The organism is Trichococcus shcherbakoviae (genome assembly GCF_963666195.1).
Classification (GTDB): domain Bacteria; phylum Bacillota; class Bacilli; order Lactobacillales; family Aerococcaceae; genus Trichococcus; species Trichococcus shcherbakoviae.
In genome coordinates this window covers 1093954-1209296 of the sequence record NZ_OY762653.1, presented here as the reverse complement: position 1 = coordinate 1209296, position 115343 = coordinate 1093954, and the positions used below count along the sequence as shown (strand labels likewise).

Below are 115343 nucleotides of genomic sequence, written 5' to 3'. Positions count from 1 at the left end.
GTTGGTCAGGAAAAAAAGCAATATTCTTGACCTTGTTTGCGGCGTTGTTGGGGATGCTGACGCTATTCAGCTACAATAACTACGCGTGGTACGAAGAACCGATCGCCAAAATCATTGCAGCGGAAGCTGTTGGAACCGATGAAACGATCGGCGCCAATCGGGAAAGCTATCCCGTATACAACCAAAAACTGACGGCTGTACTGATGAACGGGGAGTCGAAAGGGGTGCAGGTTGTGATCGAAACTAACTATTCCGACTCACTTGCCTATAGCCAGATGTACCGTTCAGGCGATGAAGTGTTCCTTTCCCTTAGCGAGAGTGCTTCGGGTGCCGTGACAGGTAAAATTTCCGGAGTAAAGCGGGATAAATATGTTGCCCTTTTGGGGTCCGTGTTTCTTTTCGTGCTTGTTGCAACAGCGGGAAAAAAAGGCCTGCTTTCTCTCGTCAGTATTGCGGGGAACATTTTGCTGTTCAGCGTCGCTCTGGACAGTTATGAAAGTGCGGATAATGCACAACTATTATGGATCAGCAGTGCTGCAGTGATCGGGTGGACCGTCCTTACGCTCCTCTTGGTCAGCGGCAGAAACAGGAAGACTTACGCAGCAATCCTTTCCACTTTGACCGGAACATTCATGACCTTAATCATCGCCTACGGGGTCATTGCCTTGACGAACGGGCAGGGCCTGCGGTATGAGGAAATGCAGTTTGTGACGCATTATCCGCGGCGGATCTTCCTGTCGAGCATTCTGATCGGCTCGCTGGGTGCGGTGATGGATGTCGCCATCACGATGACTGCGGCCATCCAGGAACTGTACGAAAAAGACCCCGCGATATCCGCCAAAGCCTTATTCCAGTCCGGACGCGAAATCGGCAAGGACATCATGGGGACGATGGCGAATGTGCTGCTTTTTGCCTATGTCAGCGGAGCGATTCCGACGCTCGTTTTTTATCTGGAGAACGGCTCCGATGTTTTCCACACCTTTTCGATGCAATTATCTTTGGAAATCACCCGGGCCTTGGCGGGCAGTTTGGGTATCGTTTTGACGGTGCCGTTGGCAATGTTCACAGCAGTCCGTCTGATTCCCAAGAAAGCGGGTGATCGTCGATGAGCGTGCAGATGACATTGGCGCTGTTGCTTTTGCTGCTGATGGGGGCGGTGGGCGGCAGACGAGGGATTTCTTCGTTCCTCTCGTTGTTTTTCAATTTTGCGGTCCTCTATGTATTAGTGTTGCTGCTGATCAATGGCTTTCCTGCTCTTTTTGTGACCCTGCTGGCTTGTTCTGTGGTGGGCTACATCAATTTATTCTACATAAACGGCGTGAACGTCAAGACCAAGGCGGCTTTTATCGCCACGATCGTCACAACGTTTTTCTTGCTGGTGTTGATCATTGTCGTGCATCGGTTTGCGATGATACAGGGCTTCGGTCCCGAGGAAGTGGAAGAGTACACCACGCTTTCATTTTTTGTGAATGTGGATTTCGTCCAAATCGGAATTTGCACGATGATAACGGGAACAATAGCAGCCATTACGGATACGGCCATCTCCATTTCATCCTCGTTGCATGAAGTCCATCACCGCAACCCGCAGTTGGGTGAAAAGGAATTGTTCCGTTCGGGGATGACGATCGGCAAGGACATCATCGGAACGACGACGAATACGCTGTATTTTTCATTCATCGGCGGTTATCTCGCGCTTTTCCTCTGGTTCAGGGATCTGTCCTATTCATTTGGGGAGGCGTTGAACGCAAAAGTGCTTGTCTCGGAAGTCGTTTCCATGTTCGTCATCGGCATCGGAGTGACCGGAATCATCCCGCTCACCGCTTGGATCACGGCGCGCATGCTGTTGAACAAATCGTCGCGGGCTTAAAATACGTATTGCCAATCAAAGAAAATACTCTATAATTGTTAGAGTTGAAATCAGAGCTCTGGTGATGATGCAGGCGACACAATTCTGCATCCGGAAAGAGGCGCCTAACGGCAAGTATACAGATACACCATTCAGACATTGGAGGAAAACAAATGAAGAAAATCGGCTTTGATCCACAGAAATACATTGAAGAACAATCGAAATATATCCTGGAACGGGTCAACAATTATGATAAATTGTATCTTGAGTTCGGAGGGAAACTGATCGGCGACAAGCATGCGAAACGCGTATTGCCTGGGTTCGATGAAGATGCCAAAATCAAATTGCTGCAGAAATTAAAGGACCAAGCGGAGATCCTGATCTGCGTCTACGCAGGGGATATCGAACGCAACAAAATCCGCGGCGACTACGGCATCACCTACGACATGGACGTCTTCCGCCTGATTGATGAGCTGAGGGAATACGGATTGGCCGTCAACAGTGTCGTCATCACGCGCTACAACGGACAGCCGGCCACTAAAGTGTTCATCAACAAACTCGAAAAACGCGACATCAAAGTCTATACCCATGGCGCCATCGAAGGCTATCCATCCAATATCGAAACGATCGTCAGCGAAGAAGGCTTCGGCCAGAACACCTACATTCCGACGACCAAGCCGATTGTCGTCGTTACTGCTCCGGGTCCCGGCAGCGGCAAGTTGGCGACCTGCTTGAATCAGCTGTACCACGAACGCCGTCAAGGGCGCGCGGCCGGTTATTCCAAGTTCGAGACTTTCCCGGTATGGAATGTTCCGTTGAAGCATCCCTTGAACATCGCCTATGAAGCCGCAACTGTCGATCTGAAGGACGTCAACATGATGGACAACTATCATTTTGAGACCTACAACGAAGTGGCGGTCAACTACAACCGCGATCTGGAGACTTTCCCGGTCATCAAACGCATCATCGAGCGCATCACCGGCAAGGAATCCGTCTACCAATCACCGACTGACATGGGCGTGAACCGAGTAGGCTTCGGCATCACCGACGATGAAGCGATCCGGGAAGCCTCGAAGCAGGAAATCATCCGACGCAGCTTCGACACGGAATGTGACTACAAGAAAGGCCTTAGCGATGAAGAGACGCGCAACCATATGCGCCTGATCATGGAAGAGGTCGAATTGAAGCAAGAAGACCGGGCTCCCGTGAAGCCTGCCCGCGAATATGCGAAGCGTTTGATGAAACGCGCGGTCGACAACGAGATTCCGGCTGTCATCGCTTTCGAATTGAACGACGGACGGATCATCACCGGCAGGACTTCCGATCTGATGGATGCCTGTTCTTCCGCCATCCTGAACGCGATCAAAGCCTTGGCGAACATTTCCGACGACATCCTGTTGCTGTCCCCGGTCATTCTGGAGCCGATCAAAAAGCTGAAGAGCGAAGGCTTGCATAAACGCATCCCGACCTTGACCGCGAATGAAATCCTGATCGCCCTGTCCATTTCAGCGGTAACCAATCCTACAGCCCAACTGGCTTACGCTAAACTTTCCGAGCTGAAGGATGTGCAGGCACACTCGACTGTCATCCTGAACAAAGACGATGATCAGATCCTACGGAATCTTGGCCTCGATATCACTTGCGACCCAGTTTACCCATCCGAGAATTTATATTACGTATAAAATGTGCGGCTATCCGCTCCCTGTCTATTTCGGGAGCGGATAGCCTTTTTTAGGCCTGATGCGGATTGTTATTGGTCCTCAAAATGGATGCCTCGGGGACCGACCGAGGTGGAGAAGACGACCTGCGTGTATGTCTTGCCGAACTGTTGCAGCTCCCCGATGAAAGTATCCAGTTCATTCGTCGTCGGAAAGGCGACTTTCAGGAGCATCGAGAATTCACCGGTCACACAGTTGCATTCCAGCACATTCGGGATGCTGTCCACGAAAGGATAAAAAACCGGCTTTTGCTTGGGGTCGACCTCCAGATTGATGAAAGCCTTGATATTGTAGCCCAGCGTCTGCAGGTTCACATGTGCGCCGTAATCTGTGATGACGCCGTTCCTTTCCAGCTGGGCGATCCTTGCGGAAATAGCCGGCGAAGACAGAAAGGTGGCCTCGCCGATTTCCTTCAGGGAAGCCCGTGCATTTGTCTGCAAAATGTTCAAAATTTGCTTATCGATTTTATCCATTAGAGGCCCCTTCCATTATTGTTGTTTGCTTTGTATGCTTAAGATTCTATATCAGACCTAGCAAGTGAAGCAAACGAATGCTGACATGACTTAAGAAAATAAAGTTACATGGGAATTAGCGTGTGATTCTTCTGTGAGAAGGTCGAATATGCAGGTTTTGTTCGCAACTTCCCTTAAACTATTTCATTCATTTTTCAGGGGTGGTATTGTTTGGACTATGAATTACAGAAAAATTTCAGGGGGCAAACAGAGATGAACATGAGAATTGAAGCAGACTCGATCGGAACGTTAGCAGTACCCACAGAAGCGTATTATGGTGTGCAATCGTCGCGTGCAAAGGAAAATTTCTCAATCACGGGCACGAATCTGCATCCGGAATTAATCAGCAACCTGGCGCGAATCAAGAAAGCCGCAGCTGTTGTGAACGCTCAGTCGGGTAACCTGGCTGTCGGAAAAAAGGATGCGATTGTCCAAGCCTGCGACGAAATTGTGGCGGGATATTTTCATGAAGCCTTCATCGTGGATGCCATTCAAGGCGGTGCCGGAACTTCGGCCAATATGAACGCCAACGAAGTCATCGCCAATCGCGCCATCGAAATTTTGGGCGGGAGAAAGGGAGACTACCGCATCGTTCATCCGAATGACGATGTGAATCTTTGCCAGTCCACCAACGATGTTTTTCCGACAGCGGGGAAAATGACCGTCCTGCAGCTTCTGCCGGAACTGATTGCCGAACTGGAAAAGCTGGAGCTGGCCTTGGCTGATAAGGCCAAAGAATTCGCCGGGGTCATCAAAATGGGGCGGACGCAAATGCAGGATGCGGTTCCGACTACGTTGGGGAGAACGTTCCAGGCTTATCAATCCTTCGTCAAAAGGGATATCCGTCATCTCATGAGTGCTGCAGAAGAGATGAAGAGCCTCAATCTTGGCGGGACCGCAATCGGCAATGCAATTAATGCGACGCCGGAATACTTGGAGAACATAACCGCTTTTGTGAGCGCAGAAGTGGGAATTGCTTTCACGCAGGCAGAGGATCTTTTCGATGCAACCCAGCATGTGGATGGCTTCGTCAGAGTGTCGGCGGCAATCAAGACGGCAGCGGTGAACTTGTCGAAGATGAGCAATGATCTGCGCTTGTTGTCGAGCGGTCCAAGGGCTGGCATAGGTGAAATCAATTTGCCTGCCAAGCAAAACGGCTCTTCAATCATGCCGGGAAAAGTGAATCCGGTGATACCCGAAGTCGTTTCGCAAGTCGCTTTCCGCGTAATCGGAAACGATCTGACAATCACGATGGCTGCCGAATCCGGACAGTTGGAGCTGAATGCCTTCGAGCCGATCATCTTCCATTCTTTGTTTGAATCGATCGATTGCTTGGCGCATGCAGTCGCTACGCTGACCGTCAACTGCATCACAGGGATCCAAGCCAATGAGATGGCCTGCTACAAACACGTGGAAGAGAGTGCCGGCATCGCGACTGCCCTTTGCCCGACAATCGGCTACCAACAAGCCAGCGCAATCGCCAAAGAATCACTGAAGACAGGCAAAACCGTCAGGGAATTGGTGCTTGAAAAAGGCTTGTTCTCGGTTGAGGAGACAGACAGCATCCTTGATCTCAAACGCATGGCCGGCATCCCGGCGGAGCTGGTCTTGCTGGCAGGCAAGGCTGTCTGATTGAATTGTAGGGACCGCTAGAAAGCCACAAAGGTTGAGCCAAAGCTTTCTGGTGGTCGTGTTTTTATCTTCAACAAGTAGGGTTTTTGGGCCGAAAGCGGGATTATCTAATCATTTTATAATTGTATTCCATAACTATTATTGCTAAAATAAGCGAAGCAAAGTCCTTTAAACTAATCCAGAGAGATTAAAAAGGGTAACAAATCGAATATTTGATACCTTAGGTCCTTTTGCGAATATCATAATTCAAGGGCTTTTTTTTGCGCCTATAGGAGGAAATATAGAATGGCTTCAAAGAAAATTATTCAGGTTGACGAAAAGGTACCTGCAAACTTGCTGATTCCGCTTAGTTTGCAACATACTTTCGCAATGTTCGGTGCTTCAGTGCTTGTGCCTATCATTTTCGGTATTGATCCGAGCATTGTGTTATTGATGAACGGGGTCGCCACGCTATTATTCATTTGGATCACAAAAGGGAAATCGCCGGCCTATCTTGGTTCAAGTTTTGCCTTCATCGGACCCACGAGCATCATCATCGCTAACCAAGGTTTTGAGTATGCGCAGGGTGGTTTCGTCGTCTTAGGTATCATTGGCTGTATTATGGCCTTCGTCATCCATCGTGTCGGAACAAAGTGGATCGATGTTGTCCTTCCACCTGCAGCGATGGGGGCTGTTGTTGCCTTGATCGGTCTGGAGCTGGCTCACCTTACGATTCAAGGAGGATCGATCGGTGCAAACTTGATGACCGACACTGCGACAGCACAGAACTTCGCTGTCTTCTTCATTACTTTGGGCACGGCTGTCCTAGGTTCCGTACTCTTCAAAGGTTTCTTGTCCACTATCCCTATTCTGATTGCCATCGTCGTTGGCTATATTTCTGCGATTGCGTTCGGCATGGTCGACTTCACTCCGGTAATGGAAGCATCCTTGTTTACGATGCCCCATTTCCAATTGGCAAAATTTGATATGAATGCCATCTTGACGATGCTTCCGGTTTTGCTTGTGCTGACTTCTGAGCACATTGGACACCAGGTGGTCACTTCCAACGTCGTCGGCCGCGATCTGATCAAAGATCCGGGCTTGCACCGTTCGTTGTTCGCTGATTACTTTGCATCTGCTTTATCCGGTTTGATCGGTGGGGTTCCGACAACGACTTATGGCGAGAACATCGGGGTAATGGCGATTACACGTGTATACAGCGTGCGCGTCATCGCCGGTGCTGCGATTTTCTCCATGGTCATGTCCTTCTTCGGACCGTTGGCAGCACTGATTTCCACAATTCCTGGTGATGTAATCGGTGGAGTTACGTTCTTGCTATACGGCATGATTGGCACGAGCGGCTTGCGTCTGTTGGTTGAAGAAAAAGTGGACTACAGCAAGTCCAAGAATCTGATCCTGACATCCATCGTTTTCGTGACAGGATTGAGTGGCTTGACAGTTCAATTTGCAGGCATCCAATTAAGCGGAATGGTCCTAGCGAGTGTTGTCGGCATCATTTTGAGTTTATTTTTCTACCTGTTTGATAAAGCAGGTTGGATGAACGAAACAGACTGAGCATCTGCTGCCTGCTGACAACGGATGCCAGCAGGCTCTTATCTGATCCAACCTTTCCAACTCCATCAGCTTATTAAATTTTATGACGGCTCCAAACCGGGATTCCCCGGTTTGGAGCCGTCATTTTCGCTTTTTTGAGCAGCAGTAGTATAATTGAAGCGAATGAGAAGGCTGATTTTCATGCCGACAGATGAGGGGAGTTGGGCATATGTTGACGAGTAGAATGAAGATTTCTATCGTTGCGGGAGCTCTTTTGGGCATAGTTTGCATCGTGGGTGCCCAATTGCGTTCCGGATTTGAGAAGGAGGCGCTGTATCTGTTCGCCTTCTGGTATAACCGGCTGTTGATGGGTGTCGTCATCGGTTTTGCAAAGGAAATTCAGGAATTGAAACGAGCATTGGGGCGCGGAGCCATACTGGGGCTGTTGGTTTCTTTCGCCTTTTATAGCGCTACAGGATTCGAAGATGCAGTCGGTTTTGCGGCGGGCATCGGTTACGGTGTCATCATCGAGTATGTCGCCTACAGATTTGCCGATAGGGGCTGATGATATGAAATCCAGAATCAAGGAAATTTCGGAAGAATTGAAATTGGTCATATCGGGGAAGACTTTCGATGCTTTATTGCCTCCCTTGTTGTTTGCGATCGTCAATGGCAACTATCAGTTGACTGTTGCCAGCATTTTGGCGATTGCTTTGGCTGTGCTGTTGGGCATCATCCGGTGGACCCGGAAACAACCGTTGCGGTATGCCGTGGGTGGATTGCTGGGGGTTATGGTTGCCTCCGGAATTGCGTATTTCTCGAATAATGCCGCCAATTATTACCTCCCCAAACTAGCGACCAGCGCGCTGCTCGTAGTGGCGGCGCTGGTAAGCCTCATTCTGGGGAAACCGATGGCCGCTTTGACGAGCCATCTGACGCGCGGGTGGGATCTAGATTGGTATTGGCGCAAGGACGTGAAACCTGCTTATCAGGAAGTGACAGTTCTTTGGTTTCTTTCTTTTGTGATGCGCTTGGCTTTGCAGGTCATTCTTTACCGGCGCGGCGATATTATCGAGTTGGCTTGGACCAATACGCTCTTGGGGCTTCCGTTCACGATTGCTGGATTGATCCTCAGCTATCTCTATGGCATTTGGCGCCTCCGCAATCTTAAAGGGCCAAGCGTGGAGGAACACCGGGAAGGAAAACCGCAACCGTGGGAAGGTCAGACACGTGGTTTTTAATCGGAAGGGTTTCGGAAAGAAGGCATTTTGATGAAAAAAGCGGGGACAGTCGCAGTAAAGGGCCGCTATGCCAGTCGCATTCCCAGCAAATACCTGTTTCTGTTGCTTAGTCTGTTGCTCTTTGGTTGCGGAACATCCAATGATGGCGATACAAGAGGGACTGATCTGGAAGAACTGACCAAAATCGAAGTGACCGAATACGAAGGACAAGATTTGTCTTCTTTGACCGATTTTCGGGAAAACTCAATCAAAGGTCCCCAGTACATAGACATAAATGACTACACGCTGACGATCGACGGCTTGGTCGAGCAGCCGGTTTCCTTGTCCTACGATGAAGTGTTGGACAATCAGAAGTACACAAAGGTTGTGACGCTGCATTGCGTGGAAGGATGGAGCGTCGACATCCTTTGGGAAGGGGTTCTTCTTGCGGACCTATTCGAAGGAGTGGATGTTCAGGCAAGCGCCGATACAGTCATTTTTTATTCAGAAGATGGCTACAGCACAGCCCTGCCGCTGCAGACGATCATGGACAGGCAATTGATGATCGCCTATAAGATGAATGGAGTAGTGTTGCCACCAGAAAGAGGATTTCCATTCCAGCTGGTAGCGGAAGATAAACTGGGATACAAATGGATCAAATGGATCACCCGGATTGAGCTGTCCGATGATGCGGACTATGAAGGCTATTGGGAACAGCGGGGCTTTGACAACAAGGCGGATGTCAAACCCTAAGCAGAGCGGCTGCAGTACTTTTCAGACTGTGTCCGCGCAGTTTTCCGCTTTCGGTACAGACTGAGTGGCCGGGGCTCTTGTCCTGGCCATTTTTTCGATAGGATTCAGTTTCCTCAAAACTATAGGCTGGAGTCCCGGCATTTGGTATGATGGACTTACCATTTTCAGAAGGTCTGACAGGACTGCTGGAAAGAGGAACCGACCTATGAAAAAGGCTACATAATCGAGAAAAAATAACAGTAATGATGAGGATACGTATGATACTTGTAATAGATAATTATGATTCCTTCACCTACAACCTCGTCCAATACCTGAAACAATTGGATGAGAATGTTGTGGTGAAACGGAACGATAAGATAACGATCGATGAGATAGCGGCACTGGATCCGCTGATGATCCTGATTTCCCCGGGTCCGAAGACGCCTGATGAAGCGGGCCTCAGTCTGGATGTAGTCAGGCACTTTGCAGGAGCCATCCCGATTCTGGGCATCTGCTTGGGGCATCAGACGATCGCCGGGTTGTTCGGCGCAGCAATCGTGAAGGCGAAAGAACCTGTCCATGGGAAGGTTCACGCCATCCAACACACAGGGAAAGGCGTCTTCCAGGGCTTGAAAAGCCCTCTGAACGTGACAAGATACCATTCTTTGATCGTTGAAAAGAGGAGCCTCCCGGAATCGCTGGAGGTCACAGCCTGGACATCGGATGGCGAAATCATGGGCTTTCTTCATCGGGAAGAGTTGATCGAGGGGGTCCAGTTCCATCCTGAGGCAATCCTGACGGAGCATGGGCTGGATATGTTGCGCAATTTTTATGAGCGCGCCAAAAAAAAGCGGAAAGGGGCGATTGTTGATGGGAAAAAGAACGACTGACATCGTGATCAAGGAAATCGTTACCGGACTTTCGAGCTTCGAACTGTTCTCTTTGTTCCGCGACCGCAAACATTGTTTTTTCCTTGACAGCGGGATGGATCCGCAAAAGCTGGGACGCTATTCCTTCATCGGATTCGATCCCGAACTGACGCTGACTGCCAAAGCGGGTGTGGATGCTTTTGCAGAAGTGAAAGCATTGCTGGAAAAATATCAGCTGGACTATGCAGGCGAGCTTCCTTTCATCGGCGGAGCTGTCGGTTATTTCGGCTATGAGCTGCGCCATCAGGTGGAGCGGTTGCCGAAGGAAGCGCGCGACGATGTCCAGATTCCGGACAGCTTCTTTGGCATCTATGATGGGGCGATTGTGGTGGACCATCTTTTGGGAAAAGTCCATCTTGCCTCGCCGGGGTTCTTCGGCGATCCGGAAAAGTGGGTTGCCGAGGTGGAAAAGGCTATTACAGCAGCGGAAGGGATGCATTTTCCGGCTCAGATTTTGGAATTGGCCAACGAAGCCAGACCGAAGCTCACCGCGAACATGACGAAGGCGTACTATTTGGCAGCAATCGCGCGCATCAAGGAGTATATCCGGTCCGGCGACATCTATCAGGTCAACATGACCCAACGCTTCCAATGCCGGACGGAAGCATCGCCCTACGAGCTGTACACGCGCTTGCGCAACATCAACCCGGCTCCCTTCGCCGCGTACATCGACTTCGGCATGGGGCAGCTGTTGAGCAGCTCGCCGGAGCGGTTCCTGCAGATCCGCAACGGCAAGGTGCAGACGAGGCCGATCAAAGGCACCCGTCCACGGGGCGCCACCGAACTAGAGGATAGCGCCAATCGCCAGGAGCTGTTGGAAAGCGAGAAGGACCGGGCTGAATTGCTGATGATCGTCGATCTGATGCGTAATGATTTGGGCCGGGTCTGCAAAACAGGCAGCGTCAAGGTCACGGAAATGTACCATATCGAAGACTACAGCACGGTTTTTCAGCTCGTGTCGACTGTCGAAGGGGAGCTGGAGGAAGGCATCCACGCTCTCGATTGCATCAAAGCAGCCTTCCCGGGCGGATCGATAACGGGTGCGCCGAAAATCAGGGCGATGGAAATCATCGACGAAATCGAGCCGACCCAGCGCAACGTCTATACCGGATCGATAGGCTATGTCGGCTTCAACGGGGATGCGGATCTGAATATCGTCATCCGGACGATCCTGCAGAAGGATGATACGGCCTATTTTCAGGTCGGTGGCGGCATCGTCTGGGATTCGGATGCGGAGATGGAATACGAGGAGACGCTTGTGAAGGCGAAGGCACTCATCGAAGCACTGCAAGCGGAATTACCGGAAGGGGAATGACTATGCAAGTATTTTTGAATGATGCCTATCTTGAAGAAGCTGCAGCACTGATCAGTCCGCTGTCCCCGGGTTTCATGTACGGATACGGGGTTTTTGAGACAATCCGTGTTTCCGGTGAAAAAGTGTTGTTTCTGGACCAACATTACGGGCGCATGGTCCGTGCTCTTTCCGTTCTGGGGATGACTTGCCCTTATCAAGAAAACGAACTCCAGCCGATCATCGAAAAACTGCTGGATCTGAATGACGTTTCCGAAGGGTTCGTAAAGGTCGTCTGCAGCAAACCGGCCCCGAAAAAACAGCCGCAACAGGAAGCAGATATCCTGATCCTGACAGGAACGAAAACCTACAAAGAGGAATATGCAACAGGTCTGAAAGTGTGCCTGGCCGATGCGAGAAGGAACGAATTCTCCAAACTCGTCGGCATCAAAAGCATGAACTACACGGAAAATATCCTGGAAAAAGAAGCGGCCGTTCGGAAAGGCTTTGATGAAGCAATCTTTTTGAACACGCATGATCAGGTTGCCGAGGGATGCGTTTCGAATGTTTTTTGGGTGAAGGACGGAATCGTATACACCCCATCGCTGCACTGCGGCATCCTGGAAGGGACGGCTAGAGCGCGGGCAATCAAGAAGTGCGCTGAATTTAAGATTCCGGTACAGGAAGGGGCGTACGGTCTGGAGAAACTTTTGAGTGCGGATGAAGTATTCGTCACAAATGCCCTGATGGACATCATGCCGGTGAGTCTTCTAGAGGAGCGGCATTTGGACCTCGGTGCATATCAAGTGGTGCCCCAGCTCCGGGGAAACGGGCGCTAAACGGAGCACACCGTTGATTCCTAGCCGCAACTCCGACGAAGCTGCCGTCACCGGAGAACGCCTGCAAATTGCCGGCTGAACTACGACGAAGCCCGCGTTCCCCGGAGCAAACGATAAACACTAAAACCACCCAAACAGCCCGCAAGAAAGGAAAACCGAATAGATGGAAAAATGCAATCAAATCGAAAGAAGTCTCATCAAAAAATACCGGAAACCCTTATGGCGGCCCTTCATCAAAGCAATCCAGGAATATGACCTGATCCAGAACGGCGACAAGATAGCCGTCTGCATCTCCGGCGGGAAAGATTCGATGCTGATGGCCAAACTGATGCAGGAGCTGCAACGGCATGGCACGATACGATTCGAGCTGGTCTTTTTGGCGATGGATCCGGGATACAGCGAACAGAACCAGCAACAGATTTTGGATAACGCCGCATTGCTGGAAATCCCGCTGACCGTTTTCGAGTCCTCCATTTTTGATGTCGTGGAGAATGTGGACTCGTCCCCCTGTTACCATTGCGCGCGCATGCGCAGGGGCAGTCTGTACCAAAAAGCCCAGGAGCTCGGCTGCAACAAAATCGCTTTGGGCCATCATTTCGATGACGTCATCGAGACGATTTTGATGAATATGTTCTACAGCGGGACCATCGAGACGATGATGCCGAAACTGCACAGCCGGAACTTCGCAGGGATGGAGCTGATCCGACCGCTTTATCATGTGAAGGAAGCGGATATCATCGCTTGGAAGGACTACCATCAGCTGACCTTCCTCCAGTGCGCCTGCCGTTTTACGGAAATGTACGCTGATCAACCGAGCGATCTGGGAGGTTTCAAACGCAAAGAGATGAAGGCGTTGATCGGGCAGTTGCGCGAAACGAGTCCGCTTATCGATGCGAATATCTTCCAGAGCGTGCAGAGTGTGAATCTCGAAAAGATCATTTCTTACCGCAATCGGGACGGAAGGCATCATTTTCTGGAAAAATACGCGGATGGGGCTGAAAGGCCGCGTCCGGATATGGTAGAATGAGTCGAACCTCCGCAAAAAATCGGAGAACATTATTAGGGAGTTGAAAGAAATGACCTTGTCATTCGAAGAAAAAAAAGCGATATTTGATGATTATAAAGAACTGACGGCTGTTCCGGTCTCGATGAACCGGATCAATTATCATTTCAATGCGAGTGCGGTGGACCACAAAATCGCCGTCCGCTTCCTGCATCCAAACGGCAATGCCTTCATTTATGCAGGCTACCTGCCGAAAGAAGAGACGGATAAAGGCTATATTTCCGTATTGGAAAGCGACGAAGGAACGATCCGTTTCCTGCTGGAAAAGGCGATTTCCTTTCTGAAAAAAACCGAAGACGGCTATGAGGAAGGCTATTCGGAAAAATGGGTGGATCGGTCCGGAGATGTTCTGTTGCTGATCTACGATAATCCGATGTGGTCGGTTGCTTTGAAGAACGGTCAAATGGAAGGAATCTTCAAAACCCGTGATGCGGCTGTCGGTTATCTGAATGATGAAGGTTTCTCGCGGACCAATTAACCGCCAAACGCATGCGAAAGGAAGGCTGTCATGGGAATCAGACAAACGCTTGCGGACTATTCTCCCTTCAATGCGCAGGAAGAAAAGGATCGTGAGTTGATGCTTCGCTATCTGGATCAGTTCGATGATCTGTTCAGGCGTGAGAATGAGTTCGCCCATTTCACCGCTTCGAGTTGGGTCGTCAATCGCGAGCGGACCAAGGTGCTGATGGTCTACCATAACATCTATCAGTCTTGGGCTTGGATGGGTGGTCACATGGATGGCGAAACCGACTTTCTGGCGACAGCCATCCGGGAAACGAAGGAAGAGACGGGTGTCGAGCAGGTCACACCGGTATCGCAGGAACTCTTTTCGCTCGAAATATTGAGTGTGGACGGGCATGTCAAAAACGGCAAACAAGTAGGAACACATGTGCATCTGAACCTGACCTACCTGCTGGAAGCGGACGAAACGCAAGAGACGAACATCAAACCGGACGAAAACAGTGGGGTCGCCTGGATGGGCTTGGAAGAGGCGCTCAGCAAGTGCACCGAACCCTACATGAGGATCATTTACGCCAAGCTGAACGATAAATTGAACAGAATGCAATAGCCGCTCAGCGCCGATGGTTCTCATTTTCCATCGGCAACGAAAAGTGGCATAATGGCAGTGGAGAGCATCGACTGCGCCGAAGAACGTCTTCGGCGGATCGGTGCAACCGCTGTTTTTTTGTCCATTTGCACTGTCGGGGTCGGCATTAAAAAGATCAAGGAGGATTTTATATATGAATAAAATTGTTCCTCATTTTTGGTTTGATACGCAGGCTGCAGAGGCAGCCGAATTCTATACCTCACTGTTCGATAATTCCAAAGTCACAAGCATCAGCCAAATCCAAAATCCACCACCATATGGAAATGCCGAGATTGTCTCGATGACGTTGGCAGGTCAGGATTTCATGGCAATCTCGGCAGGTCCGTATTTTCGCCTCAATCCGTCCATTTCCATCCGAATCGATTGCGCATCAATGAAAGAAATCGATTTCCTTTGGGAAAAACTTTCGGATGGCGGCACGGTGCTCATGCCGTTGGACGCTTATCCCTTCAGTAAAAGGTATGGTTGGATAGAAGACCGCTACGGCCTGTCCTGGCAGATCATGCATGTCGGCGAACGGGAGATAGATCAGAAATTGACGCCGACGCTGCTGTTCACGAAAAAACAATGCGGCAAAGCAGAGGAGGCGATCCTTTTCTATGAGGCGGTATTTTCAGATACCGAAATCGACGGAATGGATTACTACGGAGTTGGGGAGGAACCGGATGCGCCAGGGACGGTAAAGTTCGCCTCGTTCAAGCTGGAAAATCAAACGTTCGCAGCCATGGACAGTGCTCAGGCCCATGATTTTGAATTCAATGAAGCCTTCTCTTTCATCGTCAATTGCGAAAATCAGGAAGAAATCGATTACTATTGGGAAGCCCTGTCTTATGTCCCGGAAGCGGAAAATTGCGGATGGCTGAAGGATAAATACGGGGTATCATGGCAAATCGTTCCAACCGATATGAACGAGATGATGCAGACAGCGGATCCTGAAAAATTGGCACGCGTCACAGAGGCAACTCTGAAAATGAAAAAATTAGACCTTGCGGAACTGAGAAGAGTTTACGAAGCCTAGTCACTGTTTTTTTTGCGTGGTTGCATGAAAGAAGAATGTAGGATGAATAAGAAGGTTTGGTGGAAAGGGTTCTTCTGGAGTATCAACTTGTTATTTTTGGCGATTTTGTTGGGATTTTCAGGTGTTGCTTCGGCCACTACCATGAATGCTGAAAATCTGGATCATTTGGCTGCAGGTGAGACGATTGAAGGACCGGGTTTCTTTGCGGGTAATGTGGTGAAAGTAGATGGAAATGTGGAGGGGACGACGTTTGTTTCCGGGCAGGATGTCCGGATCAACGGCAACATCAACGGTGATCTTTTTGTGGCGTCCCAAACGATTACCATCAGCGGGACAGTGACCGGCAATATTTATGGAGCTGGGCAAGCACTTACCTTTGATGGTCAGTCGGAAAGCGATGTTTTCTTTGCCGGTCAGAGTATCTCCATCGGACAGGATGCGTCCATTGGCAGGGACTTGTTTGCGGCTGGCGCAACCATCCTACAGGAAGGGATCATCCAACGCAACCTCTTCGGCGGCGGAGCCGAGATTGTCCTGAGTGGGCAGATCGGCGGGGATGTCAATCTTCAGACGGACAGTCTGAAACTCCAGGACGGTGCGAACATTGCGGGAGACCTCAACTACAAGGGTGAAAACGAAGCTGACATCGGAACCGGCGCAACGATCGCTGGAGACACGGATTGGGAATTTTACGAAACAATGGATAGTGGAACAACTGCCGTGCGGGAAACGCGCAGGCCGGTCATGAAATTTGTCTGGTTCCTCTGGAGCTTGGTGAGCGCCCTGTTGGTCTGGTTCCTTATCCGGATTTGGCGCCCCACCTTCTGGCAAAACACAGCCCGTCCGTTGGCTGAACAGCCGTTGAAGACATTAGGGGTTGGTCTGCTGACATTGTTGGTGGTGCCGCCAATGATCATTTTAGCAATGATCACCGTCATCGGGATCCCGATTGCGGTAATACTTGGGGTCATTTATCCGATTGCTTTGTATCTATCACGGATCATTGTGGCGGTATTCATCGGCCAGTGGTTGGCGAAACGCTTCAAGTGGCCCGAGCTGCATAAGGGAGTCTGGCTGGTGCTCTTGGGCTTGGCTGTCCTCGGGCTTTTGGGGCTGCCGCCGTTTGTCAAATTCCTCAGCTCCCTGCTTACCGTCATGGCGGGCTTAGGCGCTTTGGTTATGGCTCATTACAAGGCTACGCCTGAAGGAACCAGCGTTCAGACCGAGCTGGACGTATAGGCTGCAGAACTGAAAGTGTAGAATCAGCAAAGGAATTGCCAATTTTTTTCACCGGTAGCTTGGCCTTTTTGCTATAATGGACCCTGAGGTGAATCTATGAAATTCGTAGTGGCAAGGACATTCAAAAAGAACGGCAGTGCGGCGATCGCAATCGATGCGGTGCCATCCATTTTTGGTTATTCGGAAGAATTGGAGCAACGGTTCGGCCGAAAAATCGAGGTGCTTCTCCTGAGCGGGGACTCCGCGGAAGCCTTGGAAGAGGCGTGGCCGGAGTACGCACCCATCGCGGTGGTTGAGAACAAAGAAACATTCGAACGCACGATTGAAGAAAAAGTCAGCCGGAAAAAATAGCATCGGATCGGCGCGGAAGCATATGGAAATGCTGCCGCGCCGATCTTTTTTGATTGTGCTCCGATGAAGGCCAGTCTGGCCGTAGCACCGACTTCAGATTCGCCCGCAACTCCGGCGGGCACCGCCTGGCCGGAGCAGCCGGCCCAAGACCCGACATTCCTCCGGGAAACGCTATCTTCACCGGAGCAGGCACCGTTTTTCCGATGCGCATCAGCCCGGCCTTGGCCGTGCGGGAACCCATCTGGTATAATCGGGGCAGAATCAAAAAAGCATGCCAAAGCAGCGAGAAGAGAGGGAAGACAGATGACCTTAAAACAATTAAGATACATGCTGGCAGTCGCCCAATACAAATCGATCAACGAGGCCGCCAAAAAATGTTTCATTTCACAACCGAGCCTCTCGAATGCCATCAAGGACCTGGAGGAAGAAATCGGCCTGGAACTGTTCATCCGGACCGCCAAAGGCATCACGCTGACCGCGGAAGGCAGCGAATTCCTGAAGTATGCCCAACAGGTGATCGAGCAAGCCGAATTGCTGGAACAGCGCTACCTCGACAAAAAACCGGCCAAACAGTTGTGTTCCATTTCGACCCAACATTACGCGTTCGCTGTCAGCGCGTTCGTGAATATGATCAAAAAGAGTGGAGCGGATGAATACAAGTTCACACTGCGTGAGACACGCACCCATGAAATCATCGAAGACGTCAAGAGTTTCCAGAGTGAAATCGGCATCCTCTATCTAGATTCGTTCAACCGCAATGCGCTAAAAAAAATCCTGCAGGAGAGCCAATTGGAGTTCCATCCTTTGTTTGAAGCGGAACCGCACATCTTTGTCAGCGTCCGCAATCCCTTGGCGTCCAAACAGAGCGTCACCTTGGCGGATCTTGAGGATTATCCCTACCTGTCGTTCGAACAGGGCGAGCATAATTCCTTTTATTTTTCGGAGGAGATCCTCAGCACCGTTTTCCATAAAAAAAGCATCCTGGTCAGCGACCGCGCAACTTTGTTCAACTTGGTGATCGGCCTTGACGGCTACACTATCTCCACCGGTGTACTTAGTGAAGAGCTGAACGGCACAGATATCGTTTCCGTACCTTTGGATGTAGAGGACAGGATGGTGATCGGTTGGATCGCCAACAAGAAAGCCGGGATCAGCCGGCAGGCGGCCGCCTACATCAAAGAGCTGAAGGCAGTGATCCGGACCTATGGGAATTAAAAGGTCTGGTCTATTTTGGGTATAGTTTTTTGCTATAATTAAATATATTTTTTTGGTGTTACTCTATATCTTCATTCCATGGCATACTATTGGAAATAAATGACTTCTTTCGGGAAGTCATCAACTGACATGATCAATCATACACAAAGTAAGTACGCTTGAAAAATTGCCACTTTGAACAAATTGAGGGAGGACATGGTTATGAAGATTAGAGAGATGATCAGCAAAGGGGAACCGACCGTTTCATTTGAAATTTTTCCGCCGAAAAGCAGTTATTCCCTTGAAACGGTGTTCGACACATTGGGCGAATTGAAGGATCTGCATCCCGATTTCATTTCTGTGACGTACGGCGCCGGCGGGACAGCCCAAAGCAACACGGTCGAAATTGCATCGCGCATCAAAAAGGATTTCGGAATCGAATCGATCGCCCATTTGACCGGCTGCACCTCGACAAAAGAGGGCATGAAACGGACACTGGCATCGATCAAGGATAGCGGCATCGAAAATATCCTGGCTTTGCGCGGGGATATCCCGCAAGAAAAATTGGCGGACAAGAATTGGAATCCGGAATACCGTTACGCTTCCGAGCTCATCGACGACATCAAAGCAGCAGGCGATTTTTCGATCGGAGCTGCCTGCTATCCGGAAGGACATGTCGATTCCATCAACAAAGTGGATGACCTGAAAAATCTGAAAAGGAAAATGGACCATGGAGCTGACTTCATGATAACGCAGCTTTTCTACGATAATGATCTTTTCTATCAGTTCAAGGAGAAATTGGATCTCGTCGGCATCGAACAGCCTGTCATCGCAGGGATACTGCCGGTCCTGAATATCAAACAAGTGAAACGGATCCAGGAAATTTCCGGATGCAACCTGCCGCCGAAATTCCTGCGGATACTCGAAAGATACGAACATGATCCGGCATCACTGCAGGAAGCTGGCATCGCCTACGCAGTCGATCAGATCATTGATCTGCTTTCTTCCGGAGTGGATGGCGTCCACATCTACACGATGAACAAGCCAGACGCGACAAGAAGGATCATGGAGAACATCTCCTGCGTCCGCAAGGCGGTCTGCAGAAAAGAGCCGCAAAGATGAAGACGGATCTGAAGCTGGTAGCGAAGTATCTTGGCTTCGGGAACAAACAACCGGACGAACGGACAAAGAACGATATGGAGATGATCGCCGCCCAGTTTGAGCAAGCAATCACGGGGAAATGGACTTATGGACACTATCTCCTGGACCACTCAGTTGAGGGCTTGATCACGCTGGAGGGGACCGCTGTTGTGTTGGAAGGAAAAAGCATCAACCGCACGCTTAAGCGCTGCAAAGAAGCCTATATCATGGTCTGCACATTAGGCGCGCAAGGAGATTTCATCATTGAACGCAATAAAATGATGTCCCCGACTTTGGGCATGATCGCTGATGCTTGTGCATCCGCATTCGTCGAGACGATCGCGGACAGGTGCCAGCAAGAAATCGAAAGTCAACTGCCAACGGGAGCCTCATTGACTTTCCGTTACGCGCCCGGATACGGGGATCTGCCTTTGGCCACCAACAAAACGCTGCTCGGGGAATTGCAGTCCGACAAACGGATCGGAGTCCATCTGACGGATTCGATGCTGATGACGCCAAGAAAATCGATTGTGGCGATTTTAGGCGTTCTGGAGGAAGGCATCTCCAAAGGGAAGAATCATCGCTGCGGGAACAAAAGTTGCAGCGAGTGCGATCTGAACGACAGCTGCACGGCCAGAAGTTAAGTTAGGGGGGACAAAAAGAATGGATATCAGAAAACAAATTGGAAAAGAGCTGCTTCTCTTCGATGGAGCGATGGGCACGATGCTCCAGAAATACGGGATGAAAGCCGGCCAAAACCCGGAAGCATTGAATCTGGAGGATCCCGCGCTGCTAAGCCGGATCCATCGGGAATACGTCGAAGCCGGCGCACAATTCATCACGACAAATACATTCGGCGCCAATGCCTACAAGCTGCAGGAGACCGGCTACTCGGTCACGGAAGTGATCACTGCTGCAGTTGAAATCGCCAAAGCTGCAACGGCAGGATCCGGGGCGCAGGTGGCGCTCGATATCGGACCGGTAGGGAAGATGATGAAACCGATCGGATTGCTTGATTTCGACCAGGCTTACGACTATTTCCGCGAGCAAGTGACAATCGGAGCCGCGGCAGGAGCGGATCTGATCCTCATCGAAACGATGTCGGACTTGGCGGAAATGCGCGCAGCCGTTTTGGCGGCGAAAGAAAACAGCAACCTGCCGATCTTCGCGACGATGACCTTTACGGAGGATGGCAACACTTTGACCGGGACAGAGCCGGAGATTATGGCGCTCTCCTTGGATGCTTTGGGTGTGGATGCACTGGGCGTGAACTGTTCATTGGGGCCTAAGGAGCTGATTCCCATCATCAAAAGGATATTGGCATTCACAAATACTCCAGTGATGGTGCAGGCGAATGCAGGTATCCCTGTGACGGAAGCAGGAGTCGCCAAATATAACGTCGTTTCCAAGGCTTACCTTGAGGTCGCGAAAGAGTTGGCCGGTTTGGGGGTTTCTGTTATCGGCGGGTGCTGCGGCACGACACCGGAATACATCCGTGATCTGCAGCAGGCCACAACTTCTTTTGCAAAGAGGGAAATCAATCAATTGAAACGTTATGTCTGTTCCGCGCAGAAGAAGGTTTACTTGGATGGCCAGATCACCCTCATCGGTGAACGGATCAACCCGTCAGGCAACAAGGCTTTGAAGGAACAATTCGTGGCAGGCAATCCGTTGGCGGCCATCAAAGTCGCTTTCGAACAAGTCCAAAAAGGCGCGGATGTGCTGGACGTCAACACCTCTTTGCCGATGATCGACGAAACGGATTACATGACAAAAATCATCGATGGCATGAGCGGCCTGGTGGAAGCGCCGCTGCAGTTCGATTCGACCAAACCGGAAGTGCTTGAAGCAGCTTTGAGGCGCTACAGCGGCGTTGCAATCGTCAATTCGGTCAACGGGAAAGAATCCTCGATGGCCGAAATCTATCCGATCGTCCAGAAATACGGCGCCTTTGTCGTGGCCTTGTGCCTGGATGAAGCCGGTATTCCGGATGATGCGGTTGGCCGGACCAAGGTCGCCCAGAAGCTGATTGATCGAGCGGGAGCGTATGGCATCGGTGCAGAGCGCTTGTTGGTGGATTGCCTTGTGCTCACTGCGGCTGCCCAGCAGAAAGCGGTCATGGAGACGTTGAAGGCATTGCGTTGGGTCAAGGAAAACACGAAGGCGTTGACTACTTTGGGGTTGAGCAACGTTTCCTATGGACTGCCTTTCCGAGCCTTGATCAACCGAACCTATTTTGCGATGGCCCTGACTTCGGGATTGGATACGGTCATCATCAACCCAGGGGCCGACGGAATCGTCGACACGATGCGCGCCTTCAATGTTCTTTCAGGGCAAGACGAAGGTGCCATCGACTATATCGACTACAACAACAAAAAGGCTGTGGTCAAATCCGATGGTCCCAAGCAGGAAAACGTGGTCCGTTCCTACCGGGAAATGCTGTTGGAGGGCGACGAAACAGGTATCATGAAGGCAACCAACGCCTTGCTTAAAGACAATACGCCATTGGCTGTCGTGGACGATCACATCGTGCCGGCATTGGATGAAGTCGGCAAGCTCTATGAACAGAAAAACATCTTCTTGCCTCAGTTGATTCGTGCTGCCGAAACGGCCGGAAAAGCTTTCGAGACGATCCGTGCAAAACTTGCTGCAGGCAATGAGAAGCTGGAATCGAAGGGGACCATCGTGATGGCTACCGTAAGAGGGGATATCCACGATATCGGAAAGAATCTGGCGAAAGTTCTGCTTGAAAACTATGGCTACGACGTCATCGACCTGGGCAAAGATGTTCCGATTGAGGAGGTTGTGGCGGTTGCCAAGCAACATCAGGTCAAACTGGTCGGGCTGTCTGCGTTGATGACGACGACCGTCACTGCGATGGAGGATACAATCACAGCTTTGCGCGAGGCGGGTCTACCCGTGAAAGTCTTCGTCGGTGGTGCCGTACTGACCGAAAAGTACGCCAAAGCCATCGGTGCGGACTATTACTGCAAAGATGCCCGAGCCGGCGTCACGGTAGCAGAAGAAGTCTTCAGTAAAAATTAAGAAAAGCGGAACGGGTTCGTTTAGCCCTGAAAGAAATTTAGGAAATCGTGCCGACTGAGCATCGTAGAGCGCAATATGCTGAGAGACTTCCTGCGTCAGTAGGTTAGTCGAATAGTATCCTTGGCTCGCAGAGACAAGGGGTTCCTTTATCCTTTCCGAAGGGCTTACCCGTGGAGCTAGCCATCATTATTGGATGCTAGGAACAATTTACAAACATGTGAAACACCAACGGTGATGCACTTTTGGGTTCGAAATGTTTTATACTTTCCTGAAATTTAAAAAAAATCCCGGAAGAGACTCCATTCAAAATGGGTCTCTTCCGGGATTTTTCTTTTAGGCTGGATGTCTCGTTTTATTCATGTCATCCGGTTTTTTTCTTAGGAGGAAGGCGCTGATGAAGAGCGCGACCGAATACAATGCCAACACGACATAGAGAACGTTGTTGAAGGAACCTGTCTTCGCAATGATGAAGGCACTCAATTGATTCCCGGAAAGTCCGGCAAAAGCCCAGGCCGATAAAGCCAGTCCGTGGATGGTGCTGATGCTGTTCATCCCGAAGCGGTCGGCAAGCAATGGCGGAAGGCTGGAGAAACCGCCGCCGTAGCCGGCGTTGATGACACAAAGCGTAATAATGACTAAAGGAGCGATTGCATTGTTGATGCCGTTCGCCAAAAGCGTAAGCGCCGTAGCCGCGATCGACAAACTAAAAATCCAGATATAGATGGTGTTTCTGTCCTTCAATCTGTCTCCGAAGGATGCAAAGCCAAGCCGCCCACTTGCGTTGAAGAGTGCCGTCAACGAGCTGATCACTCCGACAGCACCGAAGCCGATGAAGTGCAGCAAATCCTTCTCTTGTGAGATGAGCGCCAAGCCGCAAGTGATGTTAATGAAGAACATCAACCAGATGCCGATGAAGGTTTTGTTCTTGAAGATGTCGAGGATGTTTTCTCCCTTCTTCATCTTCACGGATACTTCCACCCAATCGGACGGTTTTTTCAACAGAAGGTGGCCGATAAACATCATGATGAAATAAACGACAGCCAGGATATAGAACAGTTTGTAGAGCCGGGTTGGGTCAACGAGCGTACCGTCCGCATTTGTTGCACCCAAAAGCATCTCGATGATCGGGCTGGCGATGACCTTGGCCAATCCGAATCCTGCTACCGCTATCCCTGTAGCCAAGCCTTTATTGTTTTTGAACCAGAGCATCAGCGTTTTGACCGGCGAGAGATAGCCGATGCCGCAACCGATGCCCATCAGGACTCCGTAAGTCAGAAAAATGCCGATCAAGGATTTCTGCTGGATGAAGAATCCGGTACCGGCCATCCCGGCGGCGAAGCAAACCGCCGCAATCAGGGAAGACTTGTGGATATCTTTTTCCACGGCTCTACCCGCGAAGGCAGCCGACATGCCAAGGAAGAAGATGGCGATGCTGAAAGCCCATTCGACATCTCCTTTCGGCTTGCCGATATATTCGGCGATGCCCCCCTTCAGCAAAGACCAGCAGTAGACTGTTCCGATGCTGCAATGGATCAGCAGTGCCGGCACAGCGGCACGCATCCATTTATTTTCAATATTATTCATTTTGAAGCCCCCCTTGGGTAATGATAGTATGGATTGCGTGAATATTTTATCAATCTATCGTCATCATACTATCGATTCGCGGGTAATGCAATCGCTTTCTGACGCGGCCGGGAATAGGCAGTTTGTCCAATCTACAATGTTTTTCCCTGGGAGGCCGCGCAGACGGAATTTTCTGGAAAAATCGAAGATTTGTCGGTAATATGAACTATGGACAGTGAAGGAGGAGTCAGGATATGCAAGTGAATATTAGGAAAGCAGAGCTGCAGGATTTGGCTGCACTGAAAATAATCGAGGATGCGTGTTTTCCGGAAGCCGAGGCGGCGACGCTTGAATCACTCAGTGAGCGGTTGCACCTGTTCCCTGAGAGCTTCCTGGTTGCCGAAGCCGAGGGCGTACTGGTGGGATTCGTGAACGGAGCCGTCATCGATGAACCGATCATCCGCGATGCCCACTACCATGATGCTGCTTTGCATAATCCGGATGGCGCTTATCAAAGCGTCTTCGGGTTGGATGTGGTTCCGGCCTTCAGGAGGACGGGAATCGCGGAAAAGTTGCTGACCGCATTGATCGAAGCGGCCAGACAAGCGGGCAGAAAAGGCTTGACGCTTTGCTGCAAAGAAGAAAAGATTCCTTACTACGAGAAGTTCGGGTTGGTGAACAGCGGCAGATCGAGCTCCACGCACGGGAATGCCGTGTGGTACGATATGATTCTGCATTTTGAAGAAGAAAAAAGGGGAGAGCAAATGGATCTGAAAATCATATTGGCGAGTCAATCGCCAAGACGCAACGAACTGCTGTCCTTGTGCATCAAGGACTTCGCGGTCCAGGCTGCGGATATCGACGAAAAAGCGATAGAAGAACGCATTTTAGCCGCAGCGGGACAGGGAACATTTTTGGACACCGCCACGGAACTTGTGGAAACATTGGCGCGGGAAAAAGCGGCGGTCATCCACCGTGAGAACAGCGAAGCGATGGTCATCGGCTCCGACACTGTGGTCGTGTTGGACGAAAAAATCCTCGGCAAACCGGTTGATGAGGCCGATGCCTATGCGATGCTGCGCGCACTGGCTGGCAAGACCCATTCGGTCCTGACCGGCGTCAGCATTTTATGGGGCGAAAAGGAAGAGACCTTTGCTTCTGAGACGAAAGTCAGCTTCTTCGAGTGGGACGATCGGATGGCGAAGGGAGTGAAGGCATACGTGGCATCGGGCAAGCCGATGGATAAAGCCGGAGCATACGGCATCCAGGAGGAAGCTGCGCTCTGGGTTTCCGGTATCGAAGGCGACTATAACACGATCGTCGGTTTTCCAATCGCATTGGTCGATAAAGCCATCCACCGTTTGCTGACGGAGGCGGAAGCAGAAAAATAGCTTATCGCCCGTTTTCTCCGATGAAGCGCTCGTTGGCCGGAGGAACACTACAGAATGAGAGCTCGAACTCCGGGGAAGGTGCGCTGGCCGGAGAACAGCGCCAGAAAAAGAGCGTCAACTCCGGGGAAAGCCCCATCCACCGGAGCTACAGCGCAAAAAAATAAATACCGAAAAAAACCGGCGAAGCCTCGCAAAGGCATTCGTCGGTTTTTTAGCATTATTCGTGTATTCAGGAATTGGAATCGGAAAGCTCGATGTGACGGATCACTCGTGCCGGATTCCCAGCAATCACGACATTATCAGGGAAAGATTTTGTCACGACGCTGCCCATACCGACGACGACATTGTCCCCCAACGTGACACCCGGACCGATCACGGAAGAGCCGCCGATCCAGACATTGTTCCCGATCGTGATCGGTTTGCCGTATTCCCAGCCGCTGTTCCGTTCTACAGGATCAAGCGGATGGGTGGCGGTATAGAGGCTGACATTCGGCGCAATCATCACGTTGTTCCCGAAAGTGACCGGGCACGTATCCAGTATCGTACAATTGAAGTTCGCATAGAAATTCTCGCCGACAAAAATATTGAAGCCGTAATCCAGCGAAAACGTCGGTTCGATATAAATATTTTCCCCAGTTTTTCCGAACCATTTTTTTAACAATTCGCTGCGCTTGCGGGCATCCGTTTCGTTGTTGAAAAGGTGCATCTTTTCCCGGGAACTGTGCCGCATCGAGGAAAGCTCCGGATTGCTGGAAAAATAAAGTTCACCGGCGATCATTTTTTCTAGTTCTGATTTCATTTTATAGTCTCCTTACGTATAGGATAGTAAATTTTTTGATTATTTTTACTAATTATAACGAAACATTTACTGATTTGATATACGAAATGAATCAGGCGCTATTTTATTTTACGTTTAAAAAAAATCTTTTGACTGGAACAAAACATATTGGATTTTCGGAAATCGGCCTGTTAAATTTTGGATTGTAAAGCATAAATGCAGTAAGATGTGTGTAAGCGATAACATTTTTGAAGTGGATGATTGGGGTTGGTGAAATGAAGGAAGCTATGTTGTACGAAAAGTTGCAGGACGGTAGGGTACGGTGCGGCGTCTGCCCACATCATTGCGTCATAGCGGAAGGCAAACGGGGAATCTGCGCCGTCAGGGAGAATCGGGAGGGGACTCTGTATGCATTGAATTATGGGAAAGCAATCTCGGTTGCGATCGACCCCATCGAGAAGAAGCCGCTCAATCATTTCCTTCCAGGCACTACAGCCTAATCCTTTGCTACAATCGGCTGTAACCTGCGTTGTCTTTGGTGCCAAAACTGGGCGATTTCGCAGGCCTCCAAACCGGATCGTCCGATTTATGGGGAGGACATCAGCCCGGAAGAGCATGTGCGGCGGGCTTTGGCTGCCGGTTGTCCTTCCATCGCCTACACTTACACGGAACCGATCATCTTTGTCGAATATGCGCTCGACACAATGAAGCTGGCCCGTGAAGCAGGGCTGAAGAATATCTGGAAGACAGCCGGCTATGCGACGAAAGAGACGCTGGATGCCATCATTCCATATCTGGATGCCGTCAATGTCGACCTGAAAGGGACCGATGACGAAGTGTACAAAGAATATTGCGGCGGTACAGCGCAACCGGTGCTGGATACGATCATCCGATTTCATGAATCAGGCGTGCATCTCGAAATCGCCACGCTCGTCGTGCCTGGGGTGAATGACCGCATCGACCAACTCGAACGGATGGCGCGGTTCATCGCTGAGGAGGTCGGCAAAGAAGTGCCATGGCATGTCAACCGCTTCTTCCCGGGCTGGAAAATGATGGACACAGCCATCACGCCGATGCAGACTCTGGAAACAGCCGCAGCGCTTGGGAAAAAATTCGGATTGCTGCACGTGCACATCGGCAACGTCTGAAAAGGAGGGATCCCTTATGTTGGTTTTTGGCGTCATCAGTCCGCATCCGCCGCTCATCATTCCGGAAATAGGCGGGAAGGACATCGAAAGGGTAAAACGCACAGTGGCGGCTTTGGAGATGACAGCCGAAAGACTCGCCGCCGCAAAGCCGGACCGTCTGCTCATCATCTCGCCGCATGAAGGCCACGGTTTTGAAGTGCCCATGCATTATCTCGACAGACAATTGCCGCCCAACCTGGAAACGGAAAAGATTTTGGTGACGGTGCCTTCCTACGAGCACTACTACGAATGGGGAAAACGCTATGGGGAAGCTTGCGACCAATCAAATCTGCGCACTGCCATCATCGCTTCTGCCGATCTGTCGCACGTGCTGAAGCCAGAGGGGCCTTACGGCTACCATTCGGCGGGGCCTTTGTTTGATAAATTAGTGATCAAAGCCATCAAGGAAAAGGATGCCAGTCAGCTGTTGCGGTTGGATGCCGGGTTCCTTGAAAGGGTGGCGGAGTGCGGACTGCGCTCCATCCTGTTCCTGATGGGAGCGTTCGAAGGCAGGGAATACGAAGCGGAAGTGCTCTCCTACGAAGGTCCTTTCGGGGTCGGTTACCTTGTCGCAACCTTCATGCCTTCGGAGTCCGAAGAGCAAATCAAGGATGCGTGAAGTTCATAAGGAAAGTTTTGGAAGGTTGCGTCATTCATTTTTTAGTAAAAAGAGGCGATAAAGTATGAAGAGAACATTTTTCACCTCGGAATCGGTCATGGAGGGGCATCCGGATAAGCTCTGCGATCAGATAGCCGACGGGATATTGGATGCCATTCTGGAGGAGGATCCGTTCGCGCGGGTGGCTTGCGATGTTTCCGCCAGTACTGGTTTGATCACGGTTTTCGGCCAGATTACGACGGTCAGCACGGTGGATATCCCGGCCATCGTGCGGTCCATTATCCAGGATGTCGGCTATACGGACAGCGACTTTGGTATCGATGGGAAGGCCTGTTCCGTCCTGATCGGTTTGGACAGGCAATCAGCGGATATCGCTGTAGGGGTGGGCTCCTCTTTGGAAAAACGGCTCGGTTCGGACGATGAAACGGACCAATTGGGCGCCGGCGATCAGGGACTGATGTTCGGCTATGCCTGCAAGGAGACGCCGGAGTTGATGCCGCTGCCGATCACGTTGGCGCATAAGCTGGCCGAGAAGGTTGCGGAGTTGCGGAAATCGGAGGAGCTGCCTTATCTGAGGCCGGACGGAAAAACGCAAGTGACCGTGGAATATGCGGACGGCCATGTCAAAAGGATCGAAGCGGTCGTGATCGCCTGTCAGCATGACGAATCGGTCGATCAGGAACGGATCAGAGAGGACATGCTTCGAATGGTTATTCCGGCCGTTATTCCGGCGGAGCTGTTGGATGATCAGACGAAATATTTCGTCAATGCCACCGGCCGTTTCGTCATCGGCGGTCCTGCCGGCGATTCGGGATGGACCGGTAAAAAGATCATCGTCGATACTTATGGTGGTTATGCACGGCATGGCGGAGGTTCCTTTTCCGGGAAAGATCCGACCAAAGTCGACCGTTCCGCCGCATACGCTGCCCGATATGTGGCGAAGAACGTTGTGGCTGCCGGCTTGGCAGACAGCTGCGAGATCCAGCTGGCCTATGTCATCGGAGTGGCGAGGCCCGTTTCCGTCCGTGTTGAAACGTTCGGGACGGCCATCCTCGCCGAAGAATTAATCGAAGAACTGATCGATAAGCACTTCGACCTGCGCCCAGCCGCAATCATCCGCGATTTCGGTCTGCGGAAACCAATCTACAGAAAGCTTGCCTGCTACGGCCATTTCGGCAGACCCGAATTGGATCTTCCTTGGGAGCGTACCGATAAGGCCGATTTGCTGGCGGAAGAAGCGATGGATTTGAAACGATTGCCGAAACGTCAGACAGGGGATGAATTTCATGGATAGAAAGCAGGTTCGGCAGGAAAGGAGCAATTTGCTAAAGTTGGTCCTGATCCGTCTCTTTTCAGGGTTGCTTGTGATCGGAGGACTCCTGTTCGCTTTTGCGGGGAGCTTCCGGTATTGGCAGGCTTGGCTTTTTCTGGCGGCGTTGGCGATCCCTTTGGTCATGACGCTCACCTTTTTGCTGCGGAAGGATCCCGCTTTGCTGGAAAAACGGATGAATTTGAAGGAGCCGCGCAAAGAGCAACGCAAAATCGTCCAAATTTCAGGGTTGTTCATGCTTTTGGGCTTTTTCCTGCCTGGATTGGACTACCGCTACCAGTGGTCCGATGTCCCGATTTGGCTGGTTGTTGTCAGCGTCATTGTGTTCGAATTCTCCTATGCGATGATTGTCGCCGTTTTCGCCCAGAACAGCTATGCCTCCCGGGTCGTCGAAATCCAGGAAGGGCAGCAGTTGATCGATACAGGGCTCTATGCGATCATCCGCCACCCAATGTATTCGGCGTCCATCATCCTGTATCTGTCGATTCCGCTGATGCTAGGGTCCTACGTTGCCGTGATTCCGATGGCATTGAGTTGCCTCGAAATCATCGCGCGGATCAAAGACGAGGAGGAGATGCTGAAAGCAGGGCTAGCGGGCTACACAGCCTATACCCAGCGCGTCAAATACCGCTTCATTCCCTACGTTTGGTGAGTTTGCGAGTCTGGCATGTTCATTCATACAACAAAAAAAACAGCCCGCTGACTGGTTCGGATTTTTCCGAATAGTCAGCGGGTTGTTTGTGTTGATCATTTATTCAAATATTCTGCCAGTCCGGCATTGCGGAGTTTGCAGGATGGGCACTCGCCGCAACCACCGGGAACGCCCATATAACAAGTATGGGTATGTTCCTCGATGTAGGCGAGACAACCCAACTGATCCGCCAGCTCCCATGTCTGGGCCTTTGTCAGGTACATCAACGGCGTTTCGACGTTGAAATTGTAATCCATGGCCAGGTTCAGGGTCACGTTCATCGATTTGACGAACACATCCCGGCAGTCCGGATAACCGCTGAAGTCCGTTTCGCACACGCCTAGGATAATTATGCGGATGCCTTTGGACTTGGCAAAGATACCCGCCAACAACAGGAACAGGGCGTTCCGGCCGTCGACGAAGGTGTTCGGGTAGTCTTCGGCATCGGCTTCCTTGATTGTCTGCGACTCGTCCATCAATGCGTTCGTGGTGACTTTGCCCATGACGTTCGCGTCCAGGATATGGTGTTCGACCCCCAGATCTTTGGCGATCCAAGCCGCCCGTTCCAGCTCGATGCTATGGCGCTGGCCGTAGCTGAAGGAAAGGGCCACAGTGTTTGCCGCGCCGTACTTTTGGATGGCTTGGATCAGGCAAGTCGTGGAATCCTGCCCGCCTGAAAAGATGACCAATGCTTGTTTTTGCGTTGTCCCGTTCACATTTTCCATCTAGCGGTTGTCGACTTTCTCAGGATAAAGATCGTGCTGCGCCAATCGTTGCCAAGCCACGTCTGCCCATTTCGTGCCGGGCTGTCCGTAGTTGCAGTAAGGATCGATCGAGATGCCGCCTCTCGGTGTGAATTTCCCCCACACCTCGATGTATTTCGGCGCCATCAATGCGATCAGATCCTTCATGATGATGTTCATGCAATCCTCGTGGAAGTCGCCGTGGTTGCGGAAACTGAAAAGGTAAAGCTTCAACGATTTACTTTCGACCATGATCTCCCCCGGGACATAGGAAATATAGATGGTCGCAAAATCGGGCTGTCCCGTCATCGGGCACAAGCTTGTGAATTCGGGGCAGTTGAATTTCACAAAGTAATCATTGTCAGGATGCTTGTTCGGAAAAGTCTCAAGGACTTTCGAATCGTAGTCCTGCGGATATTTTGTTTGTTGGTTGCCCAATTGGGTGATGCCGTTCAGATCGGCTTCATTTCGGCCTGCTGTCATTGTTTTTCCTCCTTGCGCTCAGGATTTCAGAAGCGCGCTTTTGTAGAATCGTTTTTCCAGTGCCTGCACCAAAAAGTAGCCGACAAATGCCGGTACCGATTGGCCGATGCAGAGGCTGACGACAAGCGGCAGGAACGGGATGGCCAACAGTTGCGACAGGTAGATCGGCACAACGATTCCAGGGATGAAGATGATCGGCAGGATCAGGCACCACTTCGGCAGGTTGTATTTGCGGACAGCGTAAACGAGCGAAGCCGTGATGATGCCGACGAAGGTTCCTCCAAGCATGTCGATGATCCCAAGTCCGCCGAAGAACAGGTTCGACATAAGATTGGCGAGACCAGCCGGGATGATCAGAAACGGGTTAAAATAAGCTAGGGCGTAAAGAGTTGTGGCGATGCGGATTTGATATTGTCCAAAAGCGAAAGATTGCGTCAGAGCCATGATGACGATGTACATAGCGATATACATTGCTGAGAAAGTCAATTTTTGTGTTTTTGTGAATGATTTTTGCATCGGTCCACCGTTGCCATAAATCTAACTAAATCTAGTTTATGTTTGCTTCCCTGTTCTTCGTGCCCGATTTGGTCCTGACGGACTACTTTCGTTTGCTGCAGCACTCCGAGGGCGTAAATTCCGATGCAACGAATCGTACATATCCGAGCTACCGTTAGACTGCTTGGTAATCCCTCAGATTATAGCTTGCGTTCAGATCCCTATCGCAATGGTGGCCGCATGTGCAGTGGTAGACCCTGTCACTGCGTTTCAGGTCCTTTTTGAGCGTTCCACAGTTGTTGCACAACTTGGAGCTCGGAAACCACTGGTCTGCTTCCACAAATTCAATGCCATTTAGTTCGCATTTGTATTGCAGGCATTGTTTGAAGAAATAGAGTTTCTGATTTGCGACCGCCTTAGCCAAATGCTTGTCTTTCATCATGCCGCGGATGTTCAGCGTTTCCATCACAATGCGGGAGGGTTTGGATTTCACGATCTCCGCGGTTGTTTGATGGACATGATTGGTTCGGATGTTGGCTAAGCGTCTGTGCTGCCTTCGGATTTCACTTTCTAGATTTAGGAGATGTTTAGATTTAGGCGTTCCTTTTTTGTATTTTTTGCTTGCACGCCGCTGCAATCTCTTGAGGCGTCTCTCCGCTTTCCTCACGGAGGCTGTCTTGTTGATGTTGTTGTAAAAAACACCATCGGAGGTGACAGCTAACTCCTTGATGCCGATATCCACCCCGACATTCCGACCATCCAATTTAACTTTTACCGGATTCACCTCGATGCCAACCGTCAGATACCAGTATTTGCCGTCGAATTTGATGCGCGGGTTGTAGTATTTGCAGTCCACGGGCAACGGTTCGTTGGTTTTCACCCAACCGATTTTTTCCAACAGAACGTGGTTGCCTTTCACTTTCAGCTTGACACAGTCATTGTAGAAACTCGGTTTGGAGCGGCGTTTGGTCTTGAAACGGGGATGCTGGGCTTGCCCGTTGAAGAAGGCTTTATAGGCTTTGCAGGCATCCTTGACCGACTGTTTGACAACATTGTTGGACACGTCATTCAACCATTCGTATTTCTTACGTTTCTTCATCTTGGTGATGTGTCTGCGCAGATCATTATCGCTGATGAACGTCCCACCGAAGCGATGGTTCATTTCCTGCATTCGAATCGTGTAGTTGTAAGCCCAACGAGCAACGCCTGCTGCTTGGTAGAGTTTGGAAGTTTCGTCTGTCACAATCAAACGGACCTTCTTCGTCAGCATCATCTCGGATCATCCCTTTCTATACGCAAAGTATAGAGGAAATGAAATCAAAAATAAAAGAATTGAATGCATTTGAGGAGATTTTTGTAGACTGTTTAAAAGCCTCATAATACTTTATTCAACGCCTTACAAGAATAGACAAAAAAAGACGCACGGATGCCGAGAAGGTTGTATCTAAGGATAACAAGCCATCTCAAAAAACATTCCTGCGTTTTGATTGCATGATTCTATTTCCCTAGTTTTATTTAACGACAGGATGGTTACGAACTGTCCCGAACAGTTTAACAAATATCGGCGAAGTTGCCAAGGGTGGTTTTCAATGTTCATGGACCCAAGTTTGTATAAGGGAATTTATTTTATTATAATGAGGATAAAGATAACGCTATCACAGTCGCATATGAGGGCAGTAGAGTAGGTTCAATCAGCAGGAAGGATGAATAAAAATGGATTATATCAAGAGTAACATCAAGAAAAGCATTTTTATCGAAGCGCCGCTGGGAAAAGTATGGCAATATGCCGCCAATGTGGGGAATTGGGAAGAAATCCATGAGGGTCTGAAGATCGTCAAGCAGATCAGCGGGGACGGCGGCCTGTCCAGTGTCTACAAAGCGGAATACGACATATTCGGGAAAATGGTGCCGGTGAACATCGAAGTGCAGCAATCGGAACTGTTCCCTGAAGAATTCGTCATGCGCGCAGCCATCCGGGTGGACACAGTCGATCCGGCCGAAGATTCTTTCGTGCGGCAAAATTACACGGCCAAAGCGGAGGAAGGCGGAACGACGTTAAACTTGGAAAGCATCCAGAATATTCCTTATGTTGATAAGAACAAAATATTCGACAAAGAAGCTTACCAGGAAAAACGGGATGAAATGGCGCAACAAGCGATCGAGCGGATCAGGCTGTTCTGCGAAGAGTGAACTGGCGCAAGCGGTGATGGTGGAACTGGAAGCGGAACCCTTTGCGGGATTCAAACCCGGTTCCATTTTTTAGTCCCATGCTGCACCCTGTTTTCACAAAAACGCGGATTTATTACGTTTTTCCTGTTATACTGAGACGACAAATCAAAAGTGAAAGTAGGACAAGATGAATTATACAACATTTGAAGACTTCGCAATCAGCGAAGAAATCGTTACGGCACTAAAGGCATTGCGTTATTTCAAACCGACGCAAGTACAACAGGAGGTCATCCCGCTGACCTTAAAGGGCAAAGATATCATTGTCGAATCGCAGACCGGCAGCGGAAAGACCGTCAGTTTCGGCGTACCGTTGTGCGAAAGTGTAAACTGGGAGGAAAACCGTCCGCAAGCGCTGATTTTGGTTCCGACAAGGGAGCTGGCTCTGCAAGTGAAAGAGGACATCACCAACATCGGACGGCTGAAGCGGATCAAGGCTACTGCTGTCTTCGGCAAGACTTCCTTCGACACGCAAAAATCGGAATTGAGACAGAAAAGCCATATCGTAGTCGGCACTCCGGGCAGGGTATTGGATCATCTGCAAAAAGGGACAATGAAATTTGACAAGATACGCTACCTGGTCCTTGATGAGGCGGATGAGATGCTGAATATGGGCTTCATTGAGCAAGTGGAAGCCATCATCGATTTCCTTCCGAAACAAAGACAAACGCTGCTGTTCTCCGCGACTATGCCGAATGAAGTGGTGCGTTTGGCCAGCTTCTATATGAAGAACGACCGCGTATCGGTGAAAATGGAAAGCGACGAGGCATCCAAGCCGAAGATTCTGCAATCCTTCATCCGTGTCCAAGAGTCGGGCAAACCCAAGCAACTATTGGATCTGCTGACCGTTGAGAATCCGGACAGCTGCATCATTTTCTGCAATACGCAGGAAGCCGTAAACGGACTGTACACATTCTTAAGTAAAGCAGGTTTGCCGATCGATAAGATGCACGGCGGAATGGTGCAGGATGACCGCACAGCCGTCATGGAAGATTTCCGCAAAGGCAGGCTGCGTTATTTGGTGGCTACGGATGTGGCTGCGCGCGGGATCGACGTCGATAACGTGACGCATGTCGTCAATTATGATGTCCCCGAAGAGAAAGAGAGCTTCATCCACCGTACCGGCAGGACCGGACGCGCCGGTAAAACTGGGATAGCCCTGACCTTGGTTACGCCTAATGAGGAAAGAAGCTGGCAGGCAGTGCAAGACTTCGCTCAGCAGGAAATCACTGAAATCAATCCGCCGAGCGCCCGCTTCGTGCAGCATCATAAAGCGACTTTCGAAAAGAAACTGCAGGAACGCCCCGTCATCAAACAGGCACGGAACCGGGAATTGAACAAGGACATCACCAAAGTCTATTTCAACGGCGGCAAGAAGAAAAAACTGCGCGCCATCGATTTCGTCGGCACGCTGACCAATATTCCCGGCATCGATGCGGATGATATCGGCATCATCACGATCCAGGAAAACGTGACATACATCGAAATCCTGAATGGCAAAGGCCCTTTTGTGATTTCCGAGATGCAGAACCGCACCGTCAAAGGCAAAGCATTGAAAGTGCATAAAGCAAAGAAATAGATGCAGCAAAATTGAACGCTTGAATGCGACGACCCGCATGTCTCCGTTAATTGAGGAGCTTGTCGGGTCGTTTTGCCGCGCTTGCCTCAAGATTTCGGGTGGCATTCCAGCCCGGCAGAGGCTATACTAAGAATCAGAAAGTGGTGAACCAATTGAAACCAGTCGCAACGTATGAAGAAATAGAACAGCAACGCGGAGACAAATCGATTCTGTATGTGGACGTCAGGAGTCCGTCAGAATATGCGAAGTCAACCATACCGGGTGCCGTAAATGTGCCGGTCCTGGATGATGAGGATAGGAAAACAGTAGGGACGCTTTACGTCGCCGGCAAGATCGACGATGCTAAAAGCCACGGTATCCAAACCATTTCCCCAAGATTACCGGAAATGTTCAGCCTCTTCCAGGAGTATACAAAAGCCTACGACCAAGTCGTCATCTTCTGCAGCAGGGGAGGATTCCGCAGTAGTTCGATTTTTTCCTTACTCAAATCTTTGGGGATGAATGTCCACCGGATGGAAGGCGGCTACAAAAACTACCGCAGCACGATCAACAACATGATTCCTGTATTGTTCGAAAAGGTCCAGTTTGTGACCCTTTACGGCAATACCGGGACCGGGAAAACAGCCATCCTGGAGGAACTGAAGAAGCTTGGAGCCAATGTGCTTGATCTGGAAGCCTGCGCCAACAACAGAGGGTCCGTCTTCGGAGGCGTCGGCCTTAAGAAGAAACAGCCACACAACCAAAAAATGTTCGAGAGCCTGTTGGTCGAGAGCGCCGCTGGCTGGAAGGAGCCGCTGATCGTCTTTACTGAAGGCGAAAGCAAGCGGATCGGACAGGCCGTATTGCCGCCTTCGTTGATTGATGCGATGCAGAAAGGCATAAACCTGAACATCGAGGCTTCATTGGATTACCGGATCGAACAGATCAAAAAAGATTACCTCCACAGCAATGAAGCGGAGCTCCTCGCAGCGCTTGACCGTTTGAAATCCTATTTGAATGAAGCGCGTGTCGAGGGATACAAGGAGCAGGTGCGCCAGCACGATTTCGATGCGGTCATCGAAGATCTGTTGGTGAAATACTACGATCCCCGCTACAACTTTAACAAAAAGGAATTTTCCGCCATCTTCCGGAACGAAGACGCCGCAGCAACGGCCGAAGCCATTCTGGAATGGATGAAGCAGAGGAACGATTGATTAACAAAAAAACAAAACAGAGCAGCTGCCCCTGAAGTGGGTTGCTGCTCTGTTTTGTACGCATTATATTAAGCCGCTCGTGCTGAGGATGTCCGATTCTATCCGGTTATCGGACAACGCGTAGCTCATTCGCGATCCGGAAGTCCGATTCTTTCCGGTTATCGGACAACGCGAAGAACATTCGCAGTCCGGATGTCCGATTTCCCCCGGTTATCGGACATCTTTTCATTTTTATAAGCATTCCTTTCGCTTCGCTCAAGGCACAAAACGAAATGAAAATCGTTGCGCCTTCGGCGTATATTATTGTATTCTTCCCCTGTAGAGTAGTTGTACACTACAAATCACGGAGGAGTGAGTAGCCCTATTTGACATTCTGTAGGACTGCATTTTTATATGTGTCATTATTCCTTCAAGTACAAATAAGTGTGACAGTGAGCACGTAAACTTATCTTTGCAAAAGCGATCCATATATTTAGGAATAATAGTCACTGCAACACTCTACTATCCTTAAAGAAAGGAGGAAAAACTGATGTTGAAAATTGTTTATCCTATTTGTTGTGGAATAGATGTCCACAAAACGTTCGTGGTAGCCTGTATTGCCATCACAGACAACAAGGGAATCACAACTTACAAACGCCATCGCTTCTCGACATTCACACAAGGATTGAGAGAGCTGTTACAGTGGCTAGAGTTATTCTCTTGTTTTGATGTCTGTATGGAATCTACGGGGAAATACTGGATCCCTGTATACAATATTCTGGAACCTTCGGTTAATATTACCCTTGCTCATCCGAAATATGTGAAAGCAATTCGCGGAAAAAAGACAGATACAAAGGATGCCCAATGGATAGCTGAGTTATTCAAACACGATTTGGTTGCAGGTAGTTTCATGCCACCACTAGCGATTCGTGAATTGCGTGATTTAATGCGCTACCGGTTCAAATTAACCAATTTTGCGTCCAGTGAAAAGAACAGATTTCAAAATTCTCTAACCGTATCCAATATTCAGATCGCTAGTGTTGTTTCCGACACATTCGGAAAAAGTGCGTTGAAAATTATCGAACGCATCCTAGAAGATCCTGAGCAGTCCATGCTTACGGCAGAAGAATTAGAGAGCTTGATTCACGGTCGCCTAATAAAGAAATTACCCGAACTTGAATTAGCAGTGGACGGTTTTATTACACCGGAACAAAAGATAAAGCTGAAGATCATTAAAGAACACTTTGATGCATTAACACTATGCAAAAAACACTTAGAAGAAACTATCCTCGAACTCGCCCAGCCTTACCAAAATGAAATCCAACTCATTCAAACTTCTCCTGGATTTAAAAATGAACTATCCGCAGTCGCATTAATTTCGGAAATTGGTGTTGATATGTCTGAATTTCATTCCTCTAAACATCTCTGTTCTTGGGCAGGATTAGCACCCACAAATAATGAAAGTGCAGGGAAGAAAAAATCCGTAAGGATTTCCAAAGCGGGCTGCTATCTCAAACCATTACTGGTTCAAATAGCCAATGCCGTTGTCAAAAGTACAAAATATCCTGAAATTAGAAATAAATATCTCAATATCAAAAAAAGAAGGGGCCATAAAAAAGCAATCATCGCTATAGCCCGTAAACTCTTAACGGCTATCTATCATATGTTGAAAAACCAGGAAGTTTATCAGGCTCAACTGTTTTCCGATATGATCGATATCCCTACTTCACGAGAAATAACCACAGAACAAGCTCTTAAATTAATTAAGAGACAGGGCTATAAAATTACATCCGTTATATGAAAACCTATCGCTTATTTTTCGTAAGTGTTTATAGGTTTATTTGGAATACCTTTTTATACGATATAAGCTCTATCTTGTTAATTATTATTTTCAAACTTATCCTTCTTCCGCCAAGCTCCTCAGCGCTTTGGATGCGTAGTCGATTTCCTCCACCGTATTGAAGCTAGAGAAGCTGAAACGGACCATGCCGCTTTTTTCTGTGCCGAGAGCTTGATGGATGAGCGGCGCGCAATGGGCGCCGGGACGCACTGCGATTTCGTAATCCATGAAGAGCGCATCGCTGAGGTCGCCGGAGGACCAGCCCTCCAGATTCAGCGAAACGACCGGCGCGCGCTCCATGCTTTCAGCGAAACTTCCGTAGAGAGTGATTCCCGGGATATTCTTGATCTGGTCATGGAAGCGGAAAGTCAGTTCCTGCAGGTGCCTAGTGATCGCTGCCAGTCCTTTCTGGCTGATGTAATCCAAACCGGCGGAAAGGCCCGCCAAGCCATGGACATTCTGGGTGCCGGCCTCGAAAAGGGTCGGCATCTCTGTCGGGTATTGCTTATCGAAAGAATGGAAGCCGCTGCCGCCAGTAAACACCGGCACGAATTCCAAAGACCTGTCTCCGAGGCAGATGCCCCCGGTGCCTTGCGGGCCGTAGAGTCCTTTATGGCCGGTGAAGCAGAGGATATCGATGTGCTGCTTCACCATGTCAATGGCGAGGACGCCTGCGCTCTGGGAGGCGTCGACGATGAAAGTCAGGTCGTGCTCCCGGCAAAAAGCGCCGATCCGTTCCAGATCTGCGGCATTGCCGGTGACATTGGAAGCATGGTTGACCACGACTGCACGCGTAGCGGGTCGCAACAAGCGCTCGAAATCAGAATAAAGGAGCGCCCCAAGTTCATCGACGCCGACAAAGGACAGGGCAGCACCCTGTTCTTCCAGTTGGTAAAGCGGACGCAGGACGGCGTTGTGCTCCGTCACTGTCGTGATGATGTGGTCTGCCGGCTTCAGCAAGCCCTTCAGGACCAGGTTCAGCGAGGCGGTGGCGTTTGCCGTAAAAGCGACGTTTGCCGCGTCCGGTACACCGAATAGGGCGGCCGTTTTTTGGCGCAGCATCTCCGTCAACCGCAATGCGTTCAGGGAAACGGTATGGCTTCCCCGGGCCGGGTTGCCCAGCTGACCATCGGCGATGGCGTGGTAGACAGCTTCAGCCACCGCAGCTGGCTTCTTCAGCGTGGTGGCGCTGTTGTCGAAATAATAAAGTTCAGTCATGCCAGACCTCCACGGATTTTTTCCGGTTCTCAAAACGGACTTCGTAGCAACCATCATTGGAAATGGAACGCTCCGACAGCAACAATCGGACAGCGTTCAGTTCGGCAAGATGCGTCTGCAGCACCAATCCGCATCCGGCCGAAATCTGTTCCGGCATGGGGATCAGCCGGCATTCCTGACCGGCATCCAGGACAACAGCTTCAGCGGCTGCGGCGGCCTGGGACGTCGGAAACGCGACGATGCCGTAATGTTTGCGGTCGATCATGGCGATACGGTCTTGGCGGTACGCAGGATTTCAACGATGCGGTACATGTTCGTAAAGGTACCGACCGCCAATTTGTCCTTCACGCCATAGAATTCCCCGCAGATGCCGCAAGTCAGGACCTCGACGCCGTCTTCCTCCAGCGCTTTGAGGTCGTCCAACACGGACGAACCTTCCGTCGTCAGCAATGCGCCGGCATTGTAGCAGAGCACTTTGTCGGGCAGGACTTCCTGTTCCGTCAAGGAGAAGAGGAAGCTTTTCATCAGCGTACGGCCCAATTCCTCGCTGCCGTTGCCGATGAAGTCGCTGTTCAGTACGACGACATAATTTGTGCCGGATGACTTCAAAGTTTCGTTGGTTTGCTCCGGAAGCGCGGGGTGTTCGGCAGCGTGTGGTTCTTTGCCGGCGTTCGGATCGGAAAGCTGGACTTCATAAAGGGAATCATTGATTTTTTCGACTTGGACGGAAAGTTTTAGCTGCTCCGCCATCTTGGCAAGGTTCTGCGTCGCAATCTCATTGTCTACGCTGATGAGTATGGCCTCCCCGTTGCTCTCCTTCAAAGCCCGTTTGGTCAGAATGACCGGCATCGGACAAGCTTGTCCGACTGCATCTATTTTTTTCATGCCTTTTTCCTCCTGGTTAAATCATATTTTTGTCATGCTTTTCTCAATGGACGATCGTGATCTTCTTGGTGTCCTTTTCGGTCACTTCGCCGATGATGCCGCAGGACAAGCCCAATGCTTCGATTTCGGCAAGCAGAGCGGCTGCTTCTTCGACAGGGACGCTCACCAGCAGGCCGCCGGATGTCTGCGGATCGAAAAGGATTTCCTCCAAGGCATAGTCATCGATCTGGAAGTCCACATCGGCTTCCAAGTGATTACGGTTGCGCTGTCCGCCGGCTGTGATCAGGAATTCCTGGGCTCCCTGATAGGCTCCGCTCAGGCAAGGCACACTGTCGGCGTAGACTGTTGCGGAACAGCGGTCGCTGACCATTTCCGACAGGTGCCCCAACAGGCCGAAGCCGGTGATATCGGTGCAGCTGTGGACGGTATACTTTTTCAGGACTTCCGCCGCATAACGGTTCAACGTTGTCATCGAGACGATTGCCTGGTCGAAGGCTTGCTGCGCCATTTCCCCGGCGCTGTAGGCCGTTGTGATGATGCCGGTTCCCAATGGTTTCGTCAGCAGCAGGACATCGCCTGGGATGCAAGTGTCATTCCGGTAGATCCGATCGGGATGGACTCTTCCCAATACCGAGAGACCGTATTTGGGCTGGGGGTCGTGGATCGAATGTCCACCGACCAGCACACCACCTGCCTCCTGGACTTTCTTGAAGCCGCCAGCCAAAATTTTCCCGAGTGTATCGGTGCTTTTTGTTTCGGGCCAGCAGACGATATTCATGGCCGTCAGCACTTCGCCGCCCATCGCAAATACATCGCTCAAGGCGTTGGCTGCGGCGATTTCCCCGAAGAGCGAGGCATCCGCGACCATTGCGGGAAAGAAGTCCAACGTCTGGATCATGGCCGTCTCGGCGTCTATCCGGAACACAGCTGCATCATCGGACGAGTCGAAACCGACCAAAAAATTCGGGTTCTCCTGTTTCGGAAACTGGCTGAGCAGATCGCCCAGAACGCCGGGGCCGATTTTCGCATTGCACCCCCCGCAGATAAATAGTTCGTTTGATAATTCCTGTTCCATATTTCTCACTCCTGTAGGTCATGACGTGTTCACCTTACAATTATATACCACCAGTCAAAACATAAGGCGGATAATCTGCATATTTTATAAGTGGAGTGTCTGATCGGACAGAACCGCAATATTTTTTATGCGGGAAAAATAGTCCACGGATGTGATATGATGAGGAGGTCATTTCTGAAGGTTTGCCATCGCTTAATTGAGTGAAGACAAGCACGTCCAGGAATATTCGGTTAATAAGAGAAGATAAACAATTAAGGATGGGTGCAAGTGGTGGATAAAGAATTACTGTACGGGACGCTAAAAAAATATTTCGGATATGACAGTTTCCGGGAGGGCCAAGAGGAATTGATCACGAACACCTTGCAAGGGAAAGACGTGCTCGGGATCATGCCGACGAGCGGAGGGAAATCGCTCTGCTACCAACTTCCGGCGTTGCTGCTGGACGGCATGACGATCGTCGTTTCCCCGCTCGTGTCCTTGATGAAGGATCAGGTGGACAGCATGCGGGAAATGGGGATTGCCGCGGCATACCTGAACAGCACGCTCTCCAGAGAAGAGTTTCTGCAATTGATGGATGACATGCGTTCCGGCCAGCTTAAACTGCTCTACATCGCGCCGGAACGGATAGACAACGAGTCATTCATGAATGCCCTGCGCTTCGTTAAGGTACCGTTGTTGGTGGTCGATGAGGCCCACTGTATCTCGCAATGGGGCAGCGATTTCCGGCCTGCCTACCAAGGCGTGGCCCGACTGTACGATCTGTTCGACAGACGTCCGATGGTTGCCGCCTTCACCGCCACAGCCACCGAACCGGTCCAGGACGATATCCTGGTCCAATTGCGCCTGCAGAATCCGTTCCGATTGGTGACCGGTTTTGACCGCGGCAATTTGGCCTTCAGCGTGGAAAAGCCCGCCGACAAGTTCAAGTTCCTCGTGAAGGACCTCAACCCGAAGGAAGCGAGCATCATCTATTGTTCGACCAGAAAAAATGTGGAATCGGTCCAGAAGAAATTGGAACAAAAAGGCTTTGCCGTGACGCTTTACCATGCCGGGTTGCCGGAACACGAGCGCCAGCGGAACCAGGATGATTTCCTGTTCGACCGCAAACCGATCATGGTCGCAACGAATGCTTTTGGCATGGGGATCGACAAAAGCAATGTGCGGACCGTTTACCACTACAACATGCCCAAAAACATCGAAAGCTATTACCAAGAAGCCGGAAGGGCGGGGCGTGACGGAGAGGAAGCGCGTGTCATCCTGCTGTTTTCGACGCAGGATATCATCATCAATCAGTTGCTGAACAGCAAGACGAATGACAGCGAAGCGACCAATAAATTGAACAAGATGATCAATTACTGTTACACGAACCAATGCCTGCGCCGGTACATCCTGGAATATTTCGGCGAAACGACAGCTGAGCTGAATTGCCAACACTGCTCCAATTGCCTGCGCCGCACGGAGCAGATAGACATCACGGAAGAAGCCCAAAAAATTCTGTCCTGCGTCGTGCGGGTGCGCGGACGTTACGGCGTCCAGAAAATCATCGGCATCCTGACGGGGAGCAAACAGAAGGGCATCACCGATTTCGGGCTGGATAAGCTGAAGACATACGGACTGATGAGCGCCTATAATGATGGGGAGATCCGCGAAATGATCGGGGTTTTGATTGCGGATGAATACCTGCAGGTGACGGGCGATCAGTATCCTTTGATCCAAGTCACTGCAAAAGCGCTGGAAGTCCTGAAGGAAGGGAAAAAGGTCGGGATGTCCTATGCGGTCGAGTCTGGCAGAGGCACCGTCAAACAGAGCGGAGGCGGCTTGTACGATACCGAGCTGTTCGACCGTCTGCGCGGTGTGCGTACGGAAATGGCGAATGAGCATGGGATTCCTTCCTATATCGTCTTTTCGGACAGCACGCTGCATGAGATGGCCCGCAACTTTCCGACTGATGCTGACGGCTTCCTTCGTTTGTCAGGGGTAGGCGAAACGAAGCTGGAGCGCTACGGAGAAGTGTTCATGGGTGTCATTTCCGATTATCTGAAGGAGTTTCCTGATGCCGAATCGATTCTGCAGCAGAAACGGCTGGAACAGAAAGAGCAGGAAGGCAATCCGGAAACCGCGGAAAAACGCCCGAAACCGGCGCAGAAAAATTACGCCGGCACTACTTTTGAGGAAACCTATCGTCTGTATCAAGAAGGCAAAACGGTCGAAGAGATCATCGCCATCAGAGGACTTGCACGGATGACCATCGAAAACCATTTCCGCCATTTGGCCGAGTTGTCAGCATACGAAATGCGTTTGACGGATTTTGTCACGGATGAGCAGGCGGAGGCCATCGCCAGAGCAATCGAGGAATCAGAGGATCAGCACCTGAAACCCCTCAAGGAAAAATTGGGGGACGACTACAGCTATTTTCAGATCGGGATGGTACTGGCTTTCCGGAAAAGAGAACAGTAGAATGACTTAGAATAAGTTTGGGGATACTTCATTTTTGAAGCGTCCCTGAACTTTTTGCAGTTATCCGGGTCTTTGGCCCGCTTGTGTTTTTTTTAACGGGGTATTGTTTGGTATAATGGAGGAAAGAGAGCGGTTACGAATGGACGCTCCAATTCTTGTCGCTTACGGTCCTGCCGGGAGGGATTATCATGAGAAGGAACATTTTGTTTATTCTGTTGGGGTTGTTCATTGTTGCCGGATTAGCCCCTGCCCGCATCGCAGCTCCAGCATATTCGTTGGAGAACGTTGCAGTTGTCCAACAAAGTTTGCTGGAGCTTTACGATCCAGCCTACCTAAATCTGGATGGAACGCTTGCCGAAACCGGCAGGGATCATGTCACACAACAGACAAGAAGTGTTGCTGCCCTATCATGGAGACTGGATAGCCAGCCTTCAACGCCAGCGGCCGGCAATGCTGAATTAGTTTATACGACTTACTTACAGGACAGCGGTTGGCATCCCGAAGTCCAGGAAGGCGCAATCAGCGGCGGGGCGGCTTTACCGCTCGAAGCCATCCAGGTGCGCTTGACCAATTTATCTCAAGCAGGCAGCGTTTCTTATCGGACTTATCGTCAGGACAGCGGTTGGTCAGGCTATGCCAAAAACGGCGAAATATCCGGAACGACAGGGGCAGGTGAAGCGATCGAGGCCGTGCAATTCAAATTGACGGGTGCTTTGGCAGCTCAATACGATCTTTATTACCGGGTACAAACGAGCCGCTTCGGTTGGCTGGATTGGGCCGGAAATGGTGAAACAGCCGGAACGGCCGGTTTCCGCTATCCGATTGAAGGAGTTGAAATCGTTCTGATGAACAAGGAACAGATTTTTTTAGGCAAGCGTGAGCAGAACTTCATCGAACGCATCGAACCTGTTTTGTCCTACGGTAGCTATTTGACGGATTCGGGCTGGCAGGAGCCTGTCCTCAATCCGGCGCAAAGCGGATCCCCTGATTCCTCGCAATCGCTGGAGGGCTTGCAGGCGAAATTGGATTCCCAACCTTATCCTGGATCGGTCTCCTACCGTGCCGCCACAAGTGAAAACGGTTGGCTTGAATGGACACAGGACGGATTGGAAGCCGGACTGCCAGGAACAGGGCAACTCATCGAGCGTATCGAAATGCAGTTGACGGATGAACTGGCTGCGCACTATGATATTTATTATCAGGTCCATGTGCCGGGAGTGGGTTGGTTGGATTGGGCCAAGAATGGCGAAACAGCCGGAACGCAAGGATACGACTATGACGTCAGCGCCGTCCAGATGCAATTGGTCCAAAAAGATGCGGCAGCGCCGGGGAACACGGCAGTCGCTTTCATGAAATACGTACCGAAACCGCCGCCCGCACCGGTTGCCCCGGCCGTTCCGATTTATCCGACGGGACCCGATTGGACTGTCCAGGATGGCACCTTCCGGACGAACGCCGGCACCAACTATTATGTTGGCTCCAGTTACATCATCATCAGCATCGCCTATCAACGCGTCTGGGCCTACATCGGCAATCAGCAGATTGTCAATGCTCCCGTCATCACCGGACGACCTTCGATGCCGACGCCAAGAGGACTGTTCGCGATCCAACCGTATAAGGAATCCCCAAGCGTTCTGATCGGGGAAGATTACGAGTCACCGGTCCAATATTGGATTCCATTTTTGGGGAATGCCTACGGTTTGCATGACGCCTCTTGGCAGACCCAGGGCTTCGGCGGTGACCTGTATCTGTATTGGGGTTCGCACGGCTGCGTCAATACCCCTTACTATGCGGTCCAAACTCTTTACAATACCTATTCCGTCGGCACGCCGGTCGTGGTATATTAACCACCAGACGCGGAAAACCATGAAAAAAATAATGAACAAGCAGGTGAATGTGTGACTAAGAAAAAGATATTGATGATCGGCACGGGCGGTACGATCGCATCAAAAATAACGCCGAATGGGCTCGATCCCCAGCTGACATCAGAAGAGATACTGGCTTTTATTCCTGGTATCTCAGAAATATGCGAGGTCGATACCCTTCAGATCTGCAATATCGACAGCACCAACATCGCGCCTGATATCTGGGTGCTGATGACGGACACCATCAGAGAAAAGTATGAACAATATGACGGGTTTGTCGTCACCCACGGAACCGACACGATGGCTTATACGGCTGCCGCGCTTTCCTATATGATCCAGGATTCCCCCAAACCAATCATCATCACCGGAGCCCAAAAACCGATCAATATGGAAATCACCGATTCGAAGACGAATCTCTTCGACAGTTTCCTGTACGCATCTTCAGATTCCGCCAGCGGTGTCCAGATCGTCTTCAATGGGAAGGTTATCCTCGGAACACGGGCAAGGAAGACGCATTCCAAGAGCTTCCAGGCTTTTTCCAGCATCAATTACCCTTATTTGGCGATCATCCAGGATGGACGCGTAATCTCCTACATCACAAAAGAAAAAGCGCCAGCACCGCGTTTCTATGACAGTCTGGATGCGAAGGTCGCGTTGTTCAAGCTGACGCCGGGAGTGGATTCGGATATTCTTGCTTACATGCTTGAACGGAACGATGCCATCATCATCGAAAGCTACGGAGTCGGCGGGATCCCTTCGGCGCCGGAGTACGGGTATTTCGAGGTCATCAACCACTGGATCGGCCAAGGGAAGACTGTGGTCATGACGACGCAGGTCCCGAATGAGGGCAGCGACATGGAAATCTACAAAGTCGGCCACGAACTGAAATCGCGGGTCAATATTTTGGAAGCCTACGACATGATCACCGAAGCGGTCGTATGCAAACTTATGTGGATATTGGGCCAGACGCAAGACCCGGCCCGGATCAAGCAACTTTTCTACACTACGATCAGCAATGATATCCTGTATTAAAAGAGCGGAAAAGCCATCCTCTGCGAGGGCTTTTCCGCTCTGTTCTGTTTTGAGGAGCTATTTTTTGGATGACTTTACGAACGCAGCCAACCCTGAACCGGATCCCTCGCTAAGCAATCTAAAACCCATAGCTTCCGGTCGGCGTATCCAGAAAGAGCGGCAGGGTGGGAGGCTGGAAACTGAAAAGCACAAACGCAAGCGCGAAAAGAAGCCAGAGCACGGTTGCTGTTCCAATCCAAATGCGCGGGGGCTCTAAATAGCGATAAGTGCGGGAAGCCAACAGTTGACCGCTGATGATGCCGAAAAAGAACAGCAGCTCGTCAGTGAAAAGGGATTCGATGCCGAAAGCGCCTTTTAGCGTGTAGAATCCGGTAACGATGAGGAGCGGACAGAACAGCATGGACACGATCCCCGCCAGCAACCAACGGGATGGCGAAAGACGATATCTTTTTCCGAAAAAGAGGAAGATGAATAGAAACCACAGGAAGGTGGACCAGTAACTCATTTTCAGATGTTCCCAGACACTCTCGTTCACGGGGACGAAAGGCGCAGCCCAGCTGGCTTTCCCGAACCATGCGAATGCGAAGTGGGAGAGGCCGCCGAATATCAGGATGAACGGGATGCCGGCAACAAAGGGACGGATGATGAATGCATCGGATTGGAAAACTCTTTTTTCAGTCATCGCAAGCACCTCTTTCTCTCGGGCGGGCAATCGTCGCGACTTTGGTGGATGAAGTATCTTTCGTGATCATTTTACCACGCGTCGACCCTGACTTCATCTAACTCGGCTGCATACCAAAAACACCCCTCAGCATGGCGCTCCAATCGGAACTGCCATGCTGAGGGGTGTTTGATTTTAAATGTTTATTCGAGCTCGAATGCTCCGGTATAAAGCTGATAATATTTTCCTTGTTCGCCGATCAATTTCTCATGATCGCCGCGTTCGATGATCCGGCCTTGCTCCATCAGCATGATCACGTCGGCATTCTGGATAGTGGACAGGCGGTGGGCGATGACGAATACGGTGCGTCCTTGCATCAACGCATCCATGCCGCGCTGCACGATCGATTCTGTCCGCGTGTCGATGCTGGAAGTTGCTTCATCCAGTATCATGACGGGAGGATCGGCAACTGCCGCACGGGCAATCGAAAGCAATTGTTTCTGCCTTGGGAAAGGCCTTCGCCGTCGCCGGAAATGACTGTTTGGTATCCCAGAGGCAAACGGGAGATGAAATCATCGGCATTCGCCAAACGCGCTGCCGCATAAATTTCTTCATCGGATGCGTGCAGATTGCCGTAACGGATGTTTTCCAGAATCGTTCCGGTAAAGAGGTTAGTGTCCTGCAACACGATACCAAGGGAACGGCGCAGGTCATTTTTCTTGATGTCTGCGATGTCGATGCCATCATAAACGATTTTTCCGTCCTGGATGTCATAGAAACGATTGATCAGGTTCGTGATGGTCGTTTTGCCGGCACCCGTCGATCCCACAAAAGCGACTTTCTCGCCGGGATGGGCATAGAGGCTGATGTCATGCAGAATCTGTTTGTCGGGATTGTAGGAGAAGTCGACATCAAAAAATCGGACATCACCGGTCAGTTGCGTATAACGGACCGAACCATCTGCTTGAGGCACTTTCCATGCCCAAAGTCCGGTGTGGTTTTCGGCTTCCTTCACTTCATCACCGACCATGGTTGCATTCACCAAGGTTACGGTGCCTTCATCCAACTCAGGCTTTTCATCCATCAATTCGAAGATCCGCTCAGCACCCGCCAAAGCCATCACGATCGATGAAACTTGTTGGGAAATCTGGTTGACCGGCATTGTGAAAGAACGGCTCAACTGCAGGAAGGAAGCAATCGCCCCCAAGGTCAATCCGCCGATGCCTGCGACAGCCATGGCGCCTCCGAACATTGCGATCAGAGCATATTGCAGGAATCCCAGATTCCCTAGGATCGGCATCAGGATATTTGCGTAGATGTTTGCGTTCGTCGCGCTCTCACGCAACTCGTCGTTGAGTTTGTCGAATCGTTCCTTCGATTCCGTTTCGCGTCCGAAAACTTTGACTTCTTTTTGCCCGTGCATCATTTCCTCGATATAGCCGTTCACTTTACCGAGCGTCTGCTGTTGCTTGACGAAGTTGACGGAACTCTTGCCGCCGATCGTCTTTGTGACGGTGATCGACAAGGCAACCATCAGGACGACGATTAGCGTCAGCGGCAAACTTACCGCCAGCATCGCAGCGAATACGCTGACGATTGTGACCAGGGAAGAAAAGGCCATCGGGATACTTTGCGAAAGCATCTGGCGCAAAGTATCGATATCATTGGTATAGCGGCTCATGACATCCCCGTGCGCATGCGTATCAAAATATTTGATCGGTAAGGTCTGCATATGCGCGAACAGCTCATCGCGGATTTTTTTCTGGATCCCTTGGGAAATGGAAACCATCAGGATGTTGTAGACATACGTCGCCACGACACCGATCATGTAAATGCCGGCCATCATCGCGATTGCACGGTACATGCTGGTGAAGACCGGATTGGTTACGCCCAGTAAAGGCGTGATATACTCATCAATCAGCGTCTTCAGGAAAAGCGAACCCACAACATTGGCAAGTGCGCTTATGAGGATACAGATCAATACAAGGCTAAAGGTGAATTTGTGGCCTTTGGAAATATAGGACAGGAGGCGTTTTGTTGTTTTGCCGGCATCTTTGGCTCCGCGTCGTTTTGGTTGATTAGGCTTCATCAGCAATTTTGCCCCCTTTCGTTTGTGAATAGTAGACTTCTTGGTAAATGGTGTTTGTTGCCAGCAATTCATCGTGCGTCCCGATGCCATTGACGCTGCCGCTCTCCATCACGATGATTTTGTCGGCATCCTGAACGGAAGAGACGCGCTGGGCGATGATGAATTTGGTTGTGTTCGGGATTTCTTCCTTGAAAGCGGTCCGGATCAAGGAATCCGTCCGGGTGTCCACGGCGCTGGTCGAGTCATCGAGAATCAGGATTTTTGGTTGTTTCACCAAAGCGCGCGCGATACAGAGCCGTTGTCTTTGCCCGCCGGAGACGTTTGTGCCGCCTTCTTCAATATAAGTGTCGTAGCCATCAGGAAGGCGTTGGATGAATTCATCGGCTTGAGCTTGTCGCGCCGCAGTCATCAGCTCTGCATCGGTAGCGGCAGGATTGCCCCAACGCAGATTGTCTTTGATCGTTCCCGAGAACAGGATATTTTTTTGGAGCACCATAGCGACTTCGCCGCGTAATGTCTGCATATCATAATCGCGTACATCGACGCCGCCGACTTTTACCGTACCACCGGTTGCATCATAGAGACGCGGAATAAGGTGGACCAGAGAAGTTTTAGCACTGCCGGTTCCGCCGATGATGCCCACAGTTTCCCCTGATTTGACGGAAAAACTGACATTTTTCAAGGCAAGCTTCTGCGGATCGTTGGTGTAACTGAAGTCAACCTGCTCGAAACTGACAGATCCGTCAGGGATGACTGTGATCGGATTGCTGTTGTTCTTCAGGTCGCTGTCCTCACTCAGTACTTCCACAATCCGCTCCGCTGAAGCACGGGAGATCGTGACCATAACGAAGACCATCGAAATCATCATCAGACTCATCAGAATTTGGGAAGCGTATGTGATCAGACTCATCAGTTGGCCTGTCGTCATCGAACCGGAGACGATCATGCGTGCGCCCAATAGGGACAAGGTCAGAATGCTTGCGTACATCGTGAATTGCATCAAAGGGCTGTTGAACGCCAATATTTTTTCGGCCTTGGTGAAATCAGTGTAGATTTTCTTGGAGACGGATTTGAATTTTTCTGTCTCGTGCTCTTCACGCACAAAGGATTTGACGACCCGGATGCCATAAAGATTTTCCTGGACGACCCGGTTCAGCTTGTCATAGGTGCGGAAAACTCTCTGGAAAATCGGGAAGGCTTGTGACATGATCAGGTAAAGACCGAAGCCCAGGAACGGGATCGCTCCAAGGAAGACCATCCCGAGTTCACTGTTGATGCTCAGAGCCATCAACAATGAGAATACGAGCATAAGCGGCGCCCGGACCATGATCCGGATGATCATCTGGTAAGAGTTCTGGACATTCGTGATGTCCGTCGTCAAACGGGTGATCAGACTGGATGTCGAAAACTGATCGATATTCGAAAATGAGAAATCCTGGATATTGTAGTACATGTCCTTGCGGATATTTTTGGCGAATCCGGCCGAAGCTTTTGCCGCATGCAAACCGGACAGGACTCCGAACCCTAATGAGAAGAGGGTGGAGACGATCAAAATCAGTCCGATGCGGATGATGAACGGCATGTCTCCTTCTCCGATCCCTTTATCGATGATCATAGACATCAAATAGGGGATAAGCACTTCAAGGACGACTTCCAAAGTGACATATATAGGGGCAAGGATCGAGTCCTTTTTATACTCGCGTATGCTGCCCATGAGTTTTTTTATCATAGCGTTAATCCTTTCCGTAAATAATGATTGGGTGACTTTTGAAACGGTTGAGGCAATCAGCTCTCGGCATTTTTCGATATTTTCTCGAGAATGCTCAAAAAGGTGGTGATTTCTTCTTCGGTCAATCCTTTGGACAATTGGCTCTCCACGGAATCAATCACTTGTTCCGTATTTTGTTTTGCCTGCAAAGCCTTATCCGTCAGTATCATTTTCCGCAGTCTGGCGTCATAAGGAACGGTTTCCCGCAGCAGCAAGCCATCTCTTTCCATCGTATTCAGGATGCCTGTGACGGTCGATTTGCGGATGTCGAATTTCTGCTCGAGATCTTTCTGAAAGACGTCCCGCTCTACTGATTCTTTGGCGATGTAGGAAACGATCGCGAATTGCATGCCGGTCAAACCGTAACCATCATTTTCGGTCAAGTGCCTATTCATGAGGCGCTTTATTTGTTGCCAAAGCGATCTGATCCGGAATCCCAGCAAGTCTGTGTTGCTCATTATTTTTCACCACCCATATAGTTCGTGCCCTAACTATGTTATGCCTGTTAGGAGGGATTGTCAATCATCTTGCTTACTTTTTAAATCTTTTTTATTTACTAATAATACCGGGTGGGGTATAATACGTTTTGTTGATAAGAAATTTAGGGAAAAATATACAGTTTAAGGAAGGATAGATAAAGAATGAGCACACAAGTAACAGATACAACATGGCAAAGTGAAGTACAAGAAGGTTTGACATTGATGGATTTTTGGGCGCCTTGGTGCGGACCTTGCCGCATGCTCGGACCCGTTTTGGAAGAAATCGAAGAAGAGATGGACAACAAAGTGAAAATCGTCAAATTGAACATTGACGATAACCAAGCGACGGCTTCACAGTTCGGCATCATGAGCATTCCGACGATGGTGTTGTTCAAAGATGGAAAACCGGTGGAAAAACTGACAGGCTACCATCCGAAAGATGTTTTGGTTGATTACCTGGAAACAAAATTAGCGTAATATAGTATGAATGGAGGGCTGTCTCTTTTAGGGGCGGCCCTCATTGTTTGCCGCCTGACATTATGTGTGATGCGATTGTTTGACGCCTTCCCGCTGTGATATAATGGGCTATCATGTTCAGACAGAAAAAATGATTGCATAAGGGAACAGAAGGGGCGGGAGCAGATGGGCGAAAGTACATTGTATCAGCATCAGACGCTGGGGGATTTGATGGCGGGGGTATTCGACGGAACCCTGACATTTGAAGAGCTATTGAAGCATGGGGACATCGGAATCGGGACTTTCCATGATTTTGAAGGGGAACTGATCCTGTTGGACGGCATCGCCTATCAAGCGAAGGCGGACGGATCGATTTCGAAAGTCGATCCATCCCAGACAACGCCGCATGCTGCGGTGACTTTTTTTCAACCGGACCGTGAATACGACATCGACCGGCCGATGACGCTGAGAAAAGTCAGGTCGGATATTGTCAAGCGCGTGCGCAGCCGGAATGTGTTCTCGGTCGTCAAAATAACCGGGCATTTTGAATACATGCATACGCGGGCGGTGCCGAAGCAGCAAAAACCGTATCCGCGCCTGATCGAAGCAACGCGTGTCCAGCCGGAATTCGAGTCCTACGATATGCAAGGGACGGCAATCGGCATCTATACACCTGAATTGTTTGATGGCGTAGCCAAGGGTGGCTTCCATTGCCATTTCATCAGCGATGACCGCAAATTTGGCGGACACATCCTCGATTACATCGTGGATAACGCGAAATGCGAGATCCAAACCATCGAAAGCATCACGCAACATTTCGCCGTCCAATCCGATGATTTCATGGACAAGGAAATCGGCTACCACAACTTGGCGGAAGAAATGGCCGAAGCAGAAGGCTAATAAAGATAAAAAGCGTTGGATAGCCTCCGGAGACCGGGATTATCCAACGCTTTTAAAATTGTGTAGTTATTCGATTTTTTCCAGAACAACGCGGCCCAATTGCGCCTCGATTTCTTCAGTGGTTGCGATATCCGGGGAGAAAGCTGTTGCAGTTCCGGCAGCTACTGCTACCCGGAAAGCTTCCGAAGCGTCTCCTGTCCGGATGAAGGTGCCCACGAACCCGGCCACCATGGAATCTCCGGCTCCGACCGGATTGGCGACTTTTCCGGATAAAGGCGGCGCATAGATGACTTCATTCGGTGTAAATAGCAAGGCGCCATCCCCGCCCAAGGAAACGATGGCATGCTGGGCGCCCAATTCAACCAACTGCTTGCCGTAAGGGATAACCTCCTGCCAAGTGGTGAAAGTCCGGCCGAAAAATTCTCCGACTTCCTTCTGGTTCGGCTTGACGACTAAGGGATGATACTGCAGGCTGTTGCGCAGCTCATCTTTCGTGATGTCGCAGGCAAAAGGCACGCCTTCCTCGTGCAGGGACCGGATCAGCTGTTCATAAAAATCCTTGGGCATGGAAGGGAGCTTGCTGCCTGACATCACAACGAAGTCCTGCGTCGAGATGTCCTCGAAACCTTTCAGGAAACGGGCGACTTCCTTCTCTGTTGCGTTGGGACCGTAGTCGCTGATTTCGGTATCCTGATCTGATTTCAATACAAGATTGATACGGGTACGCTCTTTGATCACGGTGAATTGGTTGAGGATATTCAGTTCCTCCATGTATTCGCGCACAAAGTCACCGGTGAAGCCTCCGCGGAAGCCCAATGCAATCGAGGGGATTCCGAGTGCTTTCAGGACGCGCGAAACCATGATGCCTTTCCCGCCGGGCGTTATCAGTTCATCCTGCATGTGATGGGATTGACCCAAAGTCAATTGGGGGACGGTGACGATATAATCGATGGTCGGATTCAGCGTGATTGTGTAAATCATGTGTAACTCCTCCTGTCTGGATGGCACGTGGTTCTTTTTGCTTTCAATCAAAGTATAACCCTGTCGGCAGGCAAACTCAAAAGATAGCTTTTTTGCGCCCGCACCCTATCCAGAACGAGAAAAGCGGCGAGCATATACACATGGAAAGGGACGGAATTGTGCTAAAATAAAGGGCATCATGAAAAGGTCCAAATTAGATAAATAGAGTATACGAACAGGAAGGAAGAAGCTTCGGATGACAGACGAGAACTTAACTGAAAACATAGACGAGAGGCTGAAAGGGATAGAGAACAACATCAGAAAAAACATGTCCTTGAGCAGCGTCCCGGTCTTGATGGAAGCCATCCGGACGCATCCGGATCATCCGCATGTGAATTACTTGTTGGGGCTCAGCCACTACAAGAACCGCAATCTGGAAAAAGCGATGCATTATGCATTGCGGGCAGTGGAATTGGACGGCACTGGCGATGCCTATCTGACATTGCTGGCGAAGCTGTATACGGAGGACGGAGATGACAAGGCAGCCGAGAGCTATGCGCAAGCCGCCTTCACCCGCAACCCTGCCAATTGGGAAGCTGCCCTTGTACTGGCGAAGATGGCCTTCGAAAAGAACGACCTCCCGCGGGCGCTGAAACTCGTCGATCAGGTGCTGGAGCACAGTCCGAAATCCTTTGCGGCATTGCGGTTGAAATCGAAAATCTACCTGCAACAGGAAGAGGAACTGGAAACGATCCTGGCTTCCATCGAGGAGTCCGAGAAATACGGCTATGACGATGCCATCGAGTACGACCGCGTCTACGCCTACTATATCCACGGCCGTTTCGATGAATGTCGCCGTATCCACAAGGAATTGGAACGGACGCGGCCGCTTTCGCACAGCACCGAAAAAGTCGGCAAACTGATCGCGACCATGCAATCGAGCAGGCTGGCAAGAAGAGGGGCACAAGCGGATTATTTCCATATGGATGTCGCCCATTCCAACCGGAAAGTCAAAGTCTCTTTGGAAGAGTCTCTGGCCGAACTGAATGAGCTGATCGGTCTGACGGAAGTGAAGGAGACCATCAACCGGATCGTGAAGCTGGTCGAATACGACAAGAAACGGGCCTATATGCTGTCGATCGAAAAGAACGAACAGCCTTCCTATCATTTCGCCTTTTCCGGCAATCCGGGCACAGGGAAAACGACAGTCGCCAGGATTCTCGGGGACATCTTCTATTCCCTGGGCATCCTCGAATCGGGACAGTTGGTGGAAGTCGATCGCTCGGATCTGGTCGGCGGCTACGTCGGACAGACTGCCCAGAAGACAAAGGCTGTGATCGAGTCGGCCATGGGTGGGGTGCTGTTCATCGATGAAGCCTATTCTTTGGCGTCCTCGGACAGCGATTCGCTTGATTACGGTTCCGAAGCCATCGACACTTTGATCAAAGCGATGGAAGATCACCGCAATGATTTCATCGTGATCCTGGCGGGTTATGACACAGGCATGAAACAGTTACTGAAATCGAATCCTGGCCTTTCGAGCCGCATCAATATGCAGATCGATTTCGAGGATTTTTCCGATCAGGAACTGTTGGAAATCGCCAAGACGCAAGCCAAGGATAATCATTACACGTTGACTGAGGAAGCCGAGCAGGCCTTCAAGGTCAAAATCAATCAGGAAAAAGTGGTCCCGCAGTTCGCCAATGCCCGTGCCGTCCGAAACATCATGGAAGAAGCGATGCGCGAACGGGCCTTCCGCCTGAGCGAAAAGCCGGTGACGAAGGATGATCTGGTCATCCTCGAGCCGCTCGATTTCGGCATCGACCCGAATCAATTGTTCGGGGATAATATTGAAGACTTGATGGCGCAGCTGCGCAATCTGGTCGGGTTGAAGGATGTCAAAAAACAAGTCAGCTCGATCATGAATTACGTACGCGCCGAAAAGCGCCGGGAAAAGATGGGGCATCCGATGAACGATTTGTCCTTGCACATGGTCTTCACCGGGAACCCCGGCACAGGCAAGACAACCATCGCACGGCTGATCAGCCAAATCCTGAAATCCATCGGTGTGCTGAAGCGCGGACACATGATCGAAGTCACAAGGGAAGATCTAGTCGGGCAATACGTCGGCCAGACCGGACCGAAGACATTGGAGAAAATCAAGGAAGCGTACGGCGGCGTGCTGTTCATCGATGAAGCCTATTCCCTTTATTCCGCTTCCGAAAACGACTTCGGTTATGAAGCCATCAGTACGCTGATCAAGGAGATGGAGGACAACCGCGACAAACTGGTCGTCATCATGGCCGGCTATCCGAGCGAGATGGAGCAGATGCTCAGCATGAACTCCGGCATCCGCAGCCGGATCGCCTACACGGTCGATTTCCCGGATTACGACAGCGAAGAACTGACGGAAATCTTCCACATGGCCGCCACCCAGCAAGGTTTTGTGCTGAAGGAGGAAGCCCAGGAGAAAGTGAAGAAACTGTTTGTGCAGTCCTATACGACACGCGACAGCCATTTCGGCAATGCCCGTACGGCCAGGAGCCTCTTCGAGAAGGCAAAGTTGCACCAAAGCAACCGCCTGGCCGAAGATGAGGAGGCCGACCTGTTCACGATCCTGCCTGAGGATATCGGAGAGAATTAGTGGACAAACAAAAAACTTCTGCATTACGGAATTATTCCGTAATGCAGAAGTTTTTTCTTTTATTCGGCGTTTCCTGATTTTTCGATTCCGGCAATCCCGAAAGCGCCAGGACCGCCATGGGAAGTGATGACGCCGCCGGTCTGGATCCAAGTGACGTCCTGGTAGCCTTTTTCCTTCGCGTAGTTTTCCATTTGGGTCATGATTTCTTCTTCCAAGCCGAGCGATTGGATGAGGTACAGCTTATTTTCGTCGATGGGATAAGTCTTCAGGTAGTCATCAAAAAAATCGACGACGACGCGGCTCATCTTGCCGCGGTATTTTTTTTTGGAAACCAATTTGCCGTCGATCAATTCGATTGTTGGTTTTATCTTCAGCAGCGATGCCCCCAAATAAGCTGCATTGGAGACGCGGCCGCCTGCCCGCAGGAATTCGAGACCGGATGGCATGAACGAGAAGTGCGTGCGCGGCACTACAGATTCGATGGCGGAAACCAATTTTCCCACTGCGATATCCGGTTCCTTTTCAAGCAAATCAGCGGCATAAAGTACGATCGCGGCCAAGCCGCCGGATACGTTCAGGGCATCGATGAGGTGGATGTTCTCGAAATCTTCCGCCGCCAACACGGCACTCTGGAATGAGGAAGAGGCCTTGGAGGTGTAGCCGATATGCACGATGATGCTGTCGGGAAGCTCAGAGCGGATCTTTTCGAAAAAAGCAGTATATTCGTTTGGATTGGTTGCGGTCGTGGAAGGCGTTTTATTGGTTCGCTCGTAATAATCATACAGATCCGTGACCGGAAAAGATCCATCAAGATGATCGATATCATCCATGATGACGTGCATCGATACAATCTGGATATTGTGTTTCTTTGCCAAATCAGTGGGGATATCCGCGCCGCTTTCAGTCGTAAGAATTACTCTGCTCATACTATTCCTCCGTCTCCAATGGTCAAATATGTTATTGCCAATGGACTTAATTTGTTGGTTCCAATATACCACACTTTTAGTGCCCAACCAAAAAGTGTTATGATTGAATTAGAAACAGGAAGGGAAGAATGAGGCATGGTAAAAAATGGAAAAAACCGGAAATCGGATATCGTTACGATGCTTGCGGTTGCGGGGTATGTGCTGTTCTTGGTGGTTGGCTTTCCTGCGGCTGAGAGAGCAGGCGGCTTTTATCCGGCGCTGATGATTTTGGCGGGAATCGCGGTTCTGTTCGCGATCGTATACTACCATTCGCGTGTGAATGCGTACGTCTGCCCACAATGCCGGCGAAAATTCAAAATCAGCTTCCTGAAGGATCTGTTGTCGTTGAACGGAGGCAAGCAAGGCAAACGGTTGACTTGCCCGCATTGCGGATTCAAAGGTTGGATGCAGGAGACCTCTCCTGATGAGGAATAAACAAGCAGGAGCTGGGTTGCTGGCTAGGGTCGACACCGGCAATAAAATCAGAAACGAACAAAAAAACAGAGGCCATCTCATTTTACTTTGAGACGGCCCCCGCTAAGGTCAATTATTTAGTTGCTTTTTCCAGATGTTTGCTGCGCAGTTGGCCGCAGGCGGCATCGATGTCGGTGCCGTGCTCCTTGCGGATGACGCAGTTGATGTTGTTCTTTTTGAGGATATCATAGAATGCCAGAATATCCTTTTTGGTGCTGCGCTCGTATTTGATGTGCTCGGCAACCGGATTGTAAGGGATCAGGTTCACGTAGGACAGGTGACGCTTATCCTTCAACAAGGCAACCAATTCATGCGCCTGCTCCGGTCTGTCGTTCACACCTGAAATCATGATGTATTCGAAAGTGATGCGGCGGTTTGTCTTTTCCAGATACTCGTCGATGGCGGACATGACTTCCTTCAGCGGGTGTTTGCGGTTGATGCGCATCATGCGGCTGCGGATTTCATCGTTCGGCGCATGCAGGGACAAAGCCAAGTTGACTTGCAGCCCGTTTTCCGCGAATTCGCGGATTTTCGGAGCCAATCCGCTGGTGGAAACCGTGATATGACGAGCGCCGATTGCCAACCCTTTCGCGTGGTTGACGATGTTCAGGAAGGCGATGACATTGTCGTAATTGTCGAACGGTTCACCTATGCCCATCACAACGATGTGGCTGACGCGTTCACCATTGCCTTTTTGATCCAAGTAGTGCTGGATCTGCATGATCTGTGCAACGATTTCGCCGGCAGTCAGATCGCGTTGCTTGCGTTTCAGACCGCTTGCGCAGAACGTGCAGCCGATATCGCAGCCGACTTGGGTCGTGACGCAGACGGACAGACCGTATTCCTGACGCATCAGGACGGTTTCGATCATCAGTTTATCTTCCAGTTGGAAGAGGTATTTAGTTGTGCCGTCCGCTGATTCTTGGACGACCACTTGATTCAGGGGCTGCAGCAGGAAGGTGTCGGAGAGAAGGGCAACCAAATCTTTTGACAAGTTCGTCATTTCCGAGAAATCGAGGACGCGTTTGATATATAGCCAGTCCCAGATCTGTTGGGCGCGGAATTTTTTCTGGCCTTGTTCCAACAACCAAGCTTCCAGCTGATCCAAAGTCAATCCATAAATAGAAGGTGTGTTCATTATACTTTCCTTTCTTTACCGTTCAAATTTTCAATCCATATCATAACACATTTTTATGAAAATGGAATTACATCCTTAAAATAAGTGAAAAGGTGCAAAAAAGCACTTCAAATGCATGGAATTCCCGACGAAGGAATGCTCGCCGGGAAAACGCCGCCGGAAGCGCCTGAAATTCCCGATGAAGGAAGTGTTTGCCGCAGTTGGGTTGTCCGCTAAAATCCGAACAAATCCTTCAAGAACACTACGCCGATGCCGAACATCACCAGCGTCGCAATGCCGCCGACCACATTTCCCAAACGGCGATTCGTATGGCTACCCATCACCTTTTTATTGTTGCCGATGAAGAGGATCAGGAGCATCAGGGGCGGGGCCATCAAACCATTGATGGCTGCGGAATAGTACAAAGCTCTCATCGGATCGATCCCGACAAAATTGATCGTCAGTCCGATGAGCGTGGCGATGGTGATGACGCCATAGAAACCATGCGCCTCCTTCAGTTTCTTACCCAGACCCGTCTCCCAACCAAAAAATTCGGAAATGGCGTAGGATGAGGATCCGGCCAAAACAGGCACACCAAGCAGGCCTGTTCCGATGATGCCCAAAGCGAACAGCCAATAGGCGAAGTCTCCCACCAAGGGCCGAAGCGCTTGAGCGGCCTCCGAAGCAGAATTGATGGTGGTGATGCCGCTAAGGTGAAGGGTCCCGGCTGTCGTCAGCACAATCATGAAAGCAGTGACTGTCGTAAAAAACATCCCGACAATCGTATCAATCTTCATATCCTGGATATCCTTGACAAAGATGCGGGGTTTTCCGATGCCGATCCCTTTTATTTTATGCTCGACAATCTCTTTTTCCACTTCTTCATCCGCTTGCCAAAAAAACAGGTAAGGGGAAATCGTCGTCCCTAAAAAAGCCACCACATTTAGCGTAAATTCCCGGGAAGGGTAAAAGGTTGGGATAAGGGTATGCTGAAGGACAGCGCCCCAATCCTGGCGGACCGTGAATGCCGTGAAGAAATAAGCGAACAGGGAAAGCGTCAGCAACATCAGGAATTTTGAATAATTTTTGTAATCCATAAAAATTTCCAGGATCAAGGTCAGGGCAGTCATGAACAGGATCCAAAAGATGAAGGGCAAGCCGAGCACCATCTGAGCTACCGCGGCCATCGCGCCAAGATCGGCACCGATGTTGATCGTATTGGCGATGAACAGAAGGGAGATTGCCGGATAGCTTATCCATTTAGGGTAGGATTCTTTCATGATCCCTGTCAGCCCTTTACCCGAAACCAGCCCGATCCGTCCGCACATTTCTTGGATGGCAATCGCAAAGATGCACGAAATCGGAGAAAGCCACAGCAGATGAAGGCCGAACATGGCGCCGGTCTGTGAGTAGGTGACGATTCCCGATGGATCATCATCAGAGGCTCCGGTGATGATGCCAGGTCCAAATTTTTTGAGGAATTTTTTGGTTTTTTTAAGAATATTGCGCATCTTTCTCACTCCCTTATTGGGTTGTGAATCTGCAACCAGACTTTCCGATTATAGTTGCGTTAGTCAGAATCAGTGTCTGTAGGCATTGGGATTAGGGAGCGGGCTTGTCCAGTTTTTTTCTCTCCTTTGACATCATCATACCTACTATCCGTCAAGCTTGCAAGCACTTGCATCGCTATATGATATACTATTCACAGGAACGCAAACAACGAAAAATCCAGACTATTGAGGTGGACTGAAATGGAAGAATCAGCTATAAAAATTGAAACGATTGATGCATACATCAGCCGCTACGATGAGGATATCCAGGTAATCCTGCAGGAATTACGCCAGGTGATAAAGGAAGAAGCGCCCGATGCGACGGAGAAAATCAGCTATCAGATGCCAACCTTCTACCAGAATGGGAACCTTGTGCATTTTGGTTTGCAGAAAAATCATATCGGCTTCTATCCCGCACCGAGCGGCGTTGCAGCTTTCAAGGAAGAATTGACGGATTACAAGACTTCAAAAGGCGCCATCCAATTTCCGCTGACGAAACCTATCCCATACGAGCTTGTGCGCCGGATCGTCCGCTTCCGGGTCGAAGAAGCGGAGAAAAAAAGAAACAGATCAAAAAATAAATCGTTTCACCAGATTATCTCAAGTACATAAAGGAGGCGTATCATGAATCTGCATGCAGTCTTAACCGAAGTCATCCCAACACTTGCGAGCCTGATCGAGGGCATCGGTGTCCTGATCATCCTTTATGGCTGCGTCAAGTCATTGTATCTGTTCATTATGGACAAGCTGAATCTGAACAACAACCAACCGAAACTCGAATTGGCCAAAGCGCTGGCTTTCAGTCTGGAATTCAAACTGGCCGCGGAAATACTGAAGACGGTCATCATCCAGACAATCGATGAATTCATCGTCCTGTCTGCCATCGTCATCCTGCGGGTCGTGCTGACGCTCGTCATCCATTGGGAAATCAAAAGCACCAATTCAGAAGTAGGGGAGTGACTTTCACACTCTTCCTTTTCCAGTTTTGAAAACGTTGTCTTTCCGCCCTGGTTTTGCCATGCTTTCGACATACTTCTTTCCTATACTGAACCTGTAGAAAAGAAAATCACGAAGCATACAAAAAAGGAGCGGATCGAAATGAAAAAATGGATGAACGGAGTAGTGGGCGGGGCTTTGACAGTCTTATTGTTCGGCAGCACCGGTGTCATGGCATCCGAGGAGGAAGAGTTATATGGTGCAGCAGCGGTCAGCGAAGGCGAAACGTATACTATAGAAGAAATGTTGGTTTACGCCATCCAGGATGAATACATGGCCGAAGCTTCCTATCTCGCAATCATGGAGGCATTTGGAACGGTCAAACCTTTCACGAGCATCGCCAAGGCTGAGGGCACACACATTTCCTTGCTGTTGCCGCTGTTCGAAACTTACGGATTTGAGGTTCCGGAAAATGAAGCGGAGGCCCGAATCGTGTTGCCGGCGTCCTTAGCGGAAAGTTTTGAAAAAGGCGTGGCAGGCGAAATCGAAAACATCTCTGTCTATGGGCAATTCCTTGAGGCCGAAGATTTGCCGGAAGATGTCAGAAGTGTCTTTGAACGCTTGATGGCCGCATCCGAAAAACATTTGGCAGCCTTTGAACGCGGCGTTGACGGAAATCCCGACGGAGCTGGCAGGAAAAAATGATGTGAAGCCATAAACCAAGCCCCGCGCATGATTCACTTGCGCGGGGCTTGGTTGTATGCGTTTGAGCTGCTGGTTGTCCGATACCCACGAAGAATCGGACAACCAGCATGCAAGCGAGCTTCAGCTTGTCCGATAACCACGAAGAATCAGACAACTAGCACGCAAACGAGCTTCAGCTTGTCTGATAACCACGAAGAATCGGACAACCAGCATGCAAGCGAGCTTCAGCTTGTCCGATAACCACGAAGAATCAGACAATCAACACGCAACATCTGCGCAAGTACAATACAGGATACATTTCAAAAAAGTAAGTATTGAAAACTGTTGTCAGAAACTCTCGTAGTAGTTCATTTCCATGCCCAATAGGTATTTCGGTCTCTTTTTCCCCAGTTCTGCCAATTTTTTTTGGATTCCCATTTGATCAGGACGAGCACTTCCTCGCTCTCATTGTTGACCGAACGGACATAGGTTTCGACGCTGTGGAAACCGGGTTGTTGTGGCAGCAGCGTGCTGGTCTTGAATTTATTGACAGCGGCGTTGGAGAAACCGCGGGCGATGGATAGTTTTCTAGCTTGGATGAACATGTGTAAAACCAGCTTTCCTTAATGATGAATACGACTTACTTTTGCATAGTGGATAGTGTAGCAGACCTAGCTGGAAAAATGTATGAAAAAGATTAGAAATTAATGTGGAAATTAGTGGGGAACGCAAAGGCAGAACAATCGGGTGTATAATGAAGGCACAGGGTACAACAAACCAGTCCATAAATGTAAGCGATGTCTTTTTTGTTTCGGGAAGGGTTGATGTGATGGGAACGGAAGGCGTCATCTTGGCTGCCGGGAGATCCTCCCGGATGGCGGGAAAATCAAAAATGACGATGGACTTGGGCGGCTGGACAGTGATCCAAAGAAGCATCGGTAGCCTACGCCCGTTCTGCAGCAAGGTCATCGTCGTGACGGGATTCCATGCCGAAGCGGTGATGGTTTCGGCCGGACATTGTCCAGAAGCGGAAGTCGTCTTCGTTCACAATCCGGACTGCGAAAAAGGCATGTTCTCCTCCATGCGGCTCGGCTTACGGCATACAGATGCGGAGTATGTCCTCATCCTGCCCGGCGACTGCCCATTCATCACCCATGAAGTCTGTGAAAAACTGTTGGCCGGTAAAGGGGATATCGTTCTGCCGGCCTATCAGGGGAAGTGTGGGCATCCGGTCCTGTTGAGCCGCTGTGCGATCGAAGGCCTATTGGTGGACGAACGCTGCCAAAGCCTGCAGGAATACATAAGCGCAAACAAAGCGAAAATCATCGCGGTGGACCGTCCGGAGATTCTTTGGGACATCGATACGCCGGAGGATTACGCCAAGGCAGTGGAGTATTTTCGAACGAAAGAAGTGAGGTGAAGAGATGGAAACCATCAGCAAATCCATCAGGCGTTTCGATTTTGATGACAAGGTCGAAGGGAAAGCGAAATACTGCGCCGACTTGCATCCGGAGGGCATGCTCTACGCAAGGACATTGCGCTCCGAGGTGCCGCGCGCGAAAATTCGCGCAATCCGTTTGCCGGAGCTGCCGGAAGGGTACACGGTCATCGACTACCATGATATCCCCGGCAAGAATATCGTGCCGATTGTGTACGAGGATCAGCCGTTTTTGGCTGTGGATGAAGTCAATTATATCGGCCAGCCGATCCTTTTGGTCATTGGGTCGGATAAGGAAATCATACTCGACATCATCGGAAAAATAGAAGTGGACTACGAATTGCTGCAGCCGATCCTATCAATCGAGGCTGCCATGGAACAAACGGATTCTTTCATTTACGGAGACAAACCCTATTTTGTCGGTTATGAATACATGAAAGGCGATCCGGATGCGGCCGTAGCGCAGGCAGTCCGGGTGATCGAAGATGAGTTCCGCACAGGCTATCAGGAGCATGTCTATATCGAGCCGCAAGCGATGCTGGCAATCTACGACGGTAAGCGCGTCTCTGTTTACGGCTCGATGCAGTGTCCGTATTACATCCACAGTGGCTTGAAGCAGGCGCTCGGCTGGGGGGATGACCGGGTGCGTGTCGTCCAGCTGCCGACGGGCGGAGGCTTCGGTGGCAAGGAGGAATATCCTTCGATTCCGGGAGTGCACGCTGCTTTGGCCGCCATCAAGACGGGAAAACCGGTCCAATTGCTTTTCGACAGGCCGGAGGACATCCGCGCCTCGACCAAGCGCCATCCTAGCATCATCCGTATCAAGAGCCATCTGGATGCGGAAGGGCGCATCATCGCCCGGGAAATCGACGTCAAGCTGGATGCCGGAGCCTATGCAGGCCTCTCCAGCGTCGTGCTGCAGCGGTCGATTTTCTCCGTCTGCGGCGTCTATGATATCCCGAACCTGAAGGTGACGGGGAAGGCCTATGCGACCAACAACATCGTGACCGGTGCGTTCCGGGGCTTCGGCGGACCGCAGGCATTCTTCGCCATCGAAATGCATATGGCGCACATCGCGACCGAATTGGGAGTCGATCCGATGGAATGGCGGAGGAGTTATTTCCTGAAAAAAGGGGACACTTCTTCGACCGGTGGCGTCTTCCATTCCGACATCAAACTGGCTGAAATCGCCGATGCTGTGAACAGATCGTCCGGTTATCAGGAGAAGCATGGCGCATTCGGATCAGACAAGGGTTTCTGGAAGGGAATCGGCTGCTCGTTCTTCTTCCATGGCTGCGGCTTCACTGGATCAGGAGAAGCGGAATTGCTGAAATCGCGGGTAAAGCTGAAGAAGTATGCGGACGGAACGGTTGGTATTTTTGTATCGAGCACCGAAATCGGCCAAGGGGCTCTGACCACCTTGCGCAAAATCGTCGCCCAAACCTTGGACATCCCGATCGGACAAGTCAAACTGACCTATCCGGACACCGCGGACTGTCCAGATTCAGGCCCTACTGTCGCATCCCGGACCGTCATTATCGTCGGACGCCTGCTTCAGGAATGCGCTGTCGAAATGAAACAGCGTTGGACTGAGGAAACATTCGAAGTGGCGAAGGATTACGTTTATCCGGAACACTTGTCCTGGGACAGCGAAAAATTGGCCGGGAATGCTTATCCGGAATATTCCTGGGGGGCCAACGTCGTCGAAGTGGAAGTCGATCCGGTAACGTATGAAGTCGAAACCAAAGGCGTTTGGGCGGTATATGATATCGGAACGCCGATAGACGAAAAGATCGTGCAGGGCCAGATCGAAGGCGGCATCATGCAGGGATTGGGGTACGCAGCCATGGAAAGGCTGCAGTCCACGGGAGGAAAATTGCTGCAAGACAGTCTTTCCGAGTATCTGATCCCCGCGGCCGTGGACTTTCCGCGGATCGCGTTTGAATTGATCGAAAACCCTTATGCTGGAGGGCCGTTCGGGGCCAAAGGGTTAGGAGAGTTGCCGATGATTGGAGCCGCTCCGGCATTTGCGGCCGCAGTGGAACAGGCAATCGGCAAAAAAATCGACCGTATCCCGGTGACCCCGGAATACATAAGGGAGCTGATGACATGATGGAAGTCATTTCTTTCAAACTGAATGGGCAAGCAGTCGAACTGAAGACGGATCCCGCCAGAAGGCTGCTCGATATCATAAGGGAGGACCTTGATTGCAAAGGGGCCAAGGAAGGTTGCGGGGAAGGCGAGTGCGGCGCCTGCGCCGTGCTGTTGGATGGCCGCTTGGTCAATTCCTGTCTGATCACGGCAGCCATGGTTGCAGGAAAAAACATCTGGACAATCGAAGGCTACCGGGATACGGAAAGGTTCCAGCTGCTGAAAAATAAATTGGCGGAGTACGGCAGCGTCCAATGCGGTTTCTGCACGCCGGGCATCATTATGGGGGCGGAAGCATTGCTCTCGAAAAATCCCCATCCGACTGAAGCGGAGGTAAGGGAAGGCATCTCCGGGAACCTGTGCCGTTGCACCGGCTATACGATGATCGTTGATGCCATCCTGGCCGCATCAAGGGAGAGTGAAGGGTTATGGTGAACGTATTCGTTCCGGAAACTTTGGAGGAGGCGCTGCGGATCAGGGGGCAGCACGAGACCCTAGTCATCAACGGCGGAACCGATGTGATGGTGAAATACAGGCGTTGGAACGGCATGCCGCCGGATTTCCCGCTGGATGTGTTGCATATCGGGAATATCGCGGAGCTTAAGCGCATCGAAATCGCAGAGGGCAAGCTTATCATCGGCGCAGCCGTCACGCTTTCCGAACTAATGGAACATTCCTGGGTTCCTGACTACATCACTTTGCCGATCCGCGAGATGGCTTCACCATCCATCCGGAATATGGGGACGTTGGCGGGAAACCTTTGCAACGCCTCCGCATCCGGTGACAGCCTGCCGATGCTCTATGCGCTTGATGCGGAGGTTACCCTGGCGTCCATGCATGGGACACGCAAACTGCCTGTCGCACAATTCATCACCTTTGCCAAACAGACGCTGCTTCAACCCGATGAACTGGTGACGGAAATCATGATACCGGTTTCTGAATTTCCGATAGTTTATTACCGGAAAATCGGCGGAAGGAAAGTCAACGCCATCTCCAAGGCGAGTTTCTATGCGGTGGCGATCAAGAAAGACGGTATCATCGAAGACGTGCGGATCGCATTCGGTTCCGTAGCTCCGACTGCCGTCAGGGACAGGGCCTGCGAAGAGATTTTGATAGGGACAGCGGAAACGGAACTGGATTCAAAAATAGAATCGTTGCGCACGCGATATGGGGAACTGCTTGCGCCGTTGGACGACATCCGTTCCACAGCGGACTATCGGCGGCATGTATCCTTGCAGCTGCTGGAGGATTTCATCGGAAAGGGGCTGGCGAAATGAACAAGAAAGCCATTCAGATTGTCTACTGGGGTTCGCTTTGGGGGATAGCCGAGGCGACACTGGGTTATGTATTGCACATGGCCGCGATCCAACTCCCCGGAGTTCCGGGATTCGTGATGTTCCCTGTCGCCTTTTATTTCATGAGGAAAAGCTACTTGGCGAGCGGGAAGGCCGATGCGGTCTTTCAGGTGGCACTGGTCGCGGCGTTGATCAAGTGCTGCGATTTCCTGATTACGGGGAACGTCCCGATCAGGATACTCAATCCGGCCCTTTCGATCCTATTGGAAGGGCTGGCGGTGGCGCTCGTATTCGCCTATGCCGAAAGAAGGAAAACTGATGTCGGCTTCGCGTCGGTTTTTTCGATGGGCGTCCTTTGGCGAGCGGTCTTTCTCATTTATCTATTCCTGATTTCGCTCATCGATCTGCCGGCCGCGCTTGTGACGGACGGACTGCAGGTCAGTCTGCGCTTCCTGCTTTTGGAAAGCTTTGTGAATGCTATCCTGATGTTTGTTTATCTGAAAATCGAAAAAACAGCACGCGTTGTTGAGGTGACACCAGTTGTTGCCTATGCGGCGCTGGCGACGGCCATCATGCTGACGCTTGCGTTTTAGGGGGGACGGCATGGGACGAGTGAACATCATCACAGGTGAAATGAACTCCGGAAAGACAACGGAGCTGATCAGGCTCTACCATGAGCTGCCTGTCTGTACGGCCGACGGTTTCGCCAGCATCAAAGTTTTTTCGGAGCAGGGTGCGTTCGAAGGCTATGACCTGAAAAGACTGGCGACAGGAGAGACACTTCCGTTCATCAGATTAAGCAATCCTGATGCAGTGCCGCTTCAAAAGGACAGCTTCGGGTTCGACCGCTTCACTTTCCTGCGGGAGCCCCTCGTGGCTGCCGAGCAGGCCATCCGGGATTTCCTTTCCGACCCGTTGATCCGGACCATCCTGCTGGATGAGATTGGCCCGGTCGAACTGCAAAGGAAAGGGTTCTGCCGGGCGTTGAAGATGCTGTTGGCAAGCGATAAGGATCTGTATCTTTGCATCAACAGAAAGAACCTGGATCCTGTGGTGAACAAATTCGGAATAATGGCGCCTCGCCTGATTGAAATTGAAGATAAAACATTCCCCTCGAGATGATACACAAACGGGGGGGATTTTTTTGGTAATCCATGGATGCCGCTTGCAACAAAGATCCGTTCCGCTTAGAATGTAAGGACTGCAATAAAAACGGAAAGGATGAGGATGGATGCGATTGGACAAACTGCTCAGCGAATGCGGCTACGGTTCGCGAGGACAAGTGAAAAAATTGATCAGAAGCAAACAGGTCAGCATCGACGGGGAAATCGTGCTGGCGGACAGTCACAATGTCGATCCGCAGCTCCAGACGGTCATCGTCTCGGGGGAAACGCTGACGCATCGGACCAATGTCTACTACATGCTGCACAAGCCGGCTGGAGTTGTGACGGCGGTATCCGATGAAGGCAACCGGACCGTCATCGATCTGATCGACCCGTCCGACCGCAGACCGGGCCTCTATCCTGTGGGACGGCTGGACAAGGACACGGAAGGGCTGCTGCTGATCACGGACAACGGGCAACTGGGATATCAGCTGTTGCTGCCGCACAAAAAAGTGACGAAGCGCTATGAAGTCGTCGTGAACGAGCGCGTGACCGCCGCCGATCAGGAAGCCTTCGCCGAAGGGATCGTCTTCCACGGCGGAACTACCTGCAAGCCGGCCCATTTGACCATCCTCAGCCAAGAGGACGACGAAAGCCGCGTGCTGTTGGACATCAGCGAAGGGAAATTCCACCAAGTGAAGAAGATGTTCCTTTCGGTCGGCAAGAAAGTCACCTACCTGAAACGGCTGACGATGGGACCAATCGAACTGGACGAATCGATTCCACCCGGCAGTTATCGGCCGCTCAACGAAGCGGAATTGGAACAACTCAAGCCGTATTTCAAATAGCCGGGCACTGATGTTGCATTAAACTATTAGGGTGGTTTTATCAGACGAGATTGATACCTTTCCCACCAACGGTGTTATTGAGTGGAAACTGAACTGAGCATACGCCAGAGCAATTGATAAGGCCGAAATTTTTCTACCAAGCATTAACGATGCTTATATTCTCCTGTAAGTCACATCGCCAAGGGATTGAAAAAGACATATTCAATTCATTTACAAAATATAGTTTTCTAAATTCTTATTCCTGAATATTAGCAATCCTCTACACGGTTGGTAAACTCAGCTCACCAACCGTGCAGAGGAATTTTTTTTTATCAAAAAGGTTGAAGCTATATTTTAAATGCATCACTAATTCCACTGTTTTTCACACAGCATAAGGAACATGAACTATACGATTAACAAATTAAACGAAAATGAATATATTTAGTTACATTAGCTGTTTTTATCTAGATGGTTTGATATAATATTAATATTAGTTGCAAATGATTTTATTGCTGAATTCCATCGATAAAATGATGCTACACATTTAAAATGATTATTTTTTAGAAAGCCTCCCGCAACTACAGCAATAAGGGTTTGAACCTGTTTTCCACAGATTGAGTACGAAAATAATCTGAAAGATCGTGTTCCTCCCGCAAATGCCACATTTAGCCCACGTCCCCCAAGGGATTCAGCTGACAGGGTTAAGAAACATCTCCCCAATGAGGGGTCGGAAACCTACTATACCCATGACTGCCCATACCTCCTGCCCTAGCGTTAAGAAACATCTCCCCAATGAGGGGTCGGAAACCCAATACTGGACAAATAACGGACATTGATGTCTGCAGAGTTAAGAAACATCTCCCCAATGAGGGGTCGGAAACCCATACTCCATAGACTCTATATCGAACTCAATATCATTCAAGTTAAGAAACATCTCCCCAATAAGGGGTCGGAAACCCGTCAATATCATACAGTCCGTTTACACAGATTGTGAAGTTAAGAAACACCTCCCCAATAAGGGGCCAGAAATAAACAGCGCTAAACTATTAAATATGCATATAGCGATGAAGTTTAAATGACGTGTTTTTGAAAACGCTTCAAAAATGTCGGTAGGGGTGATGTCATGAGTACTGTATATGTGATAAATGATTGCGGCAAATGCGGGTATCAAAACGGTAGATTGGTTGTTGAAGTGCCAGAAAAAAGAACGGAAATTCCATTTGAGAAGGTTTCGGGCATGCTTATTATCGGGAATATCCAATTATCCACGCAATTGATGAAGGCATGCTTAAAGAAGGGAGTGGTTGCCACCTTCCTGTCGAAGTATGGCGAATTTTACGGAAAATTGCAGTCCACCAAGCATCAGCACATCGAACGGCAGCGGAAGCAGTTCATGCTGTCGGAGGAGGATGATTTTTCTTTGGCCTTGAGCAAGCGCTTTGTGAAAGGCAAACTAAATAATCAGCAAGTTCTCTTGAGAAGAATTTTCCGCGATGCTGATAATCCAACCGATGCAAGCAGCGACATTATGTGCAACATGGGGATTTATCGGGATAAAATTGATGAAGCCCACACGATAGATGAATTACGTGGTTATGAAGGCATAGCGGCCAGAACGTACTTCGATGGCATAAGCAGCTCATTATCCGAGGAATTCCGTTTTAATGGCCGTAATCGTATGCCGCCAAAAGATCCGGTCAATAGCCTATTGAGTTTTGGTTATACGATCCTGATGTATGAAATCTATGCGGCCATAGAACAAAATGGGCTGCATCCGTTTTGCGGTTTTTACCACAGTGACTCTTTGCACCACCCGACGCTGGCAAGCGACCTGACGGAAGAGTGGCGACCCGTCATAGTGGACAGTCTCGTGCTCTCGCTGCTGCACAGTAAGAATCTAACGATGGAACATTTCTATACGGTTGCAGATAAAGATGGGGTTTACATCACAGACGAAGGAATCAAAATATTTGTACAGGGGTTCGAGCATAAGATGACCACCAATACCGTATATCAGGAAAATACCGGCATCACGTATCGGGAAGCATTGGAAAAGCAAGCGGGTGATCTGTGGCAAGCGATGCGGGAAATGTCTCCGGAAACCTATAAGCCATTCCTGTTGAGGTAGGTGAGCATGATGGGGGAAACACAGTATCTGATGGTGGTTGCGTTCGATATTTCTGATAACAAAAAGAGAAGGAAAATCACAAAGTTTCTATTAGCCAGAGGCACGAGGGTCCAGAGGTCTGTCTTTGAATGCAAGGGAAATCATGCGTTCAGGAAAAAATTGATGGATTATTTTTCGGATTTTTATGACGACGGAGATAATATCCGGATGTACACCTTGCCAGTTGATGCTGAAGTAATCAGCCAAGGGGAAATCATGGAGGATGAACTGGAAGATTTCTATATCCTCTGATGATGACTATCTCTCTGGGCAGAGGCGAATTAAAAAGCAGAAGGCATATCGATCAAGTAAAGGGGCAATAATAAAAAATGGGATACAGAAAAAAGAAGCAATATGCGATCCTGACAACAGGAACTTCCTTTTTATCCGGCAACAATGTTTTCAGCAAATATAAAGACCAGTTGTGTGATGAGAAGGAATGGTCAAGATTAATAAAGGAAAAGCTTTCGGAGAATCCCGTGTTGCTTCATCAATCCATCAGTGCAGAAATGACCGTGATGAGGAGCTGGCAACAGCAAGACGCGTTTTATGATGCTCCGGCTGAAATTCACCTTATTCACAGCGATACTCCGAACGGCGGGTCAGCCGCAACAGGGGTGGGAGCTTGCCTAAAGGAATTGTATCCAACTGTTTGCGTGCGATACCATCGGATAGCGGGCCTGAATATGAATGAGCCAAAGACGATGATGCAAGGGATGCACGAATTGGTTCGCGTTCTCAACAACTTGTTCAGCAGCCTGGAAGAAGCGAAAGAACAGGTCATATTTGCGCCTATCGGAGGATATAAAACAATTACAATGTTGGCTCATCTGGTCGGGGAATTGAACGGTTACGAAGCGTGGTATCAATTCGAGGATTCCAGCCATCTGATTGCTGTGCCGAGAATGCCGCTCAAACTGAACATGGAAAGCTACGCTACGGGAGAAGTCAGGGATGCGATCCAGCGCTTCTATTGTTTATCAAACTATTCATTCAATGGAATCCTTGAGTGGGATCCATTGCCGGACGAAATGAAGCGGGAAGTTGAAAACTATCCAGAAGTATTTTATCGTGATGAGGGTCTGATTACTTTTTCGCCTTTTCTGGCTGACAAACTGAAAGCACAGGGATACCATTATTTTCCTAGCATCTACGTATCCGAAGCAAAATATCTGTCGTTGAAAGCGGAACTCAATACATTGATAAACCAATTCCTGCCAGATTGGAACCGCTATGCAGAAATCCCGGAAAATAAAAAGTATCAAGACACTATGCATCACGAATATCAGTGGTCAGATGTCTCCAAGGGCAACGAGTATTCCCTTTATCGGATGAGCTGCTCACCTGAATATCGCGCGATATATTATTTGTCCCCAGATAAACGAAGCATCTATTTAAAGAAAATATGGACCAATCATGGAGAGTACGATCGGGATGTGAAAAATTTATCCGCTATGCTCGGGAATGATTTTCGAGGCGACGGTTACAGTGAAATACCCAGAACGGCATTTTCAGGCATCTTGAGCGCATATTGATCAAAGGAAGCGCAATGATGATAATAGAACTATTTTCTTTCATTAAATTTCAATTTACAATAAAGGTATAAAGTGATATTCTCGAACTAAGAACTATCGGTATAATGCGAAGGAATCGGTCAATCATTAAGATAAGGGCCGATTTTTTTATATATTCTTTTCGATAGGGTATCGAGTTTCTTTTGACGGATGAGGATGGCAGGAGGTCAGCATGAAAAAACTGTTTTGTTTTTTAGGTACCGGCAGATATTTGGAAACGATGTATCAGAATGCCGATTATGTTATGGCATCAAAATTCACACAAGAATATTTGATCAACTATTATGCAACAATAAAGCAGGATCCCTTTGGCGAAATTGTAGTCTTTGCTACGGAAGAATCCAAGGCGAAGAACGGTCAGGCCTTCGAAGAAATGTTGGGTGAGATGCCGATTAAGTGGGTTTATTATGATGAATCATTCGGTGAAAAACCTTGGCTTCTTTTCGAAAAAATCGACAGTCATATGGCTCCGGGAGATTCGATCGTATTTGATGTGACGCACGGCTTTCGTTCGATTCCGCTGATTTCTTTGGTTTCATCAGAACTGGCTTTGTTGTTTAATGAAAACATGAACATCGAGGCGGTCTACTACGGCAATTTTAAGGGCGAAGGGGAACTGTCTCCATTTGTCGACCTGACCAGCATCCTGGAATTGCAAGAATGGAGCAATGCGGTACGCTCCCTCAAGCAGACTGGGAATCCCTCTCTGCTCATTGATCTGGATGCCAAGCAAAAGCAGAACCATATGGAAGTGCAAAAAATAGCGAATAACCCGCTTTCGAAAGATTTGTTGAGGATGTTCGGCTTGGGGAACGCAGTGCAGAAGCTGACCAAATCGATCGCGTTCTGCCGATTGCACGATGTAAAAGATTCCTGGCTTCTTACCAAGGCGGCGATCGATAAAATAGAATCGTCGAGCTCCGAGAAATCATATCCCTACATCAAAATCAAAGAACAGCTCTCTTTCATCTTTGACGACTTCCAGCAGGCAAAAAGCAATGCAGATTATTATGGGGCAGCGATCAAATGGTGCGTAAGATACGGACTGTATCAACAATCGATAACATTGATGCTGGAAAGTGTCATTACGGTATTCTGCGAACATTTTGAAGTGAAGAAGAATAGCCGAAACAATCGCTATGCCATCTCGCTGCTGCTGAAGTATGAGGACATCAAAAAAGACAGGAAAAGCGATCTGGCTGCATTCGTAAAGAATTTGGATGCTGCTGTCGGAAAAAGCCAACTGAAGGAATCGGATAAAGAACGGATTGCGGCGATTATTCAGGAAAACCAAGCCTTTTTTAATAACACCTACAATAATCTGAACGATTATCGGAATAATTTTAACCATGCGGGAACCAACGAGCATGTCATCGGCGAAGCGAAGTTGGAAGCATTCATCAAAGAACATTATCAGGACGTAATCGATTTCGAACGAGAATTTGCCTTGGTTGGGGCAGGAAGGTGAGAGGATATGGAAAACATTCAGAAACAAGTTTCAGCTGTCCAATCCGTAGAATATGAACTGGAGGCCATCACGCCCGTCACGATTCACGGGGCGGACACGGGTCAATCCGAGGCGAGGCTGGCTTCGATTAAAGGTATGACCCGATATTGGTATCGTGTTTTGGGATCCGATACAGATACAAAGGCCATGCAAGAGAAGGAACGCGCGCTTTTTGGTTCTGCTCAGGGCACCTCGCTAAAATCCAAAATCTGGTTCACTGAGAAGGTATTCAGTGCCAGAAATGGAACATTTCGACCTTCTCATTCAAAATCGTTTACTGTAAATGCATTTACGGAAGGAACGAAGTGGCGGATAGCGGTCTCCTCAAAAAAATCGGAAGAAGCCAATTTAGTCTTCGGCGCAGCTGCTTTTGAAGGAGCTGTCCTTTTGGGGGGATTTGGGCAGAGGGGAAGGCACGGCGCAAGTTCTTTCAAATTAGCCAATCGTATATTGAACACTCCCACGGATTATTTAAGGAAGATTGAGCAGATTGCAAAAATCCTCGGAACGGAAACAGAAGTCGACGAAAAGAAACTACGCATCAAAAGAAGGCATAGTCTTCCGGGGCAACCACAGAGGCCTTACTGGCTTGAAACGACGCTTCTGGTTATGGGACTGAAAAGTAGTCCAAAGGATATTTTAGCTGTTATTCGCGAAGCCACCCATGATTCTCATACTAAATTCGAAGGGGCACTTGGAGCGATGAATCCGCGCTTCCCGGCGCCGCTGCATACATCGCTCTATGCCTTTTCGGACGGCTATGCAGTCATCATTTCAGAAATTCACCATGAAAAGAGTCAATCCCAAAGATTCCTGGATGCGAAACATCATTATGAACAAACAATCAAAGAGGGATTGCATAAAATGAGATAGGATGTGGTCAAATCAATGGAACAATTAGTAGCGTTCAGCATTGGGCCGGTACAGTCGTTTATTGCATCGGCAAGAAAAACAACAGATCTTTGGAGCGGCAGTTACATCCTATCGGAACTGACACAAAAAGCGATGACTTTGATGGAGGAAATCTTTGGAGCGGAGTCGGTGGAATGGATCCAACCGCAACCGATGAAAGCGGCGGTTCTTGAGAATCGAGAGGTTGCAAGTTTCCCGAATCGCTTCATCTGCATCGTTTCATCACCATTAGAGGAAACAAAGGAAAAGCTGCACAGGGTTGAATCCGGATTGACGGAATATTTAGCCGAAGTGGCTAGAGCGAGTGTCGGTTTGTTATTCGCAGGGAAAGTTTTACCGGCATCCGTATGGGAACAAGTTGAAGAACAGGTTTCCGATTTTTTGGAAATTTTTTGGGCATTTGTGCCGTTTGAAAACAGAGGGGCTTTTCACGAAAAACGTTTGGAGGTTGAATCCATGCTGGCTTCCGTGAAAAATAATCGACCAATCAGTTTCAAACAACAGCATGGCTTAGTATGTACAGTTTGTAAACAAAGAGAGGCGTTGTCAGCTGAATCGCCAACAGCCGAAATGTCCCAAGGGGAGCTGAAGGCTGACTTAAGGAAGCTATGGGGAAATATACAGAATGACGTTTCCAGATCCCAAGAGGGGGAACACCTTTGCGCAGTGTGCAGCACTAAAAGAATGCGGAGAAAAGCTCTTCAATTTGAGCCTTTCCCTTCCGTAACGGCCTTCACAATGGCGAAAATAAAGCCGGAACAATTGGATGAAGGCGGCAATCCTATTGGGATGACAGCCAGCGGCGATCAGGAGCGTTATTACGCAGTCGTCATGTTTGACGGCGATGACATGGGCAAATGGGTGAGCGGCGCTAAATCACCGACGAAAAAAGCCACCATTGAGGGCAATAAGGCCATCACTGAACGGCTCAGCAAGTTCTCGGCAGCGGGCATCGCCCAAGCCAAAGGGAAGAAGAATATGAAAGTTATCTATTCCGGCGGGGATGACGTTCTGGCCATCGGGTCAATCCTGAATGTCATGAGATTTGTGGAAGAGGTTCGGGAAATGTTCTCCGATCCAGAGAATGGGCTGGATAAAGATGCCACGGGATCTTGCGGCATCATCATCGCTCCCGAGAAGGCGCCGCTGCAACAAGTCATTTCCTATGGTCGCAAGGCAGAAGCTTTGGCAAAAGGTTATGAAAATGCAGCCACCGGTGCCGCTAAGGATGCCTTTACGCTGCATTTTCTGAGGGGTTCCGGACAGCAGCGGATTGTGACGCTCCCGTTTTCAGCTAGAATGCCGAATCAGGCTCCCGCATGGTTCAACCTGCCCGATAAGAAATTGATCTCCTGGATTTTGGGTTTGGCTGATGTTTGGCAGGAGTTAGGGTTGAGCCCGAATTTCATCTATCACTTTGAGGATGTCTTCAAACATGTTGCAATGGAATGGAATTTCAAGCAGTCAAAAAATAAAACAACTCAATCAGTAAACGAAGGCAAGATGCCTTTCCAAAACGGAGCGGAAATTGAAATGATCCGCAGTGAACTATACCGTTTGATCGGAAACGCAACAGCGAAATCCGATCCAGAGACGAAAGGGAAGATCAGAGAGTTTGCAGACCAGTTGTCATCCTTGTACTTCATTCATCAAGGCGACTTCCTGTCCTATACTCAATTGCTGGAAATGATCCGTTATTTCAGCAAACTAGCGCCCGCGGAGGAGGTTCTTGAAAATGTACAAACTAGCTACGTATGATGCCTTCTTCTTCAGGGGCAACGGTGAATTTTCATCGGGAGAGAATACATTCGCAACGGGCATTTTCCCGCCTAACCCGCAAACGATTTACGGCGCCTTAAGAGGGAATTGGATCGAACAATATGGGAATGTGGAAGATTTCAACCACGGGAAGTATGCGAATGAAATCGGCACGCCTACCAGTCATGGAAAACTTCGGTTGAAGGGGATCTATCTTTCAAAAGGGAAGACATTATATCTTCCGCTGCCCCAAGACTGCCAGGTCATCCGGAAGGAAGATGGCAAGTTGGAGGCCCATTTATTAGAACTGGAAAAAGGAAAAGGTTATGAAAGCGATGGCGCCCAGTACCGATTAGTCGGTGTGAGCAACAAGAAATCGGAATCAGCAGAAGGAAAATGGGTCACGGTCAAAGATTGGGAAAAGCTGGTACTAAAACGCGAACCGGTGGAAGTGCTTCCTCTTGGGAGCTTTGTTCAGGAACAGCCCAAGACGGGCATTTATTTGAACAGAGCCACTCGTACAGCCCAAGATGGCATGCTGTATCAGTATTCCAGAAACGTGCTGGCACCTGATGCCAGCATCGTCATCGCGGCTGAATTGCCCAGCAGCCTAAAAAGGGTGAGCATGGGCAACAAAGGGACGCTATGGTCTATTGAAGAGGTACCTGAATTCCAGGGAGAACTCAAAAAATTAAGCGATAATCCTGAGACGGTTAAAGGGGGCAAGGAATCTGGTCTCGTCAGAATCACCTTGTTGACACCGAGCCTGGTAACGAAAGAACTGATCGATAAAGATACGAATCAGTTCAGGTTCACAGGCACAGATTGGATACAGTCTGCGATAGGACGTCCGCAACTAAGCGGAGGATGGGACATGGCCCGCAAAAGACCGAAAACAAGATACACGATGTTGGCTGCGGGCACTTCATTCATCGTAAGAGTCCCGGAGACCAACAGCGATGCTTTTCTCGCAACGCTGCGAGAAACAGCTTTCACTGATGCAGGTATAGAAGAAGGTTACGGAAAAGCAATCATAAGTCCAGTTAATCTAATCGAAGAGGGGTAAAAAGATGGAGACAAAAGTAGAATTGAATTTATTTCGGGCGCTTAGCCCCTTGCATGTAGGCAGTGGCAGCGCGATAGGGGTAGTGGATTTGCCGATCCAAAGAGAACAACATACTTCTTTTCCAAAAGTTGAAAGTTCATCCCTGAAAGGCGCTATCCGCGATGCCGTCTATCAGAAAGAAAAGAATACCGATCTATTCAAAAAAGTATTCGGCAATAATCCGGATGATCGGGATTTGATACAGACTGGTGCGGTCACCATCTCTGAAGCAAGGATCCTTTTGTTCCCTGTTCAGTCACTGAAAGGTGTCTTCACATTCGTGACATCTCCGTTTGTGCTGAACCGTTTCGTTCAGGAACAGAACGCGTATTTCGACGGCAAGGCACCATTGGACTTCCCAGCAGTCACGATTCAGGATAATCGTTGTCTGGTTTCAAACAAAGCTTTGCTGACGCAACAGCAAATTGTTCTTCAGGAATATACTTTCACAGCTGAGGAAAGCAGTCCGGCGAAAGTGATTGCGGCGGCTTTGGATGACGCGATGCAGCTGGAAGGCTATTTGAAAGACCGTTTGGCGATAATCCCGGATGACGAATTTTCCCAATTCGTCCAACTCTCCACGGAAATTACCACCAGAATCCGCATCAATCCGGAAACAGGCGTAACGCAAGATGGCGCATTGTTCTATGAAGAGAACGTGCCTTCCGAGAGCGTCTTATATAGCATTTTTTACTATAAGGATACAAAAAAGAATACAAAAGAAGCAGCATCTGAGAAGGAAATCACGCTTTCATTAAAAGCTGCTGAAGTCCAACAGTTTGTCAACGCATCTTTACCGGGTGTCCTTCAGCTTGGTGGGAACAGCACCATCGGAAGAGGCATGATGAAACGCAATAGTGTTTCCGGGGGTGAATCGTTATGATCGAGAACGGAAGAGCAAAAGATGCTTTTGAGAAGGTGCACCAATTAAGCCAGGAAGAATTGGTGCACTATGTCTCCTACATCCGAAAAATGCCGATGATGATCAAGACGAATGGACTCGCTCAGACTTTGGCGTTCTATTTGTCTGCGAACAAAAAGGAATACCAAATCGTTTATAAACATTTGAGCAGCTGGGTGATGCAATCCGATACCAAAAAAAGATTGGGATTGGATAAACAGAAGGCTAACGATTTGATGGAAGCGACGATTGCATTGGAGTCGGCTGACTATCGGACGCTAACAGTAGAAATCATGGCTTATCTGGAATGGCTGAAGCGTTTTTCCGTAGCCAGAACGAGATAACTGAAAGGAGCTGGCAACGACATGAGCAAAGTATACACGAATGCCTCTCTTGATAGGCTCTTCTCAGAAGCCACAGGTATTTCCGAAAATATTTCCTATGAACTTTCCTACCGTTTAGGGGTGATTACCGACAAAAAGGGGAAAGATAAATTCAGCTACCCGTTTACAATGGTTCAGAACGGGAAAAGGGAAGTAAAAAAAATCAAGCTCTCGCAAGTCCAAAAAGGCGTACTTGACTTCCACCAAAGAGATTATCTGCGTGCCATAAGTGAGATGGGCCAAGAGTACATCATCCTGAAGGTAAAGGCCACATCCCCTTATATTTCGGGCTTGGGTGAGCCGCACGTGACAGAGACCGGACTTACCTTGCATGGCACATATGGCGTCCCGTTCCTTGCTGGGTCGGGCATAAAGGGCATGTTCCATACTTGGTGCTTGGAGGCATTCGGCGGAAGCAAGGAGCAGTTGAATGACAGGAATCTGCAGTCATTATTTGGTGTTGAAGTGGAAGACGGGGCCAATCGAGAAAAGGGCCGCTTGACCTTTCATGATGTCTTGTTTCCGGAGCTGATCGTCGAACCGGACATCATGACATCGCACAATATGAAATACTATGATACCGGGATGCTGACTGAAGGCGAAAATACAAACCCCATTAACTTCATGAGGGTGAAGTTTTTGGGAGAAGCTGCGTTGATCGTAAGCATGGACGGCGATAAATCCAAACCTGCTCTGGAAGAAGTAGCTTTCTGGCTGGCGACAGCCCTGGATGAGTATGGATTGGGCGCCAAAACAGCAATCGGTTACGGAAGATTTTCCGCCGAGATAGACGGGAATGCCAAAATGGAAATCGTGAAAGAACAGGAACTGAAGAAGCAGGCCGTACTCGATAGAGAGCAAAAAAAGTCTGAAGAAAAAAGGCTTCAAGAGGAAGAACGGAAAGAAGCAGAAAAGCTTGCGGATATGTCTGAAGAAGAACGATTTGTGCACCAAACGTCCGCGATGATCGAACAAGCCTATACCGACAAGCAGCTGCTGGACACTAAAGTGAAATCGGATGAATTTATCGACAGCATCCTGGAATACCGGGAATTGGTTCAGGCGGTTGCGGAATTGTTCAAAGCGGAAGACATTTGGAAAAAGCCAAGCAAAAAGATGGCTTCAAAAATCAGCAAGCTGAAACAGGCATTGCAAGAATAGCGGACTGGAAAGGGAGGCAGAAAAATGCAGCGTTTTGATTTTTATTGCGAATGGGATGGAGGAACTGAGCTGGATTATCGTAGCGCATCGCTCTTTCATGGCGTCATCATGCATGCGCTGCCTGCGTCCTTTTCGGAACATCTGCATAAAACATCTGTTGCGGAATTTCACCAAAAATTGGAATTCGGAGAAAATGCGTTAAAATGGACGATTCATGCCCTTACGGATGAATGTGCAGGCTATGTTGAGGAATCTCTGTATCAGAAAATGGACACTTTTTACTTGAAACAGAAGCAAATCGAACTTCGCGTCGTCAGGAAAGAATCCTCGGACAATCTTTCCTATTATGAATGGTACTGTATGCAATCTCGGAAAGGGGAACCATCGAATAAGGTTCGCGTTGCGTTTTCGAGCCCGGCTTCATTCAAAAGCTACAATACTTACCTGGAGGAACCCAACCTGTCACTTTGCTACCGCAGTTTGGCCATGAGGTTGGGTAGTGTCCAGGAAACCATCCGCTTCCCCAAAAAGATCTGGGAGCATTTAGCTGATCAAACGAGCATCCGGCATCACGCAATCGAAAAGTGCAGCTTCCCATTGGAAAAAGTGAATATCCCGGCATTCAAAGGCGAAATGATATTGGAACTGCAGGGGGATGAGGATGAATTGCTGATGATGAACCTGTTATGGGATTTTGCAAATTTTGCCGGACTGGGGATCAAAACAGCGGTCGGAATGGGACAAACCGAAGTGACGTTCTTGTAGCATCATCAGTGATCGCCAGGACGGAAACGGCAGATTCAATGTCAGGTAGTTCAGCGATATTTCGGTTCAGACGCCCCTAAGTGTGATGATCGGGACAGCTTTTGTGGTATAATGACAATATGTTGTTTGGATTGGTTTGTCTGTTTGTTGTTCAATAATCGGACAATCCGTTTGGAAAATACTCGATTTGTTTGAAGGCTCCCGCAACTAGAGCGACATGGGGTTGGCCTACTTATCCACAAGCTGCTCATGAAAACAATCCGAAAATTCAGCACCCTCCCGCAAATGCCATATTCACCCCACGTTCCCCAATGGATTCAGCTGACAGAGTTAAGAAACAACTCCCCAATAAGGGGGCGGACACTCCCACATGCCGTTGTCTTCATCATTCCAGTACTCTTTAAGAAACATCTCCCTAATAAGGGGTCGGAAACGTTTTAACGACTTTCTTAAAGCGCAAGAAACGTTTTGTTAGGAAACACCTCCCCAATAAGGGGTCGGAAACCCACCATGTTTTGCTTTGTCTATCTCCCAACGGATAGTTAAGAAATATCTCCCCAATAAGGGGTCGGGAACCCGTTTATCATCTTGCCTTTGCGGTCCTTAATCTCGTTGTGTTAAGAAACAACTCCCCAATAAGGGGTCGGAAACCAGCGGCCAACTAAATACATTAATGCCATACTCCAGATGCAAAGGATGATTCAACTGACGGAGGGCGTCAGAAGCCAGTGCGATCCGGTCTGCCGTAAGTTGGATTAGGCCAAGAACTGCCCTTTGATTATCGACGACTCCGAACGTCTTTCGGACAATCCGCAGTTTTGAGGGGTATCGGTCATTTTTTCGCTTTTGTGGGCTTGTTTTACCAGGGAGGCCAATTGGAAAGTTATCCTCAGCAGCATAGCATGGGGCATCCGCGCCGCTTTCCAGACGCTCCGAATTTATATGTCATGCGGGCCATTTTTTTTTGACTAGCCAATCGTGGGCGCCCTTAGCACGACAAACAACCCTTGCCGCACTGCATATATGCGGCAAGGGTTATTTTGTTATGGGTAAGATGGCGGGTATCCTGAGTCGGTTCAGACTTTGGGTTTACGGTTCCTGATTCCGCCGGGCAGCTACCGGCCGCTCAACGAAGCCGAGCTGGAGAAGTTGAAGCCGTATTTTAACAATCATTCCGAAAGAAGTCTTCCGCCTCAAAGCACTAAGAAAGCATTGAGATAATATACGGCTGCATCCCAGTCTTTTTCCGACATCCTGACAAAGTTCACTCCGTATCCGGTGTATTTAAGGGATGCACGGCAGGGCCATCCAGCACATCCCCATCGTAATTAAAGCGGGAGCCGTGGCAAGGGCAGTCCCAAGACCGTTCGGCATCATTCCATCTTACTGTACAACCCAAGTGCGAACAGGTTGTGCTTACCAAATGGAGTTGGCCGTTCTCGTCGCGGTATGCGCCTGTTTTTTTGCCATCGATTTTAATGACTCCGCCTTCATCCGCTTCAAGATCATCGGCCGTTTCGGCTATTTTTTTTAATTCCCGGCAATGTAAGCCTTTGCTACAGCTGCGTTGTCCTTGATGAAATCCTCGACGTCCGCTTTTTCCATTTTTGTGCGGGTCGGGTCAAATACTTCTGCATAAGGGGTGTCTTTGCCGAGGATGCGATCCGCCAGTATCATGCCGGCTGCGGCGCCGTTTGACATCCCCCATTTGTTGAATCCTGTCGCAACCAAGATATGATCATAGGAGGCGGTCATGATACCTACATAAGGCACTTTATCGAGCGTGGCAAAATCCTGGGTGGACCAGCGATATGGGATTTCCTTGATTCCGAAATGGGCTTCGCCGAAGTTCGCCAAATTTTGATAATGCTCCAGGATGTTGGTTTTGCTTCGGCCAGCCGGATGTCCATCACCGCCGATCATAAGCAGGGTTTCGCCCTGATCAGTGGGGATTGCGCGAATGGAACGCTTCGGTGCTTCCGCGCTGAGATAGACGCCTGTCGGGATTTTGGCCTCCGTCCGGACTGCAATCACGTAGGAGCGGTTGACGGAAAGTTTTGAAAAATAGAGGCCGTCGGAGCTGTTGATGGGGTAATGGCTTGCGATGATCGCTTTATCGCAGGAGATATGCATCCCATTTTCCGTTTGGATGAGCGGGCGGTCTTCTTTTTCAATCTTCATGGCGCGCGTCTGTTCATAAATGCTACCGCCAAGCCGCTCGATTTCCCGTAACAGTCCCGCAAGGAATTTGACGGGATGGAATTGGGCTTGGTTGCGCATGACGATTGCCGCGGTGACGTCAAACGGCAAATCCACTTCGTTTGCCGCCAATCCGCCGTTGATGCCGAGCATTTTATATGCGTCTGCTTCCTTTTCGATTTGTTGTTTGCCCGGCTCGGTTTCCGAATAGACAAAAGCATTCTGGACCGTCAAATCACAAGCGATTCCCAATTCGGTAGCCGTCTGTTGAATGAACTTCAGTCCGGTGCTGTTCGCTTCATAATAGAGCTTTGCCTGCTCTGCACCGATCGTTTCGATGAATTCGCTGTAGAGCAAGCCATGCTGGGCCGTTATTTTTGCGGTAGTGTAGCCAGTGGCACCGTCAATCAGTTTTCCGGCGTCCAGTAAGACGATTTTTTTACCTGCCTTTGCCAGCAGATAGGCGCTGACAATGCCGGCGATGCCACCGCCGACTATAGCGACATCCATCGTTATGTTTTCCTGTAAAGCCGGGAAACTGGGGATTGCTTCAAATTCTCTCCAATAGGAATGTGCGAACTTCGGAATACGATTTCCGTTTTCTTCTTGTTTCATGTTACCCCTCCTACAAGTCATTGTGAAACATGATTTCCGTTAAGCCCAATTTTAGAAAGATGTTCCGTCTAGGATGAGTGTAGCACCGCTGCCAGAAACTTCAAAGCGGGAGCGTCTGCGATTCATCCTTTCCTCGGCTTCGTCTGCGTTAACCGGTAGCTCTCTGTGATGATGCGGTCTGCGATCGGATAAAGCTCCTCGGAGACGAGCCGCAAGGTGATCCAATGAGTCTTGTTCATATGGTAGGCGGGCATGATTTCCGGAATCGTCTCGCGCAGATAGTCGTTCCGTTCCGGCGTGTTCTTGACGTTCAACCAAATTTCACCATTCCGTTCATAGATGTAAGCGAACGATTTTCGGTTGCCTTCGTGGCGCATGACGGTCCAGTTTGGGTCATCGAAAGGGTAGTCTTCGACGACATACGCATGTTCCTGGCAAAGGTGAATCAGCCGGCTTCGGACAGTGGGTGTGATTTCCATTTACGGACCTTCTTTCTAATTCATTTGATGCTTCTTCCATTATATTAAATTTTCCCGAAATTGGCTTGTATCGTGTCGAATCTCTATTGACATATGGAATGATAATGCGATAATAGATAGCGCGCTATGTAAAACTTTCCGGAAAGGAGGAAATGACTTGATATCACGCGAGATGATGGGAGCTTATATTCCGATGCTCCATAACCAATTCAAGGAGCAAGTGAACCGTATGGTGGGCAAAATCGATCTGACCACGTCCCAGATCCATGTCCTTTTTTATCTGAAGAGCCATGCCGACGAGGAAGTGATCCAAAAAGATATCGAAGAGAGGTTCAACCTTTCCAATCCGACCGTGACCGGAATCATCAAACGACTGGAGGCGAAGGGATTCGTCACACGCACGGTCAGTTCGAAGGATGCCCGTTCCAAGAGTATTCATCTGACCGAAAAAAGCATCGCCGCATCGGAAGAGATGAAGCGGGCTTTGCATGAAGCCAACAAAAAAGTTTTCGAAGGCTTCAGCGAAGATGAACTGGATGTATTGGAAGGATGCTTCAAAAGGATGCTGCACAACCTGGAAGGCGGCTGTGTCCACGGGCATGTGCATAAAAAAGAATACAAATAAATTAGGAAAGAAAAGGGATTGCATATGAAAGTCATAATGAAATACTTAAAACCTTTTGCCGGCATGATACTGATCAGCCTGCTGATTTTATTCGGTCAGGCAATCGGGGAATTGAGCCTGCCGAATCTGATGAGTGACATCGTCAATACCGGCATCCAGAATGGAGGCGTCGAACAGAAAGCCCCTGAAGCGCTGCCGTCGGATGGCTTCGCGCTCATGTCGCTGTTCATGGATGAAGAAGATAAGGAAACGTTCCAGAACAGCTACCAACTGATTGAGGGCGGATCGGCGGAAGCCGAGGCCTACAGCGAAGAATTCCCTGAGAGCCAGGAAACGGATATCTACGTGCTGGATGAAACCGATCCGGAACAATTGTCCTCGCTGGAGAGCATCTTCAGCAAGGCAAGCTACAGCTTTGTGACGTTCATGAAAGAAATGGGCGGACAGCAAGGGAATGATGCTGCAGTCGATGCCGAGAGCGGCTTCGAGGACGTCGATATGAACCAATTGTACGCGCTGCTGCCGCAACTGCAGCAATTGCCGCAGGAAGCCTTCACGGCGTCCATGGACGTTGCCGCGGCTGCCGAACCGATGCTCTACAGCCAAATCGGGATCTTGTTCACGAAACTCTTCTATGAAGATCTGGGAGCGGATATGGATGCGCTCCAGAACCAATACATTATGACGAAAGGCGCACAGATGCTTGCCATCGCAGTCGCGGTGTCCGTTGCATCCGTAGCGGTCGCGTATTTCTCTTCACGGATCGCCTCGAAAGTTTCTGGTCGGATGAGAAGGGATGTCTTCGCTAAAGTCGAAAGTTTTTCAAACACTGAGTTCGATAACTTTTCGACCGCATCCCTGATTACGCGTACGACCAATGACGTGCAGCAGATCCAGCAACTGATCACGATCGGTATCCGCATGCTGTGCTATGCACCGATTTTGGCCACTGGTGGTCTGATCATGGCGATCGACAAGAGTGTATCGTTGGCGTGGACGATCGCGGTTGCGGTCATTGCCCTCGTCGGCATCATGATGATTATCCTGGCGATTGCAATGCCGAAGTTCAAAGTGTTGCAAAGCTTGACGGACAGATTGAATCTGGTCAGCCGCGAAAACCTTTCCGGCATGATGGTCATCCGCGCTTTCGGCAATGAACCGTTTGAAGAAAACCGCTTCAACGACGCCAATGAAGACTATACCTACACAAACCGCTTTGTTCAACGCTTGATGTCCCTCTTGATGCCGGCGATGATGCTCATCATGAATGGCGTTTCGCTGATGATCATCTGGTTCGGCAGCCAGCAGGTTGCTGATTCTGCCCTGCAGATCGGGGACATGATGGCCTACATCCAATATGTGATGCAAATCATTATGGCATTCTTGATGATTTCGATGATGTTCATCTTCCTGCCGCGTGCTTCTGTATCTGCAACACGGATCGGGGAAGTGTTGGATACGGATCTGAGCATCACTGATCCAATCGATGCGCAACCGAGCTTAAAGAATGAAGGCCTCATCACCTTCAAAGATGTTTCTTATCATTATCCGAAGGCGAGCGAGAATGTGTTATCCAATATCTCCTTTACCGCTCGACCAGGCGAAACGACGGCAATCATCGGCTCGACCGGTTCCGGTAAATCTACTTTGATCAATCTGATTCCGCGTTTTTATGATGTGACGGACGGCGCCATCGAAATCGACGGCATCGACATCCGGAAAATGACGCAGGCCGATCTGCGCCGCAACATCGGATACGTGCCGCAAAAGGGCATGCTCTTCTCCGGAGACATCACCTCGAATGTTTTGTACGGAAAAGACGACGCTTCGATGGAGGACATCATGAAAGCCATTGAAGTCGCCCAAGCGAAAAACTTTGTTTCTGAGATGGAAGACGGCATCGAAACAGCCATCGCACAAGGCGGCGGCAACGTCAGCGGTGGGCAGAAACAGCGTTTGGCCATCGCCCGCGCGTTGGTGAAAAAAGCGCCGATCTATATTTTTGACGACAGCTTTTCGGCATTGGACTTCAAAACGGATGCGGCATTGCGTTCTGCATTACATGCCTACACGGACAACGCAACCGTCCTGATCGTGGCGCAACGGATCAGCACCATCATGGATGCGGAACAGATCATCGTCCTCGATAAAGGCAAGATCGTCGGGATAGGGACTCACGATGCATTGATGAAAAATTGTGAGACTTACCAAGAAATTGCTAAATCTCAGCTTTCAGAGGAGGAATTAGCATGAGCGAAATGAAACAAAGAAGACCGCAAGGCGGTCCGGGCGGAGGCCACGGTCCGATGGCAGGCATGAGCGCGCCGGTCGTGAAAGCGAAGGACTTCAAAGGCGGACTCAAAAAATTATTTGCCTATCTGTCGCCCTTCAAATGGCTGATGGCAGTCGTCTTCATATTGGCGGTCGCCGCCTCCCTGTTTGGGATTGTCGGACCAAAAATCATGGCTTTGGCCATCGATAAATTGGTCGCCGGCGTCATGCTGAAGTTCACAGGCGGATCCGGCGAAATCGATTTCGATTACATCGGGACAGTACTGTTGGGGCTCTTGGGCCTTTACGTGCTGAGTGCCGCTTTCTCTTATCTGCAAGGATTTCTGATGTCGGGTGTTTCCGCAAAAGTTTCCTATAAACTGCGCAAAGACATCATGGAGAAAATCAACAAATTGCCGCTGGCCTATTTCCACAAGAACAGCCAAGGGGATGTGCTTTCCAGGATCACGAATGACGTGGACACCCTGAATACCAGCCTGAACCAGAGCTTAACCCAGATCATCACATCGATCACGACGCTGGTGGGTGTCTTCATCATGATGCTTACTATCAGTTGGCCGCTTACGCTCGTCATCCTTGGCGTTCTGGTCGTTTCCATGATGCTTCTGATGCTGATCATGTCGAAGTCGCAGAAGCACTTCGCCAACCAGCAGAAATACTTGGGTGCGGTCAATGGCCATGTCGAAGAAATGTACGGCGGACATGTGGTCATGAAAGCCTTCAACGGGGAAGAAAAATCAGTTGCCGCTTTCGACAAAGAAAACGATCATTTGATCGAAGCCGGCTTCAAGGCCGAATTCCTTTCCGGTTTGATGATGCCTTTATTGAGCCTGATCGGAAATCTTGGGTATGTCGTTGTCTGCATCATGGGTGGCGCGATGGCGGCTGCCGGAAATATGACGATCGGGGATATCCAAGCCTTCCTGCAATACGTGCGCAACTTCACGCAGCCATTGACGCAAGTCGCTCAAGTGGGGAGTCAATTGCAACGGATGGTAGCTGCCTCTGAACGTATTTTCGAGTTCCTGGAAGAGGAAGAAGAGACAGTGACCGAAGCGAAAATCGAGATGGCAACGGCCGATGTCAAAGGAAATGTCCGCTTCGAGCACGTCAAATTCGGTTATGAACCGGAACATCTGGTCATCAAGGACTTCTCTGCGGATATCAAAGAAGGGCAAAAAGTCGCGTTAGTCGGTCCTACCGGCGCCGGCAAGACAACAATGGTGAAATTGTTGATGCGTTTCTACGACTTGACGGGTGGAGCCATCTACATCGACAACCACAACCTTACCGATTTCACACGCAGCGATCTGCGGACGGAATTCGGGATGGTGCTGCAGGATACGTGGCTGTACAACGGAACCATCATGGAAAACATCCGCTACGGGAAGCTGGATGCGACGGACGAAGAAGTCATCGCCGCCGCGAAAGCAGCACAGGTGGATCACTTTGTCAGAACGTTGCCGGATGGCTATGATATGGTCCTGAACGAGGAAGCCAACAATGTTTCGCAAGGTGAAAAACAATTGTTGACGATTGCGCGGGCCATCCTTGCCGATCCGCAGATCATGATCCTGGATGAGGCGACAAGTTCGGTCGATACGCGGACGGAAGTGCTGATCCAGAAAGCGATGGATACCTTAATGCAAGGCAGAACGAGCTTCATTATCGCGCATCGCCTATCCACCATCAAGAATGCCGACCTGATCCTCTGCATGAACAACGGGGACATCGTCGAACAGGGAAGTCACGAAGAATTGCTGGCAAAAGGCGGCTTCTACGCCGACCTCTACAACAGCCAGTTCGACGAAGGCGAAGAATAAAACTGCATCATGCAACCCAAAGAAGATGATCCTGATACGCAATCGGGATCATCTTCTTTATTTTTTTTGCCCATTTCCCAAAGAATAGTTATGAAAGCGGATTTGTCAATACCGAATATAAAAAAACTTCATCGAAGAGTATCAAAATGGACACAGGAGCATGCTCAAGAGGAGGTTGAAAATTTAACGGATGCCATCACAGCACACTTATTCAAATAAATATGATAGCGTTCACAAATTATTAACAATAAAAAAGTTGTAACCGGTTACCGTCGATGGTATTATTTCCTTAGTTCTTACAACCGAGTTTTATTAAACGTTCTGCGAATTATTTTATAAGCAACCAAGTTTCACAATGCGATAATAAAGATTGTTTTGTAAGCGCTAAATTTCATAATATGGAGGGATTTTTATGTCAAAAAATGATCCAATGGTTCTAAGTGAAACGAAACTCAATCGCGCCAAATTATGGCAAATCGTTTTATTCACTTTGAATAACTCATCAACAAATATTTATATGTTCGCTTTTGGGTTTGTCACCTATTATTCGACGGGCCTTGTTGGTTTAGCCGCACTATTCGTAAGCCAAATTATGGGGTACATCCGTATCTTTGATGGGGTAATTGACCCGGCTATCGGCGTTTTGATCGATAAGACAGACACAAAATTCGGCAAATATCGTCCCATTATGATTTTAGGCAATATTATTACTGTTATTTCATTTTTGATCTTATTTAATATTCATGGCCTGGGCGATGGAATGAAAATTCCGATTTTCTTACTTTCGTTAGTCGTGCATAAAATCGGTTATTCCTTGCAAGCGACGGTTACAAAAGCCGGTCAAGCAGCGTTGACAAGTGATCCAAAACAACGTCCTATCTTCAATATCGTTGATGGTTGGGTAACGACTTTATTGTTTACTGGTGGTCAAATTGTTGTCGCAAACTTCTTAGTGCCAAAATATGGCGGTTTTACTCCGGAATTCTTCAAAGTGTTTATCCCAGGAGTTATGGTCATATCAGCTATCCTCGGAATTTTGGCAGTTATCGGTATTGCGGAAAAAGACAACAAACAATACTTTGGTATTGGTGAAAAAACGACTAAAACATCATTTAAAGATTACTGGGAAATTGTCAAAGGCAACAAACCTTTGCAAATGTTAACAATGGCAGCAGCTTTTGTGAAGTTCAATTCAGCAATGTTCGGTGACCAAATTGTGTTGATGATCCTATTCGGTATCATCTTTGGTAACTTCGGTCTATCAGGAACAATCTCGTTAGTGCTGATTTTGCCTAACCTTTTGTTCACTACTTTTGCAGCAACCATTGCTCAAAAAAGAGGGTTACGTTACTCCTATGTTCGTTACTTGCAAGGTGGCGTTATTTCATTAATCCTATTAGGCGGCTTGCTTTTCTTTGCAAACCCAGGGGATTTGAGCTTCTCTAACCCATCCTTATGGACAGTTGCCTTCGTAATCATTTTTGCTTGTGCGAAAGGATTTACATCCACACCAACAGGCTTAGCCTTGACGATGGCAGCGGATGTCTCCGACTACGAAACAAGTATTTCCGGACGTTATGTTTCCGGTATGTTGAGCACCATGTTCTCCTTGACCGACTCAGTCGCATCATCGTTCGCACCAATGTCGATTGGTTGGGTCTTAGCCGCTGTAGGTTTTGCAAAAGTATTTCCAACGGCTGACACGCCACTTTCGCCACAATTGCGCATGGCTGGTATTGTATTGCTTGCAGCTTTGCCTTTAGTCGGTACACTGATTGCTCTAGCATTTATGAAATTCTACCCATTGAATAAAGAAACAATGGAAGGCATTCAAATAAAAATTGCAGAAATGAAACAAGGTGATCCAAGTGATGGTGATGCAGAAATGCCTCAAGCAATCCCTAATACAATCCCTGCAATGAATGACTAAAGATACGAGCTTTTCATTTTTGATCAAGAGGAAAAATAATAATGTCAGCGATTGTGTGGATAGTTAGCTTAAACTAGACACCAAAAATAACTCTATCATGCAGCCCGAGAAGATGATGATGATAAACTATCGGGCTCATCTTCTCTTATTTAATAATATGATCCTTAGTAGGATAATTAGCTGATTTGAAAAATACAAATTCAACTTATATAGAATAGTTCACCAATTAGTATAGAGAAAAGAGGGAAATCTGATGGCAGAAGAAAAAATTGTCAAGCAGCAAAATTCAGCAAACGAAATGAAAAGCAGTCTAACCCTGAAGCATAAATTGGGTTATGGTGCCGGAGATGCCGGTGGGGTTGCTACCCTAGTCTTGATCGGAACATTCATGAACCGATATCTTACAAACGTATTAGGCATACCATTTGCAACACTATCTGTACTGTTGCTCGTTTGGAATATTTGGGATATGGTCAATGACCCGATGATGGGTACTTTCATGGATAAGTCCTTCTCTAAATCACAGGGCCAAAAAGATAAGTTCCGTCCTTGGATGTTGCGCTCTATTCCATTGATTGTTATCGGTCTGATTGCATTCTTCTCCGTACCTTCAATGTTTGATGGTATGATGCGTTTAGTAGCTATTTTTCTATTAAAAGTTATCTACGAATTAGGTTACACTATGATGAACATTGCCATGGGATCAGTTCTTGGGGTAATGGCCTTAAACGATAGAGAAAGAACTACTTTATCTTCGGCTCGTGGTATGGGATCAACAGTCGGTGGTCTGATCAGTTCAATGTCTATACCGTTGATTCTTGCACGTTTAGGTGAAAACACAACCGGTTATATGGTTTCAGGTATCTTCGCGGCTATCTTAGGTGGTGCACTGATCTTCTTCCACTATTGGGGAACTGAAGAACGGAATGCTGCAGCGAAACTTGCCGCAGAAGAACAAGCAGAACCGACAAAATTCTCAGATATTTTTGTTACATTAGCTAAAAACAAAGCGTTCTTGTCACTTTGTTTACACTCGATTGTAATCGTTTTTGGTTCAACCTTATTCAATACAACGCTTCCTTATATTTATGGCGATGTATTTGGTGATATTGGTTTAATGGGAACTGCTGCATTAATCGGTCAAGGGTTACCAGTAGTGCTGTTACTTATCGCTCCATACTTGGTAAAATTCATTGGATCTACAGTTAAAGTAATCCGTACTTATTTACTATTGAGTGCCGCTATCTTTATTGGCTTGTACTTCTGGAAATTAGTGGGTGACTTGCCACCAGTCCTATACATGGTTTCTGCCAGCGTCGGTATTGCTTTCATGCTGATGTCCGTTCAACTTCAATGGGGTCTTGTTTCAGAATCCATTGACTACAACGAATACATCACTGGCAAACGCTCCGAAGGTTCCATCTACGGTAACTTCTCGCTGACAAGACGTCTTGGCCAAATGTTGGCGCAATCCCTTGTTGTCTTGATGATTGGTTGGATTGGTTACAGCCAACAGGCCGCTCAAGCTGGTCAAGCGCAATCAGCTGAAGCTGTTGAAGGATTAGTTCTAATGAACCTTGTTGGTCCAGCCGTTTGTGCTTTATTATCATGGGTTTCATTCAAATTCATTTGGAACATTACTGATGAAACACGTGAGGCGATGACTTCAGCTCGTCTGGCAAGACTTGAGGAATTTGATAAGAAAAATGATTAACCAGGAGCATAATAGCGAGGTGCACTTATGAAATTAAGAAGTCACTTATTGAATGTTTTGGTCAATGATGAAGTGGAGGCTTACTTAAAGGAGAGCGATGTCATCATCGTGCCTTTTGGACCAACCGAACTCCATGGCGGCCTACCATTGGATTGCGAAACAATATTGGCTGAGGGGATTGCCTTGTTGATGGCAGAAAGGACAAACTCACTTGTCCTTCCGCATGTCCCGTATATTTATTCAGGGGCAACCGCCTCAGGCAAGGGAACCATCCAATTAACCGTTAGGGAAAGTGCCGATATGCTGCAGGGTCTGGCACAGTCCTTATTGCGATCAGGCTTCAAAAAGCAAATCTTCATTAGTCTGCACGGCCCAGCTCATATCTCAATGAATCCGGTTGTGCGTGATTTCTTTGATGAAACAGGCGTAGCCATCCTCTATATTGATGGCATGATAACCGCCCAGAAATCCGGCGTTTTTTCAGATCCGAAAGAGATGATGCTCAATTTGGATAAGATGATTCTTGGGGCTTACAAGTTACGTAATCGTTTGGATGATATATTGCTGAGCTGTGATTATGCAGAACCAGTTACCCAGACTCCATCAGTTTTCGGTAACCTAAGTGCCCAAGCCTTTCAATCGGGAGCAACAGGTTATTATTTCAAGGAACATTCAGACCATATGGCAACCTCTGCGATACCTGATATTGAAACGCGAGACCGCATGGCAGAAGAGGGAATGGTACTGCTGAATAAGATGGTGGATGCAATTGATTTTCCAACTTTACTTAAGGAAATGGCGATTCAAGAAGATTATCTTGAAGAGGTTTACGATCGTTACCCACACGTGCCGGCTGCCTACAATCGACACAAAAACATTTAAATAGTTTCACAGACTGCTCCCCGTAATATGGGGGCAGTTTTTTTTATATTCATTGTCAAAAGCAGGTGTAGATCACTTTTCCAAGAAAAAAGCGTTCACAAAGTATTAACAATAAAAAAGTTGTAACCGCTTACTTCCGATGGTATCATTTCCTTATATATTATAACTTAGTTTCATAATGTGATAATCGAATTTGGTGAAGAAATTTTGAAATTATTAATATGGAGGGGATTGTTATGTCAAAAAATACTTCAACGCTTCAAGAAGAGACGAAATACAATCGCGCTAAACTTTGGCAGATCGTGTTATTCACTTTGAATAACTCATCAACAAATATTTATTTGTTCGCTTTTGGTTTTGTCGTCTACTATGCCACAGGTCTTGTAGGCTTAACCGCGCTATTCGTCAGTCAAATTATGGGGTACATCCGTATTTTTGATGGCGTCATTGATCCGGCTATCGGAGTTTTGATTGATAAAACGGATACTAAATTCGGCAAATATCGTCCCATCATGGTTCTAGGCAATATTATTACTGTTATTTCATTCCTGATATTATTCAATATTCATGGAATGGGTGAAGGAATGAAAATTCCGATTTTCCTGCTTGCGTTAGTCGTGCACAAAATCGGTTATTCCTTGCAAGCGACGGTTACAAAAGCCGGTCAAGCTGCTTTGACAAATGATCCAAAACAACGGCCTATCTTCAATATCGTTGATGGTTGGGTAACGACTTTATTGTTCACGGGTGGTCAAATTGTGGTTGCAAACTTCTTAGCGCCAAAATACGGCGGTTTCACACCGGAATTTTTCAAAGTATTTATCCCAGGAGTCATGATCATCTCAGCTATCTTAGGAATTTTGGCAGTTATTGGTATTGCCCAGAAAGACAACAAACAATTCTTCGGAATTGGCGAAAAAACGACCAAAACGTCGTTCAAAGATTACTGGGCAATCATCAAAGGCAACCGACCTCTGCAAATGTTGACCATGGCAGCAGCTTTTGTGAAGTTCAATGCGCAAATGTTCGGCGATCAAGTTGTGTTGATGATCTTGTTCGGTATCATCTTCGGTAACTTTGGCTTATCAGGAACAATCTCGTTAGTGCTGATTTTGCCTAACCTTTTGTTTACAACCTTTGCGGCAACCATTGCTCAAAAAAGAGGGTTGCGTTACTCTTATGTCCGTTACTTGCAGGGTGCCGTTGTTTCATTGGTCCTATTAGGCGGCTTGCTTTTCTTTGCGAATCCAGGTGACCTGAGCTTCTCTAACCTATCGTTATGGACAGTTGCCTTCACAGTCGTTTTTGCTTGTGCGAAAGGATTCGCATCCACTCCGTCAGGCTTGGCCTTGACAATGGCTGCGGATGTTTCCGACTACGAAACAAGTGTTTCCGGACGTTATGTTTCCGGAATGTTGAGCACCATGTTCTCCTTGACCGACTCAGTCGCGTCATCCTTTGCGCCAATGTCCATTGGTTGGATCCTAGCCGCTGTAGGATTTGCGCAAGCTTATCCAACGGCTGACACGCCACTTTCGCCACAATTGCGCATGGCTGGTATTGTAATGATTTCTGTTTTGCCATTAGTCGGTACACTCATTGCATTGACGTTCATGAAATTCTACCCATTGGATAAGGAAACAATGGAAAGTATTCAAATTAAAATTGCAGCAATGAAACAAGGTGATTCAAACGAGGCTGAATAAATGTCTTCGGCAATCCCCACAAGGGACGACTCAGCCAACGAGCTTTTCATTTCAGAGCAAGAGGAACATTAAATGTACTAAGATCAGTAGCGCTGACCATACCCTTGGTTTGTACTACTGATTTTAGTATTTTTGCTTGTTTAAAAAAGTTCCCGGCGAAATCATGCTTCGCCGGGAACTGCTGTCGGAAGGAATGGACACTTAGTCTATTGCCGCTTCTCTCAATTTTTCAACTTCATATTTTCATAGTTCATGTTCGGGTTCAGCAGGCCGCGGTTGCTTTTCAGGACGAAAGAGAAGCTACTGTCATTGAAATCGATGATGTTGTCCTCATCCAGTTGCTGCAGACTGTCCTTTGTGGCTTTGACGGCGCCAAAGTTGGTGTCCAAAACAGTGTCGTAGTTCGGGTTTCCCTCATCATACGCTCGGATTGTGAACATGCTGCTGTCCGGTCCGCCGCAGCCGTAGATGGTGCTCATGTACAAAGAGAGTTCTTTGGTCATCCCCAATTTTTCCAGTCGTTGCGTGGCATTTTCAGTAAATGTCAATTTCATTTCTAATCACCCCTTGTGCTAATTATAAAGCATGCCCTCGCGAAACAAATCGAATATGCTCAATCTGATAAAATGTTTGACAAGGTTAAAAACGGATGGTATATTTAATTAAATTCTAATAGAAGAGCGATGAAGAGAAGAGTACCTTTCAATCGTCATTCCAGAGAGCCCCGGCAGGTGAAAAGGGGTATGATGAAAAAAAGCGAAGATGGTCTCGGAGCAAAGCAATGCGGATAGTGTTGCTTCGATTTGTGCACGATAGCGCACAGAAGTATAACAAGCGGCAGCTTGCGTACTTTTTAAGGTAAGGATCGCGAGGTCCCTACGAACATGGGTGGTAACACGAAGAGCTTTCGTCCCTGTATTTCAATCAATTGGAATATAGGGACGAGGGCTTTTTTCTTTTTGCAAAATCAGAGAAACGAACAGAAGCAACCTCGGCTAATCGACAATGACACCAAGAGCAACCGCTATGCAAGAATAAATCGGAAATCAGAAGGGGAAGATGACAAATGACAGAGAAAAATTACAGTTTTGAAACGTTGCAAGTACATGCAGGCCAAGTGCCGGACCCCGTTACCGGAGCCCGTGCGGTGCCTATCTACCAAACTACCGCCTTCGTCTTCGATAGCGCGGAACAGGCTGCCGGCCGTTTTGCTTTGACGGATGCCGGAAATGTCTACACTCGTTTAACGAACCCGACAACAGCAGTCGTGGATGCACGGGTTGCGGCGCTTGAGGGCGGCACATCCGCAGTTACAGTCGCTTCAGGCTCGGCTGCTATCACGTACGCTATCCTGAACGTTGCGCATGCGGGCGATGAAATCATCGCGGCCAGCACGCTCTACGGCGGCACCTACAATCTATTCAGTGCGACCTTGCCTAATTTGGGCATCAAAACAACTTTTGTGGATCCTGAAGATGGGGCTAACTTCGAAGCTGCCATCACGGAAAAGACGAAAGCCATCTTCATCGAATCGATCGGAAACCCGAGCACCAACCTGATCGATATCGAAAAAGTCGCTGAAATCGCGCATAACCACGGCATCATTTTGATTGTGGACAATACATTCGGTACACCTTACCTGATCCGTCCGTTCGAATTCGGCGCCGATGTTGTGGTCCACTCCGCTACAAAATTCCTGGGCGGACATGGCACAACAATGGGCGGAGTCGTCGTCGAATCCGGTAAATTTGATTTCGCAGCCAGCGGAAGGTATCCTGGCTTCACGACGCCGGATGCGCATTACAACGGGTTGGTCTATACCGATCTGGGACCTGGCGCATTCACGACCAAAATCCGCGTGCAACTGCTGCGCGATACGGGAGCCTGCATCGGACCGATCGATTCGTTCCTGTTGCTGCAAGGGATTGAAACTTTGTCATTGCGCGTTGAACGCCATGTCGAAAATACCCGCAAAGTCGTTGCATATTTGGCGAACCACCCGAAAGTATCCTGGGTGAATTATCCGGAACTGCCGGATAGCAAGTACAAGGCGCTTGCCGACAAATACTTCCCTAAAGGCACCGGATCGATCTTCACTTTCGGCATCGAGGGCGGCAAACAAGCCGGCATCGAGTGGATCGACAAGTTGGAGTTATTCTCGCTGCTTGCGAACGTTGCCGATGCAAAATCCTTGGTCATCCATCCGGCCAGCACGACCCACGCGCAACTGAGCGACGAAGACCTCATTGCTGCAGGCGTTTCCGGGGACATGATCCGTCTGTCCATCGGAATCGAAAATGCCGATGACATCATCGCCGACCTGGATCAAGCTTTCGGACAGATCTAACACAGATATTTCCGGAAAAACAAGCACCACGCCGGCTTCGCCGGTGAACGGAGGCTTCGCCGGAGTTCGGGCATCATTTCGAGTTGTGTTCTCCGATTAGCGCACTTTAGTCGGAGTTGAAGCCGAAATTATCCGTTGTCTTCCGATTAGCGGCAGCCACACCGGAGGAACGTTCTTATACCGGGTCTTTCATCCTGACCGCAGTTGCCAGCCAGAGTTCAGGTACCACCCACATATCAGAGCATACATGCGAAAAGCCCGGAACTGTCCGCAATTGAGACAGTTTCGGGCTTTTTGCCTATTGATTGCGGCTAAAAAGATGGAATGTTATACTATTCCTAGTTATTATTACTAAGAGAGGAGAGCGGTCATGAGAGCGAAATTGAGAATTTTTTTGACCTTGATGCATGGTATTTTTTCCGATGCGGCAATTCAAGGGGTGGAGTCTGCCCAAAAATCAAAAAAATTCAAACAACAATACGCTTCTTGCTGCTTATCCTGAACAAAGCGATAAGTCCGGCTATGGGGCCTCCCATAGCTATTTTTTTGCAAGAAAAGAAGGGACTTTCAAATGGACAATCATACATCATTACATAAAAATATATCTCTGGCGAAAAAATATGCCTTCATCCAATATTTTGGCATCACCTCTTTATGGCTCCTATATCTGAGTTCATTCAAAGGGATGACATTGGTGCAAATAGGCTTTCTGGAGGCTATCTTCCATATAACGAGTTTTGTGTTCGAAGTGCCTTCAGGTGCTTTGGCGGACCGTTTTGGCTACAAAAAAATCCTGTTGTTCGGAAAAGTGATGGCCATCATCAGCTCGATTGGGATGATTTATGGTCAGAGTTTCTCACATTTTGCAGTTGCTTTCGCGTTCTCGGCGCTTTCCTACAACTTCAACTCGGGGACCTACGAAGCGCTGGTCTTCGAAAGCATGAAAGGATTGGACGAGGAAAGCGGCTATCTGGACAAGCTGGCGCACATCAATTTCCTGATCGAAATCAGTGCCCAAAGCGGGGTGATTCTTGCCGGTATTTTGGCTGATACTTATTTCCAAGCCGTATATATGGTTAATATCATGCTCTGCTTACTGAATATGTTCCTGATTTACCGCATGGTAGAGCCAATCAAGCGACTGGATCCGCAGTTGGATGAAACAGTCGGATTTTCCGAAAAAGTGGGGCAGTCCTACACCCGTATATTGGGGAATGCTTGGCAGTTGCTGAAGCGGCATAAAGAGCTTCGGGCCTGGATACTTTTTTTTGCCTTGCTGGACAGCTTTGCGGCGACTTATTATTTCTATTTCCAGAAATATCTGTCTCTGTTGGGCTACAGCGGCAAGGGTACGAGTCTCTATCTGTTTGCAGCCGCCCTGTTCGGCATCTTTGGAGCAAAATTTTCTCCATCCATCGAGCAAAAACTCCGCAAAAACCGTATTCCTTATGTTTTTCCCGTAGTTGTTTCGTTGTCGTTACTGCTCTCGGCATTGGGGAATCAGCTGCTGATCTTTGCTGGATTTGTACTTTCGATCATTTTTTCCGCGGTGTCGCCGACGATCGCGAGCGCCTACATCAATCAGTTGATCACTTCCGAAGAACGGGCGACGCTTTTGAGTGCGAACAGCATGGCCTACAGCCTCTGCATGATAATCCTTTTCCCAGTAATCGGCGGCGTCATCGATCTGTTGGATTTCCGGATCGCCTATCTTACGATGGGGCTAGCGATTATGATTGTAGGTGGAACTTTCGCTGTGATCGCAAGAAAACAATTTCACCGAAAATGAGGGGATTGATAAATTGAAGAAGGAGGCTGTCTCTCGAGGCAGCCTTTTTGCATGATGATTGGGCTGTGGTTGTCCGATTCAACAGTAATATCGGACAACGAGTGCCCAAGCCAAACGTCGGTTGTCCGATTCAACGGTAATATCGGACAACGAGTGCCCAAGCCAAATGTCGGTTGTCCGATTCATCAGCGATATCGGACAACGAGCGTCCACGCCGAACAGCGGTTGTCCGATTCAACAGTAATATCGGACAACGAGTGCCCAAGCCAAATGTCGGTTGTCCGATTCATCAGCGATATCGGACATCTTCGGATATATTCGGACTTCCGTATTCATCAAAGATACTCCTCCAACACCGACCAAGCTTCCAGTTTTTCCGGCAACGATTTGACATGTTTGCCGCGCATGGGGCTGGTCGAGGGGAGCGGCAGGTAGACCAAGCCGGAGTCCTCAGCCAGACCGAAGTGCTTTTTGTAGCTACGGTAAGCTTTTCCGCCATTGAAGGCGATGGCCCTGATCTGGGGATGATCGCGCAGAAGGCTGTTCAGATCGTTAGGATATTCCTCTTTGATGGCCGAATCGAGGCTGCCCTCACGGTAACAGGAGTGGATGACATCCCAGAGGGCGACGTGATGCTTTTTCAGCAGCGATAGGCGGTCTTCGTAGGTCACCGGATCATCTTCCCCGAGTATGGAGAAAATGATTTCCCAGAAATGGTTCCTCGGATTCCCGTAGTAGTGCTGTGCTTCCAGCGACTTTGCGCCGGGCATCGATCCCAGAATCAGGACATGGGCTTGGGAATCGATGACGGGTGCCATCGAGTAAAGTTTGTCGGATTGTTTCAGTCGGAACACATCCTTTCCAAGTTATTGTGTATCCATTCTACCAAAACCGCACCGGAGCGGGAAACATTCGAGCTTGCCAATTTTTTTAAATAAAACAGTTGACGGAAGGTCAGCGATGCGTTAAAATAATCCCAACATTAAGAAAACGTTAGAAAAATCATTTCCATCTAATAAAACCGATAATCAAGAGAAGTACGCATCATACCTTGTTTCCAGAGAGTCGCCGCCAGTGAGAGTGCGATAGCGAAGGGGATGCCGAATGGACTTGAGAGGGTTGCCTTGAAAAGAGTAGGGGCAAACGGGGAACCTGGTCCGTTAACAGACAGGCACATATGTTGGTATGTGAACGAGTGGGCGATTATTATCGTCAATTTGGGTGGTATCGCAGGAGAATACAAGCTCTTGTCCCTTTAAAGGGGGGACAAGGGCTTTTTTTGTACACAAAAAATGATGAGGTGAATGAAATGCTAGAGATAAAAGAGACGAAACAGACCGAAGAAATTCTCCCGCAAGACAGCATGAAAGCCGCTATCGATAAACTAGTGAAAAAAGAAGAGCTTTCTCCGCAATTGACGAAGACCATCATGCACCAAATCATGAGCGGTCAAGCCAGTCCGGTCCAGATTGCATCTTACCTGACTGCTATGCGGATGAAAGGCGAGACGGCCGGAGAAATCAGTGCTTCCGCTGAAGTGATGCGGGATTTTTCCAATAAAGTACGAACCAAGAAGACGGCATTGGACATCGTCGGAACCGGCGGCGATCAATCCTTCACTTTCAATATCTCAACCGTCTCATCCTTTGTCATCGCAGCCGCAGGGATCCCGGTGGCGAAACACGGCAACCGCAGCTCCTCAAGCAAATGCGGCAGCGCGGATGTGCTGGAAGAATTAGGCGTGAACATCGAAGCCAGTGCGCAACACAGCGAAGCGATGCTGGAAGAAATCGGGATGTGCTTCATGTACGCCCAAAAATACCATCCATCGATGAAGCATGCGGCACCCGTCAGGAAAGAAATGGGCGTCCGGACGATCTTCAACGTCCTGGGGCCATTGGCGAACCCGGCCAATGCGAACATGCAATTACTCGGTGTATACGATGTCGCGCTAGTGGATACGATGGCTGAGGTACTGAACCAATTGCAGATGGAACGGGCATTGGTATTCGGCGGAAATGACGGTCTGGATGAAATCACTTTGACCACAACATCGGAAGTCGCGGAGCTTCGTGACGGCAAAGTCACCCACTTCAAGTTCGATCCGAAAGATTACGGTTTCGAGTACTGCACTAACGAAGATCTGGTGGGCGGAGAACCGGCTGAGAATGCCGCAATCGCCTTGGCTATCTTGAGCGGCGAAAAGGGACCGAAGCGCGATACCGTACTTTTGAACGCCGGTATGGCCATTTATCTGGCCAACGACGATTATACGATCGCTGACGGCATCAAATGTGCTGCCGAACTCATTGACAGCGGAGCGGCACTGGGGAAATTAAAGCAATTTATCACTGCATCACAGGAGGCGACAAAATGATATTGGACGAGATCATAGCAGCGACAAAAATACGCGTGGAAAAAGCCAAACAGGCAATCCCATTGGAAGAAATGAAGCAAGCCGCCTTGGCGATGCCGATCAATCAGGATTTCCCATTCGAGCAGGCGCTGACCGGTGAAGGGATCCGTTTCATCTGCGAATGCAAGAAGGCATCCCCTTCGAAAGGCGTGATTGTGGAGGATTTCCCATACCTCGAAATCGCCAAGGCCTACGAAGAAGCGGGAGCATCCGCAATCTCGGTATTGACAGAGCCCGATTTTTTCCAAGGCGAAAACCGCTTCCTGACGGAAATAAAACAGGCAGTATCGCTTCCGGTCATCCGGAAAGATTTCATCATCGATGCCTACCAAATCTATGAGGCGAAGGTCATCGGCGCGGATGCCGTACTGTTGATCGCGACCATCCTGAACGAGGAAGAGTTGGATGCTTTCCAACGCTTGGCCCGCGAACTGGGGCTTTCAGCCCTGGTGGAGGCCCACACCGAAGAAGAACTCCTGAAAGCGTTGCGGACGAATCCGAAGATCGTCGGCGTCAACAACAGAGACTTGAAGACTTTCAAAGTGGACATCCAGCAATCCATCAGGCTGCGTGCACTGGTGCCTGATGATATCCTTTTCGTGGCCGAAAGCGGCATTTCGCAAAGACAGCAAGTCATCGAATTGGAAGAGGGCAACGTCGATGCCATCCTGATCGGCGAAACGATGATGGTTTCTCCAGACAAAAAAGGCATGCTCGATCGCCTGCGGGGAATCGGCTGATGGTCAAGGTGAAAATCTGCGGCCTGAAGCGAGTAGCGGATGCCGAAATGCTGAACGAGCTGCGCCCGGATTTTGCAGGCTTCATTTTCGCTCCCAGCAAGCGCCAGATTTCGTTGGAGCAGGCGCTGCAAATCAGGGCAGCCTTGATTGATGCCATTCCGGCAGTCGGCGTCTTCGTCAACGAACCGATCGAAAACATCGTCGCAATCGTTGAGAGCCGGGCAATCCAGATCGTGCAGCTCCACGGCGATGAGGATAACACTTATATAGAAGAGTTGGGCAAGCGGATCACGCTTCCGATCATCAAAGCGGTCGCGGTCAAGGACGCCGCCGATGTCAAGAAGGAATACGCTGCCGATATCCTCCTCTATGACACGTACCAAAGCGGTGTGGCCGGCGGAACGGGAAAGACATTCAACTGGGATTTGCTGAAAGAAGCGACGCACCCATTCTTCCTGGCGGGCGGCCTGCATGCAGGCAACCTCGAAGCAGCCATCCAAAAAGTTCAACCATACGCAGTGGACATCTCGAGCGGCGTCGAAACGGACGGCGTGAAGGATTTTGAAAAAATCAAAGCAGTAATGGAAATCATTGGGAGGTCAATAAAATGAAAAGTTATTTTGGTGCACACGGGGGACAGTTCATTCCCGAAACGTTGATGAACGCTTGCTTAGAATTGTCGGAAGCTTTTTTCCGATTCAGTGAGGATCCGGAATTCAAAAAAGAATTGAACGATCTGTTGGACAACTACGCAGGCAGGCCATCCCGCCTCTATTTCGCGGAAAAGATGACGAAGAACCTCGGCGGGGCGAAAGTCTACCTGAAACGCGAAGACCTTAACCACACGGGCTCGCATAAGATCAACAATGCGCTCGGCCAAGTGTTGCTGGCCAAAAAGATGGGCAAGAAACGGATCATCGCCGAGACAGGCGCCGGCCAACATGGCGTGGCAACGGCCACAGCAGCTGCGCTTTTGGATATGGAGTGCGTCGTTTACATGGGCGAAGAGGATACCCAACGCCAAGCTTTGAATGTGTTCCGGATGGAATTGTTGGGCACGAAAGTGATTCCCGTGACGAGCGGGACCGCCACCCTCAAGGACGCGGTCAACGAAGCGATGAAGGATTGGGCTTCCACGTTTGAAGAGTCGCATTACTGCATCGGCTCGGTCATGGGGCCGCATCCATTCCCGACAATGGTCCGCGATTTCCAGAAGATCATCGGGGAAGAGACCAAAGCCCAGATGGCCGAGGCGGAAGGCAGGCTACCGGATGTCGTGATGGCTTGCGTCGGCGGCGGTTCGAATGCGATCGGGACTTTCTACGACTTCATCGGCGACGAAAGCGTGCGGCTGATCGGCTGCGAAGCTGCCGGCAGAGGCATCCACACGCAAGATACGGCTGCGACAATCGCAACCGGTACGCCGGGCATTTTCCACGGCATGAAATCGTATTTCTGCCAGGATGAATACGGCCAGATCGCTCCCGTTTACTCGATATCTGCAGGTTTGGACTACCCGGGCATCGGGCCCGAGCATGCGGATCTCTATGACCGCGGCCGCGCTGAGTACGTTTCGGTGACCGATGACGAGGCTGTCGCTGCCTTTGAATACCTGGCGCGGATGGAAGGGATCATCCCGGCAATCGAAAGTTCGCATGCGATCGCGCACGCCATGGATTTGGCGCCGACGTTGGATCCGGAAAAAATCATCGTCATCTGTTTGTCGGGCCGTGGCGACAAGGACGTCGCAGCAATCGCAAGATACAAGGGAGTGGACATCCATGAATAAAATCACAGCTGCCTTCAAGCACAAGGCATTCATACCTTTCGTGACTGCAGGGGATCCTGACTTGGAAACCACGAAGGAACTGATCAGGGAAATCGTTGCGAACGGAGCGGACATCGTCGAAATCGGCATCCCGTTCTCCGATCCGGTTGCGGAAGGTCCTGCCATCCAAAAGGCGGATGAGCGGGCTTTGGCGAACGGCATCAATACGGACGATATTTTCCAGATGGTCACTGAATTGCGCACCGAAATCGATACACCTTTCGTCTTCATGACCTACATCAACCCGGTGTTCGTCTACGGCATCGATAAATTCATGGCGCGCTGCAAAGAGACCGGTGTCGACGGCATCATCATCCCGGACGTTCCGTTCGAGGAGAAGGGCTTCATCCAGGATGCTTGCCGGGAACATGGCATTACCTACATTTCCATGGTGGCTCCTTCATCTGCGGAACGTATCGCCATGATTGCCAAAGAAGCGGAAGGCTTCTTGTATGTCGTTTCTTCCTTGGGGGTAACCGGCGTCCGCAGCGACATCACGACCGACATCGGCAGCATGCTGGCCGAAATCCGCAAAATCAGCGATATCCCTTGCGCCATCGGCTTCGGGATTTCCAACGCGCAACAAGCCAAAGCCATGAGCGAAGTCGGTGATGGCGTCATCATCGGTTCCGCAATCATCAACATCATGGAAAAATACGGAAAAGATTCGCCCAAACCGGTAGGTGCCTTCGTAGCGGAAATGGTGAAAGCCATCCGCGGTGGCAACTGAAGGCCTTAAACGTGAACCGCACCGCTTGTAGCAGTATAATGAAAGAAAAATACAGGCGGAAAGTGGTGATGGTGATGAGGAAAATAATTTTGATTCGTCATGGGGCAAGCGAGTGGAACTTGTTGAACCTGTTTACGGGCTGGACGGATGTCGACTTGAGTGAACAGGGTGTCACGGAAGCGAAAGAAGCCGGCCGGAAACTCAAGGAAGCCGGGATTGAATTTGATATGGCGTTCACATCCGTACTGCAACGAGCGATCAAGACCTGCCATATTGTTCTGGATGAAATGGATCAATTATGGATACCGGAAGTGAAAAGCTGGCGACTCAATGAGCGGCACTATGGCGATCTGCAAGGACTGAACAAACAGGAAACAGCCGAAAAATATGGAGAAGACCAGGTTCTGAAATGGCGGCGCTCCTATAACACGTTGCCGCCGCTGATGGATCCGGATAATCCGCTGTCGCCGGTCAAGGATCGCCGCTACGCCAACCTGCAGAAACGGATCATTCCGATGGGGGAAAATTTGGAGACCACTTTGGAACGTGTCATACCGTTTTGGGAAGATCAGATCGCTCCAGCGGTTCTGGACCGAAAAACGGTACTGGTGGCGGCCCACGGGAACTCCTTGCGGGCATTGATCAAATATCTTGAAGAGATACCCGATGATGAGATTATGGCTTTGGAAATCCCTACCGGACAACCATTGGTCTATGAGTTGAATGATGACCTGACGATCATCAGAAAATACTATCTTTAACAAAAAAGATGCGGCCGGGAATCGGAATCCCGGCCGCATCTTTTGTTGCAGTGTGCCCGGCATGGGTGATAACTTGGTGGTGAAAGTCCACTACAGGCTTTGCAGTAGGAACTGTTAGCGAATGACAAGGGTGTCCACCGTGAGGTGGAATCTGAAGGAAGTCGGACGCAAATACTCGCACTGACGAACAGAAATCTCATATAAGGCTGGATAGAGACGGACGAGCTTGCTGTACAAAGTAAAATCCTATACTGCACGAATCTCTTACAGTAAATGAGGCAGTGACACGAGTGGAAGGTTATCATTCTTACCCGGGGAGGTCTTATGGACATGAGGAATCATGGAGTAAAGCTTGTCATAAGAAGTCAGCAGAAGCCATAGTAGTGACCATAGGGTCACGAAGGGCTGAACAATAATAATCTTGATAGAAACAAGGAGGTGAATGTATCTCGGCACTACAGAAAACGTCGTGGTATAGACCGAAATGGCGGCTATCTCCAGAAGGGATAAGTTGGAAACGAAAGAGATATGGAGAAGCGTAGAGAGATACAGCATGGATATGAAGAAACAAGATGGTATCACGTTAATCGAGAGAATCGCAACACCAAGGAATTTAGTCATTGCCTGCGAGAAAGTCTACAAAAACAAAGGCGCTGCAGGTATTGATGGCATCACGGTTCAGGAAATAGATGAACATATGGGCAAGTACCAAAAGGCGATCATTGCAAAATTGTTGGATGGGACCTACAAGCCACAACCGGTCAAGCGGGTATCCATACCCAAGGAAAATGGCAGTATGCGTAATCTGGGAATTCCTGTAGTGAGAGATAGAGTTGTTCAACAGGCTATCTTACAGATAATTGAACCGCTGTTTGACCCAAACTTTTCCAGGTATAGTTTCGGTTTTCGAAAAGGAAGAAGCGCGCATGATGCAATTAAACAAGCTGAGAAATACATTGAAGAAGGATACAAAACAATCGTCGATTGTGACTTGAAGAATTATTTCGATACAGTCAATCATCAAAAACTGATGGTGTATCTGAGGGAATTCATACAAGACGAGATTGTACTGAAGTTAATCTGGAGTTTTCTTCGTTCTGGCATCATGGAACAGGATGTGTTTATCCAATCCTACAAAGGCACCCCTCAAGGAGGGGTAATTTCCCCGCTATTAGCCAATATCTATCTCAATCAGCTGGATAGGGAATTGGAAAAACGTGGCCATCGCTTCGTTCGTTATGCGGATGATTTCTGCATATACACCAAGACTCCTCGTGCGGGAGAACGGGTGCTAGCTAGTGTCACTACCTTCCTTGAGAAGAAACTGAAACTGACGGTGAATACCGATAAGAGTAAAGTCACTACCCCAGGTAGTGCTAAATTCCTTGGGTTCACCATTTGGAAAACGATGGGAAAGTCAGAAGCCGTCCACATAAGACGGCTAAACAGAAATTCCGAAAACGATTAAAACAGCTAACCAGTCGGAAACGACCAGGAACCTTTCAAGACATAGTAAAAGAAATCAATCAGTATACGCAAGGATGGATAAACTACTATGGCATTGGTGATATGAAAAACTTTATCAGGGAAACGGCTCAATGGCTGAATCATCGACTAAGGCAGCTAATTTGGAAGAGATGGAAAAGAGTCTCTACCCGCTTCTACGGATTGATGCGTTATGGACTGTCAACACTTTTTCGGACAAAAATAATAAGGTGTCAAAAATGATTTGAGGGTATACACGGCTGCCATTGACACGGAGCCTCTGGCGGTAGGATAAACTGGCCTGTCTCCAAATTTTCAAGAATCGAAATATGGGCCAGCCCCAAAGCCTATCCTGCCGCCCCTCCATGTCAATGGTACGCAAGCCAGCCTCGTCTTGTTTTATTCGCAGTTTGCTTCCGCCAATTGGCGGCGGTACTCCACAGGGGCCATGTAGTCCAATGTGCTGTGCAGACGGATATGATTGTACCAATGCACATAGTCAAACCACTTAATCTGAAGTTCTGCTATTGTTTCGAATGTTTCTTGGTATACGAATTCTGTCTTGATTGATTTGAAGGTCGCTTCGGCAACAGCGTTGTCGTAAGGGCAACCTTTGGCGCTGAGGGAGCGGACGATGTCGAAAGTATCCAATAGTTTAGAAATCAGTTGATTATCGAACTCGCTGCCCCTGTCCGTATGAAAGAGCTGAATGGACGACAAAGGGGCCTTGACTGTATGGAAAGCTTGCAGGACCAACTCTGCCGTTTTGTACTCACCACACGAATAACCGATGATTTCTCGGTTGTACAGATCGAGCAGGACACACAAGTAGTTCCACTTCTTCCCAACTCTGACGTAAGTCAGGTCACTAACGATTGCGCCATGTGGATTGGCTGTTTTGAATTCACGGTTCAGCGTATTCCCCAGATCCGATTCATTGCTCTTCGGTTGATGGACCCTATAGTGGGCTACCGTGTAACAGGATTGTAGTCCCAACTTCTTCATGATGCGGCTGATTTTCCTGCGAGAAACGACTTTACCTTTTTTGGACAGCTCTTTCTTGATCCGCCGCGTGCCATAGGTACGCCGATTGGCTCGGAAGATTTCCTGGATTTCTTCTGTTAGCGATTCATCATCGGATGGGCTACTCTTGGCTTCGTAGTAATAGGTACTTCTGGCGATATCTAGGCATTCGCACATCGCTGATACTGGGTATTTACCGGCATTTGCCTGGATAACTTTTATTTTTGTCCGAGTATCAGCGCCGCTTGCTTTAAAATATCATTTTCCATCCTTAGGCGCTCATTTTCTTTACGTAGGCGTATCATTTCTTCCTGTTCGGGAGTACGGTTGTCTTTTTCCTTAAATGAGCCCGACGATTGGGATTGGCGTACCCATTTGTCGAAAGCTGATGCGGTCAACTCATACTCGGCCAATATGTCTTTTCGCGGCTTGCCGTTTTGGTAGAGGAGTACCATCTGGTTTTTGAAGTCATCGGTATAGGTTCTTCTTGGACGTGGTGTCATGGGGATTATATTCTCCTTTTGATTATATTAAGTTCTATTATATAGACCTCAATGAATTTGTCCAGTTAAGTGTAACCTATCCATTATGGCATTGATAGAGAAGAAGCTTGGAAAGTTGCGAATTCCCGTAAAGGCTACTGGAGAATGTCTAAGAACCAGACCATTCACCGGGCCATTAACAAAAAAAGGCTGGCTAGTTGGGGTCTGAAAGACCTCAATCAACTATACCAGCGTAGATACTTAAGTTATTGAACCGCCGTGTACGGAACCGTACGCACGGTGGTGTGAGAGGTCGGAGCCTTTGGCTCCTCCTACTCGATTCATTTTTCTTCAGCCATCAATTGAAAGTTGAAACGGACGTCACTGCTGGTCCCGTCCTGCAGGTAAGATCTTTCCACGAAAGTCACCCGATCGGAATGGTCAATGAGGATCAGTGTCGTGGAACGGGTGCCGTAGCGTTCCGTCCGGATGAAATTGGCGGAAACGGCACGCAAAATCGGCAAATCCAGCGGCAAATCAGGCAGTTGGTCATCCGACGGGGGCGTCCGGTCCGCCATGATGCGGAAGATGGCCTCTTCGTCCAACTCGGATGAAGAAGCCAGTTCGGCCATTGCCGCTTTGGTGAGGGTGACTTTTGGCCATGGTGTATCGAGCGTGGCGTTGCTGACGGCATGGTTGCCTGTTTGAATGATGCTGATTTCGTCCAAAATATTGTTGTAATGATGGAGACTGTCGCTCGAACCGACAATCAGATTGAAGCCGTTGTAGTCGGTCCGCTGTTGCCTGACCTGATCCAAATATTCGTTGGGGCCCATGCTGCCGGTCAGGTAATCCATCACCAGGTTGCCGCGGGACAGTTTTTTGTCGGATTCCTGGGTGGTCGTCAAATAACTATTGGTCACTGCAGCGATCCTTCCTTGTTTGGTGATCCCGAGCCAAGTGCCGCGGGCGCTCAAATCTTTCCCCGCCAACAAATCGGGATACTCCGGCCAGAAGTGCGCAGGCAAGGATGGGCGGTCATATTGCTCATCCCGATTGGCCACGAGAATCAATTTGTAAGAAGCGTTTTGGCTGAGTTGCAACGAAATCAGACACATAGCTATTCCCCCAGTAAGATGTTGTTCTTTTGTTAAGTATAGCATGCGCAACCTTCAAGGCTGAAATGAAAAAACCGCGTCGGGAAAGGCCTGCTGAGTGCAGCTCGACTGCTTATCCCAAATTTTAAAACGTGCTGGATATGAGCTATAATAAGGATGACAGTAACACCGCCGCGCCAATCGGAAATACAACAACAGGATCAACATTATTCGAAGGGGTTGTTTAGGATGCTTAAGGATAGAAAAAAATATTGGACAGTTTTGCTGGTCAGTCTTTTTCTGGCAAGTTGCAGCCAAACGCAGGAAACGTCTGAAGAAGAAAATTCATCTCAAGCAACAGCACAGAGCGGTTCGGCAGCCAGTACCGCGAGCAGCGAAACGGAAACAACGTCGGCAGAATCCACTGAAGTCGGTGATCGTCTGGGCAAACTATCGAAAAGCTACATCGATATCATGGGCAGCGGCAATTACTATATGGCTTTCCGCTCCACAACAACATATGAAGGCGAAGTGATGGAATCCGAGACAATGATGACCGTTTCAGGAGACCGGACCGCAATGCATTCTAAGTCCGCAGAGACCGACACCGTAATGGTGATGATGGACGGCAATATCTATATGATCGACCATGCCAGCAAAACGGTGATCGTAATGCCCCAGACAACGGCCGAAGGGGATGAGACCCTCCCGGAAATATCGGAATCAAGCGAGCCGGTCGAAGTGGATGACATCGAATACATCGGCAGCGGTGAGGAAGACGGCTTGGTGTACGAGGAATATCGCACGGAGAGCGGTACACAAATCTTCTACTATTTTGATGGCGCCGACCTGAAGAAAATCAAGACGATCGATGAATCATTTGAATCGGTCATGGAAATCCTCGAATTGTCCGATAACGTGTCGGAGGATGCTTTTGAAATACCAGCGGACTATCAGCAAGTGACTTACTAGATGGAATGATAAAATACGCATGTAAAGGAGTGGGACAATGGCACTGCTATTGGAACAGATGAACGGATATTTGTTGGTTGCAGTGCTTGTCCTCTGTATTTGGGTGCTGTCCAAGGCGACAGATATCCTGGTCGATGAAGCCGTTTCGTTGTCTTTGGAGTGGGGGATGTCCCAGCTTGTGATCGGCGCGACGATTGTTTCTTTGGGAACATCGTTGCCGGAACTGGCGGTATCTATCTCCTCGTCCTTGAAGGGTAACGGCATTCTGGCTTTGGGGAATGTCATCGGTTCGACATTCGTGAACACCAGCTTCATTCTGGGAATCGGAGCGCTCTACGGAAGCATACCCGTCAATCGGAAAACGGCGCATAAACACACCGTTTTGTCGGGGCTTTCGCTTTTGTTGATCCTCTCCTCACTGCCGATTTTTCATGCGGATGGCCAAGGGAAGATACCGCAGTGGATTGGCATTTTTTTTCTGATTTTGACCCCCGTTTACTTCTATTGGACGGTGCGGGAAGGGAAGCTGCCCGATCAAGAGGCTGTCATTGAAGAAGACAAGGAAAAAGGTCTCCCGATTCTGGTCAAATTGATTAAGTTGCTCATCAGTGCAGGCTTTGTGATTACGAGTGCCTCTGTATTGGTAAGTACAGTGGAAATCGGTGCTGCCCGGATTGGCATCCCTGATTCGGTCATCGCTTCCACAGTTGTGGCCTTCGGAACCGGACTGCCGGAAATAAGCACAACCATTGTTTCCGTAAAAAAAGGCTACGGCGCTTTGGCGATGGGGAACATCATGGGTTCCAACTTGTTGAATACTTTGTTCGTTCTTGGTGTGGCATTAGGATTGACACCGGGAGGAATTATCGTCAGTCCGGATTTCTATCAGATCCATTTTCCGGCTTTGGCTATTCTGCTGTCAGTTTTGGGATACTTTTCCTATAACAACAAACGCGATGTCATCAGCAGAAAAGAAGGGCGCATTTTGATACTGTTCTATCTTGTGTATCTGGTATGGAACTATTTCTTATAGCAAAAAGGTTCGTGACCCCGCAAGGGCCACGAACCTTTTTCTGTTATTCTTCTTCAGTATCGTTAACGTTCTCGGGAGTATCCCGGGCAACATCCACAGTCGCGAAATCCTTGACGGGGGTGGAGCCGTTCACCAAGACAGGCTCTTCCTCGTCCAGCTCGAATGGACCGGCCACTTCGCCAAAATAACGATTGTAACGCAGCTTGAATTTTTCGAGTACATGTTCGAGCAGGATCTTCAGCATCGCGAAGAGCGGCACACCTAAGATCATTCCGATAAAGCCAAGCAGATTTCCCATGATCAGCAAAACGATGATGATCGTCAGCGGATGCATCTTCAAATTTCGGCCCATGATGCTAGGTTCGATGATGTTGCCTTGGATGAATTGCGCCAAAGCCCAGACGACGGCCATTTTCAGGAGCATGGCCGGAGACGTGAAGGCAGCGACGAACAAGGCCGGGATGACCCCGATGGTCGCTCCGATGAAAGGGATGACCGCCGTAAAGGTAGCAATCAAGGCGAGAACGAATGCATATTCCAAACCGATGATCAAATAACCGACTATCAGCAAGGCACCCAGACTCAAGGCAACGAGCAGCTGGCCTTGAACATAGGAACCGACCTGAAGCGACATCTGTCTGGATATCTTTTCGATATCAGCGCGGAAAACAGGCGGGATGTTCTTCATGACAAAAGGTTGGAACTTTCCTTGGTCCTTCAGCATGAAGAAAAGGATGACCGGGAAAGTGACTGTTACGACCACTACGCTGGAAATGGTGGAAAAGATGTTCATGATTTTTTCGCTCGAGTTGCCGATCCAGGCCAGAATCATCTCAGGGATACTGCCCACTGTGCTGTCCAACCAAGTTTGCGCTTGCTCATAGTAGTCCTTGAAGGTACTGTTCGCGAGCAGATTGTCAAAATAGGCATTCATCTGTTCAATGTAGGTAGGAAATTCATTGACCAAATTGGTGAGTTGGCTGGACAGAATAGGAACCAAAAGGACAAGCCCATAGACCAGCATCAAAATGAAGAGTACAAAGACGATAGAGGTCGCCATTCCCCGGTTGATTTTCCTTCTTTCAAGGAAGGACACCATCGGATTGAATATATAATAGAAGACGATTGCTAAAATCACGGGTGCCACGATGGTCGAAAAAATGACCTGCAACGGTTTGAAAATGAATGAAATGGTATCCATCGTAAAGATGAGCACGCCGATCAGAATCAGGGTGGACAGGATATAGATGATTGTCTTGCCGCCCAAAAAGGAGATGAGGCGCGTATCTTCGGGTATTGTTATTTTCGTTTCTTTCTTTTGCATATGCTGTCCTTTCTTACGCCGTAGCCGGATTTGGCCCGTATAGCGGCATAGCGGGTTTCTATTTTTAGTTTACCAGAGTTCCCTTTGAAAGCCATACTGCAAAGGTCCTATTTCCGGGAAATTCTGTCGTACGATTGCTCGTTTGAGGGGTCCCGGAATGAAATGTGTTAAAATGACAGAACAAAAAGCAACACCAGAGGAGGACGGCAACAAATGAAATACAGCATCTATACACGGACCGGCGATAAAGGCAACACACGCATCGGAGGTGGGAAAGCTCTTCCGAAAAATGCCGAGAGGATCGAAGCTTTCGGCGCGCTCGATAGTCTGAATTCATGGTTCGGCCTTGTCCGCACGAAAAATGATTGTGGCGAGGACATCCAGGAGGACATGGCGCTCATCCAACAGTTCCTGTTCGATTGTTCCTCAGATCTGTCGATCCCTAAAGGGCACCGGGAGTACAAGCTCACCCAAGATCACATCGACTGGTTGGAGAAGAAAATCGATGGCTACAGCGAAGAACCAGAGGAGACCCAGTACTTCATCATACCGGGCGGAACGGAACTGGCAAGCTGGTTCCACATTTTGCGGACGACGACCCGCGACGCGGAACGCCGGATCGTCACCTTCATGGAGCAAGAGCCGGAAGAAGTGAATCCGTTCGTCCTGAAGTTCATCAACCGGCTTTCTGACTATCTGTTTGTCGTGGCCCGGGTCGCCAATGCCCGCAAAGGCGTTCCTGACGTGCCGTACGAGCGCAGCGAAAAAGTGTTCCGCATTTCCGGAGATAAGGACAGTTCCAAGGCGAAACCGGAATAATAGAGGAAGCCAAGAATCGGGTTCTCCTCCGGTGAGGAGAACTTACGCCGGAGAAGAGAATCCCACCAAAATGTCACCTCCGGTCCACGCGGCTTCGCCGGAGTTCGGCATTCTGGAAATAAGTCTCCTCCGGCCAACAGATTGCCCGCCGGAGCTGAGCAGCTTGGGGGGAATGATCTTCTCAGGCCGCCGCACCTGGAAGCACCCACACATTGCTCCAAACAACAACGCCCAAGGATCCCGGCAGCAGACTGCCGGGATCCTTGGGCGTTTCGTTTATTTCGCATTAAATAATCAGCGCAATACCGCTGGCAAAGCTTCGATAAGATCAGAAGCCATCAAGCTGTATTCGGATTTTTCCTGGGCGGTGATATCGCCCGCCAAACCGTGGATGTAGACGCCCAGTTTGGCCGCCTCGGAAGGGGTCGAGCCTTGAGCCAACAAGCCGGCGATGATGCCGGTG

At 49.2% G+C, this 115343-nt stretch carries 106 protein-coding genes, 2 pseudogenes, 1 CRISPR repeat array and 1 other annotated feature (1 of these 110 running past the window's edge); of the genes and pseudogenes, 79 read left to right on the top strand and 29 right to left on the bottom strand.

Annotated features, from left to right (window positions below):
- Positions 1–26 precede the first annotated feature (26 nt).
- From ACKPBX_RS05570 to ACKPBX_RS05560, 3 genes are all read left to right on the top strand, one after another.
- The gene (locus tag ACKPBX_RS05570; RefSeq protein WP_319996235.1) at positions 27–1109 is read left to right on the top strand and encodes a YibE/F family protein; all 1083 of its coding nucleotides are present in this window, start codon (positions 27–29) and stop codon (positions 1107–1109) included.
- Positions 1106–1867, top strand: coding sequence for a YibE/F family protein (locus ACKPBX_RS05565; RefSeq protein WP_319996234.1), 762 nt, complete (start codon positions 1106–1108; stop codon positions 1865–1867). Before ACKPBX_RS05570 ends, ACKPBX_RS05565 begins: the two co-directional genes overlap by 4 nt.
- A 152-nt stretch (positions 1868–2019) precedes the next feature.
- On the top strand, positions 2020–3528 hold the full coding sequence (locus ACKPBX_RS05560) for a DUF1846 domain-containing protein (protein WP_319996233.1): 1509 nt from the start codon (positions 2020–2022) through the stop codon (positions 3526–3528).
- A 68-nt stretch (positions 3529–3596) separates the two neighbouring features.
- On the opposite strand, the gene ACKPBX_RS05555 is transcribed toward ACKPBX_RS05560, so the two are convergent.
- Positions 3597–4037, bottom strand: a complete 441-nt coding sequence (locus ACKPBX_RS05555; RefSeq protein WP_086626717.1) for an Lrp/AsnC family transcriptional regulator — start codon at positions 4035–4037, stop codon at positions 3597–3599.
- 258 nt (positions 4038–4295) lie between these two features.
- Here ACKPBX_RS05555 and ACKPBX_RS05550 point away from each other — a divergent pair, with 258 nt between their 5' ends.
- The 18 genes from ACKPBX_RS05550 (at position 4296) to ACKPBX_RS05465 (ending at position 22410) form a co-directional block, all read left to right on the top strand.
- A complete protein-coding gene (locus ACKPBX_RS05550) occupies positions 4296–5708 on the top strand; it encodes an aspartate ammonia-lyase (protein ID WP_462709482.1) in 1413 nt (470 codons plus the stop codon).
- A gap of 285 nt (positions 5709–5993) precedes the next feature.
- The gene (gene uraA, locus ACKPBX_RS05545) at positions 5994–7262 is read left to right on the top strand and encodes a uracil permease (RefSeq protein ID WP_319996231.1); all 1269 of its coding nucleotides are present in this window, start codon (positions 5994–5996) and stop codon (positions 7260–7262) included.
- A 208-nt stretch (positions 7263–7470) separates the two neighbouring features.
- Entirely contained in the window at positions 7471–7806 is a 336-nt protein-coding gene (locus tag ACKPBX_RS05540; RefSeq protein ID WP_319996230.1) for a hypothetical protein, read from the top strand.
- A gap of 4 nt (positions 7807–7810) precedes the next feature.
- The gene (locus ACKPBX_RS05535) at positions 7811–8482 is read left to right on the top strand and encodes a DUF3159 domain-containing protein (protein WP_319996229.1); all 672 of its coding nucleotides are present in this window, start codon (positions 7811–7813) and stop codon (positions 8480–8482) included.
- Positions 8483–8512: 30 nt separating this feature from the next.
- Positions 8513–9214, top strand: a complete 702-nt coding sequence (locus ACKPBX_RS05530) for a molybdopterin-dependent oxidoreductase (RefSeq protein WP_319996228.1) — start codon at positions 8513–8515, stop codon at positions 9212–9214.
- A gap of 257 nt (positions 9215–9471) precedes the next feature.
- Positions 9472–10083: an anthranilate synthase component II gene (locus tag ACKPBX_RS05525; RefSeq protein ID WP_119092258.1), complete on the top strand. Its 612-nt coding sequence runs from the start codon at positions 9472–9474 to the stop codon at positions 10081–10083.
- Positions 10064–11437, top strand: a complete 1374-nt coding sequence (pabB, locus tag ACKPBX_RS05520) for an aminodeoxychorismate synthase component I (protein ID WP_200831676.1) — start codon at positions 10064–10066, stop codon at positions 11435–11437. Before ACKPBX_RS05525 ends, pabB begins: the two co-directional genes overlap by 20 nt.
- A gap of 2 nt (positions 11438–11439) precedes the next feature.
- Positions 11440–12252, top strand: coding sequence for an aminotransferase class IV (locus ACKPBX_RS05515; RefSeq protein WP_319996227.1), 813 nt, complete (start codon positions 11440–11442; stop codon positions 12250–12252).
- Positions 12253–12415: 163 nt separating this feature from the next.
- The gene (locus tag ACKPBX_RS05510) at positions 12416–13279 is read left to right on the top strand and encodes a tRNA 2-thiocytidine biosynthesis TtcA family protein (RefSeq protein ID WP_319996226.1); all 864 of its coding nucleotides are present in this window, start codon (positions 12416–12418) and stop codon (positions 13277–13279) included.
- Between the two features lie 49 nt (positions 13280–13328).
- The gene (locus tag ACKPBX_RS05505) at positions 13329–13793 is read left to right on the top strand and encodes a hypothetical protein (protein ID WP_086987147.1); all 465 of its coding nucleotides are present in this window, start codon (positions 13329–13331) and stop codon (positions 13791–13793) included.
- A gap of 30 nt (positions 13794–13823) precedes the next feature.
- Positions 13824–14384, top strand: coding sequence for an NUDIX hydrolase (locus ACKPBX_RS05500; RefSeq protein ID WP_140185461.1), 561 nt, complete (start codon positions 13824–13826; stop codon positions 14382–14384).
- A 172-nt stretch (positions 14385–14556) separates the two neighbouring features.
- Positions 14557–15441 (top strand): VOC family protein, encoded by an 885-nt coding sequence (locus ACKPBX_RS05495; RefSeq protein WP_319996225.1) that lies wholly within the window; start codon positions 14557–14559, stop codon positions 15439–15441.
- Between the two features lie 42 nt (positions 15442–15483).
- Complete coding sequence (locus ACKPBX_RS05490) at positions 15484–16680, top strand: polymer-forming cytoskeletal protein (protein ID WP_140185460.1); 1197 nt, start codon at positions 15484–15486, stop codon at positions 16678–16680.
- A 96-nt stretch (positions 16681–16776) separates the two neighbouring features.
- On the top strand, positions 16777–17031 hold the full coding sequence (locus tag ACKPBX_RS05485; protein WP_086626730.1) for a DUF6718 family protein: 255 nt from the start codon (positions 16777–16779) through the stop codon (positions 17029–17031).
- 303 nt (positions 17032–17334) lie between these two features.
- Entirely contained in the window at positions 17335–18246 is a 912-nt protein-coding gene (locus ACKPBX_RS05480) for a LysR family transcriptional regulator (protein WP_086626731.1), read from the top strand.
- A 201-nt stretch (positions 18247–18447) separates the two neighbouring features.
- On the top strand, positions 18448–19347 hold the full coding sequence (gene metF, locus ACKPBX_RS05475; RefSeq protein ID WP_319996224.1) for a methylenetetrahydrofolate reductase [NAD(P)H]: 900 nt from the start codon (positions 18448–18450) through the stop codon (positions 19345–19347).
- Positions 19344–20009, top strand: coding sequence for a vitamin B12 dependent-methionine synthase activation domain-containing protein (locus ACKPBX_RS05470; protein ID WP_140185458.1), 666 nt, complete (start codon positions 19344–19346; stop codon positions 20007–20009). The genes metF and ACKPBX_RS05470 overlap by 4 nt, the downstream gene beginning before the upstream one ends.
- Before the next feature lie 19 nt (positions 20010–20028).
- The gene (locus ACKPBX_RS05465) at positions 20029–22410 is read left to right on the top strand and encodes a homocysteine S-methyltransferase family protein (protein WP_319996223.1); all 2382 of its coding nucleotides are present in this window, start codon (positions 20029–20031) and stop codon (positions 22408–22410) included.
- Between the two features lie 333 nt (positions 22411–22743).
- Here ACKPBX_RS05465 and ACKPBX_RS05460 read toward each other — a convergent pair whose 3' ends face one another.
- Positions 22744–23985, bottom strand: coding sequence for an OFA family MFS transporter (locus ACKPBX_RS05460; RefSeq protein WP_319996411.1), 1242 nt, complete (start codon positions 23983–23985; stop codon positions 22744–22746).
- Positions 23986–24227: 242 nt separating this feature from the next.
- Here ACKPBX_RS05460 and ACKPBX_RS05455 point away from each other — a divergent pair, with 242 nt between their 5' ends.
- Entirely contained in the window at positions 24228–25364 is a 1137-nt protein-coding gene (locus tag ACKPBX_RS05455) for a Maf family nucleotide pyrophosphatase (protein ID WP_319996222.1), read from the top strand.
- Between the two features lie 250 nt (positions 25365–25614).
- Here ACKPBX_RS05455 and ACKPBX_RS05450 read toward each other — a convergent pair.
- Positions 25615–26163, bottom strand: a pseudogene (locus tag ACKPBX_RS05450) (sugar O-acetyltransferase); the annotation flags it as partial.
- Positions 26164–26417: 254 nt separating this feature from the next.
- Here ACKPBX_RS05450 and ACKPBX_RS05445 point away from each other — a divergent pair.
- The 5 genes from ACKPBX_RS05445 to ACKPBX_RS05425 all read left to right on the top strand — a co-directional run bounded on the left by ACKPBX_RS05445 (position 26418) and on the right by ACKPBX_RS05425 (position 29930).
- Positions 26418–26642 carry a hypothetical protein gene (locus ACKPBX_RS05445; RefSeq protein WP_319996221.1) on the top strand — a complete coding sequence of 75 codons (225 nt, stop codon included), beginning with the start codon at positions 26418–26420 and terminating at the stop codon, positions 26640–26642.
- A gap of 12 nt (positions 26643–26654) precedes the next feature.
- Positions 26655–27290 carry a radical SAM protein gene (locus ACKPBX_RS05440; protein WP_319996410.1) on the top strand — a complete coding sequence of 212 codons (636 nt, stop codon included), beginning with the start codon at positions 26655–26657 and terminating at the stop codon, positions 27288–27290.
- A 16-nt stretch (positions 27291–27306) separates the two neighbouring features.
- Entirely contained in the window at positions 27307–27948 is a 642-nt protein-coding gene (amrB, locus tag ACKPBX_RS05435) for an AmmeMemoRadiSam system protein B (protein WP_319996220.1), read from the top strand.
- A 64-nt stretch (positions 27949–28012) separates the two neighbouring features.
- Positions 28013–29242, top strand: a complete 1230-nt coding sequence (metK, locus tag ACKPBX_RS05430; protein ID WP_319996219.1) for a methionine adenosyltransferase — start codon at positions 28013–28015, stop codon at positions 29240–29242.
- Complete coding sequence (locus tag ACKPBX_RS05425; protein ID WP_319996218.1) at positions 29235–29930, top strand: methyltransferase family protein; 696 nt, start codon at positions 29235–29237, stop codon at positions 29928–29930. The genes metK and ACKPBX_RS05425 overlap by 8 nt, the downstream gene beginning before the upstream one ends.
- Positions 29931–30025: 95 nt before the next feature.
- Here ACKPBX_RS05425 and queC read toward each other — a convergent pair whose 3' ends face one another.
- The 4 genes from queC to ACKPBX_RS05405 form a co-directional block, all read right to left on the bottom strand.
- The gene (gene queC / locus ACKPBX_RS05420; protein ID WP_319996217.1) at positions 30026–30685 is read right to left on the bottom strand and encodes a 7-cyano-7-deazaguanine synthase QueC; all 660 of its coding nucleotides are present in this window, start codon (positions 30683–30685) and stop codon (positions 30026–30028) included.
- A gap of 9 nt (positions 30686–30694) precedes the next feature.
- Complete coding sequence (queF, locus tag ACKPBX_RS05415; RefSeq protein WP_119092275.1) at positions 30695–31195, bottom strand: preQ(1) synthase; 501 nt, start codon at positions 31193–31195, stop codon at positions 30695–30697.
- A gap of 18 nt (positions 31196–31213) precedes the next feature.
- Entirely contained in the window at positions 31214–31711 is a 498-nt protein-coding gene (locus ACKPBX_RS05410; protein ID WP_319996216.1) for a QueT transporter family protein, read from the bottom strand.
- 154 nt (positions 31712–31865) lie between these two features.
- Complete coding sequence (locus ACKPBX_RS05405; protein ID WP_319996215.1) at positions 31866–32963, bottom strand: RNA-guided endonuclease InsQ/TnpB family protein; 1098 nt, start codon at positions 32961–32963, stop codon at positions 31866–31868.
- 440 nt (positions 32964–33403) lie between these two features.
- On the opposite strand from ACKPBX_RS05405, the gene ACKPBX_RS05400 reads away from it, so the two are divergent.
- The 4 genes from ACKPBX_RS05400 to ACKPBX_RS05385 all read left to right on the top strand — a co-directional run bounded on the left by ACKPBX_RS05400 (position 33404) and on the right by ACKPBX_RS05385 (position 38468).
- Positions 33404–33880 (top strand): SRPBCC family protein, encoded by a 477-nt coding sequence (locus tag ACKPBX_RS05400; RefSeq protein WP_319996214.1) that lies wholly within the window; start codon positions 33404–33406, stop codon positions 33878–33880.
- A 166-nt stretch (positions 33881–34046) separates the two neighbouring features.
- Positions 34047–35495 carry a DEAD/DEAH box helicase gene (locus ACKPBX_RS05395; protein WP_086626745.1) on the top strand — a complete coding sequence of 483 codons (1449 nt, stop codon included), beginning with the start codon at positions 34047–34049 and terminating at the stop codon, positions 35493–35495.
- Between the two features lie 152 nt (positions 35496–35647).
- Positions 35648–36688 (top strand): tRNA 2-selenouridine(34) synthase MnmH, encoded by a 1041-nt coding sequence (mnmH, locus tag ACKPBX_RS05390; RefSeq protein WP_160116918.1) that lies wholly within the window; start codon positions 35648–35650, stop codon positions 36686–36688.
- Between the two features lie 529 nt (positions 36689–37217).
- Positions 37218–38468 (top strand): IS110 family RNA-guided transposase, encoded by a 1251-nt coding sequence (locus tag ACKPBX_RS05385; protein ID WP_200831711.1) that lies wholly within the window; start codon positions 37218–37220, stop codon positions 38466–38468.
- A 96-nt stretch (positions 38469–38564) separates the two neighbouring features.
- Here ACKPBX_RS05385 and ACKPBX_RS05380 read toward each other — a convergent pair whose 3' ends face one another.
- From ACKPBX_RS05380 to selD, 4 genes are read right to left on the bottom strand one after another with little or no spacing between them, the layout of a single operon-like run.
- Positions 38565–39725: an aminotransferase class V-fold PLP-dependent enzyme gene (locus ACKPBX_RS05380; RefSeq protein WP_319996213.1), complete on the bottom strand. Its 1161-nt coding sequence runs from the start codon at positions 39723–39725 to the stop codon at positions 38565–38567.
- Complete coding sequence (locus ACKPBX_RS05375; protein WP_119092282.1) at positions 39718–39990, bottom strand: putative Se/S carrier protein; 273 nt, start codon at positions 39988–39990, stop codon at positions 39718–39720. Before ACKPBX_RS05375 ends, ACKPBX_RS05380 begins: the two co-directional genes overlap by 8 nt.
- Positions 39987–40610, bottom strand: coding sequence for a sulfurtransferase-like selenium metabolism protein YedF (gene yedF / locus ACKPBX_RS05370; RefSeq protein ID WP_319996212.1), 624 nt, complete (start codon positions 40608–40610; stop codon positions 39987–39989). Before yedF ends, ACKPBX_RS05375 begins: the two co-directional genes overlap by 4 nt.
- A 43-nt stretch (positions 40611–40653) precedes the next feature.
- On the bottom strand, positions 40654–41685 hold the full coding sequence (gene selD / locus ACKPBX_RS05365) for a selenide, water dikinase SelD (protein ID WP_319996211.1): 1032 nt from the start codon (positions 41683–41685) through the stop codon (positions 40654–40656).
- 270 nt (positions 41686–41955) lie between these two features.
- Here selD and recQ point away from each other — a divergent pair, with 270 nt between their 5' ends.
- The 3 genes from recQ to ACKPBX_RS05350 all read left to right on the top strand — a co-directional run bounded on the left by recQ (position 41956) and on the right by ACKPBX_RS05350 (position 47039).
- Positions 41956–44142, top strand: coding sequence for a DNA helicase RecQ (gene recQ, locus ACKPBX_RS05360; protein WP_319996210.1), 2187 nt, complete (start codon positions 41956–41958; stop codon positions 44140–44142).
- Between the two features lie 188 nt (positions 44143–44330).
- Complete coding sequence (locus ACKPBX_RS05355) at positions 44331–45989, top strand: L,D-transpeptidase family protein (RefSeq protein ID WP_319996209.1); 1659 nt, start codon at positions 44331–44333, stop codon at positions 45987–45989.
- Positions 45990–46040: 51 nt separating this feature from the next.
- On the top strand, positions 46041–47039 hold the full coding sequence (locus ACKPBX_RS05350; protein WP_233436723.1) for an asparaginase: 999 nt from the start codon (positions 46041–46043) through the stop codon (positions 47037–47039).
- A gap of 118 nt (positions 47040–47157) precedes the next feature.
- Here ACKPBX_RS05350 and ACKPBX_RS05345 read toward each other — a convergent pair whose 3' ends face one another.
- From ACKPBX_RS05345 to ACKPBX_RS05330, 4 genes and pseudogenes are all read right to left on the bottom strand, one after another.
- Positions 47158–47721: a DUF6512 family protein gene (locus ACKPBX_RS05345; RefSeq protein ID WP_319996208.1), complete on the bottom strand. Its 564-nt coding sequence runs from the start codon at positions 47719–47721 to the stop codon at positions 47158–47160.
- Between the two features lie 182 nt (positions 47722–47903).
- Positions 47904–49789 (bottom strand): annotated as a pseudogene (locus ACKPBX_RS05340) (ABC transporter ATP-binding protein).
- Positions 49779–51518 (bottom strand): ABC transporter ATP-binding protein, encoded by a 1740-nt coding sequence (locus tag ACKPBX_RS05335; RefSeq protein WP_086626755.1) that lies wholly within the window; start codon positions 51516–51518, stop codon positions 49779–49781. The pseudogene ACKPBX_RS05340 and the gene ACKPBX_RS05335 overlap by 11 nt, the downstream one beginning before the upstream one ends.
- A 56-nt stretch (positions 51519–51574) precedes the next feature.
- Entirely contained in the window at positions 51575–52015 is a 441-nt protein-coding gene (locus ACKPBX_RS05330) for a MarR family winged helix-turn-helix transcriptional regulator (protein WP_319996207.1), read from the bottom strand.
- Positions 52016–52198: 183 nt separating this feature from the next.
- On the opposite strand from ACKPBX_RS05330, the gene trxA reads away from it, so the two are divergent.
- Positions 52199–52513 carry a thioredoxin gene (gene trxA, locus ACKPBX_RS05325; protein WP_319996206.1) on the top strand — a complete coding sequence of 105 codons (315 nt, stop codon included), beginning with the start codon at positions 52199–52201 and terminating at the stop codon, positions 52511–52513.
- Between the two features lie 165 nt (positions 52514–52678).
- Entirely contained in the window at positions 52679–53392 is a 714-nt protein-coding gene (gene budA / locus ACKPBX_RS05320) for an acetolactate decarboxylase (RefSeq protein WP_119092289.1), read from the top strand.
- Between the two features lie 66 nt (positions 53393–53458).
- Here the strand turns inward: budA and pfkB are convergent, their stop codons facing one another.
- Positions 53459–54373: a 1-phosphofructokinase gene (pfkB, locus tag ACKPBX_RS05315; protein WP_319996205.1), complete on the bottom strand. Its 915-nt coding sequence runs from the start codon at positions 54371–54373 to the stop codon at positions 53459–53461.
- A 235-nt stretch (positions 54374–54608) separates the two neighbouring features.
- Between pfkB and ACKPBX_RS05310 the strand changes: the two genes are divergently transcribed.
- Complete coding sequence (locus ACKPBX_RS05310; protein WP_319996204.1) at positions 54609–56996, top strand: AAA family ATPase; 2388 nt, start codon at positions 54609–54611, stop codon at positions 56994–56996.
- Positions 56997–57055: 59 nt separating this feature from the next.
- On the opposite strand, the gene ACKPBX_RS05305 is transcribed toward ACKPBX_RS05310, so the two are convergent.
- A complete protein-coding gene (locus tag ACKPBX_RS05305; RefSeq protein ID WP_319996203.1) occupies positions 57056–57922 on the bottom strand; it encodes a DegV family protein in 867 nt (288 codons plus the stop codon).
- 135 nt (positions 57923–58057) lie between these two features.
- On the opposite strand from ACKPBX_RS05305, the gene ACKPBX_RS05300 reads away from it, so the two are divergent.
- A complete protein-coding gene (locus ACKPBX_RS05300) occupies positions 58058–58396 on the top strand; it encodes a hypothetical protein (RefSeq protein ID WP_319996202.1) in 339 nt (112 codons plus the stop codon).
- A gap of 112 nt (positions 58397–58508) precedes the next feature.
- On the opposite strand, the gene rlmN is transcribed toward ACKPBX_RS05300, so the two are convergent.
- Together rlmN and ACKPBX_RS05290 are read right to left on the bottom strand one after the other, a co-directional pair.
- Positions 58509–59573: a dual-specificity RNA methyltransferase RlmN gene (gene rlmN, locus ACKPBX_RS05295; protein ID WP_107994791.1), complete on the bottom strand. Its 1065-nt coding sequence runs from the start codon at positions 59571–59573 to the stop codon at positions 58509–58511.
- A 212-nt stretch (positions 59574–59785) separates the two neighbouring features.
- Positions 59786–61063 carry an NRAMP family divalent metal transporter gene (locus ACKPBX_RS05290; RefSeq protein WP_319996201.1) on the bottom strand — a complete coding sequence of 426 codons (1278 nt, stop codon included), beginning with the start codon at positions 61061–61063 and terminating at the stop codon, positions 59786–59788.
- A 240-nt stretch (positions 61064–61303) separates the two neighbouring features.
- Between ACKPBX_RS05290 and ACKPBX_RS05285 the strand changes: the two genes are divergently transcribed.
- From ACKPBX_RS05285 to ACKPBX_RS05275, 3 genes are all read left to right on the top strand, one after another.
- Entirely contained in the window at positions 61304–61714 is a 411-nt protein-coding gene (locus ACKPBX_RS05285; RefSeq protein ID WP_319996200.1) for an iron chaperone, read from the top strand.
- A gap of 12 nt (positions 61715–61726) precedes the next feature.
- A complete protein-coding gene (locus ACKPBX_RS05280) occupies positions 61727–62062 on the top strand; it encodes a DUF1622 domain-containing protein (protein WP_319996199.1) in 336 nt (111 codons plus the stop codon).
- 138 nt (positions 62063–62200) lie between these two features.
- Entirely contained in the window at positions 62201–62743 is a 543-nt protein-coding gene (locus tag ACKPBX_RS05275; protein ID WP_319996198.1) for a DUF2202 domain-containing protein, read from the top strand.
- Positions 62744–63090: 347 nt separating this feature from the next.
- On the opposite strand, the gene ACKPBX_RS05270 is transcribed toward ACKPBX_RS05275, so the two are convergent.
- Positions 63091–63327: an antibiotic biosynthesis monooxygenase gene (locus ACKPBX_RS05270; RefSeq protein WP_319996197.1), complete on the bottom strand. Its 237-nt coding sequence runs from the start codon at positions 63325–63327 to the stop codon at positions 63091–63093.
- 224 nt (positions 63328–63551) lie between these two features.
- Between ACKPBX_RS05270 and ACKPBX_RS05265 the strand changes: the two genes are divergently transcribed.
- The 18 genes from ACKPBX_RS05265 to cas6 all read left to right on the top strand — a co-directional run bounded on the left by ACKPBX_RS05265 (position 63552) and on the right by cas6 (position 81769).
- Positions 63552–64142, top strand: a complete 591-nt coding sequence (locus tag ACKPBX_RS05265) for a nucleotidyltransferase family protein (protein ID WP_319996409.1) — start codon at positions 63552–63554, stop codon at positions 64140–64142.
- Between the two features lie 4 nt (positions 64143–64146).
- Positions 64147–66273 (top strand): xanthine dehydrogenase family protein molybdopterin-binding subunit, encoded by a 2127-nt coding sequence (locus ACKPBX_RS05260; RefSeq protein WP_319996196.1) that lies wholly within the window; start codon positions 64147–64149, stop codon positions 66271–66273.
- Positions 66270–66746, top strand: a complete 477-nt coding sequence (locus tag ACKPBX_RS05255; protein ID WP_319996195.1) for a (2Fe-2S)-binding protein — start codon at positions 66270–66272, stop codon at positions 66744–66746. The genes ACKPBX_RS05260 and ACKPBX_RS05255 overlap by 4 nt, the downstream gene beginning before the upstream one ends.
- Positions 66740–67588 (top strand): FAD binding domain-containing protein, encoded by an 849-nt coding sequence (locus tag ACKPBX_RS05250; RefSeq protein ID WP_319996194.1) that lies wholly within the window; start codon positions 66740–66742, stop codon positions 67586–67588. The genes ACKPBX_RS05255 and ACKPBX_RS05250 overlap by 7 nt, the downstream gene beginning before the upstream one ends.
- Complete coding sequence (locus ACKPBX_RS05245) at positions 67585–68199, top strand: hypothetical protein (protein ID WP_319996193.1); 615 nt, start codon at positions 67585–67587, stop codon at positions 68197–68199. Before ACKPBX_RS05250 ends, ACKPBX_RS05245 begins: the two co-directional genes overlap by 4 nt.
- 10 nt (positions 68200–68209) lie before the next feature.
- Positions 68210–68728, top strand: a complete 519-nt coding sequence (locus tag ACKPBX_RS05240; protein WP_319996192.1) for a nucleoside-triphosphatase — start codon at positions 68210–68212, stop codon at positions 68726–68728.
- 109 nt (positions 68729–68837) lie between these two features.
- The gene (locus tag ACKPBX_RS05235) at positions 68838–69557 is read left to right on the top strand and encodes a pseudouridine synthase (protein ID WP_319996191.1); all 720 of its coding nucleotides are present in this window, start codon (positions 68838–68840) and stop codon (positions 69555–69557) included.
- Between the two features lie 679 nt (positions 69558–70236).
- A CRISPR array of direct repeats spans positions 70237–70567; the repeat unit is 36 nt; unit sequence GTTAAGAAACATCTCCCCAATGAGGGGTCGGAAACC.
- A 92-nt stretch (positions 70568–70659) separates the two neighbouring features.
- Entirely contained in the window at positions 70660–71664 is a 1005-nt protein-coding gene (gene cas1 / locus ACKPBX_RS05230; RefSeq protein ID WP_319996190.1) for a CRISPR-associated endonuclease Cas1, read from the top strand.
- Positions 71665–71670: 6 nt separating this feature from the next.
- The gene (gene cas2, locus ACKPBX_RS05225) at positions 71671–71955 is read left to right on the top strand and encodes a CRISPR-associated endonuclease Cas2 (protein ID WP_319996189.1); all 285 of its coding nucleotides are present in this window, start codon (positions 71671–71673) and stop codon (positions 71953–71955) included.
- 77 nt (positions 71956–72032) lie between these two features.
- Positions 72033–73238 carry a hypothetical protein gene (locus tag ACKPBX_RS05220; RefSeq protein WP_319996188.1) on the top strand — a complete coding sequence of 402 codons (1206 nt, stop codon included), beginning with the start codon at positions 72033–72035 and terminating at the stop codon, positions 73236–73238.
- A gap of 211 nt (positions 73239–73449) precedes the next feature.
- Positions 73450–74745, top strand: coding sequence for a CRISPR-associated DxTHG motif protein (locus ACKPBX_RS05215; protein WP_319996187.1), 1296 nt, complete (start codon positions 73450–73452; stop codon positions 74743–74745).
- A gap of 6 nt (positions 74746–74751) precedes the next feature.
- A complete protein-coding gene (cmr1, locus tag ACKPBX_RS05210) occupies positions 74752–75657 on the top strand; it encodes a type III-B CRISPR module RAMP protein Cmr1 (RefSeq protein WP_319996186.1) in 906 nt (301 codons plus the stop codon).
- A gap of 15 nt (positions 75658–75672) precedes the next feature.
- The gene (gene cas10, locus ACKPBX_RS05205) at positions 75673–77454 is read left to right on the top strand and encodes a type III-B CRISPR-associated protein Cas10/Cmr2 (protein ID WP_319996185.1); all 1782 of its coding nucleotides are present in this window, start codon (positions 75673–75675) and stop codon (positions 77452–77454) included.
- Positions 77432–78520, top strand: a complete 1089-nt coding sequence (locus tag ACKPBX_RS05200; protein WP_319996184.1) for a type III-B CRISPR module-associated Cmr3 family protein — start codon at positions 77432–77434, stop codon at positions 78518–78520. Before cas10 ends, ACKPBX_RS05200 begins: the two co-directional genes overlap by 23 nt.
- A gap of 4 nt (positions 78521–78524) precedes the next feature.
- Positions 78525–79442: a type III-B CRISPR module RAMP protein Cmr4 gene (gene cmr4 / locus ACKPBX_RS05195; RefSeq protein WP_319996183.1), complete on the top strand. Its 918-nt coding sequence runs from the start codon at positions 78525–78527 to the stop codon at positions 79440–79442.
- Positions 79439–79804: a type III-B CRISPR module-associated protein Cmr5 gene (gene cmr5, locus ACKPBX_RS05190; protein ID WP_319996182.1), complete on the top strand. Its 366-nt coding sequence runs from the start codon at positions 79439–79441 to the stop codon at positions 79802–79804. Before cmr4 ends, cmr5 begins: the two co-directional genes overlap by 4 nt.
- Positions 79805–79825: 21 nt before the next feature.
- The gene (cmr6, locus tag ACKPBX_RS05185) at positions 79826–81004 is read left to right on the top strand and encodes a type III-B CRISPR module RAMP protein Cmr6 (RefSeq protein ID WP_319996181.1); all 1179 of its coding nucleotides are present in this window, start codon (positions 79826–79828) and stop codon (positions 81002–81004) included.
- Between the two features lie 24 nt (positions 81005–81028).
- Positions 81029–81769 (top strand): CRISPR system precrRNA processing endoribonuclease RAMP protein Cas6, encoded by a 741-nt coding sequence (gene cas6 / locus ACKPBX_RS05180; protein WP_319996180.1) that lies wholly within the window; start codon positions 81029–81031, stop codon positions 81767–81769.
- 1264 nt (positions 81770–83033) lie between these two features.
- Here cas6 and ACKPBX_RS05175 read toward each other — a convergent pair.
- The 3 genes from ACKPBX_RS05175 to ACKPBX_RS05165 all read right to left on the bottom strand — a co-directional run bounded on the left by ACKPBX_RS05175 (position 83034) and on the right by ACKPBX_RS05165 (position 85062).
- Complete coding sequence (locus ACKPBX_RS05175) at positions 83034–83243, bottom strand: Rieske 2Fe-2S domain-containing protein (RefSeq protein ID WP_407702587.1); 210 nt, start codon at positions 83241–83243, stop codon at positions 83034–83036.
- A gap of 56 nt (positions 83244–83299) precedes the next feature.
- Positions 83300–84583 carry an NAD(P)/FAD-dependent oxidoreductase gene (locus tag ACKPBX_RS05170; RefSeq protein WP_319996179.1) on the bottom strand — a complete coding sequence of 428 codons (1284 nt, stop codon included), beginning with the start codon at positions 84581–84583 and terminating at the stop codon, positions 83300–83302.
- 122 nt (positions 84584–84705) lie between these two features.
- A complete protein-coding gene (locus ACKPBX_RS05165) occupies positions 84706–85062 on the bottom strand; it encodes an MmcQ/YjbR family DNA-binding protein (RefSeq protein WP_319996178.1) in 357 nt (118 codons plus the stop codon).
- A gap of 157 nt (positions 85063–85219) precedes the next feature.
- Between ACKPBX_RS05165 and ACKPBX_RS05160 the strand changes: the two genes are divergently transcribed.
- The 7 genes from ACKPBX_RS05160 to ACKPBX_RS05130 all read left to right on the top strand — a co-directional run bounded on the left by ACKPBX_RS05160 (position 85220) and on the right by ACKPBX_RS05130 (position 96034).
- On the top strand, positions 85220–85687 hold the full coding sequence (locus tag ACKPBX_RS05160; protein ID WP_319996177.1) for a MarR family winged helix-turn-helix transcriptional regulator: 468 nt from the start codon (positions 85220–85222) through the stop codon (positions 85685–85687).
- 24 nt (positions 85688–85711) lie between these two features.
- Positions 85712–87940 (top strand): ABC transporter ATP-binding protein, encoded by a 2229-nt coding sequence (locus ACKPBX_RS05155; protein WP_319996176.1) that lies wholly within the window; start codon positions 85712–85714, stop codon positions 87938–87940.
- Complete coding sequence (locus ACKPBX_RS05150) at positions 87937–89802, top strand: ABC transporter ATP-binding protein (RefSeq protein WP_319996175.1); 1866 nt, start codon at positions 87937–87939, stop codon at positions 89800–89802. Before ACKPBX_RS05155 ends, ACKPBX_RS05150 begins: the two co-directional genes overlap by 4 nt.
- Positions 89803–90214: 412 nt before the next feature.
- Positions 90215–91732 (top strand): MFS transporter, encoded by a 1518-nt coding sequence (locus tag ACKPBX_RS05145; RefSeq protein ID WP_319996174.1) that lies wholly within the window; start codon positions 90215–90217, stop codon positions 91730–91732.
- Positions 91733–91985: 253 nt separating this feature from the next.
- Positions 91986–93446, top strand: coding sequence for an MFS transporter (locus tag ACKPBX_RS05140; RefSeq protein ID WP_140185416.1), 1461 nt, complete (start codon positions 91986–91988; stop codon positions 93444–93446).
- A 27-nt stretch (positions 93447–93473) separates the two neighbouring features.
- Positions 93474–94328: a creatininase family protein gene (locus ACKPBX_RS05135; protein ID WP_319996173.1), complete on the top strand. Its 855-nt coding sequence runs from the start codon at positions 93474–93476 to the stop codon at positions 94326–94328.
- Positions 94329–94564: 236 nt separating this feature from the next.
- On the top strand, positions 94565–96034 hold the full coding sequence (locus ACKPBX_RS05130) for an MFS transporter (RefSeq protein WP_319996172.1): 1470 nt from the start codon (positions 94565–94567) through the stop codon (positions 96032–96034).
- A 221-nt stretch (positions 96035–96255) separates the two neighbouring features.
- Here ACKPBX_RS05130 and ACKPBX_RS05125 read toward each other — a convergent pair whose 3' ends face one another.
- Entirely contained in the window at positions 96256–96588 is a 333-nt protein-coding gene (locus ACKPBX_RS05125) for an iron-sulfur cluster biosynthesis family protein (protein ID WP_119092307.1), read from the bottom strand.
- Positions 96589–97100: 512 nt separating this feature from the next.
- Between ACKPBX_RS05125 and ACKPBX_RS05120 the strand changes: the two genes are divergently transcribed.
- Positions 97101–98381 carry an O-acetylhomoserine aminocarboxypropyltransferase/cysteine synthase family protein gene (locus tag ACKPBX_RS05120; protein WP_086626784.1) on the top strand — a complete coding sequence of 427 codons (1281 nt, stop codon included), beginning with the start codon at positions 97101–97103 and terminating at the stop codon, positions 98379–98381.
- Between the two features lie 571 nt (positions 98382–98952).
- Positions 98953–100170: an MFS transporter gene (locus tag ACKPBX_RS05115; RefSeq protein WP_319996171.1), complete on the top strand. Its 1218-nt coding sequence runs from the start codon at positions 98953–98955 to the stop codon at positions 100168–100170.
- 335 nt (positions 100171–100505) lie between these two features.
- Here ACKPBX_RS05115 and ACKPBX_RS05110 read toward each other — a convergent pair whose 3' ends face one another.
- Positions 100506–101024, bottom strand: a complete 519-nt coding sequence (locus ACKPBX_RS05110; RefSeq protein WP_319996170.1) for a DNA-deoxyinosine glycosylase — start codon at positions 101022–101024, stop codon at positions 100506–100508.
- A 161-nt stretch (positions 101025–101185) separates the two neighbouring features.
- Positions 101186–101428 (top strand) — a binding site (T-box leader).
- 51 nt (positions 101429–101479) lie between these two features.
- Here ACKPBX_RS05110 and trpD point away from each other — a divergent pair.
- The 8 genes from trpD to ACKPBX_RS05070 all read left to right on the top strand — a co-directional run bounded on the left by trpD (position 101480) and on the right by ACKPBX_RS05070 (position 108373).
- Entirely contained in the window at positions 101480–102547 is a 1068-nt protein-coding gene (gene trpD / locus ACKPBX_RS05105; protein ID WP_233436724.1) for an anthranilate phosphoribosyltransferase, read from the top strand.
- Positions 102544–103326 carry an indole-3-glycerol phosphate synthase TrpC gene (trpC, locus tag ACKPBX_RS05100; RefSeq protein ID WP_319996169.1) on the top strand — a complete coding sequence of 261 codons (783 nt, stop codon included), beginning with the start codon at positions 102544–102546 and terminating at the stop codon, positions 103324–103326. The genes trpD and trpC overlap by 4 nt, the downstream gene beginning before the upstream one ends.
- Positions 103326–103937 (top strand): phosphoribosylanthranilate isomerase, encoded by a 612-nt coding sequence (locus tag ACKPBX_RS05095; protein ID WP_319996168.1) that lies wholly within the window; start codon positions 103326–103328, stop codon positions 103935–103937. The genes trpC and ACKPBX_RS05095 overlap by 1 nt, the downstream gene beginning before the upstream one ends.
- Entirely contained in the window at positions 103934–105115 is a 1182-nt protein-coding gene (trpB, locus tag ACKPBX_RS05090) for a tryptophan synthase subunit beta (RefSeq protein WP_319996167.1), read from the top strand. Before ACKPBX_RS05095 ends, trpB begins: the two co-directional genes overlap by 4 nt.
- The gene (gene trpA, locus ACKPBX_RS05085) at positions 105108–105884 is read left to right on the top strand and encodes a tryptophan synthase subunit alpha (protein ID WP_119092312.1); all 777 of its coding nucleotides are present in this window, start codon (positions 105108–105110) and stop codon (positions 105882–105884) included. The genes trpB and trpA overlap by 8 nt, the downstream gene beginning before the upstream one ends.
- 74 nt (positions 105885–105958) lie before the next feature.
- Positions 105959–106645 carry a 2,3-diphosphoglycerate-dependent phosphoglycerate mutase gene (gene gpmA, locus ACKPBX_RS05080; protein WP_086627507.1) on the top strand — a complete coding sequence of 229 codons (687 nt, stop codon included), beginning with the start codon at positions 105959–105961 and terminating at the stop codon, positions 106643–106645.
- 511 nt (positions 106646–107156) lie between these two features.
- Positions 107157–108113, top strand: coding sequence for a group II intron reverse transcriptase/maturase (gene ltrA, locus ACKPBX_RS05075; RefSeq protein ID WP_319996155.1), 957 nt, complete (start codon positions 107157–107159; stop codon positions 108111–108113).
- Positions 108044–108373 (top strand): group II intron maturase-specific domain-containing protein, encoded by a 330-nt coding sequence (locus ACKPBX_RS05070; protein ID WP_319996166.1) that lies wholly within the window; start codon positions 108044–108046, stop codon positions 108371–108373. The genes ltrA and ACKPBX_RS05070 overlap by 70 nt, the downstream gene beginning before the upstream one ends.
- A gap of 156 nt (positions 108374–108529) precedes the next feature.
- Here the strand turns inward: ACKPBX_RS05070 and ACKPBX_RS05065 are convergent.
- Both ACKPBX_RS05065 and ACKPBX_RS05060 read right to left on the bottom strand, forming a co-directional pair.
- Positions 108530–109656 (bottom strand): IS3 family transposase gene (locus ACKPBX_RS05065; RefSeq protein WP_319995477.1). Its coding sequence is split into 2 segments (ribosomal slippage): positions 108530–109407 and positions 109407–109656, totalling 1128 coding nucleotides; the frame shifts between segments, so codons are not numbered across the junction.
- Between the two features lie 320 nt (positions 109657–109976).
- Entirely contained in the window at positions 109977–110798 is an 822-nt protein-coding gene (locus ACKPBX_RS05060; RefSeq protein WP_319996165.1) for an NRDE family protein, read from the bottom strand.
- Positions 110799–110981: 183 nt separating this feature from the next.
- Between ACKPBX_RS05060 and ACKPBX_RS05055 the strand changes: the two genes are divergently transcribed.
- The gene (locus tag ACKPBX_RS05055; RefSeq protein ID WP_319996164.1) at positions 110982–111704 is read left to right on the top strand and encodes a hypothetical protein; all 723 of its coding nucleotides are present in this window, start codon (positions 110982–110984) and stop codon (positions 111702–111704) included.
- A 37-nt stretch (positions 111705–111741) separates the two neighbouring features.
- Positions 111742–112737, top strand: coding sequence for a sodium:calcium antiporter (locus tag ACKPBX_RS05050; RefSeq protein ID WP_319996163.1), 996 nt, complete (start codon positions 111742–111744; stop codon positions 112735–112737).
- 43 nt (positions 112738–112780) lie between these two features.
- Here the strand turns inward: ACKPBX_RS05050 and ACKPBX_RS05045 are convergent, their stop codons facing one another.
- Complete coding sequence (locus ACKPBX_RS05045; protein ID WP_319996162.1) at positions 112781–114061, bottom strand: AI-2E family transporter; 1281 nt, start codon at positions 114059–114061, stop codon at positions 112781–112783.
- 213 nt (positions 114062–114274) lie between these two features.
- On the opposite strand from ACKPBX_RS05045, the gene ACKPBX_RS05040 reads away from it, so the two are divergent.
- The gene (locus ACKPBX_RS05040; RefSeq protein ID WP_319996161.1) at positions 114275–114880 is read left to right on the top strand and encodes a cob(I)yrinic acid a,c-diamide adenosyltransferase; all 606 of its coding nucleotides are present in this window, start codon (positions 114275–114277) and stop codon (positions 114878–114880) included.
- 294 nt (positions 114881–115174) lie between these two features.
- Here the strand turns inward: ACKPBX_RS05040 and ACKPBX_RS05035 are convergent, their stop codons facing one another.
- On the bottom strand, positions 115175–115343 hold the 3' portion of the coding sequence (locus tag ACKPBX_RS05035) for an NAD(P)H-hydrate dehydratase (protein WP_319996160.1). The gene runs 1379 nt beyond the window's last position; only the last 169 of its 1548 coding nucleotides appear in the window; its start codon lies off the right edge, out of view; its stop codon occupies positions 115175–115177.

Bases quoted from the DNA above. Each gene is read 5' to 3' on its own strand.
- ACKPBX_RS05565 (WP_319996234.1), top strand. From the start codon at position 1,106: ATGAGCGTGCAGATGACATTGGCGCTGTTGCTTTTGCTGCTGATGGGG.
- ACKPBX_RS05560 (WP_319996233.1), top strand. From the start codon at position 2,020: ATGAAGAAAATCGGCTTTGATCCACAGAAATACATTGAAGAACAATCG.
- ACKPBX_RS05555 (WP_086626717.1), bottom strand. From the start codon at position 4,037: ATGGATAAAATCGATAAGCAAATTTTGAACATTTTGCAGACAAATGCA.
- ACKPBX_RS05550 (WP_462709482.1), top strand. From the start codon at position 4,296: ATGAGAATTGAAGCAGACTCGATCGGAACGTTAGCAGTACCCACAGAA.
- uraA (WP_319996231.1), top strand. From the start codon at position 5,994: ATGGCTTCAAAGAAAATTATTCAGGTTGACGAAAAGGTACCTGCAAAC.
- ACKPBX_RS05540 (WP_319996230.1), top strand. From the start codon at position 7,471: ATGTTGACGAGTAGAATGAAGATTTCTATCGTTGCGGGAGCTCTTTTG.
- ACKPBX_RS05535 (WP_319996229.1), top strand. From the start codon at position 7,811: ATGAAATCCAGAATCAAGGAAATTTCGGAAGAATTGAAATTGGTCATA.
- ACKPBX_RS05530 (WP_319996228.1), top strand. From the start codon at position 8,513: ATGAAAAAAGCGGGGACAGTCGCAGTAAAGGGCCGCTATGCCAGTCGC.
- ACKPBX_RS05525 (WP_119092258.1), top strand. From the start codon at position 9,472: ATGATACTTGTAATAGATAATTATGATTCCTTCACCTACAACCTCGTC.
- pabB (WP_200831676.1), top strand. From the start codon at position 10,064: ATGGGAAAAAGAACGACTGACATCGTGATCAAGGAAATCGTTACCGGA.
- ACKPBX_RS05515 (WP_319996227.1), top strand. From the start codon at position 11,440: ATGCAAGTATTTTTGAATGATGCCTATCTTGAAGAAGCTGCAGCACTG.
- ACKPBX_RS05510 (WP_319996226.1), top strand. From the start codon at position 12,416: ATGGAAAAATGCAATCAAATCGAAAGAAGTCTCATCAAAAAATACCGG.
- ACKPBX_RS05505 (WP_086987147.1), top strand. From the start codon at position 13,329: ATGACCTTGTCATTCGAAGAAAAAAAAGCGATATTTGATGATTATAAA.
- ACKPBX_RS05500 (WP_140185461.1), top strand. From the start codon at position 13,824: ATGGGAATCAGACAAACGCTTGCGGACTATTCTCCCTTCAATGCGCAG.
- ACKPBX_RS05495 (WP_319996225.1), top strand. From the start codon at position 14,557: ATGAATAAAATTGTTCCTCATTTTTGGTTTGATACGCAGGCTGCAGAG.
- ACKPBX_RS05490 (WP_140185460.1), top strand. From the start codon at position 15,484: ATGAATAAGAAGGTTTGGTGGAAAGGGTTCTTCTGGAGTATCAACTTG.
- ACKPBX_RS05485 (WP_086626730.1), top strand. From the start codon at position 16,777: ATGAAATTCGTAGTGGCAAGGACATTCAAAAAGAACGGCAGTGCGGCG.
- ACKPBX_RS05480 (WP_086626731.1), top strand. From the start codon at position 17,335: ATGACCTTAAAACAATTAAGATACATGCTGGCAGTCGCCCAATACAAA.
- metF (WP_319996224.1), top strand. From the start codon at position 18,448: ATGAAGATTAGAGAGATGATCAGCAAAGGGGAACCGACCGTTTCATTT.
- ACKPBX_RS05470 (WP_140185458.1), top strand. From the start codon at position 19,344: ATGAAGACGGATCTGAAGCTGGTAGCGAAGTATCTTGGCTTCGGGAAC.
- ACKPBX_RS05465 (WP_319996223.1), top strand. From the start codon at position 20,029: ATGGATATCAGAAAACAAATTGGAAAAGAGCTGCTTCTCTTCGATGGA.
- ACKPBX_RS05455 (WP_319996222.1), top strand. From the start codon at position 24,228: ATGCAAGTGAATATTAGGAAAGCAGAGCTGCAGGATTTGGCTGCACTG.
- ACKPBX_RS05445 (WP_319996221.1), top strand. From the start codon at position 26,418: ATGAAGGAAGCTATGTTGTACGAAAAGTTGCAGGACGGTAGGGTACGG.
- amrB (WP_319996220.1), top strand. From the start codon at position 27,307: ATGTTGGTTTTTGGCGTCATCAGTCCGCATCCGCCGCTCATCATTCCG.
- metK (WP_319996219.1), top strand. From the start codon at position 28,013: ATGAAGAGAACATTTTTCACCTCGGAATCGGTCATGGAGGGGCATCCG.
- ACKPBX_RS05425 (WP_319996218.1), top strand. From the start codon at position 29,235: ATGGATAGAAAGCAGGTTCGGCAGGAAAGGAGCAATTTGCTAAAGTTG.
- queF (WP_119092275.1), bottom strand. From the start codon at position 31,195: ATGACAGCAGGCCGAAATGAAGCCGATCTGAACGGCATCACCCAATTG.
- ACKPBX_RS05410 (WP_319996216.1), bottom strand. From the start codon at position 31,711: ATGCAAAAATCATTCACAAAAACACAAAAATTGACTTTCTCAGCAATG.
- ACKPBX_RS05405 (WP_319996215.1), bottom strand. From the start codon at position 32,963: ATGATGCTGACGAAGAAGGTCCGTTTGATTGTGACAGACGAAACTTCC.
- ACKPBX_RS05400 (WP_319996214.1), top strand. From the start codon at position 33,404: ATGGATTATATCAAGAGTAACATCAAGAAAAGCATTTTTATCGAAGCG.
- ACKPBX_RS05395 (WP_086626745.1), top strand. From the start codon at position 34,047: ATGAATTATACAACATTTGAAGACTTCGCAATCAGCGAAGAAATCGTT.
- ACKPBX_RS05385 (WP_200831711.1), top strand. From the start codon at position 37,218: ATGTTGAAAATTGTTTATCCTATTTGTTGTGGAATAGATGTCCACAAA.
- ACKPBX_RS05380 (WP_319996213.1), bottom strand. From the start codon at position 39,725: ATGACTGAACTTTATTATTTCGACAACAGCGCCACCACGCTGAAGAAG.
- ACKPBX_RS05375 (WP_119092282.1), bottom strand. From the start codon at position 39,990: ATGATCGACCGCAAACATTACGGCATCGTCGCGTTTCCGACGTCCCAG.
- yedF (WP_319996212.1), bottom strand. From the start codon at position 40,610: ATGAAAAAAATAGATGCAGTCGGACAAGCTTGTCCGATGCCGGTCATT.
- selD (WP_319996211.1), bottom strand. From the start codon at position 41,685: ATGGAACAGGAATTATCAAACGAACTATTTATCTGCGGGGGGTGCAAT.
- ACKPBX_RS05355 (WP_319996209.1), top strand. From the start codon at position 44,331: ATGAGAAGGAACATTTTGTTTATTCTGTTGGGGTTGTTCATTGTTGCC.
- ACKPBX_RS05345 (WP_319996208.1), bottom strand. From the start codon at position 47,721: ATGACTGAAAAAAGAGTTTTCCAATCCGATGCATTCATCATCCGTCCC.
- ACKPBX_RS05335 (WP_086626755.1), bottom strand. From the start codon at position 51,518: ATGATAAAAAAACTCATGGGCAGCATACGCGAGTATAAAAAGGACTCG.
- ACKPBX_RS05330 (WP_319996207.1), bottom strand. From the start codon at position 52,015: ATGAGCAACACAGACTTGCTGGGATTCCGGATCAGATCGCTTTGGCAA.
- trxA (WP_319996206.1), top strand. From the start codon at position 52,199: ATGAGCACACAAGTAACAGATACAACATGGCAAAGTGAAGTACAAGAA.
- budA (WP_119092289.1), top strand. From the start codon at position 52,679: ATGGGCGAAAGTACATTGTATCAGCATCAGACGCTGGGGGATTTGATG.
- pfkB (WP_319996205.1), bottom strand. From the start codon at position 54,373: ATGATTTACACAATCACGCTGAATCCGACCATCGATTATATCGTCACC.
- ACKPBX_RS05310 (WP_319996204.1), top strand. From the start codon at position 54,609: ATGACAGACGAGAACTTAACTGAAAACATAGACGAGAGGCTGAAAGGG.
- ACKPBX_RS05305 (WP_319996203.1), bottom strand. From the start codon at position 57,922: ATGAGCAGAGTAATTCTTACGACTGAAAGCGGCGCGGATATCCCCACT.
- ACKPBX_RS05300 (WP_319996202.1), top strand. From the start codon at position 58,058: ATGGTAAAAAATGGAAAAAACCGGAAATCGGATATCGTTACGATGCTT.
- rlmN (WP_107994791.1), bottom strand. From the start codon at position 59,573: ATGAACACACCTTCTATTTATGGATTGACTTTGGATCAGCTGGAAGCT.
- ACKPBX_RS05290 (WP_319996201.1), bottom strand. From the start codon at position 61,063: ATGCGCAATATTCTTAAAAAAACCAAAAAATTCCTCAAAAAATTTGGA.
- ACKPBX_RS05285 (WP_319996200.1), top strand. From the start codon at position 61,304: ATGGAAGAATCAGCTATAAAAATTGAAACGATTGATGCATACATCAGC.
- ACKPBX_RS05280 (WP_319996199.1), top strand. From the start codon at position 61,727: ATGAATCTGCATGCAGTCTTAACCGAAGTCATCCCAACACTTGCGAGC.
- ACKPBX_RS05275 (WP_319996198.1), top strand. From the start codon at position 62,201: ATGAAAAAATGGATGAACGGAGTAGTGGGCGGGGCTTTGACAGTCTTA.
- ACKPBX_RS05270 (WP_319996197.1), bottom strand. From the start codon at position 63,327: ATGTTCATCCAAGCTAGAAAACTATCCATCGCCCGCGGTTTCTCCAAC.
- ACKPBX_RS05265 (WP_319996409.1), top strand. From the start codon at position 63,552: ATGGGAACGGAAGGCGTCATCTTGGCTGCCGGGAGATCCTCCCGGATG.
- ACKPBX_RS05260 (WP_319996196.1), top strand. From the start codon at position 64,147: ATGGAAACCATCAGCAAATCCATCAGGCGTTTCGATTTTGATGACAAG.
- ACKPBX_RS05255 (WP_319996195.1), top strand. From the start codon at position 66,270: ATGATGGAAGTCATTTCTTTCAAACTGAATGGGCAAGCAGTCGAACTG.
- ACKPBX_RS05250 (WP_319996194.1), top strand. From the start codon at position 66,740: ATGGTGAACGTATTCGTTCCGGAAACTTTGGAGGAGGCGCTGCGGATC.
- ACKPBX_RS05245 (WP_319996193.1), top strand. From the start codon at position 67,585: ATGAACAAGAAAGCCATTCAGATTGTCTACTGGGGTTCGCTTTGGGGG.
- ACKPBX_RS05240 (WP_319996192.1), top strand. From the start codon at position 68,210: ATGGGACGAGTGAACATCATCACAGGTGAAATGAACTCCGGAAAGACA.
- ACKPBX_RS05235 (WP_319996191.1), top strand. From the start codon at position 68,838: ATGCGATTGGACAAACTGCTCAGCGAATGCGGCTACGGTTCGCGAGGA.
- cas1 (WP_319996190.1), top strand. From the start codon at position 70,660: ATGAGTACTGTATATGTGATAAATGATTGCGGCAAATGCGGGTATCAA.
- cas2 (WP_319996189.1), top strand. From the start codon at position 71,671: ATGATGGGGGAAACACAGTATCTGATGGTGGTTGCGTTCGATATTTCT.
- ACKPBX_RS05220 (WP_319996188.1), top strand. From the start codon at position 72,033: ATGGGATACAGAAAAAAGAAGCAATATGCGATCCTGACAACAGGAACT.
- ACKPBX_RS05215 (WP_319996187.1), top strand. From the start codon at position 73,450: ATGAAAAAACTGTTTTGTTTTTTAGGTACCGGCAGATATTTGGAAACG.
- cmr1 (WP_319996186.1), top strand. From the start codon at position 74,752: ATGGAAAACATTCAGAAACAAGTTTCAGCTGTCCAATCCGTAGAATAT.
- cas10 (WP_319996185.1), top strand. From the start codon at position 75,673: ATGGAACAATTAGTAGCGTTCAGCATTGGGCCGGTACAGTCGTTTATT.
- ACKPBX_RS05200 (WP_319996184.1), top strand. From the start codon at position 77,432: ATGTACAAACTAGCTACGTATGATGCCTTCTTCTTCAGGGGCAACGGT.
- cmr4 (WP_319996183.1), top strand. From the start codon at position 78,525: ATGGAGACAAAAGTAGAATTGAATTTATTTCGGGCGCTTAGCCCCTTG.
- cmr5 (WP_319996182.1), top strand. From the start codon at position 79,439: ATGATCGAGAACGGAAGAGCAAAAGATGCTTTTGAGAAGGTGCACCAA.
- cmr6 (WP_319996181.1), top strand. From the start codon at position 79,826: ATGAGCAAAGTATACACGAATGCCTCTCTTGATAGGCTCTTCTCAGAA.
- cas6 (WP_319996180.1), top strand. From the start codon at position 81,029: ATGCAGCGTTTTGATTTTTATTGCGAATGGGATGGAGGAACTGAGCTG.
- ACKPBX_RS05170 (WP_319996179.1), bottom strand. From the start codon at position 84,583: ATGAAACAAGAAGAAAACGGAAATCGTATTCCGAAGTTCGCACATTCC.
- ACKPBX_RS05165 (WP_319996178.1), bottom strand. From the start codon at position 85,062: ATGGAAATCACACCCACTGTCCGAAGCCGGCTGATTCACCTTTGCCAG.
- ACKPBX_RS05155 (WP_319996176.1), top strand. From the start codon at position 85,712: ATGAAAGTCATAATGAAATACTTAAAACCTTTTGCCGGCATGATACTG.
- ACKPBX_RS05150 (WP_319996175.1), top strand. From the start codon at position 87,937: ATGAGCGAAATGAAACAAAGAAGACCGCAAGGCGGTCCGGGCGGAGGC.
- ACKPBX_RS05145 (WP_319996174.1), top strand. From the start codon at position 90,215: ATGTCAAAAAATGATCCAATGGTTCTAAGTGAAACGAAACTCAATCGC.
- ACKPBX_RS05140 (WP_140185416.1), top strand. From the start codon at position 91,986: ATGGCAGAAGAAAAAATTGTCAAGCAGCAAAATTCAGCAAACGAAATG.
- ACKPBX_RS05135 (WP_319996173.1), top strand. From the start codon at position 93,474: ATGAAATTAAGAAGTCACTTATTGAATGTTTTGGTCAATGATGAAGTG.
- ACKPBX_RS05130 (WP_319996172.1), top strand. From the start codon at position 94,565: ATGTCAAAAAATACTTCAACGCTTCAAGAAGAGACGAAATACAATCGC.
- ACKPBX_RS05125 (WP_119092307.1), bottom strand. From the start codon at position 96,588: ATGAAATTGACATTTACTGAAAATGCCACGCAACGACTGGAAAAATTG.
- ACKPBX_RS05120 (WP_086626784.1), top strand. From the start codon at position 97,101: ATGACAGAGAAAAATTACAGTTTTGAAACGTTGCAAGTACATGCAGGC.
- ACKPBX_RS05115 (WP_319996171.1), top strand. From the start codon at position 98,953: ATGGACAATCATACATCATTACATAAAAATATATCTCTGGCGAAAAAA.
- trpD (WP_233436724.1), top strand. From the start codon at position 101,480: ATGCTAGAGATAAAAGAGACGAAACAGACCGAAGAAATTCTCCCGCAA.
- trpC (WP_319996169.1), top strand. From the start codon at position 102,544: ATGATATTGGACGAGATCATAGCAGCGACAAAAATACGCGTGGAAAAA.
- ACKPBX_RS05095 (WP_319996168.1), top strand. From the start codon at position 103,326: ATGGTCAAGGTGAAAATCTGCGGCCTGAAGCGAGTAGCGGATGCCGAA.
- trpB (WP_319996167.1), top strand. From the start codon at position 103,934: ATGAAAAGTTATTTTGGTGCACACGGGGGACAGTTCATTCCCGAAACG.
- trpA (WP_119092312.1), top strand. From the start codon at position 105,108: ATGAATAAAATCACAGCTGCCTTCAAGCACAAGGCATTCATACCTTTC.
- gpmA (WP_086627507.1), top strand. From the start codon at position 105,959: ATGAGGAAAATAATTTTGATTCGTCATGGGGCAAGCGAGTGGAACTTG.
- ACKPBX_RS05060 (WP_319996165.1), bottom strand. From the start codon at position 110,798: ATGCTATACTTAACAAAAGAACAACATCTTACTGGGGGAATAGCTATG.
- ACKPBX_RS05055 (WP_319996164.1), top strand. From the start codon at position 110,982: ATGCTTAAGGATAGAAAAAAATATTGGACAGTTTTGCTGGTCAGTCTT.
- ACKPBX_RS05050 (WP_319996163.1), top strand. From the start codon at position 111,742: ATGGCACTGCTATTGGAACAGATGAACGGATATTTGTTGGTTGCAGTG.
- ACKPBX_RS05045 (WP_319996162.1), bottom strand. From the start codon at position 114,061: ATGCAAAAGAAAGAAACGAAAATAACAATACCCGAAGATACGCGCCTC.
- ACKPBX_RS05040 (WP_319996161.1), top strand. From the start codon at position 114,275: ATGAAATACAGCATCTATACACGGACCGGCGATAAAGGCAACACACGC.